Origin of the sequence: Pseudomonas sp. NFACC32-1 (assembly GCF_900101215.1) — a bacterium.
GTDB lineage: Bacteria > Pseudomonadota > Gammaproteobacteria > Pseudomonadales > Pseudomonadaceae > Aquipseudomonas.
Window position 1 is genome coordinate 134,315 of sequence record NZ_FMUL01000011.1, and the last position, 83,278, is coordinate 217,592.

Sequence of the window (83,278 nt, forward strand, 5' to 3'; positions counted from 1 at the left end):
ATTGGCATCGATGCGCATCAGCGGCTGCCCGCGCTTGACGCTCTGGCCGGTATCCACCAGCCGCTCCAGCACTTTGCCGGAGACCCGGAAACCGAGGTCACTCTGCACCCGTGCCGCGACGATACCGGTGAATACCCGTTTCGCGGGATCGGCCGGCTGCACCACTTCGACCCGTACGAGAGGCGTTTGCAGGCGCGGATCGGGCGGCGCGGTCTCACTGCAGGCCACCAGGGCACATGACAACAAACCAAGCAGCATGAATGACAGGGAATGGCGCGGGATCATAACGACCTCTCGATAGCGGATGCGTTATGCTCATTCAAGTGACCAATTCTGTCAATGGTCACAAAACATCGACAAGGAAGAGCTTCCTGCCCGTCAGCAAAGGCGAAGGTTCATGAATGGGACTGGAACGGGCGATGGATGCCAGCGCACCCACCGCCGCGCCTTATGGCATCAGGCTGCGCAGGATCAGGTTGGAGATCAGGGTGGGGGCTTGCTCGACGTAGTCGAGGTTGTACTGCAATAACAGCGGGTTGGTGAACGGACGCAGCGACAGATGGATCGCCTCGACGGTTTCGTCCAGGGGGGTCTTGCGCTCGAACTCACCCGATTCCCGCCCTTCGCGCACGATATCCAGCACGAAGCGCCTGATCCGGGCGCTATAGACCTGCGAGCTGGGCCAGCGCTCCATCGCGGAAAACGCCGCGATGTCGTAGAGCTTGCGCTCATTGAAAAACAGGCTCACGCCCGTCTCGACCAGGGCCTTGACCAGGCGCCGCAGACGTTCGGTGCTGGACAGGCCTTCAACCTCGATGGCCTGTTCCACCGCGTCGACGATCTTCCCCAGGCAGTTGGAGCAGATGGCTTCGCCGATCGCCTGCTTGGAGTCGAAGAATTTGTAGATATAGGCCTTGGAAAAGCCGATGGCCTTGGCCAGGTCGGACACCGTGGTCTTGCCGTAGCCATACTGGCTGAAGTGCTCGTTGGCCGCCGCGACGATCTGGTCTCGAATGTCGTGATCGGCAGGTCCGCGAACGCTGGGCGATGGGGGGGATGGCTGGTTCATGGGGGCCAGCTTACTCATCCCGGGCCAGCTTGACAACTTGTGACCAAATCGTAATATCGTCACAAACCCCTCCCCTTTGCGAAGGTATTGCATGCCCCCTACTCCCCGTTTTGCCGTCATGCTGTGCTTCGGTATGGTCGCGGGCTGCGCGGCAGGTCCCGACTACTCCGAGCCCGACCTGCAATTGCCGGCGCATTTTTCCACCCAGGCGCCCGCACCGGGGCCGGATAGCGTTGCAAGAACCGACCTCGCCCGTTGGTGGGGCGCGTTCAACGACCCGCTCCTGAACCAGCTGGTTCGCCAGGCACTCGAGCAGAACCTGGACCTGGCCCAGGCCAGCGCAAGGATCGAACAGGCTCGCGCCGGACTGGGCGCCGCCAACGCAGCGCTGCTGCCGTCGGCCACCGTCGATGCCCAGGCCGTCCGGTCTCGCCAATCTTTGGAGACGCCGCTGGGCCAGGTGTTGAATTCAACCCCCTCCTACAACCGTTATGGCAACGCCTATGAGGCAAACTTGAACGCGGGCTGGGAACTCGACATCTCCGGTGGGCTGCGCCGCGGCAAAGAGGCCGCCCTGGCCGAGTACCAGGCCTCCCAGGCCGCAGCAGTGGCGACCCGCCTGGCGGTCGTGGCGCAAACGGCGGACCTCTATGTCAGCATCCGCGGCCTGCAGACACGCCTGGACATCGCCCGGCAGCAAGTCAAGACCCGGGAACAGCTTCTTTCCACCATCGAGCACTTGTATGCAAAGGGCCTGGCGCCCGAATTGCAGTTGCACCAGACCCAAGGATCGCTGACCCAGGCCCAGGCCAGCGTACCGGTCCTGCAAGCGGGCCTCGATGCAGCCATGAACGCACTGGACGTCCTGCTGGGCAAGCCACCGGGCACCTACCGCGGACAGTTCACCGAACCTGGCGCCATTCCGGGCGTGCCGAACCTGGCGGACATGGGCGCCGTGGCCGATCTCTTGCGGCGACGCCCGGACCTGATCGTCGCCGAGCGTCGCCTTGCGGCAGCCAACGCACGCATCGGGCAAGCCACTTCCGAGTACTACCCGAAACTCTCCCTGGGTGCGTTGCTGGGCACTGCCACGGCGGTGTCCAGTGGCAACCTGTTCAGCAATGACGCCAGCCAGGCTTCGGCGGTGCTGGGATTGCGCTGGAGACTGTTCGACTTCGCCCGCATCGATGCCCAGATCGACTTGGCGAAAGGCCAGGAAGCCGAAGCCCTGGCGGCCTATCGGCAGTCCGTCCTGCGGGCTTGCGAAGATGTCGAAACCTCCCTCTCGGCCTTGATCAATCGACAGCAACAGTCGATTCACCTGGTCCAGGGCGAATCCGCCTATGCCAAGGCTCGCTCGACCTCATTCGCAGCCTATGAGAAAGGCGTGGTCAGCCTGATCGAAGTGCTGGACGCCGACGAGCACCTCCTGGCGGCGGCGGATGGCAGGGCCCAGGCGCAAACCGAATCGGCTCGCGCCGCGATCGCCACCTTCAAGGCACTGGGTGGAGGCTGGCAACACGACGGCGTCGATGCCCGTTTCATTTCGAAAGCCCCCTGAGGGAACGCGGCACGACAACGCCCAGCGGTGCGGGCTGTGGCCTCAAGACCGATCATCAAGCCTTGACCATCAGTTCTCGCCGCGCCTGCGCGATCCCGTGCAGCAGCTCGATCACCCAGTCGATGAATACCCGTACCCGGGGCGAGAGCTGGCGGTGCGGCGGGTACACCACCGAAATCGGCCAGGCCGGTACGGCAAAGGCCTGCAGCACCTCCACCAGACGCCCCTCGGCCAGTTGCCGTTGCACGTGGTACCGCGGGGCCTGGATCAGGCCAAAGCCGGCTTCACACGCCGTCACGTAGGCATCGGCATTGTTGACCGTCAGCTCACCCGGCACTTGCCACTCACGCACCTGCCCTGCCATCTCGAATTCGAACGGGAAATACCGTCCATTGCCCGCCCCGAAGCTGACAGCGCGATGTTCCGCCAGATCCTCCAGCCGGCGCGGCGTGCCGGAACGGGCGAGATAGTCCGGGCTGGCGCACGTCAACTGGCTCAAGCGTACGACCGGCCGCGCCACCAGCGCCTGGTCCGTGATATTGCCGGCCCGGATAGCACAATCCACCCCTTCGCGCTGCAGGTGCACCTGGTGGTCATGAAAGCCCAGGTCCAATCGCAACAGCGGGTATCGCTGATAGAAGTCTTGCAGGTGCGGCAGGATCCAGGTGCAGCCAAAGGCAATCGGCATGTCCACTTTCAACGTGCCGCGAGGCTGACTGCGTTGCGCCGACATCGAGCCTTCCAGATCGTCCAGATCGTCCAACAGCTGGCCGCAACGCTGATAGTAGGCCTCGCCGTCGAGTGTCGCCCGCACCTGCCGGGTGGTGCGCTGGAGCAATTGCACCCCCAGGTGCGCTTCCAGTTGCTGGATCAACAGGCTGACCGTGGCCCGTGGCAATCCCAGATCGTCCGCAGCCTTGCCAAAACCGCCCAGCTCGACGATACGTCGGAACACTTGCATTGCCTGTAACCGGTCCATCTTCGCGCCTCATTATTCGTGATTCACGAATAGTTAAACCAAATATCGCCACTTTATCCACTTCACTGTTCGCCGGAAACTGAACGGGTCATCCATGAACCAGGAGTCAATCTTATGAAGACCCGCCAATTAGGCCAGCAAGGCCCCTTCGTTTCCGCCATCGGCCTGGGCTGCATGGGCATGTCGGATTTCTACACCACGGGCGTGGACGAACCAGAGGCCATCGCCACCCTGCATCGTGCGCTGGAACTGGGAGTGACGCTGTTCGACACGGCTGACATGTATGGGCCGTACACCAATGAGGAGTTGCTCGGTCGTGCCCTGCGCGGCAAGCGCGAGGGCATCTGCCTGGCGAGCAAGTTCGGCCTGGTGCGCAGCGACGATCCCCATGCCCGGGGCGTCAATGGTCGCCCCGAATACGTCAGGCAATCGGTCGAAGGCAGCCTCAGGCGCCTCGGCACCGATTATCTCGACCTGTACTACCAGCACCGCATTGACCCGCAGGTCCCGGTCGAGGAGACGGTCGGCGCCATGGCCGAACTGGTCAGGGCCGGCAAGGTGCGCCACATCGGCATTTGCGAAGCCAGCGCCGAAACCATCCGCAGGGCCCATGGGGTGCATCCCCTGGCGGCGGTCCAGAGCGAATACTCGTTATGGTCCCGCGACCCGCAACACAACGACGTGCTGGAGACATGCCGACGCCTGGGCATCGCGTTCGTTGCCTACAGCCCTTTGGGCCGTGGTTTCCTGACAGGGGAATTGAAGAGCCCAGACGACTTCGCCGCCGATGACTATCGCCGCTTCAGCCCACGGTTCCAGGCAGACAATTTCAATCGCAACCTGGCGCTGGTGGATCGGGTCAAGTCCATGGCCGCGAGCAAGGGCATCAGCGCTTCGCAACTGGCCCTGGCCTGGGTACTGGCCCAGGGCGAACATGTGATCCCTATCCCGGGCACCAAGCAACGCAAATACCTGGAAAGCAACGTGGCGGCGGCAGCGGTCGCATTGAGTGCTGCCGAACTGGGCCAGCTCGATGAGATTTTCGGCGCCGAAGGCGTGGTCGCGGGTGAGCGGTACGGTGCCCAGACGATGAGCTTGCTCAATGGTTGAACCGCCTTCGCGGGCAAGCCCGTTCTGTCTGGGGGTGGGCTGTCATTTGGCCGGGATGCTTTGTGAGAGCGGGCAAGCCCGCTCCCTACAGGCGACCGTCGTGCCAGGCTCTGTACGAACGTATTGAGACGAAGGTCAGGCAGTTTTCAACGCTGCCTGAACGAGCATCAAGGCTTTTCGTACAGAGCCTAGCGGCGCTGGGCCTGCTTATGGGCATACATGGCCGCGTCCGCATCGGCCAGCAGGGTGTCGATGGACCCATGGCGCTGCGGCTGATACTCGATCTGGCCCACGCTGAAGCGGATGTCATAGCCGCGCTGCAGCATCGCATTGCGCTCATCCAGGATTTCCTGGAGCCGCGCCATGATCGACGTGATTTCCACATGAGAAGCCCCGGTGAGCAACGCCACGAACTCATCCCCGCCCAAACGGCCGATCACGTCGCTTTCGCGAAAGGCGATGCGCAGCACGTCGGCGAAGGTCTTCAGGGCATGGTCGCCCTCGGCATGGCCGAAACGGTCGTTGACGGCCTTGAACTCGTTGAGATCGAAGAACAGCAATGTCGCCGGGCGCCCCAAGCGATCACACACACTCAAGGCATGCTGGGCCAGGGTCTTGAACCCGCGTCGGTTGGACAGCAAGGTCAGTTCGTCCATGCTCGCCATCTGCACGGCGATCAATTCCTGCTCGGCCATGCGAGCCAGGTCGCGCAGTAATTGGCGCTCCTCGCCATCGAGCTTGCGCGGCCGGGTGTCGATCAGGCACAACGTGCCCAGCTTGCTTCCATCTTCCAGCCCCAACGGTTGCCCGGCATAAAAGCGAATGCCCGGCTCACTTACGACCAGCGGATTGTCGCTGAACCGCTCATCCTGCTCCGCATCGCAGATCTCCAGGATCTGGTCCTGCAGAATCGCGTGCCCGCAGAAAGAAATCTCCCGCGGTGATTGGCTCGCATCCAGCCCGGCGTTGGACTTGAACCACTGGCGATTGGCGTCCACCAGGGACACCAGCGCAATGGGCACGTCGAACAGGCGTCGGGCCAGTCGGGTCAACCGGTCGAACCGCTCCTCGGGCGCGGTGTCGAGCAGCTTGAGCGCTTGCAGATTCTTGAGGCGGGTAGCTTCGTTGTCAGGTTTACCTGGCGCGAGCATTGGAAACTCCATTGGCGGGACTTTTCGCAGTCTGGTCCAGGAGCAGTCTAGTCCAGCCCGTCGCCCCTTCCACCGCCGACCCAGCCGAACGGTAAATCCCGCGGATATCTACGGGCCAAGCCCTGGCCCTGTACGAATAATCTTGATACCAGTGCAGGTTGCATCGAAAACCGCCTCGCAATGCGCATGTACTCCAGTACACTGCGACGCAGGTCCAACACGAGGATGCCAGCCGATGAAGCCCGCCCCCCAAGATGACGCCCCGCACTTCTGGCGTGACGCGGCGCTGCCTTTCATCGAAGCCCGGGCCATCGCCGACGGACGCAAGGTCTGTTATTCGCGTCATTCCCACGATCATTTCTCCATCGGGGCGATTACCGCCGGGTGCAGCACCTATCTTCACGAACAGTCGGCCTTGCGGGTGGAAAGCGGCACGGTGGTGCTGATGAACCCCGGCGACGTCCATGCCTGCAACCCGATCGACGATCAACCCTGGTCCTATGTGATGCTCTACGTCGATACCCAGTGGCTGAGGGACTTGCAACAGCGTATCGGCTTTGACCAAACCACGGATTTCCAGGGTTTCGCCACCACCCATAGCCGCGATGCCGAGCTGTTCGCCGCTTTGCAGGCGCTGTATGGGCTGCTGGTGGATGAACGGATCGACATCCGGCACAAACAGGCCGCCGCCGAGGCGTTCTTCACCGACCTGCAACAGCGCCTCAACCCGGCGGGTCGTCCGGACCGGGGCAGCCATCCGGGCCTGATGCGGGCGGCGCAATTCATCCACGATCACTGCACCGAAGCCCTGAGACTGGAAGACATCTGCAGCGCCGCGCAGCTTTCGCCGTCCTACCTGAGCCGGGCCTTCAAGCGCCATTACGGGATGACGCCCCATGCATTCCTGGTCAATCGCCGGATCCAGTTCGCCCGCCGCCAACTGCGCGAAGGCCGGCTGATCGCCGATGTGGCGCTGGACAGCGGGTTCGCCGACCAGGCGCATTTCCAGCGAGCCTTCAAGCAGCACCTGGCGGCGACACCCGGCCAGTATCGCGGCTGACGGCCAGGCCGGTTCAAGGCAGCAGCAGGTACACCGCGCTGGCCACCAGCAGCGCCGCCATCGACCGATTGAACAGACGCATGGCGGCCGGGTTGCCCAGCCAGGCCCGCAGGAAACTGCCGGCATAGGCCCAGCAACCCACCGAAACGTAGCAGATCACCAGGTAGATGGCTGCGAACTGCCACACCAGCCGCGCTTCGCCATCGGCCACGAAGGCACCCATGCCCGCCACGCAGGCCAGCCAGGCCTTGGGATTGAGCCATTGCATCAACGCGCCATGGAACATCGAGGGCGCACGCCCCTCCTGCGCTGCGCCGAGCTCTCCATCATCCATCGCCAGCTTCCAGGCCATGAACAATAGAAATCCCACGCCCCCCAGCTGCACCACCCGCGTAAGGCCGGGCCAGCGCTGCAACACTTCGTGCAATCCCAGGCCCATCAGCACCAGCAGCAACACGAACCCCAGGGTGGCACCGGCCACATGGCGCAAGGTGGCCCGGAACCCATAACGGGCCCCGGAACTGAGGGCCACGATATTGACCGGCCCCGGCGTAATGGAAGCCACCAGGGCAAAAGCCGCCATGGAAATAATCAGATTCATCGCATACCTTCTTCACGTCTGTGGGGTGGCGACCAGGGTAAATGCCGTGCTGGGCGGGGTATTGAACAAAACTGCCCAAGTGCGACGCGGCCAGCCGCCAGCCTTGGAACAGGCCCATCACTGTTGATTTTTTACGCAAACTTTACGCCGAACCTCTACGGAGAAATCGATACTCGGCGGCTCACTCAACCGGGCGCGCGCCATGTCTTTTGCGGTACTGCGGTTCATTGGTTTCATCCTCGGCATTTTCCTGATCACCCTGGCCGCCAGCATGGCGATCCCGCTCCTGACGCTGATGTGGTATGAGCGAAACGATGACCTGTCGGCCTTCCTGTGGTCGAGCCTGATCACCTTTGTCTGCGGCATTGCCCTGGTGGCCCGTGGCCGCCCGGCCCATACGCAGATACGCCCCAGGGACATGTACCTGCTCACCACCGCCAGTTGGGTCGTTGTCTGCGCGTTCGCCGCCCTGCCCATGGTGCTCATCCAGCACATCAGCTACACCGACGCCTTTTTCGAGACGATGTCGGGCATCACGACCACTGGCTCGACCATCCTGACCGGCCTCGACAATGCGTCCCCGGGCCTGCTGGTCTGGCGTTCGATGCTGCACTGGCTCGGCGGAATCGGCTTTATCGGCATGGCCGTGGCGATCCTGCCGCTGCTGCGGGTCGGCGGCATGCGTCTGTTCCAGACCGAGTCGTCGGACTGGTCGGAAAAAGTCACGCCGCGCTCCCACGTCGCGGCGAACTACATCCTGTGGATCTACACCGGATTGACTGCCCTGGCGGCCCTGGCCTTGTGGGGAGCCGGCATGACGCCCTTCGAAGCGATCAATCATGCGATGTCGCTGATTTCCACGGGCGGGTTTTCCACCTCGGATTCGTCCCTGGCTCATTGGCCTCAACCGGCCGTCCATTGGGTCTCGGTCGTCGTGATGATGGCCGGCTCCTTGCCCTTTACCCTCTACGTGGCCACGTTGCGCGGCCACAGGCGAGCATTGCTCAAGGACCAGCAAGTCAGGGGATTCGTCGGTTTTCTGGTCATTACCTGGCTGCTGGTCGGCACCTGGCTGAGCCTGAACAGCGATCATTCGTGGTGGAATGCGGTGCGTATCGTGGCGGTCAATGTGACTTCGGTGGTCACCACCACAGGCGTTGCGCTGGGCGACTACACCCTCTGGGGCAGTTTTGCCCTGTTGCTGTTCTTCTACCTGACCTTCGTCGGCGGTTGTTCGGGCTCAACGGCCGGCGGGTTGAAGATCTTTCGCTTCCAGGTGGCCGGGGCCTTGCTGATGGGCAGCCTGAAACAGCTGATCCACCCACGGGCGGTGATCCAGAAAAAGTACAACGACCATCCCATCGACGAAGAGATCGTCCGCTCGCTGCTGACCTTCTCGTTTTTCTTCACCATCACCATCGGTGGCATCGCCCTGGGCCTGGCGCTGATCGGCCTGGACTGGACAACGGCCTTGACCGGCGCAGCCACTGCCGTGTGCAACGTGGGACCGGGACTGGGGCCGATCATCGGGCCGGTGGGCAATTTCTCGACGTTGCCGGACGCGGCCAAATGGCTCTTGACCCTGGGCATGCTGCTGGGCCGACTGGAGATCCTGACCGTCCTGGTACTGTTCACGCCCGTGTTCTGGAAGTACTGAACGCTTCGTTTGCTGCTGGGTAACCGACCAATAAAAAGCCGCGACACCTCGATAGAAGCGCCGCGGCTTTTCATTGGCGATCAGCGATCGTTCTTGATCGAAGAGCTGGTCGCGTTGGTCAGGCCTTTGGTGTTGTGGGTGCCAGGGGTGGTGGCGGAGATTGCCGAGGCCTTGGTCAGGCCACGGGTGTCACGATCCTGCGCGACGCTCGAGGTCACCGAAGCGTGTGTCTTGCCGGCACGGTCGGTGCGGGTGGTACCGGTGTGATTGCCGCTCAGGCCATGGTCACGGGTACGGGTGGCCTTGCCGGCATGGTCGCTGCTCAAGCCGAAACCATGGCCGCTGGAGTCGCCGGACTTGCCATTGCCCTTGCCGCCGGCATGGCCGCCGCCATTGCCGGCCCCATTGCCTCCTCCGTTGCCGCCGCCATTACCTCCTCCGTTACCGCCGCCACCGCCACCACCATTGCCGCCACCTGCGGCATAACTGGCGCCAATGGGCGACAGATCCGCTGGCAGCAAGGCCGAAGCACCCAGCATCAGGGTGCAGACCGCAACGGCGATAAGGGATTTGTTATGTTTGGACATGATGTCTCCGAAAGACAAAATCAACGGTTGAGCCTTTAAGACTCAAAGGTTCATTTTTTGTTCGCGCAAATCCGACCGGCGACCGGAAATTCACTGTCGATTTTTCGGTGGAGCCGACCCGGGCGCGGATCTATGCTCAGCCCCATGAACCGACAAGACTCGCTGCTCCCACCCCACGCCGAGATGGTCCGCGCCATGCTCGAACGAGACACCGCCTACGAGGGGGTGTTCTTCACGGCCGTCAAGACCACCGGCATTTTCTGTCGCCCCGCTTGCACGGCGCGCAAGCCGAAGCCGGAGAACGTGGAATTCTTCGCCCATGCCGACGAAGCCATGTCCGCCGGCTACCGCGCCTGCCTGCGCTGCAAGCCGCTGGACGCCGCCGCCATCGCACCGGACTGGATCCAGGGCCTGCTCAAGGCCGTGGACGCCGAACCCGACCTGCGCTGGACCGACGCCCTGCTGTTGGAGCGTGGCATCGAGCCGCTGAAGCTCCGGCGCTGGTTCAAGCAGCATTTCGGCATGACCTTCCACGGCTACCTGCGCACCCGACGCCTGGGCATGGCGCTGGGAGGCATAAAGGAGGGAGCCTCCATCGACAATGCCGCGTTCGATTCAGGCTACGAGTCCCTGAGCGGATTTCGCGATGCCTTCGTCAAGTCTTTCCACATCACACCAGGTCGCGCCGCCCTCAGCGAACCGCTGCTGTTCACCCGCCTGACCACGCCATTGGGTCCCATGCTGGCCATGGCCGAACGACGCGGCCTGGTGCTGCTGGAATTTCTCGACCGCCCGGCCCTGACCCGGGAAATCGAAGAGCTGCAACAGCGCTACGGCTATACCGTCGCGCCGGGGCACAACCCGCACCTGCGGCAGATCGAAACCGAACTGGCCGACTATTTCGCCGGCAAGCTCACCACCTTCACTGTCACACTGCACATGCCCGGCAGTGCTTTCGCTGTACGGGTCTGGGCCGCGTTGCAAGACATCCCCTATGGCGAAACCCGCAGCTATGGCACCATCGCCGCCCGGCTCGGCAGCCCTGGCGCCAGCCGCGCCGTAGGCCTGGCGAACGGACAGAATCGCCTGGCCATCGTCATTCCCTGCCATCGGGTGATCGGTGCGGACGGCTCGCTGACCGGCTATGGTGGCGGGCAGCCACGCAAGGCCTTTCTGCTGCGGCTGGAACAAGCCGCGGTACAGGTCTCGTTGCCCCTGGCCTTCTGATCAGCCCGAACAGTGAACAGCCGATGCCCGTGCCCTACCACGAAGCCAGCGCCTTTCTGGCAAACCTCGACGAAGACTGGCGACAGCACGTCGAAACGGTGGGCCCCTGCCTGCTGCAACCCAAGCCGGCTCGCGATCCTTACGAGGCGCTGATGCGAGCCATCGCCTACCAGCAGCTGCACGCCAAGGCCGGCGATGCCATTCTCGGCCGGTTGCTGGCCCTGTTTCCGACGCAGGCCTTCCCTCGTCCCGAACAGATCCTGGCCACCGACTTCGAACGGCTGCGGGCCTGCGGTTTTTCCGCCGGCAAGATCGCCACCCTCCAGGGCATCGCCCAAGCGGCGCTGGACGGCGTGGTACCGGATTACCCGACGGCATTGGCCATGGACGATGAAAACCTGATCGAGCGCCTGGTCACGCTGCGCGGCGTCGGCCGCTGGACCGTGGAGATGCTGCTGATCTACAGCCTGGAGCGGCCGGACATCCTGCCAGCCGACGACTTTGGCGTTCGCGAGGGGTATCGGCGGATGAAAGGACTGGAGCGACAACCCGGTCGTCGGCAGATGATCGACATCGGCCTGGCCTGGAGCCCGTATCGGACCGTGGCGGCATGGTACTTGTGGCGAGTGCCCGGCCGCGGGAGCGCCTGATGCTTTTTTCCCACCCCGTCCGCTCACGCCCGGGACTGCCGGCCACTGCAAAGGGAGGCCTGCTGGCGAAAGCGTTCGAACGTCCAGCCTCGATCGGCTGTCAAAAACCCCGACGTCTCAAGCCAGCCGACGGAGGTCCCCATGCAGCTCGAAGGTTCCTGCCACTGCGGCGCGGTGTCATTCAGCCTGACCTGCGCCCACCCCTACCCTTACCAGCGCTGCTATTGCTCGATCTGCCGCAAGACCCAGGGCGGCGGTGGCTTTGCCATCAACCTGGGCGGCGACGCGCAAAGTCTCAAGGTGCGTGGCCGCCAGCACATCACGATCTACCATGCACGACTCAAGGAAGAAGGCGACAAGCGCGCCCACCGCAGCAGTGCCGAACGGCATTTCTGCTCCCTGTGCGGCTCGGGGCTGTGGTTGTTCAGCCCCGAATGGCCGGAACTGATCCATCCCTTCGCCTCGGCCATCGACACCCCGCTGCCGGTCCCGCCGGAGCACACTCATCTGATGCTGGGGTCCAGGGCGCCTTGGGTGGAAGTCGAAGCGCATCCGGGCGACCAGCGGTTCGATGTCTACCCCGAGGAATCGATTGCCCAGTGGCATGAACGCCTGGGCCTGACCGATGGCTGATGGTGTGCAGGGGCTGCGTCTATAGCGTCGGCACACCACTGTGGAAGCGCAATTCCACGTCCGGCGATTCGATCAGTTCCCGCTCCGCCTCACGCACCCTGTCGATCACCCGGGCAACGTCATCGGCATCACCGTACTGGTAGGCCAGCTTCAGGTAGCCCTGGAAATGCCGGGCCTCGCTTTTCAGCAGGCCGAAATAGAACTTGCCCAGTTCCTCGTCCAGATGCGGAACCAGGGCCTCGAAACGCTCGCAGCTGCGGGCTTCGATGAAGGCACCGACCACCAGGGTGTCCACCAGCTTGACCGGCTCGTGGCTGCGCACCACCTTGCGCAGCCCCGAGGCATAGCGCCCGGCGGAGAGCTGGCGCAGGCCGACCTTGCGCTTCTTCATCAGGCGCATGACCTGCTCGTGGTGCACCAACTCTTCCCGGGCCAGGCGCGACATCATGTTGATCAGGTCGACATGGGAATGGTACTTGGCGATCAGGCTCAGGGCGGTACTGGCGGCCTTGAACTCACAATTCTTGTGATCGATCAGCAAGGTTTCCTGATCCGCCAGCGCGGCCTGGACCCAGGCATCGGGCGTGCGGCAGCCGAGGAATTCATGAATGTCGGGAAGGGTCATGGGGCTCACGGAAAAAAGGTAGACGAGCAAAGGGCGCCGATTATACCGGCCTGCTCCCAGACCACCAGCCATTGCCGTTGATATGCATCAAGTCCACGACTGACCGGCAACAACTATAGTTGAGCAACACCCTGCCTTTTCATTGCTGGAGACGCCGATCATGCAAGCCATTCGCAGCATTCTGGTGGTCATCGACCCCGAACACTCGGAAAGCCTGGCGCTCAAGCGCGCCAAGCTGATCGCCGGAGTGACCCAGGCCCACCTGCATTTGTTGGTCTGCGATAAAAAGCATGACCACGGCGGCATGCTCAGCGTGCTCAAGGCCGGCCTGGCAGCCGATGGCTACAGCGTCACCACGGAACAGGCCTGGAACGAGAGCCTTCACGAGACCATCATCGATGTGCAACAGGCCGAAGGTTGCGGCCTGGTCATCAAGCAGCACTTTGCCGACAGCCCGCTGAAAAAAGCCCTGCTCACCCCGGCGGACTGGAAACTGCTGCGCCACTGCCCGACCCCGGTACTGCTGGTGAAAACCGCAGGTTCCTGGAAGGACAGAGTGATCCTGGCCGCCGTCGACGTGGGCAATGCCGACGAGGAACATCGGCACCTGCACAACACCATCATCGATCATGGCTATGACATTGCACTCCTGGCCAAGGCGCACCTTCACGTGATCAGCGCCCATCCCACCCCGATGCTGTCGTCCGCCGACCCGACGTTCCAGCTCAAGGAAACCATCGAAGCCCGTTATCGCGAACAATGCCGGGCATTCCAGGCCGAATTCGATATCGACGATCAGCACCTGCACATCGAAGAGGGCCCGGCGGACGTCCTGATCCCTTACATGGCACGCCGGCTCGAAGCGGCCGTGACGGTGATCGGCACCGTGGCGCGCTCGGGATTGTCAGGGGTCCTGATCGGCAACACCGCCGAAGCGGTGCTCGACACGCTGGAAAGCGATGTGCTGGTGCTCAAGCCCCAGGAGGTGGAGGATCACCTGGTGGAGCTGGCGGTCAAGGAATGAATAGCTGTGGTGAGGGGATTTATCCCCTCGCCACAGCTCCCTGGCCAAATGCTTTTTTTCACAAATGGGGTATCAACCGCCCATTGCATCCTTGAGAAAACCCGGCGCGATGTAGCGCTGGTAGTGGGCTTCGGACAGCAGGAAGAATTCCCGATCGATGGCATCGCGCAAGTCGGGCAGTTCCCAGTCGCGAAACTCCGGCAACAGCACCATGCCGTAGGCTTCCAGGTTGTTGATCACCCGCGCGCCCCGGGCGATCAGTTGATAAGCCCAGCAGTACTCCGACTGCTGCGGCACGAAGCGGATCTGCCGTGTCACCAGTTGCTGGCGCAGCAGCTCCGGGTCGAAGACCTCCAGCTTGGCCACCATCACTTGCACCAGCAGCTTTTCCAACCGCAGCCACACCGCCCGTTTCTCATCCTCGTTATAGCCGTTCCAGTGGATCACTTCATGGTGGAACCGCTTGCAGCCACGGCACACCAGGTCACCATAGACAGTGGAGCAGAGGCCGACGCAGGGGGTCTTGATGAGCTGGTTGGGCATAGGACACGCACACGCAAAAGCAGGACAGGCCGGCATGTTAGCCCTTTGTCTAAGATTGATCACCCCTTCAAACTTGCTGGCCCAACTTACCTTTAATCTTTTTTTCCCGTAGAATCAGCCAGCCTTTTAAGGCGCCAAATGTCCGTTAGAAGCTGTTTTCAAAGCGTCACGAGCACAGTCGTTCCTTCAGAACGGTGTTGGCGGAGGGTCTTTCCAGCGGGGAAAGCCCGACGCCAACCCTCATCAGCTCCCCGTTCTGCAGGCGTAAAACTTTGAAAGCAGCTTCTGTGAGGAACCCCGGTAACGCTGGCGTGGTGGCTCAAAAAGCCTCCTAGGCTTTGTACGAAAAGTCGCCGAGCGGCGATCAGGCAAGGCGAAAACAGGCGAGGAAACGCAGTTGACTGGTTGTCAATGAGCATTCCGGGCCTGTTTTCAAAGCAGCATGATCGTCGCGCAGGCACTTTTCGTACAAAGCCTGAAGCGCATGGATACCGCGGGTTTCTGGATGAGCGTCCCGGACACCCATTTGGGACCACTGATGAGGGTAATACTGTGCTTGAAGCCTACCGCAAACATATCGAAGAGCGCGCAGCACTGGGTATCGTTCCCCAGCCGCTTAACGCCGAACAAACCGCAGGCCTGGTCGAGCTGCTGAAGAATCCCCCGGCTGGCGAAGAAGCTTTCCTCGTTGACCTGATCACCAATCGCGTTCCACCAGGAGTCGACGAAGCCGCCTACGTCAAGGCCGGCTTCCTGTCCGCCCTGGCCAAGGGCCAGGCCCAATCCCCCCTGCTGGACAAGAAGCGTGCCGTCGAACTGCTCGGCACCATGCAGGGTGGCTACAACATCGTGACCCTGGTAGAGCTGCTGGACGACGCCGAACTGGCCCCGGTAGCCGCCGAAGAGCTCAAGCACACCCTGCTGATGTTCGACGCCTTCCACGACGTGGCTGAAAAAGCCCGCAATGGCAACGTCCACGCCAAGGCCGTCCTGCAATCCTGGGCCGACGGCGAGTGGTTCAAGAAGCGTCCCGTACTGGCCGACAAGATCAGCCTGCGGGTCTTCAAGGTCACCGGCGAGACCAACACCGACGACCTGTCCCCTGCCCCTGATGCCTGGTCCCGCCCGGACATCCCGCTGCACGCCCTGGCCATGCTGAAAATGGCCCGCGACGGCATCGTGCCCGACGAGCAAGGCAAGACCGGCCCGATGAAGCAGATCGAGGAAATGCGCAACGGCGGCTTCCCGATCGCCTACGTTGGCGACGTGGTCGGTACCGGTTCGTCGCGTAAGTCGGCGACCAACTCGGTCCTGTGGTTCTTCGGCGACGATATCCCGTACGTGCCGAACAAGCGTGCCGGCGGTTTCTGCTTCGGCAGCAAGATCGCCCCGATCTTCTACAACACCATGGAAGACGCCGGCGCCCTGCCGATCGAATTCGACGTGTCCAACATGAACATGGGCGACGTGATCGACCTGTACCCTCATGCTGGCAAGGTCTGCAAGCACGGCACCGATGAAGTCCTGACCACCTTCGAAATGAAGACTCCGGTCCTGCTGGACGAAGTCCGCGCCGGTGGCCGCATCCCGCTGATCATCGGCCGCGGCCTGACCGAGAAGGCCCGCGCCGAACTCGGCCTGCCACCTTCGGACCTGTTCAAGAAGCCTGAAGCACCGGCCGAAAGCACCAAGGGCTACACCCTGGCGCAGAAAATGGTCGGCAAGGCCTGCGGCGTGAAGGGCGTTCGCCCTGGCACCTACTGCGAGCCGAAGATGACCACCGTCGGTTCCCAGGACACCACTGGCCCGATGACCCGTGACGAGCTCAAAGACCTGGCTTGCCTGGGCTTCTCCGCCGACCTGGTCATGCAGTCGTTCTGCCACACCGCGGCCTATCCAAAGCCGATCGACGTCACCACCCACCACACCCTGCCTGACTTCATCATGACCCGTGGCGGCGTGTCCCTGCGTCCAGGCGACGGCATCATCCACAGCTGGCTGAACCGCATGCTGCTGCCGGACACCGTCGGCACCGGTGGCGACTCCCACACCCGCTTCCCGATCGGCATCTCCTTCCCGGCCGGTTCCGGCCTGGTAGCCTTCGCTGCCGCCACCGGCGTCATGCCGCTGGACATGCCGGAGTCGATCCTGGTTCGCTTCAAGGGCAAGCTGCAGCCAGGCGTCACCCTGCGTGACCTGGTTCATGCCATCCCTTACTACGCGATCCAGAAAGGCCTGCTGACCGTCGAGAAGAAAGGCAAGAAGAACGCCTTCTCCGGCCGTATCCTGGAGATCGAAGGCCTGGAAACCCTGACCGTCGAGCAAGCCTTCGAACTGTCCGACGCTTCGGCAGAACGTTCGGCAGCCGGTTGCACCATCAAGCTGTCCAAGGAATCCATCGCCGAATACCTGAAGTCGAACATCACCCTGCTGCGCTGGATGATCGGCGAAGGCTACGGCGATGCCCGCACCCTGGAGCGTCGTGCCCAGGCGATGGAAGCCTGGCTGGCCAACCCGGAACTGCTGGAAGCCGACAAGGACGCCGAGTACGCCGAAGTCATCGAGATCGACCTGGCCGAGATCAAGGAGCCTGTGCTCTGCGCGCCGAACGACCCGGACGACGCCCGCCTGCTCTCCAGCGTCGCTGGCGAGAAGATCGACGAAGTCTTCATCGGTTCGTGCATGACCAACATCGGCCACTTCCGCGCGGCCGGCAAGCTGCTGGATCAGGTCAAGGGCCAGCTGCCGACCCGTCTGTGGCTGTCGCCGCCGACCAAGATGGACGCTCACCAGCTCACCGAGGAAGGCTACTACGGCATCTACGGCAAGGCCGGTGCACGCATGGAAATGCCAGGCTGCTCGCTGTGCATGGGTAACCAGGCACGCGTCGAGCCGAACTCCACCGTGGTGTCCACCTCGACCCGTAACTTCCCGAACCGTCTGGGTGACGGCGCGAATGTCTACCTGGCTTCGGCCGAGCTGGCATCCGTGGCATCCATCCTGGGTCGCCTGCCGACCGTCGAGGAGTACATGGAATACGCCGGCAAGATCGACAGCATGGCGGCGGACGTATACCGCTACCTGAGCTTCGACCAGATCGCCGAGTTCCGTGAAGCGGCTGCAAACGCCAACATCCCGGTCGTTCAAGCCTAAGGCTTCAACGCTCGACTAAAACGCCGCCCTTCTTGCGAGGGGCGGCGTTTTTTTATGCCTGTAATTTCGATGCAACCTGAACTGACGCCATCGCGAGCAGGCTCGCTCCCACAGGGAATCCAGTCAGGATGTCAGGGAATAGACCAGCGCGGTAATTGCCACGCCCCCTACCAGCGTCACGAACACATTGGACGCCTGACCGCGGTAACGGGCCATGGCCGGGACCTTTTGGATGGCGTACATCGGCATCAGGAACAGGATCGCCGCAATTACCGGGCCGCCCAGGGTTTCGATCATGCCCAGGATGCTCGGGTTGAGCGTGGCGACGATCCAGCACACCACCAGCATGAACATCGCCGTCAGGCGATCCAGGGTCTTGGGCGCCGGACGGCGGCCGCTCTTGACGATCAGGCCCTTGAGCCCCTCGCTGGCACCGATGTAATGCCCCAGGAACGATTTGGAAATCGCCACGAACGCGATCAACGGCGCGGCGAAGGCAATGGTCCGATTGCTGAAGTGATTGGCCAGGTACGACAGGATCGACAGATTCTGCGCCTTGGCTTCGGCCAGTTGCGCCGGCGACAAGGTCAGCACGCAACTGAATACAAAGAACAGCACCATCACCACCATCAGCACATGGGCGCGAGACAGGATCTGCGAGCTGCGCGCCTGGGCGTTCACACCGTAGCGACGCTTCTGGTCCACCGCAAACGCCGAGATGATCGGCGAGTGGTTGAACGAGAACACCATCACCGGGATCGCCAGCCAAAGCGTGTGCAGCAAAGCCGACGGCTCGGGCAATGTGGACGCCGTGGTCAGGATGCCACCGTTCCAGTGGGGAATCAGGAACACTGCCAAAAACAGCAACGCAACGATGAAGGGATAGACCATCAGGCTCATGGCCTTGACGATGGCCTGCTCGCCACACCGCACCACCGCCAGCAGGCCCAGGATCAACACCAGGGACAACACCGCCCGCGGCGGCGGCTGGATGTGCAGTTGGTGCTCCAGGAAACTGCCCACCGTATTGGTCAGCGCCACACTGTAGATCAGCAGGATCGGGAAGATCGCAAAGAAGTACAGCAAGGTGATCAGCGCGCCCGCCTTGATCCCGAAGTGCTCTTCCACCACCTCGGTGATATCCGCGCCGTCTCGACCGGACAACACGAAACGGGTCAGGCCCCGGTGCGCATAGAACGTCATGGGGAACGCCAGCAATGCCAGGATCAGCAGTGGCCAGAAACCGCCCAGTCCGGCATTGATGGGGAGGAACAGAGTGCCTGCTCCGATGGCGGTGCCAAACAGGCCCAGCATCCAGGTGGTGTCGTGGCGACTCCATTGACTGAGGGTGGCTGGGGCTGTCGCTTCAAAGCGCTCTTCGACGCTATTGGCCTGATCATTCATCCGGTCGGATCTCCGCTGTCCGGTCACGTGCACCCGGCCAGGACGAGTCGGAAAAGCCCGACAGGCAGCGCCCTGGCCGAAACAGGGGCGCGATTGTCCGGGATTAGCGAGCAGAAGCAAAGACTTAGCTGAGGAGCGGTGGTGCGGATCAGCACATGGGTTGTGGGTAATGCCCGTGAGCAGGCTGGCGGCCCTATCGCCGCATTGCGCCAGCTCCTACACTCAGGACAGATTGAAACGATTCCAGAGCACCATGAGCCATACTGCACAAAACCCCGTCGCCGCAGGCTCGCCCACACTTTTTTCTCAGTCCGATTGCCCACAGGAGCACAGCATGCCCGCAACCGTCCTGGTACTGGTTGAAACCGTCAATGAATACCTGCCGATTCTCGAGCGCCAGGGCTATCACCTGGAACTGGCGCCGACGCCTGCCGAACGCAGGGCGGCGATCTTCGAGCATGGCGAGCGGTTCAACGCGGTGCTGACGCGCGGTCCCCTGGGCCTGACGGCGCAGGAGATTGCCGCACTGCCCAACCTGCAGATCATTTGCGTGATCGGCGCCGGCTACGAGCAGGTGGACCTGCAGGCCGCCCGGGAGCGCGGCATCATGGTAACCAATGGTGCCGGGGTCAACGCCTCGTCGGTGGCCGACCATGCCATGGCGCTGCTGCTGGCGCTGGTGCGCGATATTCCTCGCGCCGACGCCTGCGTGCGCCGGGGCGAATGGGCGAAGGTCATGCGCCCCTCCCTGGCCGGCAAACGGCTGGGGGTGCTGGGCCTCGGCGCGGTAGGGATGGCGATCGCCAAGCGGGGCGCCCTCGGTTTCGACATGAGCGTCAGCTACCACAGCCGCCGGGTGCGCAACGACGTGCCCTACGCCTACTGCGCCACGCCTACGGAACTGGCCAGGGTTTCGGATTTCCTGGTGGTCGCCACACCCGGTGGCCTCGACACCCGGCAGTTGATCAACAAACAGGCCCTCGATGCCCTGGGGCCCAACGGTTTCCTGGTGAACATCGCCCGGGCCAGCGTGGTCTCGACCGCCGACCTGATCAGCGCCCTGGAACATCGACGCATCGCCGGAGCGGCCCTGGACGTGTTCGACCACGAGCCTGAAGTGCCTGACGCCTTGAAGCACCTGCCCAACGTCGTCCTGACGCCCCATGTCGCCGGCCTTTCACCGGAGGCGACCCGGGGCACGGTGGAACTGGTGGGCCAGAACCTGAACGCATTCTTCGCCGGCAAGCCGGTACTGACGCCGGTGCCGTTGCCCGAGCCGCTACTTTAGAGCACTCCCAGCAGGGTCCACACCCGCCGGGACTCGGCATCGGCGCTGATCAATTCCCCCAACAGCTCGCTCAGCGGCTTGTTGCCCCATTCCACGCCGCGCCGGATCAGGTATGGCACCGGGCTGTGGGGCTCGGTACGCGCCAGGTAGGCGGCGATGACCAGCAATTGTCGATAGGCTTCCTCGCGGCTGGCCGGTTCCTGGAAAGCCTGGAGCACAGGGCTTTGCGCATCGGACGTCGACGGCGCAAGCGTCGGCGGCGCCTGCACCGGTACCGTGGAGGGTTGTTGTGGATGCATCGCAATGAACTCCTCTACCAGTGCCAGCAGGGCCTGGATCACGTCCTGCAAGGATTTGTAGCCCGGCGCCAGTGAGCCCAGGTAAGTATCGCTCCAGGCTTCGAGCCGCTGCAGGTGTTGCAGGCTCAACATCAGGGTGCCCTGGCGATGCAACCAGAACGACAACGGCGTGCTGCGAATCAACTCACTGAGTTTCTTCTGGTCGCCGCGGGCGGCTTCCGCCGATGCCTTGGCGTTCTTGCTGTCGTTGACCTGCACTTGCTGGCGCTGCAGGCGTTGCCAGTCATCCAGGCAGAAGCGGTCGAAGGACGGGTCCCGGCCATCGAACAAGGCCACCCGGGTCAACAGCACCTCGCCATAACGACGAGCCAACCACTCCAGCGGAATCACCCGCCATGACTGGTCGCCCTCATCGGCCATGGGGTGCAGTTGCTCGGGATACCGCTCGCACAGGCCCGCCACCAGGGCCAGGCTGCCCGGCAGGCCGTCCAGCCCGCTCAGGTGCAGCCAGGCCTCCCCCAGCCAGGCGCTGATCATCAAGTCCTTGCTGCGCTCGAGCAGCAGCGCCGTGGCGAGTCTTTCCAGCTCCGGCCAGTGGGCGCGCTTGACCGAGGCTTGCCAGACGCCAGTGGGCAGGCTGGTGTCGTCCTCACGGCGCAACTCCCGCAGTTGGTCGTATTCCGCTTCGTAGCGCAGGTCCTGGCCGCAAGGCGATTCGGCGCCAATGGGCTCGAGCAAGCGAGCGATCAGATCAGGCAGAGGGGATATCGGTACGCTCACAGGCCCTCCTCACGGGTGGCGACGGCGGGGCTCGACGAGGTCGCCATGAAAGGTGAACGGGGTGCCCGGGTCGGCGGTGGCACAATCGACAGGGGCAGCTTCGACCCCTGGCTCATCAACGACAGGCGCAGGAACATCAGGGTCTGCTGTGTGGTGCGGGCCTGGGTCTGGAGCTGGGCGGTCACCGGCAACTGCAGGGTCAGCGGGAAATCGGTGTAATCGACGTTCGGCTGGCGCTGGGCCGACACCTGCGCACGCATCAGGCGCAGCAACGACCACGGCCCCTGGTATTCCCAACCGGCTTCCAGGTCGCGTACCACCAGGTTGGGCTGCAACGGGTCATTGGCCGGCCGCTGGTAACCGTTGCGGGCCCAGCGCAGGGTCAGCCGCACGGGTTGCCCGACCATCCAGCGCAGGTTCTGCTGGGGTTCGCCGGGGTAGCCGATCTGCTGGTTGCCAGTGTTCAGCCCCCAGGCGATCACCTGGTCGGCACCGCGCTCTTCGTCGCGATCGGTGCGCCAGCGTACATCCATCTCCACACCGAGGATCCCGCTCTTGTCCCGCACGAACAGCGGTCCCAACCAGGTCCCGGCCTGTTTCAGCCGGTTGAGGAAATCCTCCGCGGCCAGCCGCTCCGGCGTCTGGCTCAGCGCCAACCCGGCCTGGGCCAGGGGCAGGCGCGTGTCGATCAGCTCCAGCAAACGCTGCACCCTCGCCGGATCGGCGTCACTGGCCCGCGCGTCCTGGGAAAACGGAAAACGCTCGGCCAGGTACTGGTTGAAGTAATCGGCCACATCGTTCCAGGCGGCCGCCGCCTGGCTTTGCTGCAGATACAGGCAGCGCTGCAGGGCGCTCTGCTGCAACGCCACGGCACGCCGGGCCAGGTCGCCACGCCCGCCGGACAGTTGGGTGGTCTGCAGGATCTGCCCGCAGGACGCCGTATCCATTTCGATGAAATCCCGGCTCACCAATTGAGTCAGTTGCGCCGCCGAACTGGCCGGATTCTGGTTCTTGTATTTGAGCAACTCGTCGTTCATCGCCATGAAGCGCGACACCTGGTCATGCTCCGAGGCCGACAGGTTGTCCTGCTGGACAATCAGCCATTCCAGGGCCGGCATGCGTTGCTCGGCAATCTGCAGCATGGCGTCGAACTGCTGGTTCAGGCTCAGCTTCAGCCCTTGCGGATCGCTGGCACCATACAGTTGCAGGCCGAAGTTCTTCGAGCCGTCCCAGCGCTGGATATCGGCCCGCTGGCTGAACAGCGGCTGGGCATCGATTTCCTGCAGGCCGCTGTTGATCTGGGCCAATGCACGGCGATTGAGCAGGCGCTGGAAACGCACCGCCAGGTCGCCACGATTGACGTCCATGAAGGCTTTCTGCAGTGCGACGGCCTGGGAAGCCTGCACGTTGAAGCCCATGCCCGGCCATTGCTCGTCGCTCTCATCCAGGCTCAGCCACATGGCCCGCGCCGCCGCGCCTTCGGCGGCCTGGATCAGCGCGTCGCGGTACGCCGGCGGAATGCGTGGCAGCTCGTCATTGGCGTAGCTCTTGTAGCTGGCGAAGTAGTTCAGGGCCACGCTGAAGTCGTCGCTGCCGCTGCCCATACCATCGGCGGTGCCGACGGACGGGGCCTTCTGCAAGGCCAGGGCGACGAAGTCACGCTTGAACAGGGCCTGCACCGCGTCGTCCAGGGCCGTGACATGTTCTTGCAGCACCAGCAGGCCGCTGCCCTGCTGGACCAGCAGGTTGTCCCGGGACCCGCTCTGCACGATCCACTGGTCGCGAAAGCTCTGCTGCAACTTCGCCGCCTGGCTTTGCAGATCCTGTTCCAACTGCGGCCCAAGCAGCGCGCTGTGGCTGACCTTGTCCATCAACTGGCTGTAGCCCGGCACCAGGTCCTGGCCCTTGCCCCGGCTCCAGGCCGCATTGGTCAGGCTGACCAGGGTCTGCAGGTCATCGATCAGCGCCATCAGGTCTTCCAGCTCGCTCAACGAGTTGCCACCGCCCGCCTCCAGCCGTTGCAGGTGCAGCTTGAGGTAACCGGCCTGGCGCACGAAGTTGTCGGCGAGAAAATAATGATCGAGCCAGCGTTGCATCAGGCCGGTGAAATTGTCGGAGACCACCGGGCGCGCGGCGTTCAGGTCCAGGCCCTTGAGGTCGGAGTTCTGTGCATCGAACAGCACCCGGTTGTAGAACCGCGCCCGGCCCAGGGTGCCAGGGTTGAGGTTCAACGACAGGGCGTTGTTGCTCAGTTGCACCAACTCGTCCAGCGGCGCCTTGGGGTTACTGATGACCTGGTTGAACAACTGGTTGTGCTGTTCGAGGCGGACCGCGCGCTCCACCAGGTCCCTGGCCTTCACATAGCTCTGCCACTGGGCCGGGTCATCGCTCTGCACGTTGCCGCGACGCTCGGTGTTGCGGATGGACTTGAGTTTCTCCAGGTCCGATACCAGCAGGTCACGCAACGGCAGGATCCAGTGGTGCCGCGCGGTCTGGCGCAGACCCTGTTCCAGTTGCGTGTCCACGGAGGAAAACCACGAGGTGGGAAAGACCACCGAGACGAAGCGCCAGCGCGGGGCTGTTTCCAGCACGTTCCAGTAGTTCAGTACATTGAACCGGGTCGGCTCCAGTTGCGGTTCGTCAGGATCGACCACCATGTGGTTCTTGTGGGCGCGCAACACCAACTGCGACAAGCCCTCGGCTTGCTCCACCGAATCGTGCCAGACCCAGAGCATGCCCCCCAACCAGACCAGCCCGACCACCAGCGCGACCGCGCCGGCCAGCCGATGCCAGCGCTGGCGCAAGCGCAGCAGCCGCGGCACCGGCTGGGCCAGGCCGCGCTCAGCCACCAGCCGGCGGGTCCACAGCTGCCGGGCGAACACCGTTTGCCGCAAGACCTTGTCGTCGGCAGGAAAGCCGTCCCCGATGGCAGCCGGTGCCTGGCTGGCGGTGAAATACACGCCGCGAAAGCGTGGGGCTTCACCCTGGACATTGCCCTGGAACACCGTCTCCAACAGCACCTGCAAGGCCCGGCGCAAGCCTTCGAAGCGCTCCGGCAGAGCATACAGGTCGCCACTCAACTGCCCCGACAGGGCGCCGATTTCAATGATCGACTGCGACAACGCGGCATGGACCTGATCCAGGGCCTGGTCGCTCCAGTGCGACTGCCACGCCGCCTCCGGCGAGTACGGCGAGGACCAGCCCACTATCGATTCACGGGCGTCGCCCGGCAGCGCGCTGACCAATTCCTGGAAGCCGGGCATTTCTTCCATGCCGGTGATCACCACATACACCGGAAGGCTCAGGCCGAAGCGCTGCAACAGGTCGATGAAACCTCGCCGGACCTTGAGGCTCAGCTCGGTGGTGTGCTCGATATCGTCGAGCTTGTCGAACGGCACCGTCCAGATCACCGCGTCCAGCGGGCGCCGACTGCGCAAGCGCAGGATCAGTCCCAGCAAACGCCACCAGTTGCCCCGTTGCCGGTTCATGCCTTCGTCGGGCAGGAACAGCGCCTGGGGCACCACCAGCACCGCGCCTTCGGCATCCGACCACCAACGCCCGAACCACGCCACCCTGTCCGTCGGTTGCAAGCGCCACTGGCTGCACAACCGGGCTGCATCGGTTTCGTTGCCCAGCATCATCAGCCAGGGCATCTGGTAGCGGTCGCGGGTGCCTTGCTCCTGCTCCATGTGGCGCACCGAGCCATAGAAGCTGCGGATGGCGGCTCCGCCCTGGGTCCGCAGCCACCAGACCAGCGCCGCGACCAGCACCACCAGGACAATGGCCAGCAACACCAGCGCGACGATGCTCAGGGGGCTCATGAATCCTGCTCCTGGACCACCGACTCGTTCAGTTGCAGCACCGGTTCGAGCTCCGAACGGATGTCACGCCAGAACACCTGCCCCAGCCCGGTCAGCAGCAGGACCATCGCCAGGATCGCCAGCCCCAGGCGAAAGCCGTCCGGCAACGATGTCTGCGCCGGCATGCGCATCGGTGGCGCCGCCGCGGACATCGCCAGGCGTTCGCTGACCTCCTCGTAGTCCGCATCGTACTGCCAGGCAAACGCGAAGAGTGCCAGGCGCCATTTTTCATGCTGGACCTGACCGGGTTCGCCACGCAGGCGCCCCTGGAAACCGAGGATCAGGCATTGCAGGTAGACATTCGCCAGGTCCCGGGTACCGGGCATCTGCTCGTCCAGCAGCTTCTTGATGGCCGAAGGCAAACGCTCGCCGGCCTGGCGGCTGGAATACATGCGCGATTCCAACGGATGCTGTTGCCAGGCGAGCTGCCCCGGCCAGGGGCTGAACAGCAGGGTTTCGTCCACCAGTGCGACGAAGGCATAGACCAGCGCCTTGACCTGCTCGGTGGCGGAGTCACCGACGCTGGCGAAGGCCGTCCGCCACAGGCGCTGGGCACTGCGTCCGGAAAACTCCACCACACGACTGACCAGGGCCGCGGAGTCGCTGTCCTTGGGCAGGTCCTGCCATTGCTGGGACCATTTCAGCCAGGCCTGCCGGAAAGCGCTGCTCAGCGGCGCCTCATGCAGACTCCGAACCGCCCCGCCACTTCCGTCAGGCATACCACTCCCCTTCTGCGATCAGGCACTTTCACCGACTTGCGCCACGAACAGCACCACTTGCCACGGGCTGCTGACCTGGGCCGATGCCGGGGCGACGATGTGCAACGGCAACTGCCCGTCGAACCATTGGCCGCCGGCGTTCACCACAAACAACCGGGTATCGTCGCCCACGCTGTAGGCCACCTGTTCGTTGCGACTCATGGCCTGGTGAGGCAGACCGCTCATGCGCTGGCGGCTCAGCAATGGAATATGCGGTGCGGATGCGATGATCGCCCCGCGCAACCAGTCGGCCGCGGCCTGCTCGCTGGCACCGTTGGGCATGCGCAGGCCGATGACCAGGCGCTGGCTCGGCTGGTCGTCGGGCAACTGAATGGAAAAGACCTGGTCGTTGCGTTCGAAAGCCAGGCTGCGATAGCCGGCACGGACCCGTTCCAGGGTGTCTTCCAGCCAGTCGAGCAAGGGTTCGTAGCCGCGTTGCAGTTCGACGAAATCCAGCGGGGCGAAAGCCGGGACACCGGCCAGCGGATCGAGGGCCGACCAGGCACCGGCCAATCCCAGCAACAAGCCGTGCATCGCCTGGGGCGTCGTCACGCGGGTGTTCAACGCGCCTTCCACTTCCGGCAAGCGCGCCCACAACGCCGTCATCTGCCGGCGGATTTCCGCCGCGTCGTCCTGGTTACCGGCAGCCTGGGCCTGACGCAACCGGCCGGCGAGAAACATGCATTTCTCCCGCGCCCGAGCGCACAGCCCGGCGACCCGCCGCCCCAGCATCGACTCGGGCAACAGCACGGGCGTGGGTGGGGTGTAGGGCACGCGCAGGAACCCGCCGCCTTCCTTGCGGATACGCAACAACGGCAGGCAGATCGAATCGGCCTTGCTCAGCTGCGTGCACAACCGCGGGTTCGGCCGCCAGACGGTGATGGACTCCGGGAACTCGCCACTGGTGAGGTCCGGCAGCGCATCGCCGACCACCGATTGCAGGCGTCCCTTGAGGGGCAGCAATTGCCCGGCGCGCCAGAGCGGACTGATGGCCAGGTACACGGTCACCGTGGCGTCGTCGGTCTTGTTGACCGCCTCGGTGATATCCAGCTCCAGGGTCGGGCCGACACCGGCCTGCAGGTTGACGGGCAACCCGTCCGGCAAGGTGCCTTGCAACTGCAGCAGCCGCACCTGGCCGGCGGCGAGGGCCGAAGGGTCGACTTCCAGTTGGCTGACACCCCAGAACCAGGGGTTGCAGGCAGTGGCGACATGCGCGGCCAGGGCCTCGGCGCGCAACCCTTGCAATTGGAAATGCTGGGGCAGCAACTGCATGCCCTCGTGCCAGCACACCGCGTCAGGTAACAGACTCATACGACTCCCTTCGACATCCCAGTGTCGCCGCGCCAGGCGGCCCGCGGTCATTCAAGGCTGACTGGCATCGACCTTCCCATCGTTCACGAGGGTCATCTCCCGGCTGTCGAACCTGAGCCAGGCCTCGCGCTGATCGTCCAGCCGGAGCCGGTGGGCTCCGGGAGTGTTATAGCTGGCGAAGACCAAAAGTCCAGCGGCCCGCCGGCCCTCCAGCGGGAACGGCTGGCGGTCGATGAACTGGCCGGGGACCAGCTCCAGCCCCCACACCGACATCAGCTGACGATAGTCGCGCTGGAACTGCTCGCGCTCGGCGAACCACTGCCTGGCGGTGATCCCCGATAGCTGCTTGAGCAGGTCCGGGTCGTTCACGGCAATGAAATCCACGGCGATCGGCGTGTCGTCATTGGCCCGGGGCGCGACGTCCAGGGTGAGGCTGTCCAGGTCGACGCTGGGGGCAAAGAGCGAGCAACCGGTGAGGGCCAGGCTCAAGAAAAATCCGAAAAAAAACTCACGCAAAATGAATCTTCCTTCTCACAGCGGTCAAAAATTGTTTTTGCTTGCATTTTTATAGACCTGTTCTAGCGTCTTGGATAGTTCGGCCAGCACGGTCGAATGCGCCAGGTTCGTCAAGGGAATGACAGGTCTACTGCCCTCCATTTGCAACCTGTGGATCAGCAAGGGAATGCGATGAGCGGGCCTCCCGATGCATTGCTTCCACTCATGCATCGGAGTCGGCCGCCATGGCAGAAAGTACCCAGCACAAGCTCGACAGAGTCCGCCCTCCCCGCGTCCAGATCACCTATGACGTGGAAATCGGCAATGCCATCGAAAAGAAAGAGTTGCCACTGGTCGTCGGCATCCTGGCCGACCTTTCGGGCAAGCCGCTGGAGCCGCTGCCCAAGCTCAACGAACGGCGCTTCACCGAAATCGATCGCGACAACTTCAACGAGGTGCTCGCCTCCATCGGCCCCCGCGCCACGCTCCAGGTGAACAACACCCTGAGCGGCGACGACAGCAAGCTGAACATCGAACTCAAGTTCCGCCACATCGACGATTTCGACCCGGTCAAGGTCGTGGAGCAGATCACGCCTCTGCGCCGGCTGTTCGAAGCCCGCCAGCGCCTGCGCGACCTGCTGACCAAGCTCGATGGCAACGATGACCTGGACAAGCTGCTGCGCGACGTCATCGCCAACACCGAGGGCCTGCAAGAGATCAAGTCGGCCCGGCCCCAGGACGCAGCACCGCAGGAGCTGCCCACCGTGGCCGCCAACGATGACCCGGCCCCGGCCGACGAACCCAAGGCCTGATCGTGCCCATCACTCAAGGGAGATAACGCCATGCCCGCTTCATCCAGCGCTCAAACCAGCGAGAGCACGACCCAGACCCTGTCGCTGCTGGACAAGATCATCGCCGAAGGCCGCATGGCCCACGATGACAGCCAGCAGGACTACGCCCGCGACATGCTGGCCGAATTCGCCACCCAGGTCCTCGACGAAGGCATGGCCATCGACAAGGACACCGTGGCCATGATCAACGACCGCATCAGCCAGATCGACCAGCTGATCAGTGCCCAGCTCAACGAAGTGCTGCACCACCCGGAACTTCAGAAACTCGAGGCATCCTGGCGTGGCCTGCACATGCTGGTGCAGAACACCGAGACCAGCACCCGCCTCAAGTTGCGCCTGCTCAACGTGACCCAGAAAGAGCTGCAGAACGACCTGGAAAAAGCCGTCGAATTCGACCAGAGCGCCCTGTTCAAGAAAATCTACGAGGAAGAATACGGTACCTTCGGCGGGCACCCGTTCAGCCTGCTGGTGGGCGACTACACCTTTGGCCGGCACCCGCAGGACATCGGCCTGCTGGAAAAACTGTCGAACGTCGCCGCCGCGGCGCACGCACCGTTCATTGCCGCGGCCAGCCCGCGCCTGTTCGACATGAGCAGCTTCACCGAACTGGCGGTACCCAGGGACCTGTCGAAGATCTTCGAGAGCCAGGAACTGATCAAATGGCGCGCCTTCCGTGAAAGCGAAGACTCGCGCTACGTGTCCCTGGTGCTGCCGCACTTCCTGCTGCGCCTGCCCTACGGCCCGGACACCCTGCCGGTGGAAGGCATCAACTACGTCGAGGACGTCAACGGCACCGACCACAGCAAATACCTGTGGGGCAATGCCGCCTGGGCGCTGTCGCAACGCATCACCGAAGCCTTCGCCAAGTACGGCTGGTGCGCGGCGATTCGCGGCGCCGAGGGCGGTGGCGCGGTCGAAGGCCTGCCGGCCCATACCTTCCGCACCAGTTCCGGGGACCTTTCCCTCAAGTGCCCGACCGAAGTGGCGATTACCGACCGCCGCGAGAAAGAGCTCAACGACCTCGGCTTCATTGCCCTGTGCCACAAGAAAAACAGCGACATCGCGGTGTTCTTCGGTGGCCAGACCACCAACAAGGCCAAGGTCTACAACACCAACGAAGCCAACGCCAACGCGCGGATCTCGGCGATGTTGCCGTACGTCCTCGCGGCCTCGCGTTTTGCCCATTACCTGAAGGTCATCATGCGCGACAAGGTCGGCAGCTTCATGACCCGCGACAACGTGCAGACCTACCTCAACAACTGGATCGCCGACTATGTGCTGATCAACGACAACGCGCCGCAAGAGATCAAGGCGCAGTACCCCCTGCGCGAAGCACGGGTGGACGTGACCGAGGTGGCCGGCAAGCCCGGGGCCTACAAGGCCACGGTGTTCCTGCGGCCGCACTTCCAGCTCGAGGAGCTGACCGCCTCGATCCGCCTGGTCGCGACCCTGCCGCCGCCGGTCGCTGCCTGACCCGGGAATCCTGTGGCGAGCGAGCTTTTGTGGCGAGGGGATTTATCCCCTCGCCACAGCTTCGGCGGTCGTTCTAACGGTATCGGGCACCACCACCCCTTTGTCTTTTTCAGGAGTTCAACACAATGGATGCAATCATTCTCGACCTCGGCGGCGACATCAAGGGCGACAGCCTGCTGGAGGGTTTCACGGACAAGATCGAAGTCATGTCCTACAGCCACAACGTGGCGATGCAAGTCACCAACGACGTCAGCAACTCGGAGCGGACCTCCGGCAGACCCCATGTCGGGGAATTCACCCTGACCAAGTTCATCGACAGCTCCACCCCCTCGCTCAACGAGTATTGCTGCGCCGGCAAACCGATCCCGCAAGCCGTCATCACCATTGGCCGCAACGCCGCCGAAGGCAGCGGCCAGATCATGCCCTTCATCGTCTACACCCTGTCCAACGTCGTACTGTCCAACGTCAGTGTCAGCGGCGGCACGGGCGGCAAGCCAGTGGAGACCCTGTCGCTGAACTTCACCAAGATCAAATGGGAGCTCACCGCCCAGAAAGACGACGGCACCAAGGAAGGCACGGCGGGCACCACCTGGGACCTGGCCGCCAACAAGATGAGCAAGTGACGGAGCCGCGCCATGGCTGGCCAGGGATTTCGCCCGCCGTTGTTCGAACGCCTGGCCGACCTGCCGGAGGAACATGGCCGGGTGTTCGACCGCCAGGCATTGCAAGACTCGGTCCACGCCGAACTGCACCGTCTGTTCAACACCCGCCGCGGCCCCCGGGCCCTGACCGAACCGCCGAGCATCCTGGACTACGGCATCGCCGACTGGACCGCGTTGCAGCAGCAGCGCAGCGATGACCGTCGCCTGTTGACCCGGGAAATCCGCCAGGCCATCACCTGCTTCGAGCCTCGCCTGCAACTGGGCGAGGTCCAGGTCATCCCCGTACCCGGCCATCCGCAGCAATTGAGCATCCGGCTGCTGGGGGAACTGCGCGGCGACTCGCGCTCCTGGCCCGTAGCCTTTGTCATCGAGCACGCCGGCGACGGCCTTGAGGTACGACATGAGCGACTCGATTGACCCGCAACTGCTGGACTATTACCAGCGTGAACTGACCTGGCTGCGACATGCCGGCAGCCTGTTCGCCGAACGCTACCCCAAGGTTGCCCGGCGCCTGGAGCTGTCTCCCGGTGAATGCCCGGACCCCCACGTCGAACGGCTGCTGGAAGGTTTCGCATTGCTCGCTGCACGGTTGCAACGCAGGCTGGATGACGACTATGCCGAGTTCAGCGATGCCTTGCTCGAACAGTTGTACCCCCTGGCCATGCGCCCGCTGCCGTCCTGCGCGATCGTGCAGTTCGAGCCCGACCCGAGCAAAGGCAACCTCGACGAGGGCTATCCCCTGCCCCGGGATACGCCCCTGTTCGTGACCACGGACAAAGGCCAGAGCATTCACTTGCGTACCACCGCCGCAGTGCACCTGTGGCCGCTGCAAATCTGCGAAGCCGTGCTGCTGGGCAGCGATGAGGCCCAGGCGCTGACCGGTGTGGTACAGGCACGCTCGGCCTTGCGCCTGGAGCTGCGGTGCCTGGGGGAACGCTCATGGGCGACGCTGGGGATCGATGAACTGCGGGTGCACCTGGCGGCTTCACCGATGATCAACGCCTGGCTGTACGACCTGCTCGGCGCCCATGCGGTCAAGGTCCTGGCCGGCGCTCCGGGCAGCGTGCCGGAACCGCTGGCGGGCTTGCCCCGGATCGTCGGTTTCGCCAGCGACGAAGCCCTGCTGCCGGACGAGGACGGTGTGCACCCGGGCATGCGATTGCTGGCCGAATATTTCGCCTTCCCCGACAAGTTCGGCTTCTTCGACCTGCCATTGGCGGGCGCCACCAGCGACCAACCGTCCCTGTATCTCTATATCGTTTTCGACCGCGCCCCCGTCAGTCGCCTGCCGCTCCAGGCCAGCGACATCGCCCTGGGCTGCGCGCCGGTGATCAACCTGTTTCCCAGGACCAGCGAACCATTGCGCCCGGACGGCACCCGCAGCGAATACCGGCTGGTGGCCGACAGTCATCGCGAAAACAGCGTCGAGATCCACAGCATCCGCGCCATGCGGGCCAGTTCCAGCCAGGGCGTGCGCAGGGTGCCGGCCTATTACGGCAGCCAGCACGGCAACGACCAGGCCTGTTACTGGCATGCGCGTCGGGTCAGTGGCATGAGCCCGAACCGGCTGGGCACCGACCTGATGGTCAGCCTGGTGGACACCCAGCTCGATCCCCTGAGCGATCCCCGGGACTACAGCCTGACCGCCGAGTTGCTGTGCACCAACCGGCACCTGGCCCAGAGCCTGCCGGCCGGCACGCCGCTGGGTTTCGAGCGTCCCGGCCCGGTGGCCTGGGCCCGCCTGCGCAACCCGCCCAGCCCCCAGAGCCTGCCGCGCCTGGACGGTGAGTCGCGCTGGCGGCTGGTGTCCCAACTGACCCTCAATCATCTTTCACTGGTGGAAGGTCCCCAGGCGCTGGATGCGCTGCGCGAGATCCTCGAACTGCACAACCTGCGGGACGAAGCCAGCGCCCGGCGCCAGATCGAAGGCGTGCTGGGGCTGGCCTGCGAGCGGGTGATCGCCCATGTGGGCGAAGATGCCTGGCGTGGCTGGCGCAACGGCCTGGAGGTACGCCTGCAACTGGATCCGCAGCATTTCGTCGGCAGCAGCGCCGTACTGTTTTCCGGCGTACTGGCGCAGTTCTTCTCACTGTATGCCACCGCCAACCGCTTCGTGCGCACGGTCCTGGTCCAGTCCGACAGGGAGGTGAAGACATGGCAACCCCAGGCCGGCAAACCCCTGAGTCTCTGAACCTCAGCCAGCGACTGCGGCGCGATCCGCAGCGCTTCGAATGGCTCCAGGCATTGCTGTTGCTCGAGCGCGAGCACCCCCAGGCCGAATCCCTGGGCAGCGGCACCGCGCCCCACGCCGAAGCCCTGCGCCTGCGCGGCCCATTGACGCCACTGTTCGCCGCCAGTGAGGTCGAAAGCCTGAGCCAGGAATCCGGCCAGGCGCCAGTGCTGAGCACGCCGATCTTCGGTCTCGGCGGTCCCGACGGTCCATTGCCCTATGCCTATCAGGAATGGCTGCAACAACGGGCGCGTGCCCGGGATCACGCACCAGCGCAATTTCTCGACCTGTTCCAGCATCGCTTGCTCAGCCTGCTCTACAAGGTCATGCGCAAGCACCGCATCGCCCTGGGCTTCACCGCCCCGGGGGCGTCCGCCGTCCAGGCACAACTGCGGGCACTGACCGGCCTGCTGCCCAAGGCCCTGCAGGAACGCCAGGCTGCGCCCGACTCTGCCGTGCTGGCCTGCACAGCCCTGTACGCCGATGGCCGACGCTCCCTGGCCGGCTTCGCGGCGATCGTCCGCGAGCAGTTGGGGTTGCCGGTGGAACTGAGCGCGTACGAAGGTGGCTGGCGGCAAATCCCGGCCGCCAGTCGCAGCCGCCTGCAAGCAGGTGGCCGCAACCTGTGCCTGGGACGCAGCGCAGTGGCCGGTACGCGGGTCTGGGATGAACATGCCGGCGTGCGCCTGACCCTCGGACCGCTGAGCACGACCCAGGCCAACGGCTTGCTGCCCGACGGCGAAACCCATCCGCTGCTCGCCAGCCTCTATGCCCTGTATTTCGGTCCCGACCTGGACTGCACGCTGGTGTTGCTGGTCCGTGGCGCCAGCCCACTGCAACTGGGCCATCAGGTACCGCCACGCCTGAGCTGGAATGGCGGCCTGCAACGCAGGCCCAGCCTGACCGTACAACGGATCGAAACCCGCCTTCGCCAGCCGGAGATCGCCTGAAATGGAACTGGCCAGCCTGATCGGACGCCTCAACCCGGACAACCGTCGCGCCCTGGAACGGGCCGCGCAGCGCTGTCTGCAGCGCAGCCATCATTACGTGGAAATCGAACACCTGCTTCTGGAACTGCTCGACATCGAAGGGGGCGATTTCGCTTGCCTGTTGCCGCGCTTCGGCCTGGAGCGCGATGCGGTGGCGGCGGAAATCAACAAGGCCCTGGACCTGTTCAAATCCGGCAGCACCCGCACTCCTGCCCTGTCGGCGCAAACCATCGGGCTGCTGGAGGACGCCGTGGTCCAGGCCAGCGTGTTGGGCCTGGACGGCATCCGCTCCGGGCTGTTGCTGCTGGCCCTGCTGGACCGCGACGAGCGCCGCAGCCTGCTGCTCAACAGCGCCTCGTCGTTGCTGCGCATTCCCAAGGAAGCCTTGCGTACGCACTGGCTGGAATGGACCGAGAACTCCCGGGAGCATACCGGCGGCGCACGCCCGGCCAACCCCGGTGAGGCGTCCCGCAAACAGGACCCTGTACTGGACCAGTACACCCAGGACCTGACTGCCGACGCCCGCGATGGACGCATCGACCCCATCGTCGGGCGCGACGGCGAGATTCGCCAGTGCATCGACATTCTGCTGCGACGTCGGCAGAACAACCCGATCCTGGTGGGCGCGCCGGGCGTGGGCAAGACCGCCGTGGTGGAGGGCCTGGCCTTGCGCATCGCTGCGGGGGATGTGCCGCCATCCTTGCAGGAGGTCACGCTGCGGGTCCTCGACCTCGGTCTGCTGCAGGCCGGCGCCGGCGTCAAGGGTGAGTTCGAGCAGCGCCTCAAGGGGGTGATCGACGCGGTCCGCAGCGCGGAAAAACCCATCATCCTGTTCATCGACGAAGCCCACACCCTGATCGGCGCTGGCGGCGCAGAGGGCGGCAGCGACGCCGCCAACCTGCTCAAACCAGCCCTGGCCCGGGGCGAACTGCGCACCCTGGCCGCCACCACCTGGCTGGAATACAAGAAATATTTCGAGAAAGACCCGGCCCTGGCCCGTCGCTTCCAACTGGTGCAAGTCGAGGAGCCGGACGAAGTGACCGCCGTGGAAATGCTCCGTGGCGTGGCCGCCAAACTGGAACAGCACCATGGCGTGCAAGTGCTCGATGCCGCCATTCATGAAGCGGTGAAGCTGTCGCACCGCTACATCTCCGGCCGTCAACTACCGGACAAGGCCATCAGCGTGCTCGACACCGCCTGCGCCCGGGTCGCCCTCGGCCAACACGACGTGCCGCCGCCCCTGGAAAGCCTGCGCCACCGCCAAAACAGCCTCAAGGACGAGCTCGAACGCCTGCGCCGGGAACAGGCCACCGGCCTGGATCACCGCGAACGCATCACCCTGCTGGAAGATGAATCCGCCAGCAACGTGCAGGCCATCCGCGAGCTGGAGACCCGTTGGGGCGAAGAGCGCGAAGCGGTGCGCGAACTGCTCGACACCCGCCGCGAACTGCTGGCCTTGAGCGAACGCGCCGACAGCGAAAAGCCCGACATCGAAGTCGACAATCGCATCGACCACCTGGCCGCCGAACTGCTGCGCCTGGAGGCCGGTCTCGATGCCATCCGCCAGGACGATCCCCTGGTGCCGGAGCAAGTGGACAGCAAGACCGTCGCCGCCGTGATCGCCGGCTGGACCGGCATCCCGGTGGGCAAGATGCTCGCCGACGAAGCCCATGCCGTGCGCACCCTCGGCCAGCGCATGGGGCTGCGGGTGATGGGCCAGGGCACCGCGCTCGATACCATCGCCCAACGCCTGCAAGCCTACCGCGCCGGCCTCACCGACCCGCAAAAACCAGTCGGCGTGTTCCTGCTTGTCGGCCCCACCGGCGTGGGCAAGACCGAAACCGCCTACGCCCTGGCCGATGCCTTGTATGGCGGCGAACGCAACCTGATCAGCATCAACCTCTCGGAATACCAGGAAGCCCACACCGTCAGCCAGCTCAAGGGCGCCCCGCCCGGCTATGTCGGATACGGCAGCGGCGGCGTGCTCACCGAAGCGGTGCGACGCAAACCCTATTCCGTGGTGTTGCTGGATGAAATCGAAAAAGCCCACCCCGATGTGCTCGAAGCCTTCTACAACGTCTTCGACAAAGGCCTGATGGAAGACGGCACCGGGCTGGTGGTGGATTTCAAGAACACCGTGATGCTCGCCACCAGCAACGTCGGCGCCGAACTGCTGCTGGATACGCCCGCCGCGCAACTGGGCACCGATGCCTTCAACGAAGCCCTGCACAAAGTCCTGCTGCAAGCGTTTCGCCCTGCGTTTTTGGCGCGCATGACGGTGGTGGCATACCGGCCCCTGGATGAGGCGACGCTGGAGGGGATTGTGCTGGCGAAGCTGGAGAAATTGCGCGGGCGCTACAAGGCCGCGACCGGCAAGCAGTTCGAGTTCGACGCGGGGATCGTCAAGGCCGTACTCGCCAAGTGCAGCGCGGCCGGGGCACGGGATGTCGAGAATGTGTTGATGACACAGGTGACGGGGAAGTTGGCGGAGTGGGTGTTGGAGTGATGCTGTACACCAAAAAATATTAAACAGAAGCGATTGGAGCAGATCGTGGGTAAATTCCTTTCTGGTGGTTCATCGGGTCAGGCAAAAAAGCTGGAGCCGCGCTGGACAGACAATACCGTTCATAACGAAGTAAAAAAACTGGTGACCAGCGGGAAGTCAGTCACGACGGAAAAACTCATCACTTTGGCTTCCGACGATGGCTGGAGGACAACAGTGATGATTGATCTGGTTTCGCGCCTCAATCCGATATCTGGTGGAAAGTACTATCCGGGCCATGCGGGCTTGATACTTTGGCATACCTCTGGGCCTAAAACGCAATTTTACTCAGTCGGAATTGTGATGGAGGGCGAACTGGACCCTGAAGGTGTATTGACGACAGATTTAAGCGAATCAAAAACGCTGGATTTGTGGTTCTTCACAAAAAAAGTCAGCAAAAGCAATATCGAAAAAATGACCAATAGGATCACGGCTCTTTCGTCAAAGACACTGACGTATAAAGAATTTGATGGAAATCGTTATAACGACGCCTACAACTGCCACACCATCGTCGACGACATCTTGAATGCGGGAGGTCTGTCAGGCTGGAGCGGACGACCCTGGAGCTGGCTTACGCCGTGGGCGTACAGCCTATCCTTCGGCGTCACCGGTTGGCATTCAAGTGTCATGTACAACACGAAGAATCTTTGAGTCATGCGTCGTTGGCATGGGGCGCGCTTGGCCTCGCATCTCTGAATGGGCTGTTCGAAAAGGAGATTTACATGACGGAAGTGCATAAAGTGGGTCGCTACTCTGGCGGCAATATTGCGATGACTGGGGCAAACCCTTTATATGCCTCATGGCTGGCAGCCAATCAGGCTACTAATGGCGGCACCATTCCCGACTTGGCCAGTATCTGTCACGAATCCTCCTCCAATCGCCGGGCCTTGGCTGGTTCGGGAGCATCTCATGGAACCTGCTTCGCGCTAATCGAACATTTCGATGCCGCTCGAGGCCTATTGATGTACAAGTTCGGCGACAGCGCGTTAAAACTGGATTTGCTTGGAAACTACACTACGACAACCAAAAAAGTTGTCACGACATTACGAGGACACGCGGAGATCAGCGCGTTGGTCCAAGCAATAAATAGCGTCACGCTTCCCGACGGTGATTACAGTAATTTCGTTACCCGCATTTATATCGAACTCAGTCCCTGCCCACTCTGTGGTCCGCAATTGTCGCCCTATGTTGAAAACTCGGTATTGATGTACAGCTACACCTATGGAAACGATAACGAGATGGGAGGATGGGTCAGTGACAATCAGGCAGCGATCCATTCAAAAGGTGGAACATTCAAATGGTAAGTGTGACCTCGACTTTTACCTGAGGATGTCCAATGGCCCGCTCCACCGACAGCAACACGACCCTATCCCTCACCGCCGCCTCGCTCTCGGCGCTGTACCCTGAATCACTGTCCGGCGAAGAAAGCCTCAATGCCCTGGGCTTGCATATCCTCAATGGCGTCGTCGATGGCGCCCCGCTGACACTCGCCAGCGCGGTCGCCAGCCACGTCACCACCACCCTGCACAAGGACGCGCTGTTGCGCCCGATGGATTGGCTGGTCGCCGAGATCCGTCAGCTCCCCGCCGACGCCACCGCAGAGCGTTATCAACTCCTGCTGCGCCCATGGCTCTGGTGGCTGGGCCTGGCCAGCAACAACCGCGTGTTCCAGAACCTGGCTACCTCGGACATCGTCACCACGATTTTCAAGGCCCATGGTTTCACCGACTTCCAGCTCAAGCTCACCGGCAGCTACACCCCGCGTGAGTACTGCGTGCAATACGGCGAAACCGATCTGGCCTTCGTTTCACGCTTGATGGAGGAAGACGGGATCTTCTGGTTCTTCAGCCACGAGGACAGCAAGCACACCCTGGTACTGGCCGACAGCAACGACGCCTTCGCGCCGATTCCCAATGGACCAACGGTGAACTATCTCGGGCAGAAAATGGGCGCTCGGGAACTGCATGGCATTCGCTCGGGGCAAGTGTGCCTGCAGGCAGTGGCCGGGGTTTACCAGGCGACCGATTACGAGTTCACCACGCCGACAATGTCGCTCTTCAGCCAGGCCGAAGCCGTGGCTGGGCCGAACTCGATGTATGAACATCCGGGCGGCTATACCGCCAAGGCCCAGGGCGATGCCCTGACCAAGCAGCGGGTGGACGGCCTGCGCAGCCAGGAGAAGCGTTTTGTCGGTGAAAGCGATTGCCGTTGGCTGGTGCCGGGGTATTGGTTCACCCTCGCCGGCCATGATGACTCGACATTGAACATCGACTGGGTCGTGACCTCGGTCAGCCACGAAGGCAGCCACGACAGCTATCGCAACCGCTTCGAAGCGATTCCCAAGGCCACGGCGTATCGGCCGGCCCGCATCACGCCAAAACCGCGCATGCATACCCAGACGGCGCTGGTGGTGGGCAAGGCCGGCGAAGAAATCTGGACCGACGAATACGGGCGGATCAAGTTGCAATTCCCCTGGGACCGCACCGGCAAGAACGACGAAACCTCGTCCTGCTGGGTGCGCGTCGTGCTGCCCTGGAGCGGCAAGGGGTTCGGCATGCAGTTCGTGCCGCGCATCGGCCAGGAAGTGATCGTGACCTTCATCGACGGCGACCCGGACCGTCCGCTGGTGACCGGCTGCGTCTACAACGGCGACAACGCCCTGCCCTACGCATTGCCGGCGAACCAGACCCAGTCCGGAATCAAGACCAATTCCTCCAAGGGCGGCGGCGGTTTCAACGAGCTGCGTTTCGAAGACAAGAAGGACGCCGAAGAGGTATTTCTCCAGGCCCAGAAAGACTTCAACATCAACGTGCTCAACGACACCACCGCCACCGTCGGCCATGACGAAACCCTCACGGTACAGAACGCCCGTACCCGCACCGTCAAGGATGGCGACGAGACCGTCACCCTGGAGAAAGGCAAGCGCAGCGTGACCATCCAGACCGGCAGCGACAGCCTGGATGTGAAGGACACCCGCACCGTGACCGTGGGCTCGGACCAGAACCACAGCACCGGGGGCAACTACGCGCACAAGGTCAGCGGCAACTACGACCTGACGGTGGACGGTAACCTGACCATCAAGGTCAGCGGCACCCTGACCCTGCAAAGCGGCGGCAGTTTCGCCATCAAGAGCGGCGCCGACCTGGCCGCCCAGGCCAGCACCTCCATCAGCCAGAAGGCCGGCACGGCCTTGAGCAATCAGGCCGGTACGTCGCTGGAAAACAAGGCCGGCACCACCCTGACCAACGATGCCGGCATCAGCCTGGTGAACAAGGCGGCGGCCGAACAGACCGTGGATGGCGGTGGCATGCTGACGATCAAGGGTGGCCTGGTGAAGGTCAACTGACAGGAGTGTCGATGGCTTCGAAAAAACTGGACCTGGAGCGAGACGACAGCCAACTGCAGGGGCAACTGGTCGATGGCCGCCTCGACGGCATGCTCAAGATCGAAGAAGCCCAACGTCCGCAGGCCAGGCTCAACTACAGCCAGGGTGAACTGCAAGGCAGCAGCACGCTGTATCACCCCAATGGCAAGGTGTCGGCGGTGCTGCCCTTCGTGAATGGCAGGTTGCAAGGCGTGGCGAGCTTCTACGCCGCCGAAGGCGGGTTGCAGCGCCAGGCCAGCTACCGTCGCGGGTTGCTGCACGGCGAAGCGAACAATTACTTTCCCGATGGGCAACTGGCCGAAGCCGAGTTCTATCGCGACGGGGTGCGTGACGGTCGTTATCGGCGAATGCACCCCAATGGCAATCCGGCAGTCGAGGCCCGCTACCTCAATGGCCAACTGCTGGAGCCGGCGCAAGCCTATGCCGAGGATGGCCGGCCGCTGGATGCCGACGGCAAGCCGATCTCCCGGCTGCGCTGGTGGTTCAGGCGCTGGAACGATCCGGCCCAGGCGTGACGATTGTCTTACCCCCAGTGAGCGCGAGCTTGCTCGCGATGACGGCCTCACAATCAACCTCATCACCCACTGACCCACCGCTATCGCGAGCAAGCTCGCTTCCACAGGGGCGGTGCAATGCCTGCTGGATTGCCCATCAGGGAATCAACATCTGCACCTGCCCTGGTACAACGATCTTGATCACCCCGGCCCAGGTGCACATCAAGGTGCTATTGGCATCGATGGCCGGCATGTTGCCCAGCAACAGGGTCGGGGCGCCGCCAGGGATCCACGGGGTGGCAGTGGCGGGAATGCACGGCATGGGGGTCAGTACGCCGAGTGCCGCCGCGGTGGCGGCGGCCACGGTCGGGTTCGCCAGGCTCATGCACATGCCAAACGTGGTGATATTCACCAGCGGGATGTGGTCCATGATATTGGCCGCCGGCATCCCGCCGGTCAGCAGGCGATTGACCGGCAGCACATTGAGCACCGCCGGGGCTGCGCCGAAGCTGCATTGCAGGGTTGCGGTCGCACAGACTTGCGGACATCCCATCGCGGTGGCTCCTTTGACAGCGACTGTCCCGAAACCATAGCTCGCCAGCTTCCGAGGCGCACGCCGCCATGCATCAAGCCCGCTGATTATCCGGCAACACGCTAACCTATAAGACCCTGGCGTGCTTGTGACGCCTCCCACGCGCCATTAGATTAGCCAATGATCGATGGCCTCCAAAATAAGCAGAAGGGATAAGCATGGCGTTTACAGATCAGTCCACCCGCGTGCGCGACGGTGAAGAACTCGATGCCAATCTGATCGACCCGTACCTCAAGGCCCACATTCCCGGCCTCACCGGCCTGCCACGGATCAGCCAGTTTCCCGGTGGCGCATCGAACCTGACCTACCTGCTGGAATACCCCGAACAGGAATTCGTCCTGCGTCGCCCGCCGTTCGGCCACAAGGCCAAATCCGCCCATGACATGGGCCGTGAGTTCCGTATCCTCAATCAATTGCGCGACGGCTTCCCGTATTGCCCGAAAGCCTACGTGCATTGCACCGACGAATCGGTAATAGGCGCCGAGTTCTATGTGATGGAACGGGTCAAGGGCATCATCCTGCGTTCCGACCTGCCGCCGGAACTGGGTTTCGACGCCGCCCGGACCGAGGCGCTGTGCAAAAGCTTCATCGATCGGCTGGTGGAACTGCATCGGGTCGACTATCAGGCCTGCGGCCTGGCGGACCTGGGCAAGCCCGAAGGCTACGTGGCGCGGCAGATCCGGGGCTGGAGCGATCGTTATGAAAAAGCCCTGACGCCCGACGCGCCGAAATGGGAGGCGGTCAAGGCCTGGCTCAACGACAAGATGCCTGCCGACCATCCGACGTCGAGCATCGTCCACAACGATTACCGCTTCGACAACGTCATCCTCGATCCGGACAACCCGATGCAGATCATCGGTGTACTGGATTGGGAGCTGACTACCATCGGCGACCCGTTGATGGACCTGGGCAACAGCCTGGCCTACTGGATCGAAGCCGGCGACCCGGCGCCCGTGCAACTGATGCGCCGCCAGCCCAGCCACGCCCCAGGCATGCTGACCCGCCGGGCATTCGTCGATTACTACGCCGAGCGCGCCGGGATGCGCATCGACAACTTCGACTTCTACTACACCTACGGCCTGTTCCGCCTAGCCGGCATCGTCCAGCAGATCTACTACCGCTATTTCCACGGCCAGACCCAGGACAAACGCTTCGCGCAGTTCGTTCAGATGAACGCGCTGCTGGAGCAGATGAGCCTGCAAGTCATCAAAAAATCCACGCTCTGAGCGCACCTATAACAAGGAAACAGCATGTCCAAGACCCAGTTGTTCGACCTCGACGGTAAAATCGCCTTCGTTTCCGGCGCCAGCCGTGGCATCGGCGAAGCCATCGCCAAACTGCTGGCCCAGCAAGGCGCCCATGTGATCGTTTCCAGCCGCAAGCTCGACGGTTGCCAGCACGTCGCCGATGCGATCATCGCCGCTGGCGGCAAGGCCACCGCCATCGCCTGCCACATCGGTGAAATGGAACAGATCAGCCAGGTGTTCGCCGGCATCCGCGAACAGTTCGGGCGCCTGGACATCCTGGTGAACAACGCGGCCACCAACCCGCAGTTCTGCAACGTGCTGGACACCGACCTGGGTGCGTTCCAGAAAACCGTCGATGTGAATATCCGCGGCTATTTCTTCATGTCGGTGGAAGCCGGCAAGCTGATGCGCGAGAACGGTGGCGGCAGCATCATCAACGTCGCGTCGATCAATGGCATTTCCCCGGGCATCTTCCAGGGCATCTATTCGGTGACCAAGGCGGCGGTGATCAACATGACCAAGGTCTTCGCCAAGGAATGCGCGCAATTCGGCATCCGTTGCAACGCCCTGCTGCCGGGCCTGACCGACACCAAGTTCGCCTCGGCACTGGTCAAGAACGACGCCATCCTGAAAACCGCCCTGGCGCAGATCCCCCTCAAGCGCGTGGCCGACCCGAGCGAAATGGCCGGCGCGGTGCTGTACCTGGCCAGCGATGCGTCGAGCTACACCACAGGTGTGGCGTTGAATGTGGATGGTGGGTTCCTGTCCTGATAGCGAGCGCCATGCAAGACCTGTGAGAAACCCTGTGGGAGCGAGCATGCTCGCGATGGCGTCGCATCAGTCACACCAGTACTGCTGACCCACCGCTATCGCGAGCAAGCTCGCTCCCACAAGGAGTCCTCTGCAATCGCACAAATGAATATTTATTCCAGAATTTGCAATTTGAGAATATTTATTCCATAAAGAACCCTTCTGAAAATAACAATTCAAAGGGCTCTTTCTCATGCGCGAACTCGGCATCGGTCTGATTGGCACCGGCTTCATGGGCCGTGCCCATGCCTTGGCGTTCCACAATGCCAAGGCAGTGTTCGACCTCCCCCTGAACCTGACACTCGCGGCCCTGGCCGACGCCGATCCACAGCGTGCCCGGCAGTGCGCCCAGAGTTGGGGGTTCGAGACGGCCCACAGCCACTGGCAGCGGCTGATCGACGACCCGAAGGTTCACCTGATCGCCATTACCACACCCAACCACCTGCACTTCCCGATGGCCATGGCGGCGTTGGCGGCGGGCAAGCCGGTCTATTGTGAAAAGCCCCTGGCGGTGTCCCTGGAACAGGCCGAGCAGATGCGCCAGGCGGCCAAGGCCGCAGGGGTGGTGACGCGGGTCGGCTACAACTACCAGCACAATCCGATCATCGGGCTGGCCCGGGACATGATCCAGCGCGGCGAGCTGGGACAGATCATCAGCTTCCAGGGTGAGTTCAGCGAAGACTTCATGGCCGACCCGACCTCGCCGTGGTCATGGCGTTGCGAAGCGGCCCACGCCGGTGGCGCACTGGCAGACCTGGGCAGCCACTTGCTGGCCATGGCCCGGCACTTGTTGGGCGATGTCGAGGCCGTGTGCGCCGACAGCCAGACCGTGCACCACCAGCGCCCTGCCAGCGCCGGCAATGCCGAACAACGGGCCATCGCGGTGGACGACCACGTCCACGCACTGCTGCGCTTCGCCAATGGCGCCCGAGGCACGGTGAGCAGCAGTTGGCTCAAACATGGCTACAAGAACCACCTGAGCTTCGAGATCAGCGGCACCCTCGGCACGCTGGCATTCGATCAGGAGCGACTCAATGAACTGCGCCTGTGTCGCGTCGGCCAGCCAGGCTTCCAGCGCCTGCTGGCCGGCCCGGACTTGCCCGGCTATGCCGCATTCAGCCCGGCCGCCGGACACCAGTTGGGCTACAACGAATTGAAGACGCTGGAAGTGCAGGAACTGATCATGACGCTGGCCGGCGAAGGCGGCAGCGGCACTGACTTCGACGAGGCCTGGGAAGTGGAGCGGCTGGCGGCGGCGATTCGGGTGGCGGCGCGGGAGCAGCGTTGGGTGAAGGTCAGCGAGCTATAACCCCTGACTTCAGTCCCCCCTGTTTGGTCCGGAGACATGGTTAACCGTGTGGCGAGGGGATTTATCCCCGTTGGGGTGCAAAGCGCTCCTAAAAATGCGTCCTTGGTGTGTCAGGCTAAATTTGGGGCCGCTGCGCGACCCAACGGGAATAAATCCCCTCGCCACAAGGGACCGTGTTCAACTCAAACCTGGGTTTGCAACTCAACCAACCGCGCCGCCAGCGCCTTGGCCTGGCTCGCCACGTCGGTCACGGCAGTGCTTTCCCACCACATCCCCCGCAACGGCGGCCCCATGGCGAACAGCCGCCGGGCGGGCGCTCCTTGGGCGTCCAGCACCGCACCGTCAGGCCGGGCGGCAATGCCCAGGGCCAACGGCCCCGGCTGGATCAGTCCGCGAGCCAGCAGCTGCTGCGGCAACGGTCGCGCCACGCGGCGCCAGTCATATTCAATACCGCTGGAGTTGATCAATGCCGCGCCCTGCACCACTGTCAGGCCGGCTTGTCCCCGGTGGCGGATGTGAATACCCACTGTGCCCTCGGGAGACGACGCCAGCCCCTTGAACGACGCCGCCTGGATCCGCAATCGCCCTTCCCCATGCAAACGCGCCACCAGCTCCGCGCTCAACGGCGGCGAACGATGGTGATGACTCTCCCACCATGGCCGGACATGCCGCACGAACTGCCGGCGCTGCACGTCACTGGCCTGGTTCCACAAACGCCCGATATGCGCACGCACCGTGTCCAGCGGCGCTTGCCAATCGATCCCCAGGGCCTGGGCCTGACGGCATTGCTCGCGCAGGGCCCGCATCAGTTGGCGGGGCGAACGCAGGCTGTGATCTTCAGCGAGGAAATCCACCCAGGCCGGTGGCTGGCGGCGCACGTGGGGCAGCAGGCCATGCCGGGAAAACACTTCGATCGGCCCCCGGTGCCCGGCCTGCTCCAGGGAGACCACGGCGTCGACCATGGTCAGTCCCGAGCCGATGATCAACACCGTGGACTGCGGGTCGAGCTGGCGCATCGCGGCCACATCCCAGGGATCCAGGGCTGCGGCATTCAAGCCGCTGGATTCGGTCTGCGGAGTGCGCGCCGCCGGAAACATGCCGGTGGCGAGCACGGCGAAACGGCCACGCAAGAGTTGGCCGTCGTCCAGCGTCACCATCACGGTATCGTCGGCAAGCCGCAGGTCCACGGCCTCCCCGCGCACGTGCTCGGCAGTCGAACCGTTTTGTGCGCCCAACTGGCGAGCCTCGGCCAGGCGCTGCTGCACATAGAGGCCGAATATCCCCCGGGGTGGGAACAATTCGCTGATCGGCACATGCTGTAGGCCCGACTCGGGCCAGCCGCCGGCTTCGATGAACGCGGTGAGCCATTGGGTCAGGTCATCGGCGTTGTCCGGGTCGACACTCATGCGCGCCGCGTTGCCGTTCAAGGTATGGCCCGGTTCCACGGCACTGTAGGCTTCGCCCCGGCCCAGTTCACTGCGCGGCTCGACGATCAGCACCTCGCGCCGGCCCGGCAGGCGCAGTAACTGCGCGGCCAGCATGGCACCGCTCAGGCCGCCGCCAATGATCAGGATCTCGGCATCGCGGATGAGGTCGCGCCCCTGTCGCTCCAACGTTGTGTGCATACCGATCTCCAGGGTCAAATCACCACGTTGCGTACGAATCTCGCCGCCACCGGGCCATCGTTTCGATAGGCATGGGGCTGGTTGCTGGCGAACATGAAAAACTCACCGGCACCGATCCGGCGTTCATCACTGCCCAACAGCAGCGTCAGGCATCCCTCGAATACGTAGAGTTGCTCGCTCCAGCCATCGTTGTCGGGCTCGGACTGATAAGACTCGCCGGGCTCCAGGCGCCACTCCCACAGTTCCACCTCACGGGTGGCCGTGGCCTTGGCCAGGAGCACGGCCTTGCTGCCGGGGATCGCGCCGGCCCAGGCCAACTCATCGATCCGGCTGGGATCCCGGGCATCGGGGGCCTGGATCAGATCGCTGAAGGCGACGTCCAGGGCTTCGGCGACCCGGTCCAGAGTGGTCAGGCTGACGTTCTTTTCCCCGGCCTCGATGGCGACCAGCATCCGCCGGCTCACCCCGGACAGTTGCGCCAGCGCGGTCTGGCTGAGTTGCGCGGCATGGCGCAAGCGCCTGACATTCTGGCTGACGTGTTGCAGGACGGATGCCCGCTGGCCGTGATCTTTATGCACTGGGATTGCTCGTTCCATGGGGTTGCGCACTATACTGCTCAACTTTCGGACGCATTGTGCGTCCGCCTCCACTGGCGCGCAAGGTCATGACATCGGTGAATTCCCCACAGGCTCCCTCCCGTTTCCTGCAGCTCAGCAAGGCTGAATGCGTGCTGGTGCTGATCACCATGATCTGGGGTGGGACCTTCCTGCTGGTCCAGCACGCCATGACGGTCAGCGGCCCGATGTTCTTCGTCGGCCTGCGATTCGCCGCCGCGGCGGCATTCGTCGCCTTGTTCTCCTGGCGTCACCTGCGCGACCTGACTCTGTTCGAACTCAAGGCCGGCGCTTTCATCGGCGTGGCGATCATGCTCGGCTACGGCTTGCAGACCGTGGGCCTGCAAAGCATTCCCAGCAGTCAGTCGGCGTTCATCACCGCGCTCTATGTTCCCTTCGTGCCGCTGTTGCAGTGGCTGGTGCTGGGCCGCAGGCCAGGCTTGATGCCCAGCATCGGCATCATGCTGGCGTTCACGGGGCTTTTGCTGGTATCGGGCCCCGCCGGTGCCTCGCTGAACTTCAGCCCCGGAGAGATCGCCACGCTCATCAGCGCCATCGCGATTGCCGCCGAAATCATCCTGATCAGCACTTACGCCGGCCAGGTCGATGTGCGTCGCGTTACCGTGGTGCAACTGGCGAGCACGGCGGTGCTGGCATTTTCGATGGTAGTACCGACCCAGGAAACGATCCCGGACTTTTCCTGGTTCCTGCTGTTCAGTGCAGTAGGGTTGGGCGCGGCCAGCGCGGCGATCCAGGTGGCGATGAACTGGGCGCAGAGAAGCGTCTCGCCTACCCGTGCCACATTGATCTACGCCGGTGAACCGGTGTGGGCCGGCATCGCCGGGCGCCTGGCGGGCGAGCGGTTGCCGGCGATTGCGCTGGTGGGTGCCGGGCTGATCGTGGCGGCGGTGATCGTCAGCGAACTGAAGACCCGGAACAAGGATGCCGTCGTGGTGGATGAGGTGCCCGAGGGCGAGAGTTGAGGCATCGCCCGAACGTCGGAAAGACCTGTCCAAGGCGCAAGCGTCTTCTACGCCAGGCTCGGACCATCCCCGGCGATCATTGAACGGGGATGAGGCACTCCGGGGCCGGAGTGCGGATTCTTTTCAAGGCGCCTACCCTGGCAACGCTCACCGCTTCCAGGCTGAAACACCACAAAACAGGAAAACTCCGTCTACCTTGTAGGATTCTGCGACACCCTCGCGGTTGGTGATCCGGGATGCGCCACGTATGATCCCAACCTGAACCCGCCGAATAGAAGCCTATGTCTCTGATAGTTCTATTACTTTTGCCCTTCATCGGCAGCTGTGTCGCGGCGCTGCTGCCGCACAACGCCCGTAACGCCGAATCGGTGCTGGCTGGCCTGGTGGCCCTGGTCGGTACTGTCCAGGTGGCGCTGCTGTATCCGCAGATCGTCGACGGTGGCGTGATCCGTGAGCATTATTCATGGCTGCCCAGCCTGGGCCTGGACTTCGTGCTGCGCCTGGACGGTTTCGCCTGGCTGTTTTCCCTGCTGGTACTGGGTATCGGCACGCTGGTTTCGCTGTATGCCCGCTATTACATGTCGCCGGATGATCCGGTGCCGCGCTTCTTCGCATTCCTGTTGGCGTTCATGGGCGCCATGCTCGGACTGGTGATCTCCGGCAACCTGATCCAGATCGTGTTTTTCTGGGAGTTGACCAGCCTGTTCTCGTTCCTGCTGATCGGCTACTGGCACCACCGCGCCGATGCCCGGCGCGGCGCCTACATGGCCTTGATGGTGACAGGGGCCGGCGGGCTGTGCCTGCTGGCGGGAGTGATGCTGCTCGGCCATGTGGTCGGCAGCTACGACCTGGACAAGGTCCTGGCCGCCGGCAATATCATCCGTGACCACGCTCTCTACCCCATTCTCTTGCCGCTGATCCTGATCGGCGCCCTGAGCAAAAGCGCTCAGTTTCCCTTCCATTTCTGGCTGCCCCACGCCATGGCCGCGCCCACGCCGGTATCGGCCTACCTGCACTCGGCGACCATGGTCAAGGCCGGGGTTTTCCTGCTGGCACGGTTGTGGCCGTCGTTGTCGGGCAGCGAAGAGTGGTTCTACATCGTCGGCGGCGCGGGGGCCTGCACCTTGCTGCTGGGCGCCTATTGCGCGATGTTCCAGAACGACCTCAAGGGACTGCTGGCCTATTCCACCATCAGCCACCTGGGGCTGATCACCCTGCTGCTGGGCCTGAACAGTCCGCTGGCCGCCGTGGCGGCGGTCTTCCATATCCTCAACCACGCCACCTTCAAGGCCTCGTTGTTCATGGCCGCCGGGATCATCGACCACGAAAGCGGCACCCGGGATATCCGTAAGCTCAGCGGCCTGGTCCGGCTGATTCCGTTCACCGCCACCCTGGCCATGGTGGCCAGCGCGGCAATGGCCGGGGTGCCATTGCTCAACGGCTTCCTGTCCAAGGAGATGTTCTTCGCCGAGACGGTGTTCATTTCCGCCACGGCCTGGATCGAACTGTCGCTGCCAATCATCGCCACCATTGCCGGTACCTTCAGCGTCGCCTATTCCTTGCGCTTTACCGTGGACGTGTTCTTCGGGCCCACCGCCACCGACCTGCCCCATACCCCCCACGAACCGCCGCGCTGGATGCGGGCGCCAGTGGAGCTGTTGGTATTCACCTGCCTGCTGGTGGGAATCTTCCCGGCCCAGGTGGTCGGTTCGCTGCTTGCCGCGGCCGCGTTGCCGGTGCTCGGTGGCCCGCTGCCCTCGTACAGCCTGGCGATCTGGCATGGCCTGAACGCGCCGATGATCATGAGCCTGGTGGCAATGTCCGGCGGCATCGTGCTGTACCTGCTGCTGCGCCAGCAACTCAAGCGCGGGCAGATCAAGCGACCGCCCCTCATCGGCCGGCTCAGCGGCAAGCGCTTGTTCGAACGCAGCCTGGTGCTGATGATGCGCCAGAGCCGTCGGCTGGAACGGAAAATCAGTACCCGGAGGCTGCAGGCGCAACTGTTCCTGCTGGTGCTGGTCGCGGTGTTGGCCGGACTGATTCCGATGTCGCACGGCACGCTGGTCTGGGGCGACCGGCCGAAGATTCCCGGCTCCATCGTCTTCGTCACCCTGTGGTTGCTGGCAATCGCCTGCGCCCTGGGCGCGGCCTGGCAAGCCAAGTACCACCGGCTCGCGGCCCTGACCATGGTCAGCGTCTGCGGCCTGATGACCTGCGTTACCTTTGTCTGGTTCTCGGCGCCCGACCTGGCCTTGACTCAACTGGTGGTCGAGGTGGTGACCACGGTGCTGATCCTGCTCGGCCTGCGTTGGCTGCCCCGGCGGATCGAGGACGCATCGCCCCTGCCCAACAGCGAACGACGCGCGCGGGTGCGCCGTTTGCGCGACCTGTTGCTGTCCATCGCGGTAGGCGGCGGCATGGCCTTGCTGTCCTATGCGATGCTGACGCGCCAGACCCCCAACGACATTTCCTCGTTCTACCTCAGCCGGGCCTTGCCTGAAGGTGGCGGCAGCAATGTGGTGAACGTGATGCTGGTGGATTTCCGCGGCTTCGATACCCTGGGCGAAATCACCGTACTGGTGGCGGTCGCCCTGGCCGTATTCGCGCTGCTACGGCGGTTCCGACCACCGAAGGAAAGCATGCAGTTGCCGGCGCAACAGCGCCTGCTGGCGCCGGACGTGGTCACCGACCTGGTCAACCCACGGCATGCCAGCGACACCGCGCTGGGCTTCATGATGGTGCCGTCGGTGCTGGTGCGCCTGCTGCTGCCGATTGCCCTGGTGGTGTCGTTCTACCTGTTCATGCGCGGCCACAACCAGCCGGGAGGTGGCTTCGTCGCCGGGTTGGTGATGTCGGTGGCGTTCATCCTGCAGTACATGGTGGCCGGCACCCAGTGGGTCGAGGCCCAGATGAGCCTGCGGCCATTGCGCTGGATGGGCACCGGGCTGCTGTTCGCCACGACCACCGGCCTTGGGGCGATGCTGGTCGGCTACCCCTTCCTGACCACCCACACCTGGCACTTCGAACTGCCGCTGCTGGGGGATATCCACCTGGCCAGTGCCCTGTTCTTCGACATCGGCGTGTATGCCGTGGTGGTCGGTTCGACCCTGTTGATTCTCACTGCCCTGGCCCACCAGTCGGTGCGGGCCCATAAACCGGGCCTGCAGCCCAAGCCCGTGGCACACACCGGAACAGGAGCCGCCTGATGGAAGAAGTCATCGCAATCGCAATCGGCGTATTGGCCGCCTCCGGAGTCTGGCTGGTATTGCGGCCCCGGACCTTCCAGGTGGTCATGGGGCTGTGCCTGCTCTCCTATGGCGTCAACCTGTTCATCTTCAGCATGGGCAGCCTGTTCATCGGCAAGGAGCCGATCATCAAGGACGGCGTGCCCCAGAACCTGTTGCACTACACCGACCCGTTGCCCCAGGCCCTGGTGCTGACCGCCATCGTGATCAGTTTCGCCATGACTGCGCTGTTCCTGGTGGTGTTGCTGGCTTCCCGGGGCCTGACCGGCACCGACCATGTGGACGGCCGGGAGCCCAGGGAATGATGTTGACGCCTCACCTGATCGCCGCCCCCATCCTGCTGCCGCTGCTGACCGCCGCATTGATGCTGATGCTGGGCGAGAAGCATCGCCCGCTCAAGGCCCGGATCAACCTGTTCTCCAGCCTCCTGGGCCTGGGTATCGCCGTGCTGTTGCTGGGCTGGACCCAGGACCAGGCCCTGCCCGCCTCCATCGGCGTGTACCTGCCGGGCAACTGGCAGGCGCCCTTCGGTATCGTGTTGGTGGTCGATCGGCTGTCGGCCCTGATGCTGGTGCTGACCGGCATCATCGGCGTATGCACCCTGCTGTTCGCCACGGCCCGCTGGCACGGCGCTGGCGCAAGCTTCCACGCGCTGTTCCAGATCCAGCTGATGGGCCTCTACGGCGCCTTCCTGACGGCGGACCTGTTCAACCTGTTCGTGTTCTTCGAAGTGCTGCTGGCCGCGTCCTACGGTTTGCTCCTGCACGGCTCGGGACGGGCACGGGTGTCGTCGGGGCTGCATTACATTTCCATCAACCTGCTGGCCTCCTCGCTGTTCCTGATCGGTGCGGCGCTGATCTATGGCGTCACCGGCACCCTGAACATGGCCGACCTGGCCCTGAAAGTACCGCTGGTACCGGAAGCCGATCGAGACCTGCTGCATGCCGGCGCGGCGATCCTGGCCGTGGCGTTCCTGGCCAAGGCCGGCATGTGGCCGCTTAACTTCTGGCTGGTGCCGGCCTACAGTGCCGCCAGCGCTCCGGTGGCGGCACTGTTCGCGATCATGACCAAGGTGGGCATCTACACCCTGCTTCGCCTGTGGACACTGCTGTTCTCCGGCCAGGCCGGTGCCTCGGCCTATTTCGGCGGCGACTGGCTGATCTACGCAGGCATGGCCACCATCGTTTGCGCGGCCATCGCCATCCTCGCGGCCCAGCGGCTGGAGCGCATGGCCAGCCTGAGCATCCTGGTATCGGCCGGCATCCTGCTGTCGGCCATCGGGTTCGCCCAGCCCAACCTGGTGGGCGCGGCGCTGTTCTACCTGGTGAGCTCGACCCTGGCGCTTTGTGCGCTGTTCCTGCTGGCCGAACTGATCGAACGCTCGCGTTCGGCCAACGAACTGCCCCTGGAAGACGAGTTCGATACGTTGCCTCGGCCGCTGGAATCCCTGCAACCGCCCAAGGGCACCAACCTCGATGACGAACAGAAGGCCGTGGTCGGGCAAGTGATACCCTGGACCCTGGCGTTCCTCGGTTTGAGTTTCATCGCGTGTACCTTGCTGGTGGTGGGCATGCCGCCGCTGTCGGGCTTCATCGGCAAGCTGGGCCTGTTGAACGCACTGCTCAATCCCCAGGGTCTTGGAACCAGTGGCGGCCCCATCTCGTATCAGGCATGGGGGCTGCTGGCCTTGCTGATCCTGTCCGGCCTGGCCTCGCTGGTCGCCTTCTCGCGCCTGGGGATCCAGCGCTTCTGGACGCCCAAGGAGCGGCCATCGCCGTTGCTGAGGCCGTTCGAATGCCTGCCGATCATCGTTCTGCTGGGCCTGGGAATCGGACTGACCTTCAAGGCCGAGGCTCTGTTGCGCTACACCCAGGAGGCTGCCCAGGCACTGAACAATCCGGAACATTATGTGATGTCGGTGCTTTCCACCCGCGCCATTCCCAGCCCCGACGCCAGCACGGCGTCACGGGAGGTGCAGCCATGAAACGCCTGTTTCCCGCACCCTGGCTGTCCCTGGCACTCTGGGGACTGTGGCTGGCGTTGAACCTGACGGTCAGCCCCGGCCATCTGCTGCTGGGGGCGGCGCTGGGCTTTCTCGCGCCGCTGATGATGCGTCCGCTGCGCCCGCGGCCCATTCGTATCCGACGCCCCGGCACGGTGCTTCGGCTGTTCCTGCTGGTGGGCCGCGACGTGCTGCTGTCCAACCTGGCAGTGGCCTGGAGCGTGCTGAACGCCGGACGGCGCCCACCTCGCTCGTGCTTCGTCAAGGTGCCGCTGGATCTGCATGACGCCAATGGCCTGGCCGCGCTGTCGATGATCACCACGGTCATCCCCGGGACAGTCTGGTCGGAACTGGCACTGGACCGCAGCATCCTGCTGATGCACGTGTTCGATCTGCAAGACGAAGCGTCGTTCATCGCCCACTTCAAGGCCACCTATGAGCGCCCCTTGATGGAGATTTTCCAATGAGCCCGTTCCTGTCCAACTCGATCCTGTTGAGTCTTTTCCTGTTCTCCCTGGCGATGGTGCTGACCCTGGTGCGACTGTTCAAGGGCCCATCGGCACAGGATCGGGTACTGGCCCTGGATTATCTCTACATCATTGCGATGCTGATGATGCTGGTGCTGGGCATTCGTTATGCCAGCGACACCTACTTCGAAGCGGCGTTGCTGATCGCCCTGTTCGGCTTTGTCGGTTCGTTCGCCCTGGCCAAGTTCCTGCTGCGTGGGGAGGTGATCGAATGAATGGCCAATTGTCGATGTGGGTCGAAGCCGCAGTGGCGATCCTGCTGGTGCTCAGCAGCCTGTTCGCCCTGGTCGGAGCCGTTGGCCTGGTGCGGCTCAAGGATTATTTCCAGCGCATGCATCCTCCGGCGCTGGCTTCGACCCTGGGCGCCTGGTGCGTGGCACTGGCCTCGATCCTGTATTTCTCGGCGCTCAAGTCCGGGCCGGTGCTGCATGCCTGGCTGATCCCGATCCTGCTGTCGATCACCGTACCGGTGACCACCCTGCTGCTGGCCCGGGCGGCGTTGTTCCGCAAGCGCATGGCCGGGGATGATGTGCCGGCGGAAGTGAGCAGCAGGCGGACAGGATCCGACAGTTAGCCGGTGACCCGACTCAGGCCCAGGCCACCGTCAACAACCCGGCCCCGAGCACGACGCACAAGGGCGAGTAGATCCAGGTGTCGAGCCTGGCGAACGTCGAATCCTTGACCTCCTTGAAGAAGCCCACCAGGTTCGACTCGCCAATGGCCCGGGCGAACATCAGCAAGGCGATCGCGCTGATCAGCCACTGGAGCGCCCGATGAGTGACCGGCGGCGCCAGCAGACCGACCCGCAGGCTTACCAGCAGCGCGATCAACAGCAGCCCCAGGGCGACCAGCAGCGTCAACCAGCCCGATGGATCGAACGCCGGGCGCAGCGCCTGTCCGTGCTGCACCGGCACCTGGGGCACCACCGCCAGGGCGGCCCAGCGTCCGCCCAGGGCCCAATACATATGGATCAAGCTGATGGCCGCGAAAACCGCGACCAGCGACCGAGCCAATAACAGCGTCATTCGCCAGTCTCCTGGAAAAGGTTGAACATTCATCCTAGCTCGAATTTGATATTTCGCTGGACCGGCGCAGATTGCCAGCTTCGCGCGAAACCCTCATTGCTCAGGATCAAGAGTTCAACCCGCCGCCAGGCGAATGCCTACAGCCCCGCCGCCACCTTGTCCGCCACGTCCTTGGGCAGCCAGGCCTGCCAGACCTGTGGATGGGCCTTGAGGAAAGCCTCGGCGGCTTCGCGCGGGGGCATGCGTTTTTCGCTCATGTCCGCCAGGGCCTTGTTCAACGGATCGATGGGCAGGTCGACCTTGCTGAAGAACTCGGCGATATCCGGATACTGTTTCTGGAACGGGGTCGATACGCCGATGGACAGTTTCGAGGCCAGGGAGCGGGTCGGCCTGGGATTGGGGTTGTCGGCATCGGTCAGGGTTTTCCAGGCCTCGGCATCGAATGGCGGCTCCTCCAGCTGCACCAGCTTGAACTTTCCAAGCAGGGGCGTGGGCGACCAGTAATAGAACAGGATCGGCTTGCCTCGGCGAATCGAGGACGTGATCTCCGCATCCAGCGCCGCACCGGAACCGCTGCGGAAGTTGACGAAACTGTCGGACAGGCCATAGGCCTTGAGCTTCTGTTTGTTGACCACCTCGGAAGTCCAGCCGATGGGGCTGTTGAGGAAACGCCCCTTGTCCGGACTCTCCGGATCCTTGAACACATGTTTGTATCGCGCCAGGTCGCTGACGCTGCGCAGGTCCGGCGCCAGGGGCTTGATACCCTTGGCCGGGTCGCCCTTGATGACGTACTCGGGTACCCACCAGCCTTCGGTCGCGCCTTTGACCGTATCGCCCAAGGCGACCACCTTGCCTTCGGCCTCGGCCTTGACCCACACCGGACTGCGTCCGGCCCATTCTTCCCCGATCACCTGGATGTCGTTGTTGGCCAGGGCGGTTTCCAGGGTAATGGTGGTGCCCGGCAATGTATCGGTTTTCAGGCCGTAGCCCTTCTCCACGATGATCCGCAGGATATCGGTGATCAGGCTGCCACTTTCCCAGTTCAAGTCGGCGAAGTGGATCGGCGCGGATGCGGCCGATGCCGGGAGTGGTGAAACCAACACTGCGAAGGTGGCCCAGGCAGCCAGCCACTGTCGAACTCGTTTCATGCATTGCACCTCATGCCAGACACAGCGATAGCTGAACGATCCTGCGTAACCGAACGCAAGCGTGTGAATAGTTCAGTCAACTGACTGTAGCCGAGGTTCCAGCGAGATCTTGTGAAAACTGTTACCGGCGTGGAAGTTGGGAACTTGCGCAGCCCCGCTTCCTACATTTTTTCACCGGCCTTGCATCTGTCATTCACTGGCCTTGAATGTCACGAGTTCACCCTTGCGCCACTTCGCGGCTTTGGCGGTGACGGCCTTCAGGGTCTTGGTCAAGCCTTCCTGCAATTGTTCGTGCGCCGCGAACACGGTGACCACGCTATGGCCTTCCTTGAACAGGATCGCCTCGCCCCCCGGCGTCGTTACAAACGCATAGTCGCCAAGTCCATAGACCGTGAGCTTGATCTCGCGAAACCTGATTTCAAACTTGCCGCCTTCACGGCTTGGCAACACCGCCGCGCGAAAATGATCACCGACCTTGAGCTCGAGCCTTTGCTTGTCATCGACCACCAGGGCCGATTCGGTATCGATTTCGGCGACATAGATACCTTCGGCGGTCTGCTCGGTGATGTAGACGAAACGCGACTGAAAGAGTTTGACCAGTTTTGCCCGAAGGTCACCCAGTACAAATAACGCATGCATGTCGAGATTACTTACTGCCAAGGAAACATCCCCATCTTTGAAAATGGTCCGTTCCACACAACGGACGGACCACAAGAACCCGTGCCGACTGTATCGTCGCAATGGACCTGTCACTGAAATTCGAAGTGAACGGCGTACCCTGTCCCAGGGCGAGAGAAGACTAAAGGATTGCCACTCTCGCCGCCTTTCCCAAGGAGCGTCAGGGGCTGAAGGAAATCTCCACTCTGCACATCGGAAAAGGTCGGACTACTAACTTTAGGGAAATTTCAGACTTAAAAAAGCATTTTTCTGACATCGAGCCTGAAAAAAATTGCTTTAGATAGGCACCACCGTCCATACGGTGCTGCCGATTCTAGAGCAGCCGTGGGCACGGAGACTACTTGAAATACCCGGCAATTCGTCGGTAAGCCATAGAAAAGGAATTCACATGGACGCCTTCACAACCCCGATCCAACCCGCCACGCCTCGCAACCTCGCCCCCCATGAGCCCCTCGGCGGGGCCGATGACCTCAAGGTTGGCCTGTTTCAACCGCGTTATCGGGTCGTCCTGGCCGGCAAGTGTTTTTTCCATATTGAAGAAACATCAACCGGACGTGTAAGAGGTTTCCGCGCTGATCATAACGAAGCCTGCTACCTGGCCAGGCACCTCGAACAGAGCGCTTGAACATCGGGACACAAGCGATAGAACTCCTGGCGCCCGCTTGCCTCAGATAAAGGAGTGCAACCCAGCGCCATCCCGGCGCACGCCCAAAGGAGAATCCCATGGAACAGCCCTCTCACGAACTTTCGACCCTGTTCGATCAACTGGGCCTGCCCTCGGACGGCAAAGCCATCGACGATTTCATCATGGCGCATCCGCTGGCGCCGGAGACCAAGCTGGTGGAAGCCGACTTCTGGTCGGATCAACAGAAAGACCTGCTCAGGGAGTGGTTGCTGGCCGATGGCGAAGAGGCCGTGCTGGTGGACCAACTGAACGTGCGCCTGCATGACGGCAAATAATCACGACGCCAACTGAATGAAGCGCCCCGTGGGAGCGAACGTGCTCCCACTTCTTTACTCCGCCCGGGCTCTGTACCAGAGTCCTGAAACGAAGGCCAGGCGCGGCTGCTTTCAACGCAGCATGAACGAGTATCAAGGCTTTCGTACAGCGCCTAGCGCGGCTTCTCGGGTTTATACCCCAGTCGCAGTCCACCCCAGTGACGCCCCTTGATCATGATCGGCACGGACAAGTCGTGCATCAGTTCGCCGGTATCACGGGTGTAGGTCTGCAACAGTACCGGCTGCTGGTGGCTGCCGCAGCGGATCCCGGTACGATCGGAAAACTTGCGTTTGGTGCGGTTGTTCAGCGTGTCCACCTGGGGATCCCCGGTCAGCGGCTGGCTGAAGACCTTGTTATGGGTCGGCACATAACCCTGTTGGGTGCAGGCGATTGCGAAGACCAGGCCCTCGTGCCGGGCCAGCAAGGGTTCCTGGATGGCCGGCAGGACCTGGTCGGTGTAACGGTCGAAACGGGTCTGGTACTTGGCCGGTTGGGTATTGGGGATGGGCTGGTAGCTACGGTCGAACAGGTCGTCCAGGCTGATCCGCCCCTGGTCGACATCCTCCTCGAACTGCGCGGCGATCTGGCGCGCCCCTTCCCGGGCCAGGTCATAGATGCGCTGGTGATAATCGTCCAGGCCAACCTCGGCCAGACGCTCGCTGATGGTCTCGGCCTGGCCTTCCATCTGCACGGCCGCCTCGGCCAGACGCTGGGTCTGCTGGTCGCTGACGGACAGGTCGCTGCGCATCTGCTCGATGGCATGGAACAGGCTGTCGAGCTGCTCGCGGTTGGTGTCGGTGCCTTGGGCGATGGCACTGACCTGATTCTCGACACCGGCGGCCAGCCGGGCGATGTTCTCCAAGTGCTGTCCGGTGTGCTCGACCTGCTGGACGCCGCTGTCCAGGTCACCGGCCAACTGGCGGATCTGCTCGACCACCTGGGCCGTGCGTTGCTGGATATCCGCCACCATGACCCCGACCTCGCCGGTCGCGGCGGCAGTGCGGCCAGCCAGGCCACGGACTTCGTCGGCGACCACCGCGAAGCCACGGCCATGCTCACCGGCCCGTGCCGCCTCGATGGCCGCATTCAGTGCCAGCAGGTTGGTCTGGCTGGCGATGGACTGGATCACCAGGGTAACCCGTTGGATTTCATCGCTGCGTACGCTCAAGGCCTCGATCAGCTCGCGACTGTCGTTCGCGCGCTGGCTGAGCTGGTGCATGCGGCTGATGGATTCCACCAGTTCGCTGCGCCCGGCCACGCTGCTGCGATGGGCCTCGCTGGCGGCTCCCAGGGCCTGCTGGCTGAGTTGCGAGGTGGCTTGTTCGGTGGCGATCATCGCTTCGGCATTGCTGACGATCTGTGCCGCGGCATCGAGTTGCGACTGGACTCTACCGGCCAGTTGCTTGACCGAATAGGCTACGCCCGCCGCCGACAAGGCGTTATGGCTGGTGGTATAGGACAGGTCGCGGGTCAGCCCGGCCAGGGCGTCGGCATCGGTGTCGGCCGCAGGCGTGGTGGCCAGCCGCGAACGCAGGCGCGGTAACCAGACAATCACCATTGCCAGGGGCAGGACCAGGTACAAGGACCACCCGCCCAGCGCCATGCCACACAGCAGTGCACTCAGGGCGAGGCTCTGCAGGGTCGGCATCAGCCAGCGCGCCGGGCCCTTGGTATCCGATACCGAGGCAGGCACAGCACCCGCCAGAGATCCGTCTGTCGCCATGTTCGTCACCCACACTTCTCATTGTTATGCCTGCATTAAACGCCACTACAGAGCCATTATCCATGGTCCATTAGTAGGGTTCTTGCAGCAGGTCAACGGAAAGGAGGATGAGAAAAAGCAAAAGATCGCCGCCGGGGGCCTCTACGGCCGTGGACGGCGATCTCTCGGAAGAAAAATCAGGCCTGACGCTGGTGCTTGTCGATCTGCTCGTGACGTTCCTGGGCTTCGATGCAGTATTTGGTGGTCGGGCTGATCAGCAGGCGCTTGAGGCCGATCGGCTCGCCGCTGTCATCACACCAGCCGAAGCTGTCGTCGTTGATACGGTCCAGGGCTTGCTCCAGCTGGGGCAGCATGCGCTGGTCACGGTCGATGGCGTTGACCAGCCAGGTACGCTCTTCTTCTACGGAAGCAGCGTCTGCGGGGTCAGCCGGGGAATCCAGACTTTCAATGGCGATTCGGTTCTGTTCGATGCGCTCGTGGGTTTCGACTTTCATGTTCTGCAACAGCTTGGTGAAGAAAGCCAGCTGCTCGGCATTCATGTAGTCATCCGCCGGCATGGCCAGCAACTTTTCCTTTGTCATTGATTTCTCTATAAAAAAACGTGCATTAAGGCGAATTATGGAGCGTCCCGCACTAAGCTGCCACGCTCATCGGGAAGGCGCCGTTTATTCCAAGCGCCACCCGGCACTCAATTTACGAGGGGCGGCAGTCTAAGGCCGAGTCGAAGCCTCAGCAACTGAAAACATAGGGAAAATATCCGACACCCCCTTTAAAAGCCGTCTGACAGGCGCCAGGCGGTTATCGGAATGCGTTTATAACAAGAAATTCGGTGCCGTGGCTGTATTGAGAAGACAAATGGCAACGCCACGCGGTCAGGCGTGGCGCTTTGTCGCAGGGACCGGGACGGAGGCGGGCCCGTTCCCTGGCCTCAGCGCTTGAGCTTGCGCTTGTTGCGGTACTGGTCGATGACCACCGCCACCACGATGATCACGCCCTTGATGATGTCCTGGATGTAGGCATCGACCCCCACGAAGGTGAAGCCGCTGGCCATGACACCGAGGATCAGCGCTCCGATCACCGTCCCGGTGATGCGCCCCACCCCACCCGCCAGGCTCGTGCCGCCAATGACCGCTGCGGCAATCGCATCCAGCTCGTAGGACATGCCCATGCCCGCCTGGCCGGTTGCGGCCCGTGCCGAGGCGACCACGCCGGCCAGCCCCGCCAGCAACCCGGCGATGCTGTAGACGATCACCAGGTGACGCTTGACGTTGATCCCCGAGGTCCGTGCCGCCTGCATGTTGCCACCGATGGCGTAGGTGTATTTGCCGTACTTGGTGTAGCGCAGGGCAATATGAAAGATCACCGCCACCACCAGGAAAATGATCACCGGCATGGCCCCGTGGCCGATGGCGGTGTAGGAATCCGACAGCATGCTCACCGGCTGGCCTTCCGTGTAGTAACGCGCCAGCCCACGGGCCGACACCATCATGCCGAGGGTGGCGATAAAAGGCGGGATGCCGGTGATGGCGATGATGCTGCCGTTGATCGCACCGGCCAGCAGGCCTACCCCCAACCCCGCCACTACGGGGATCCAGGCCGGCAGGTCAGTCAGGGAAGGAAACACCGCCCGGGCGAAATCCGAGGTCTGGGCCAGGCTCGCGGCGATCATCGCCGACAGCGCCAGCACTGAGCCGGACGATAGGTCGATACCGGTGGTGATGATGACCTGGGTCACCCCGATGGCCAAGAGGCCAATGATCGACACTTGCAGGATCATCAACACCAGGCGCTGGGAGTTCATCAGGAAACTCTGGTCGCGCATGATCCAGCCAAACAGTTCGAACACCAGGCCGATGCCGATCAGCACCAGGAAGATACTCAGCTCCGTTGGCAACCGCCGACGCGTCCTGGCCGGCGCCGCCGCGGGTTTGTTTTCCAGTATCGCGTTCATAGCCATTCACCTTTTTCATGACATGTCGACGGCATGGGGATCGCTGTCGAACCGTTTGATCGCAAGGGTTTGTACGAAAAGTCGCCGAGTGGCGATCAGGCAAGGCGAAAACAGGCGAGGAACGCGCTCGACTTGGCGAGCTGTCTATGATCATTTCGAGCGGACTCGCACGAGCCTGTTTTCAATGCAGCCTGATCGTTGCGCAGGCACTTTTTGTACAAAACCTAGTGGACCGCGGACAAACCCGAGGCCAGTTGCATGACCCGTTCCTGGGTCGCTTCGCTGCGGTCGAGGATGCCCATCTGGTCGCCCTCGTGCATGACCAGCACCCGGTCGCTCATGCCCAGCACCTCAGGCAGCTCCGAAGAAATCATGATCACCGCCATGCCCTCGCTGGCGAGGAAGGCAATCAGCCGGTAGATCTCGGCCTTGGCGCCGACGTCGATGCCCCGGGTCGGCTCATCGAGGATCAGGATGCGTGGGTTGGTCATCAGCCAGCGGGCCAGCAGCGCTTTCTGCTGGTTGCCGCCGGACAGGGTGTCGATGCACTGCTCCAGGGAAGGGGTCTTGACCCTGAGTTTCTTGCACATGTCTTCGCACAGGGCTCGCAGGGCCTTCTGCTGGATGAAGCCGTTGCCGACGTAATGGGGCAACACCGCCATTTCCATGTTTTCCAGTACCGACAGGCACGGGAACAGCCCACTGAGCTTGCGGTCCTCGGTCAACAGCGCAAAACCTTTCTCGATGGCCATGTGCGGGTCACTGATGCGCACCGGTTGGCCGTCGAGCAGAATCTGGCCGCCGGTCGCCGGGGTCACGCCAAAGATCGCCTCGGCCACATTGGTCCGCCCCGACCCCATCAACCCGGCGATCCCCAGGATCTCCCCGGCATGCAGGTCGAAGGACACCCCCTTGAAGACACCGTCCAGGCTCAGGTCGCGTGCCGCCAGGACCTGTTCGCCGATGGGCGTTTCCCGCTCCGGGAAAAGCTGGCTCAACTCACGCCCGACCATCATCGAAATCAGGCTGTCGCCATCCATGCTGTCGGCCCGTTGCAGGCCGATGTAGGCACCATCGCGGAACACCGCCACCTCGTCGGCGATGGCAAACACTTCGTTCATCTTGTGGGTGATGTAGATGATGCCTTTACCCTGGGACTTGAGGTCGGCAATGATGGAAAACAGATGGGCGACTTCCGTTTCGGTGATGGCCGAGGTCGGTTCATCCATGATGAGAATGTCGGAGTCGTAGGACACGGCCTTGGCGATTTCCACCATCTGCCGCTCGGCAATGCTGAGGTTGCCTACCTGTTCCTCGGGATCGAGGTTGATGCGCAGGCGCTCCAGCAACCTGGCGGTGCAGCGGTGCATTTCCCCGTGATCGATCATGTGCAGGCCGTTGAGCTGTTCGCGGCCGATCCAGATGTTTTCGGCGATGCTCATGTGGGGCATCAGGTTCAACTCCTGGTGGATCATCGCGATGCCGGCCTGCAACGCGGCCAGGGGCGTGTCGAACGCCACCGGCTTGCCTCGCAGGCGCAATTCACCGGCATCCGGCTGGTAGATGCCGGCGATGATCTTCATCAGGGTGGACTTGCCCGCGCCGTTTTCCCCCATCAGGGCCAGCACGGAACCGGGACGTACCCGCAATTGCACGTCGGACAGGGCCACCACGCCAGGGAACCCCTTGCTGACATTGACGACCTCCAACAGGTAGGGCTCGTCAGGTAGTGTGCCCGGCTGGACAGTCATTGCCGGGGCGCTCGAAGCAGTCGCTGAGGCGAACATGATCAGGTACTCCCTCGGCAAGATCGGCGTGGCGACCTTGCCTGCTGATTAGTGTGGTCGGACCGAGGCTGCGCTGGACGTCACTTGAACTGGGCGACGTTTTCCGGGGTGATCAGGCGATACGGCACCCACACCGCCGGCTCCACCGCTTGTTTCTTGACCATTTTCACGGCTGTATCGATGGAGCCATCCGCCTGGCCCTTGGCGTCCTGGAACACCGAGACCGCCATGTCGCCCTTCTTGATGGCGTTCAAGCCGTCCGGCGTGCCATCGACCCCGGCGATCAAAACGCTGCCTTTTTTCTGGCCGGCCTGTTTCAGGGCCATCGAGGCGCCAATGGCCATCTCATCGTTGTTGGCCACCACCGCCTGGAACTCGCGCCCCTGGGTCAGCCAGTCGTTGACCAGGGTCATGCCCTTGTCGCGCAACCAGGTCCCGGTCTGTTCCTGCTCGATCTTGATATCGGGGTATTTGGCCAGTACTTCCTTGACGCCCTTGGTGCGGTTGGTGGTGGAGTTGTTGGCCAGGTCTCCCAGCAGGATCACGATATTGCCCTTGCCGCCCATCTTTTGCGCCAGGTACTGCATCTGCATCCGCCCGGCTTCCAGGTCGTCGGAGGCGACGGTCACCACGCCCGCCGGCAATTTCAGGTCATCGGGCCGACGATTGACGTAGACCAGGGGAATGCCCGCGGCCACGGCGGCCTTGGTGATGCGCTGGGTCGCGGCGGTGTCCACCGGGTTGACGATGATGGCGTCGACCTTCTGGCTGATGAAGCTTTCCACCTGGCTCAGTTGCTTGACCACATCGCTGCGGGCGTCCTCGAATTGCAACGTGACGCCGTCCGGCATGGACTTGGCTTTCTTGTCCATGGATTCGCGCAGGTAGGTCAGCCAGGTGTCATCGAACTGCGACATGCTGACGCCGATCTTCAGGTCCGCCAGGGCAGCACCGCTGGCGAACATCAACGACAGGGCCAGCGAGGCGATACGGGTCTTGATCTTCATGAACGGTCTTTCTCCACATTCTTGTTGATTTTATGGATAAGGCGAGACGGCTTTCAGGAACGGGGCAGGCGCACGATGGGCGCCCCCGGCACGCAACACACCACGGCGCCTTGGCGCTGGATGCACAGGGATTCGAACAGAGGAAGAATTGCGGACAGGCGCAACGGACGGGGCAGGTGAAACGCAGAACGGTTGAAGGTTTTCATCGACGGTACCTGGCTGTGTTTCTTGTTTTTGTTGAGTTCGTCATCCGTTCAGGACAGTCAACGGATGGGAACAGGGTGTCGGTAACCTGGAAACGACTTTATTGGAAAATATTTTCCACATCAACTTATTTTAGAATTTTATTCGTCTTTTATTCCATGGCCGACAGGCGTGGGCAATACCTGCACTTCGCCCCCCTCGGCGCTCTGCCGGGCGGCGTCCAGGATAGAGGTCGTCGCCCAGGCGTCACGGGCCTGGACCGGCAGCGGGCCAGCGCCCTGCAAGGCGAGCTGCAGGCGTTGGTAGAACTCGATCCAGCAACCCCGCTCCGATGCCACGCGCTCGCGCTCGCCACCCTGTTCGAACCACCCCCAGCGTCGATGTTCCTCGGTACCCCAGCGTTCCCCCTCCGTCGCCGGGCTCAACCCGGCAAGCGCCAGGGCTTCCTGGCCGTCGAGGCCTTCGACGGTATAACTGCCCTCGCTGCCGCTGACCCGAAAGCGCGGCCGCGGTGCGTTTTGCAGGCAGTTGCCGCTCAGGTGGGAAACCACGCCGTTGGCATGGGTCAGGGACACAAAGAAGCCGTTGTCGAATACCTGGCCTGGCTGGCGGTAGTCCAGCTCGGCGTAGACCCTGGTCACCGGCCCGAACAATTGCAGCGCCTGGTCCACCAGATGGCTGCCCAGATCGCGCAGGAAACCACCACCGCTGCCTTTGCCAACCGATGTCGGTGAATAGCGCTCGACACTGGACTCGAAACGAATGACCTGCCCCAAGGCTCCGGACGCCAGCAGTTTGCGCAGGGTCAGGAAATCCGAATCCCAGCGACGGTTCTGGTACACACAGAGCGGCACATTGCACCGCTCGGCCGCCACCACCATTGCCTCGGCCTGCGCGGCGTCCCGGGCAAAAGGTTTGTCGCTGACCACCGCCACACCGAGTTCAATCGCCTCCATCACCACCGCCGGGCGGCCGTCCAAAGGCGTGGACACCACCACCGCGTCGATGCCCGCCGCCACCAGCTCGGCGAAGGTGTCAAAAGCCTGGACGTGTGGGTAATCACTCGCCAACTGCTGGCGTCGCTCGACGGACCGGGTCACCACGCCGACGAACGTAGCCCCCGGCAGGCTGCTGATCAGCGGCGCGTGAAAAAACCGCCCACCCTTGCCGTAGCCGACTAGTCCGATTCGCATGAAAGCTCCTTGTCTGGATATGACACTGTCCTCTGTGGGAGCGAGCTTGCTCGCCATGGCGTCGGATCAGCCAGTATTAATGTTGCCTGACCCACCGCTATCGCGAGCAAGCCCGTTCCCACAGGGGATTGGGGTTAACCGTAGAAGGGCGGACGCTCGGGCAAGCTGACCTTGACGATCTGCCCACTCTGCTGCGCCTCAATACAGGCATCCGCCGCCACCGCCGCCGCAAACCCATCCCAGGCCGACGGTCCACCCACCTGGCCGGCGCGCACGCCATCGATGAATGCCTGCAGCTCGACGTCATAGGCGGCGATGAAACGGTCCTTCCAGTCCATCAGGATGGCATTGGACAGTTTGGCCTCACTGCGCAGCTGGACCTGGGACGGTTCCGCAAGCCGGGCGATGCCGGTCTCCCCCACTACTTCGCACTGGATGTCGTAGCCGTACTGGCAATTGACGAACACCTCTACGTCGATGCGAGTGCCCCTGGCGGTCTCCAGCAGCACCACCTGCGGGTCACGCAAGTGAGCCAGGGCCTTGCTGGTCTTGCGTGGAAACACCACCTGCACCGAGACGTAGTCGTCGGCCAGCAACCAGCGCAGCACATCCAGCTCATGGATCAGGGTGTCGGTGATGGCCATGTCGGTCTTGTAATTCTCTCCCACCCTCGGGTTGCGGTGAGCGCAGTGCAGCATCAGCGGCTCGCCGATCTGTCCGCTGTCGATCACCGCCTTGAGCGCCCGGTACCCCTGGTCGTAAGGTCGCATGAAACCCACCTGCACCAGGCGCTTGCCATGGGCCACCTCGGCGTCGACGATCCTGCGGCAGCCTTCGGCCGTCACCGCCAGGGGTTTTTCGCAGAACACCGGCTTGCCGGCCGCGATGGCCGCCAGCACGAATTCCTCGTGGCTCGGTCCCCAGGAGGTGACCAGGATCGCCTCCACTTCCGGGGCCTTGATCAATGCATGTCCATCGGGGTACACCTCGGCGGTGAGGTTCAGGTCGGCCACGACCTTTGCCGCTTGGGAGAGGTTGATGTCAGTCACCGCCACCACCTGGCTGTTGAGCAAGGTCTGGCTGCAACGACGGATATGATCCTGGCCGATGGCCCCGGTGCCGATGACGCCCAGCTTCAAAGACATTTGCAACTCCTTGTGTTGTTTGGGTGGGGCAATCAGTACTGACGGGCCTGGGCCAGTCGTTCATTGAGGGTGCGGGCGACCTCATCGGTACGGGCGCTGGTGGAGACCTGCGCCACGCCGACACGCCACCATGACAAGTACTTGTGGATCATGGTCTTGGGCAGGACCTTGATGTCGATCAGGGTCGAGACGGTCTGCCGTCGCGCATCGGCCAGGGCCGTGTGCAGTTCCTCGAGGGTCTTGACCCTGTAGGTCTTGCAGCCATAGGCCGCCGCGCTCATGGCGAAATCCACCGGTACGAAGCCGCCGTCGAGCTTGCCGGTGTCCGGGTTGCGGAAGCGGAATTCAGTGCCGAAGCTGTCCATGCCATGTTCCATCTGCAGGTTGTTGATGCAGCCGAAGGTCATGTTGTCCAGCAGCACCACATTGATCTTGCGCCGCTCCTGGATCGAGGTCGCCAGCTCCGAATGCAACATCATGTAGGAGCCATCGCCCACCAGGGCATATACCTCTTTTCCAGGCTCGGCGAGCTTCACGCCCAACGCCGCATTCACCTCATACCCCATGCAGGAATACGCGTACTCGACGTGGTAGGTGTTCACGCCCTTGCTGCGCCAGCTGCGCTGCAAGTCGCCAGGCAGGCTGCCAGCGGCGGCCACGATGATGGCGTCGTCGTCCAGGGTTTCGTTGAGGGTACCCAGTACACGACTCTGGGTCAGGCAGGAGCCGGTGAGTTCGATGAATTCGCGCAACACCGCCGGGTCCGTGCGGTCGTTGATTTCCGGGACGAAATCCTCGGTTCGATAGTCGGCCTGGTAGACCCGGTCCACCTCGGCATCCAGTCGAGCCCTGGCTTCGGCGATGCGCCCGCCCCATTCGGCGCGATAGTCGCCCAGGGTGCACGACAAGGCCTCGAGTCCCGAACGGGCATCGGCCACCAGTTGCACGCCATCGAGCTTCAACGCGTCGCATGGGCTGATGTTGAGATTGAGGAACTGCACCTCCGGGTGCTGGAACAGCCATTTCGAGGCGGTGGTGAAATCGCTGTAGCGAGTACCGATACCGATGATCAGGTCCGCTTCCTTGGCCAGCAGGTTCGCCGCCAGGCAGCCGGTTTCGCCGATACCGCCCACGTTCAGACGATGGCTGGACACCACCGCGCTCTTGCCGGCCTGGGTCTCGGCGAAGGGGATCTCGAAGCGTTCGGCGAACCCCTGGAGGGCGGCGTTGGCGCCGGCATACTTCACGCCCCCGCCCGCGATGATCAGCGGCTTGCGCTTGCCCTTGAGCAATGCCAGGGCATCCCCCAGCATCGCCTCGGTGGCCGGCCGGCGGTCGATCCGATGCACGCGCTTTTGCAGGAAATAGTCAGGGTAGTCGTAGGCCTCGGCTTGTACGTCCTGGGGCAGCGCCAGGGTCACCGCGCCGGTCTCGGCAGGGTCGGTGAGCACGCGCATGGCGTGGATCGCGGCGGTCATCAATTGTTCGGGGCGATTGATCCGGTCCCAGTATTTGCTCACGGCCTTGAACGCATCGTTGGTGCTGATGCTCAGGTCGTGGAACTGCTCGATCTGTTGCAGGACCGGGTCCGGCTGGCGGCTGGCATAGACATCGCCGGGCAACAGCAGCAACGGGATACGGTTGGCGGTGGCCGTGGCGGCAGCGGTCAGCATGTTCGCCGCGCCGGGGCCGACCGATGAGGTGCAGGCATAGATTTTCCGACGCAGGTGCTGCTTGGCGAAGCCGATGGCGGCGTGGGCCATGCCCTGCTCGTTACGCCCCTGGTGCACCACCAGGTCGCCGCTGTCCTGCTCCAGCGCCTGGCCCAGGCCCAGCACGTTGCCGTGACCGAATATGGTAAAGACGCCGGCGATGAACTTGCTCTGGACGCCGTCGACCTCGACATACTGGTTATCGAGGAATTTCACCAGGGCCTGGGCCATGGTCAGTCGTGTTGTGGACATGCTTGCACCTTTTTCAAACGCAACTCGATCGAGCGTGGAAGCCGGCCTGCCCCGGGCAGGCGCCGTGCCAGCGACATCGATGCGATGCCGACGCCTGGACGGGCGAGCCCGCTCCCACATGAAAAGTTTCCCGACACGGCAGTCAGGCCTGGGAGTTCTGCAGGTGATTCATGCTCGCTCCCAGCGCCTGGCGCAGGTCGGCCAACTGATGGACGCTTTCGGCGAACGGTTCGAAGGACAGGTAGCCGTCATACCCGCCGGCCCGCAACGCTTCGATCTGCGCGGCATTGCCGAGGATATCGCCCTCGCCCACCAGCACCCGGTGACCGTCCCGGATCGTCGCCAGGGGCGCCAGGGCATCTTCGACGCCGGAGATGTGCACCAGGCCGGTCAACTCGGCAAAGCACTCCCGCTCCCCCGCCAGATGATGGTGAAAGGTGTCATGCACCAGGCGAAACACATCCTGGGTATCGGTGTCCGCGATCGCTTCCACCGCCGTGCGCTTGAGGCGCAGCGAGCACTCCTCGAACCCCAGGGGCTCGATATAGCCGTAGACACCGAAGGCCCGCAGGATCGGCGCCAGCTCACCGAGGGCGGTACGCAGCCCCGCCGAACGTTCGGCCTCGCTGCGCGGGTCGGCGCGATCGTTCAATGGACACATCACCAGCCCCTGGGCACCACATTCGCGGGCGTAGTCGGCCAGCCTCACGGCCTGGACACGGCGCTCTTCGTTCCACACATCGAAAGGGTAAAGGGCATTGATCGACAGCACCTTGATGCCCCGCGCCTCGCATAACTGGCGCACGCTGGCCGGTGCCATGCCGTTCTCGATCTCGACGCCCTGCAGATCGTTGCGGATTTCAATGGCATCGGTTTTCAAGGCCAGGGCCAGGTCGATGAACTCAGGCAGTGACAGGCGTGGCGCAACCATTCGGTTCAAGGCAAAACGCAGGGGCTTGTTCATTGTTATTCCTCCGGCATTCGTGCAAAACGGGCGATGGGACGTTCAGAGGTCCAGCAGCCAACTGTGCTGCGGGTCGTTATGGAACTGCCAGACCCGCTTCGGGCCGGCCATGACATTCAGGTAGTACGACTCGTACCCGTAGGGCACGCTGACCGGGTGGTACCCCTTGGGCACCACGACCAGGTCGCTGTTTTCCACGGCCATGGCCTGGTCGATGCTGCGATCGTCGGTATAGACCCGTTGGAACACGAAGCCCTGGGGCGGACTGATCTGGTGGTAATAGGTTTCTTCCAGGAAGCTCTGGTGCGGCAGGTCGTCGGTGTCGTGCTTGTGGGGCGGGTAGCTGGACGAATGGCCCGAAGGCGTGCGCACCTCCACCACCAGCAGCGAATGGGCTGGCTCGCTGTCCGGCAGGATGTCGCAGACATACCGGGTGTTGGCACCCTTGCCGCGAACGCTGCGCTTCATGCTGTCGGGCAGGATCAGGCGCGGGCCGTACTCGTTTCCGGCCGAACCCGGGGCGGCACATACCGCCAGTTGCACGTCGCTCAAGGCGGTCACCAGCGCCTGGCTGCCGGGGGGCAGGTAGGCGGCATAGGGCGACTTGTCCTCGAACACCGACTGGCGATCACCCAGGTTGTCCCAATCGAAAACGCCCTGCCCCGGCGCCTCGCCCTTCAGACCGATACGCCCGCTGAGCAGCACCAGGCACAGCTCCTTGTCGGCCGCGGCCACCGGCAGGGTTTCGCCGAGGCTCAGGCGACAGGCCGTGAAGCCGACGTATTCCAGCTCGCCCGGGGGCAACGCCACCACGGTCCGGCCGCTGGCTTGACTCTTGATCAACAGGCTCATGCCGGGATCCTCTCTTGCAGCAAGGCGCGCAGGGTGTCGTAGCCCTTCTTGGCATACACATAGCTCGGCGCCACGGCGGGATCCTGCTCGGCCTCCACCACCAGCCATCCCTGGTAGTCGGCGGCCAACAGGACGTCGAGCAACGCGGCGAAGTCGATGTCGCCATCCCCCGGCACGGTGAAGGTGCCGTTGATGATGCAGTCGGGAAAGCTCCACAGGTTGTTGCGCGCCAGCTGCACCACCGGCTTGCGCACATCCTTGAAATGCACGTGGCAGATCCGCTCGATGTGCTTGCGCAAGACTTGCAGCGGTTCGCCGCCGCCCATGTAGCAGTGTCCCGAGTCGAACAGCAGGCCGACTTCGCTACCGGTCAGAGCCATCAACTTGTCGATGTCCGAAGGCGACTCGACATAAGCGCCCATGTGATGGTGATAGGCCAGACGCACCCCCTGGGACAACGTGAAGCGGGCCAGTTCGGTCAGCTTGTCGGCATAGGCCTGCCAGGCCTCGTCGGTGTGAAAGCGCGGCCGCTCGATCAGGGGAATCCGCTGGCCTTGGATGGAGTCGGCGACTTCCCCGTAGACCAGCACCGTGGCGCCATTCTGCGCCAGCAACTCGACATGGCTGGCAATGGCGTCGATTTCCTCGGCTGCCGAGCGTCGGGCCAGACGACTGGAATACCAACCCGAGACCAGTGCCAGGTCATAGGGGCGCAGCACATCGCCCACACCCTTGGCGTCCTTGGGAAACTTGCCGTTGAGCTCGAAACCTTCATAGCCGATGGCCTTGCCCTCGCTCAGCGCGGTGCTCAACGGTGTCTCGCCGCCCAACGAGGGCAAGTCGTCGTTGCTCCAGGAAATCGGGTTGATGCCAATTCGAATCGCGGGCATGGCTGCACCTTTTATTGTTTTCAAACTGAATGCATGGGTGAACGCAACACTACTGTGGCAAGGGGGGTTATCCCCTCGCCACGGATGCTTGTTCCATCGGTCACGCCCGGGCCGCTCGCCACGCGTCGATCAGTTCCACGAACGTGCCCTGTACCTGCCTGATCAGCGTTTCGTCATCGATCTCCCCCGCCAGCCAGGCTCGGCTCGGTTCCTGGAAGATCGTGCGCCCCACGGCAAAACCCCGGCAGGTAGCGCTCTGGCTGGCCTGGCGAAAACCTTCGGCCAGGGCCGAGGCCGGAGCATTGAGGCCCAGCAGCACCACACCACGGCAGTACGGATCGCGCTGCTGGATCAACTCATCGAGTTGCTTCCACTGCTCTGCGGTCTGGGCTTCGATCTTCCACCAGGCCGGAAAGATCCCCAGGTTGTAGAGGCGCTTCAAGGCGCGATAGAGCACGTCCGGATGCGGCGATGGATGATCCTTGGGCGGGATGACTTCCAGCAGCAGTTCATGGCCACTGACCTGGGATGCCTTGTACAACCCCATCAACTGCGCCTCCTGCTCCAGGCGCAGCAGCGGCTCGTCATCGGGATGAAATTGCACCAGACACTTGATGATCTGCTCGCCTGGCCAGGCGATCAGGTTGCTGCCGATGGAGCGGCCATGCTCGAAAGCCAGCGGCCGCGAGCCTTGCACCTCCACCGGGCGCGCCACCCACCAGCCGCGTCCGGTGGCGGCATTGAGGGAATCCTGGCCGAAACGTTGATCGGCCAGCAACCCGACGTCCGCCTCGATGCCCTGGCGACGCAGATCGACTTCGACTCGCTCCACCGCCTGGATGAACAGTTGCTTGAGCGCGCCGATGCTGCTCAGGTCCCGGTCGCCTTTTTGAGCCAGTTCCACCAGTTGCCAACGGTGATCGAAGGCAAAGATGAACAGTTGTTTCCAGGCCCTGCGAGGCACACTGACCTGATGAAGCCGTTGCAATGCGACATCCTGGTCCGGCCGGGTGATGGGCACCGGGCTGTCGAACAGGTAATCGAGTTCGGCCCGGGTCGGCATCGCCGGGGCACAGGCATGGCGCGACACCACCAGGCCGCCACAGGCATTGGCCAACTGGCAGCAGCGCGCATCGTCGGCTTCCTCCAGCCAGCCGGCGAGAAAGCCCGACATGAAGGCATCGCCGGCCCCCAGGACATTCAGGACCTCCACCTTGACGCCCGGATAGATCGCACCGTCTTCAAGCCGGTCGGGGATGGCGCCGTGGATCACCGTGCAACCCTGCGGGCCGAGCTTGACCACCAGGGTCGCCGCCGTCAGCGAACGCACGGTGCGCAGCGCGGCCAGCAGATCCGTGCTGCCACCGGCGATCAGGAATTCCTCCTCGGTGCCGACGATCAGGTCAAAACGCGGAAGGATGCCTTGCACATGCCGGCTGACGGTCTGATCGGCCACGAAACGGGTCTCGCCATCGGCCTTGCCGGCCAAGCCCCAGAGCACCGGGCGATAATCGATGTCCAGGATCCGCCTGACGTTGTGCTTCTGGGCATGGTCCAGCGCCTGGATACTGGCCTTGTAGACGCTGTCGGTGGAGAAATGAGTGCCGGTGATCAACAGGGCCTTGCTGGAGGCGATAAAGGCCTCGTCTATGTCTTCGGCGCGCAACGCCATGTCGGCGCAGTTTTCCCGGTAGAACACCAGGGGGAAGGTTTCCCGGTCCTTGATACCCAGCAGCACCAGGGCGGTCAGGCGTTGCGGATCGACCTTGATGCCGCTGACATCGCAGCCCTCACGGGCCAGGGACTCCACCAGGAAGCGTCCCATGTGGTCGTCCCCTACCCGGCTCAGCATGGCGGACCTGAGCCCGAGCCGAGCGGTGCCGAAAGCGATGTTGGCCGATGAGCCACCCAGGTATTTGGCGAAGCTTGTGACATCTTCCAGCCGCGCCCCGACTTGTTGCGCATACAGGTCGACACCCAGGCGTCCCAGGCAGATCACATCCAATTGACGCCCACTGGCAAAACGAGTCTGGCCCATGCTGGCTCCTGTTATTTTTATCAGCCTGCGTTCGCCGCCGGAGCGGTGCCAACGCGTTGGTGGATGCAGACTAAAACGAGCCACGGGCAAATATCAATAATTATTCTATAAATTTTTTACGTGGAATATTTTTTCCAATACCCTGTGCTCGGAACCGCGACAGGCGCAGTGCATCGTTTCAGCAGGTCACGTCGCCTGCCGCGCTCATTATTTTCCTTGCGCCTACGCTGTAGACTGCGATCAGCCAACCTGTTGTCGAGGGCCGGGACGTTATCGGACCGCCCTATAAGAACAAGCCAGAAGGATTTTCTATGACCCGCCCCGATCTGCCGGAGCCGTCCGAGCGCGCGTCCGCCCTCGCAACCCCACCGATCAATGCCGAACGCCTGTTGCAACTGATCACCGAGGAATATGAAAGCCTGCCGCGCCAGCTCAAACGCATCGCCAGCTACATGAGCCAGCAAAGCGACCGCATCATGGTCGACCGTATCAGTGATATCGCTCGCGAATGCGAAGTGCATCCGTCGGCCATCGTGCGTTTTTCCCAACGCTTCGGTTTCAGCGGGTTCAGTGAAATGCAGGCGCTGTTCCGGGAGGCCTACACCCACAAGACCACGCCGGTACAGAACTACCAGCAGCGCATTCGCAGCATGATCGCCAACAAATCCCAGAAGGCCTGCGGCGGCGACCTGGCGCGCGAATGCATCAACGCCACACTCTCGGGCATCGAGCGATTGGGGCTGGAACTGGACGACCAGGCGTTCGACAAGGCCGTGGACCTGGTGGTCAATGCCGACAATATCTATGTGGTGGGCGTCCGGCGTTCCTTCGCGGTAGCCGATTACCTGGTGTACAACCTGCAACACACCAACAAGCGCATTCACCTGGTGTCCGGGCTCGGTGGCAGCTATCGCGAGCAGATGCGCAGCGTCCGGGCCAACGACCTGGTGATCGCCATCAGCTTCACCCCGTACGGCAAGGAAACCCAGCATTGCCTGCGCATCGCCCAGCATCACCAGGCCAAGACCTTGATCATCACCGACAGCAACCTGTCGCCCCTGGCCAAACGGGCCAATACGGTGTTGCTGGTAAACGAAGGCAGCTCGTTCGCGTTTCGCTCCCTGAGCGCTACCCTTTGCCTGTGCCAGGCATTGTTCATTGCCGTGGCCTACCGGCTGGAGCTCAAGGTCGATGAAATCCACGAACAGGCAGGATTCGAGGACTAGAAACCCGGACCGTCCAACCACAGAAGGAAGCACCATGAAACTGATCGGCATGCTGGACTCGCCATTCGTACGACGCGTCGCCATTTCCGCCAAATGCCTGGACATTGCGCTGGAACATGAATCGATTTCGGTGTTCAGGCAGTTCGAACAGTTCCAGCGCATCAACCCGGTGGTCAAGGCGCCGACCCTGGTGCTCGACGATGGCGCGGTGCTGATGGACTCCACGTTGATCATCGACCACCTCGAGGTCTTGGCCACACCGGGCAAAAGCCTGATGCCGGTCGACAGCGGGCAACGGCTGCGCACCCTGCGCCTTATCGGCCTGGCCCTGGCGGCGTGCGAGAAGTCGGTGCAGATCTACTACGAACGCAACCTGCGGCCGACAGAAATCCAACACGCCCCCTGGGTCGAACGGGTTGAAGGTCAACTGGCGGCGGCCTATGGCATGCTCGAACAGGAACTGGTGAAACAGCCCCTGGTCACCGACGGCTCACTCGATCAGGCAGGCATCACCCTGGCAGTGGCCTGGAGCTTCACCAACCTGGTGGTACCGGATCAGGTGCAGGGCAAGTCCTTTCCTTCGATCAGCGCGTTCACCGCCTATGCCGAAGGGTTGGAGGCGTTTGTCAGCACGCCGATGGAATAACCGGCGATGGCGGTCGAGCGCAGGATTCTGATTCACCCCGGATCCCTGTGGGAACGAGCTTGCTCGCGATGGCGGGGTACCAGCCAACATGGATGCTGACTGACCTTACGCTATCGCGAGCAAGCTCGCTCCCACAGTTTGTTTTCGGGTGACGGCGGGATAGGTATTCGCCACAGATCCCAAACAGGATTTGCTCAGGCCGGTTCCACTTCCTTCGGCTCCACGAACGCTGGTGCCACCTCGAACCGATCCGCCAGGAACGGCGTGATGTCCAGTGGCAACGGCTCGTCGTTCACCAATTTGTCCAGCAATACCCCGGTGATGGCCGAGGTCAGGATGCCGGTGCGGAAATGCCCGCAGGCATTGAGGTAGCCTTCCACGCCCCGCATCGGCCCCAGGATCGGCAACTCGTCGGGAGATCCAGGGCGCAGGCCGGCCCAGGTCCGCTTCAGGTTGATGTCGGCCAATTGCGGGATGCACCGCACTGCACCCTGGACCAACCCCTCGATTTCCGGGTACGTGGTGGTCACGTCAAAGCCTTTGTCTTCGGTGGTGCTGCCAATCAGGATTTCGCCGTTGTCCTTCTGGGCCACATAACAATCGCTGGTGGTCAGGCAGCCCTTGAGGATCTTCGGCATGCGTTCGGTCAACAGGATCTGGCCCTTGACCGGCTTGACCGGAATCCGCACGCCGGTGGCCTGCTCACTCAGGTCCGCCGCCCAGGCACCGGCGGCGTTGATCAGGGTCCGGCAATTGAAGGTGCCCGCCTCGGCGGTCTTCACCCCGGTGACCCGCGTGCCCTTGCGCAGGACCTCGGTGACGTTGGTGTTGAAGAACAGGTCGACGCCGTTCTGTCGAGCGCCTTCGGTATAGGCGTCCGCCAGGCGGAACGGACTGACCTGATGATCGCACAGGAACTCCAGCGCTCCCCGGGCCTCGTGGCTGACATTCGGCTCGGCCTCGCGCAGGGCGGCCTGGTCGAGCCAGCGGACCTGGTCCGCCAGGTGCGGGATGCAGGCGACGATATGCTCGGCGTACAAGCGGTCCTCATCGTCATAGATCACGAATTTGAGCCCGGTCTCCTCGAACTTGAAATCCATGCCGTGGTTGTCCATCAACTCCCGGTGCAATTGCGGATACAAGGCGTTGGACTGCAAGGCGAAGTCGAAGAACGATTGCGGCAGGATGTGCGGCGTACTGGCGTCCACCGCCACGGCGGCGCCCTGGGCCTGGCGCTTGCGGTTGGCCGACATCATGCGAAAGAAAATCACCCCGCACCCCAGCCCCACGGACTCGCCGATGGCCCACAGGCCTCCCGCGGAAGCCCGGGTGGCATTGCCCGGGCGCTTGGCATCGATCAGCGCGATCTTCAAGTGCTTGCGCTTGGACAACTGATAGGCACACGAAGCCCCGATCACACCGCCACCGGCGATGACCACGTCGTAATCCTTCAGGCTCTGATACTCAGTCATGCCGTACGCCCTCCTGGCCTACGTTCTGGAACGCTGAAAAGGGCACCGGGTCGATGGGGAAGCGCGGTCGCAACCAGCCCACATCCCCACGTCCGGTGGCTTCGCGCAGCCGGTCGCTGCAATAGCCGACGCACATCCGCCCCTGGCAGTCGCCCATGCTCACCCGGGTGCGCATTTTCAGGCTGGCCATGTCCTGCACGCCCTGCTCCAGGGCCCGGTCGATATCAGCGCGGGTGGCATGCTCGCAGCGGCAGATCACCGTATCGGCGGCGGGCAGCGCGATTTGCCCGGCACCGCGGCGAGTGTATCGGTCCACGGCGGCGCGGAAGCTCACGATGCGGTCCAGTTGCGCCTGGTAGCGCTCGCGGCGCTCAAGGGCGGTACGAGGGTCGAGCACATTGCCTTGCATCAGGATCGATAGCGCGGCGATGCGCCCGCTCAGCATGGCCGCTTCACCGCCACGGATCCCGCCCATGTCGCCAGCCAGGTGGATATGGGCCTCGCTGCTTTGCTGCCAGGCATCGGACACCGCCCTGAGGTAGCCGTCGTCGCTGGAGCCATGCTCCAGGCCCATCTGCTGGCTCAACTGGGTGCGTGGAATGAAGCCGTAGCCGACCGCCAGGGTCTGGGCCGGCACTTGTTCGGCACGGGCCAGGTCCGGCTCCCAGTCGCTGGAATAAGGCGCGACGGTGACACAGCTCAGCTCACCATCGCCATCGGCCCGCACCACGCCCCAGCCATAACGCACCGCAATGCCGTGCAGCTTGAGATAGCCCAGCATGCTCAGGCCGTCGAGAAACAGCTGTGGCTTGTTCAGCAAGGCCAGGCTTTCCTTGGCGATCCTGCCCAATGCGCACGCCTCGTACACGCCGGCCACGGCCACGCCTGAAGCATGCAGCTGGCAGGCCACCAGGGGCAGCAGCGGGCCGGTGCCCGCGATCACCACCGGACTGGGCGGCTTGACCACCCCGCTCTTGATCTGTAGCTGCAACCCACCCAGCATCATCACCCCGGCAAGCGTCCATCCGGGAAACGGCACGCTGCGCTCATGGCAACCGGCCGCCAATACCAGATGGGAATAGGCGACTTCCCGCAAACGCTCGTCGGCATCCAGCAGCATCAGCGCCCGGAACCCTTCGGCTCCGACGACGCGGCTGTCGAGCCGAACGTCGATCAGCCCGGCGTACTGGCGAAACTCACCGTGAAGCCTGTTCAGGGCCTGGCTATAGCGGGAACCCAGGTAGTCCAGGCTCACACCGTCGCGCAACGGCCCACGATAGACCACGCCACCCAGGCGCGGCGCCTCTTCGAGCAAAGTGCTGCGCACCCCATGGGCCGCCAGCTCGATGGCTGCGGCCATGCCCGCCGGCCCACCGCCGACAATCACCGGATCGAGGCTCATGGCGCCTCCGTTTCGGCGATGCGGTTGGCCCGGGTCTCGATCTGCATGCCGGGACGCACCCGGGTCTGGCAGGCGCGGCGCTTGTGACGCCCATCGATCTTGACGAGGCAGCAATGGCACACGCCCATGCCGCAATACGCGCCGCTGATCTGCTGGTGATCGTTGCGGGCCACCTGGCGCTGGCCCAGGGACTGGATGACGGTAAGAACGGTTTCGCCGTGGGCGGCGTCGACGATCCGCCCGTCCAGGCACACCGTCATGTCGGCCCTGGCCAGGGGCTGGATGTCGAATTTTCGGCGTAGAAGGTCTTGAGACTGCATGATGCTGCTCTTCCTTGATGCTTTTATTGAAGGACCAGTGAGGTCTCGGCTCCTTGCAGCACACCATCACCGGTTGCGTCGGTGCCTGCGTCAGCGCGAGCGCGCCAAGGCGGGGCAATCGATGCCACATGATAGTGCGGGCGAAACGCATGTTAGGGATAATTTGTGACCAAGTGTTGATCCAGGCCAGGGAAATCGCTGGCGGCTTCGATGAACTTTTTTTCAGAAAGCCGACAGGTAATCTTTGGCAGAATGCCGCGCAATGGCATCAATTTCTCAACCCGGTACCGCCCATGAACCGCATCCTGACCATCGAAGACGACGCCGTGACCGCCCGTGAGATCGTCGCCGAGCTGACCCGCAACGGCCTGAGCGTCGACTGGGTCGACAATGGCCGCGAAGGTCTGGAACGCGCGGTGAGCGGCGATTACGACTTGATTACCCTCGACCGCATGCTGCCCGAGCTCGACGGCCTGGTGATCGTCACCACACTGCGCAACATGGGCGTGGCGACGCCGATCCTGATGATCAGCGCCCTGTCCGATGTGGATGAACGGGTACGCGGTCTCCGGGCCGGCGGCGACGACTACCTGACCAAGCCCTTCGCTACCGACGAGATGGCGGCTCGTGTCGAAGTGTTGCTGCGCCGCAACAACGGCGCCCAGGAAACGCAAACCGCCCTTCGGGTCGCCGACCTGGAACTGAACCTGATCAGCCGCGAGGCCAGCCGCAACGGGCAACTGCTCAGCCTGTTGCCCACCGAGTACAAGTTGCTGGAATTCCTGATGCGCAACAGCGGACAGATCCTTTCGCGCATGATGATTTTCGAGGAAGTCTGGGGCTATCACTTCGACCCCGGCACCAACCTGATCGACGTGCACATTGGTCGTCTGCGCAAGAAAATCGACCCGCCGGGCCTGGAACCCCTGATTCGCACCGTGCGAGGTTCCGGCTATGTCATTGCTGAACCCCGCTAAGGGCTGGCGCTCCTCCAGCAGCCGCCTGCTGGCGCTGTACAGCGCGCTGTTCGTGATCTGGAGCGCTCTGTTGATGGGGGTGATGTATTACGAAGTGTTCGGCTACCTCGACAGCCTGGCCAAACACTCCCTGATGCAGCGCCAGCACCTGTTTGCCCGCATCCATGCCGACCAGCTGGAGGACGCGCTCATGGCCAGCCTGACCCTGGACGAGCGCGGGGTCGATGCCTACGGCCTGTTCGATCCGCAACTGCGGCACCTGAGCGGGCCGATCCAGCGGATTCCGGCCGACCTGCCGCTGGACGGCAAGATCCACATGCTGGGCGGCTGCGTCGACTCCGACGCCCCCGGCGTGCCCTCGGACAGTTGCGATGCGGTGGCGACCCGGACCCAGGACGGACGCTGGCTGGTGTTGGCACGGGACAACGGTTCGCTCTTCGCCGTCACGCACATCATCCTGCGGGCATTGTTCTGGGGCGTGTCGCTGACCATCCTGCCGGGCCTCGCCGGCTGGCATCTGCTGCGCCGCCGACCACTGCAGCGCATCCGCAAACTGCAGGCCAGCGCCGAGGCCATCGTGGCCGGCGACCTCACCCATCGCCTGCCACTGTCGAGCCGCCGCGACGAACTGGACATGCTGGCGGCGATCGTCAACGCCATGCTCGATCGCATCGAGCGCCTGATGAACGAGGTCAAGGGCGTGTGCGACAACATCGCCCACGACCTGCGCACGCCCCTCACCCGCTTGCGCGCCCAGCTTTACCGGATCCAGCAGGAAGCGGCAGAGGGCTCGCCCGAAGCCTTGCAGATGGATCAGGTGATTGCCGAGACGGATACCCTGATGGCTCGGTTTCGCGGGCTGCTGCGGATCTCCGAACTGGAAGACCAGCAGCGCCGTTCGGGTTTCGTGCGCCTGGACCCGTTGCAACTCTTGCAGGAACTGCACGACTTCTACTTGCCCCTGGCCGAAGAACGCGAACTGACCTTCCGCCTCGACGTGCCCGAGACCTTGCCCCTGCTCAATGGCGACCGGGCGCTGCTGTTCGAAGCCGTGTCGAACCTGCTGAGCAATTCCATCAAGTTCACACCGCCGGGAGGCGAGGTCGTCCTGCGGGGCGTGGACCAGGGCGACAGCACGCGCATCGAAGTACTCGACTCCGGCCCCGGCATCCCGGAGGCGGAACGCAAGGCCGTGTTCCGGCGTTTCTATCGCGCAGAGGGCAGCAGCCAGCACGGTGGATTCGGCCTGGGCCTGTCCATCGTGGCGGCGATTGTCAATCTGCACGGATTTACACTTGAGGTGGACAGCAGCGAACAGGGCGGAGCCCGCCTGGCGCTCGATTGCCGAGCGACGCTGCTGTAGCGATCAACCAGGACGTGGCTTTGCAATGAAGGGGGTGGTGAAGGGAGTTTCAGGCGGGATCACCGCGATACAGCGGAGTGTTGCCCAGCTCATAACGCAGTTCTTCGATCAGCTTTGCAATGCTTTCTTCCGACCGGACGCTGTCGATGCTCATGCCGCTTACTACCAGATCGACTTCACCGCTTTCACGGTGATAGAGGCGCACGGTCAGGGTGCCGTCGCCATTGAGGCTGCATTCGCAGGCCAGGGGCGTAAAATTCTCTTCGAGACGAGCACGCAAGGGAGCCAGGTGAGTCATGCGCTGCACCTCAGGTCCACGGGTTCGAATGAATGGCGGACAGCTGCGGCTTCCGGACCCGCGTAGACGTCCTGTCAATCCCGCATTCGATTGGCTTGCTGCACATGTGGCGTATTCCTTGACTGTTTCGTGGGGGACGCGACATCACCGACGACGTCGCACCCCGACAGCGTAAGGAAGCCTGGCTACAGGCAAAACCCGAATTTGCACCAACGGGCCCGGTACATTTGCACTGGCTATCATGGTGCCTTCATGCGCCACTCATTGGCGAACAGACCCCGTTCCCGCGCCCACACTATCGCCTCGCTACGGCTATGGACGTCCAGCTTCGAATACAGCGTCGCCACATGATTGCGCACGGTATTGGGGGCCAGTTTCAAGCGTGCGGCGATTTCCTTGTCGGCCAGTCCCTGGCAGATCAGCCCCAGCACATCACGTTCCCGGGCGGTCAGCTCGGTGAACGACACGCTGGGGACCGGTGCGTTGATGCTTTTCACATTGGCCAGTTTTTCAATCAGGGTCCGGCTGAACCAGGAAGCATCCTTCATCACCTCTTCGATGGCAGCCACCAGCTCCAGCTCCGAGCGCTTGCGTTCGGTGATGTTCATCAGCACCAACAGGTAGCAAGGCTTGTCCTGTATCAGCACCGTATCGGCGGCCACTTCACAATCGATGAGCTCACCACCTTTTTTCTGCACCTTGACGTCGATCCTTGAAACCGTGGCGGCCTTCTCCAGCTTGGCGAACAGGGCGGCGCTGGCTTCGCTGTCGATAAAGCCGATTTCTTCAACGGTCTTGCCCAGCAGCTCTTCGCTGGCATAACCGGTGGTTTCCAGGAACGCTTCGTTGATTTCCAGCAACTGTTGCTCGGCGCTGCATACCAGGGTAGGCACGGGAGACAGTCGGAACGACTTGGCGAAGCGCTCTTCGCTCTGGCGCAACGCAGTCTCGGCCTTGCGGCGCGGCTCCATGTCCATGAAGGAAAACAGCATGCAGTCTTCGTCCTGCAGGTCCAGTGGCTGGCCGGCGACGATCACCTGTTTGCTGCCGCCATCGGGCAGTCTCAGCTCGGCCTGCATCTGCGGAATGGTCGCGCCCTGCCCCAGGCGCTCGACGGCCAGGTCACGTTTTTCCGCGGCTTCCAGCACGTCCAGTTCATAGACTGAACGACCGATCACCTGGTCGCGACTGTAGCCGGTCATCTCCAGGAAACCCGGATTGACCTTGATATAGCGCAGGTCACTGAGACGGCAGATCACCGCCGGCGCCGGGTTCGCGGCAAAGGTTTTTTCGAAACGCTGCTCGGCGCTGGCCCATTCGGTGGCATCACTGAGGATCAACACCAGGTATTCCGGTTCACCGCCACGGTCGGTCAGCACCATGCTGCGGATCCGATGGACCCAGGTGCGATCGGGATCGGCCTTGGGGGTGACTTCCACCAGCACGTCGCTGAACTCATCGCCACGGGCCACCCGGGCGATGGGGTAGTTGTCCTCGGGCAACGCGTGATTGTTGCGATAGCGCAGGTTGAAACGCTGGGCGTACCCCTTGGCGTTGCCACCCAGGTCATTCAGATCGCTGACGCCGTGCATGGTCAATGCGGCCTCATTGGCCCACGCGATCGTCTGGTCGACTTCGATCAGCATCACCCCGTCCGACAGCCCGGCGATGATCTGCAGCAACTGGCGACGGTTGGTATCGGCATTGGGGACGTCTTGGTTCATTGGGTCTCCATGTGATCGACAAGGCATGGTGGTACGACCCTTCCCGAGGGTGACGCGTTCCCTGGAGAAAGGTGCCCGACAGGGACGATGCCGATGATGTTCGTTCGGGTGCCAGGCAAATCATCAAGATGCCGGCCTTCGACTAATGTCTTAGACCAGTCATCGCACAACCGTAAACGCAACCATCGCCCCTTTCGCCACGCACGATGTCCTTATCGTCACGGCTGTCACTCGCTCTGCCCTTGACGAGAGCCCCATTCACAAGGTGCATCCACTGGTAGAAATCAAATAATGGCCAGTTGACAAGGAGTCGGCGGCCACAAATAATCCCACTATGTTGTACGACGACGTATGACAAAAATAAAAACAACAAAAAAGTAGGGAGCGTTACTGTGAGCACACGTGTCCGTTTTTCCCCCAGCCGTCCTTCTCGCCATACCCTTTCCAGCACCAGCCATGCCCTGACCCTGCTCGGCTGCAGCAGTCTGGCAGCCTTGCTGCCCACCGTCGCCCAGGCCGAAGGCTTCGTCGAGGATGCCAAGGCCACGCTGAACCTGCGCAACGCTTACTTCAACCGCAACTTCACCAACCCGAACAATGCCCAGGGCAAGGCCGAGGAATGGACCCAGAGTTTCATCCTCGACGCCAAGTCCGGTTTCACCCAGGGCACGGTGGGGTTCGGCGTGGACGTGCTGGGCCTGTACTCGGTCAAGCTCGATGGTGGCCGTGGCACGGCAGGAACGCAGTTGCTGCCGGTGCACGACGACGGTCGCCCCGCCGATGACTTCGGCCGCCTGGGCGTCGCGCTCAAGGCCAAGGTCTCCAAGACCGAGCTGAAGGTCGGCGAATGGATGCCGGTGCTGCCGATCCTGCGTT

Annotated in this window: 74 protein-coding genes and 2 pseudogenes (1 of these 76 only partly in view); 38 read left to right on the forward strand and 38 right to left on the reverse strand. The window is 63.0% G+C overall.

Annotated elements, in window-relative coordinates; translation table 11 throughout:
* Positions 1 to 285: the beginning of an efflux RND transporter periplasmic adaptor subunit gene (locus tag BLP99_RS17605; RefSeq protein ID WP_072396436.1), read on the reverse strand. The gene continues 837 nt to the left of window position 1, outside the view; the window shows 285 of its 1,122 coding nt (coding positions 1-285); the start codon lies at positions 283 to 285; its stop codon lies off the left edge, out of view.
* A gap of 163 nt (positions 286 to 448) precedes the next feature.
* Entirely contained in the window at positions 449 to 1,069 is a 621-nt protein-coding gene (locus BLP99_RS17610) for a TetR/AcrR family transcriptional regulator (protein WP_072396434.1), read from the reverse strand.
* 91 nt (positions 1,070 to 1,160) lie between these two features.
* Between BLP99_RS17610 and BLP99_RS17615 the strand changes: the two genes are divergently transcribed.
* Positions 1,161 to 2,630, forward strand: coding sequence for an efflux transporter outer membrane subunit (locus tag BLP99_RS17615; protein ID WP_072396423.1), 1,470 nt, complete (start codon positions 1,161 to 1,163; stop codon positions 2,628 to 2,630).
* Between the two features lie 55 nt (positions 2,631 to 2,685).
* Here the strand turns inward: BLP99_RS17615 and BLP99_RS17620 are convergent, their stop codons facing one another.
* Positions 2,686 to 3,609 carry a LysR family transcriptional regulator gene (locus BLP99_RS17620; RefSeq protein ID WP_072396421.1) on the reverse strand — a complete coding sequence of 308 codons (924 nt, stop codon included), beginning with the start codon at positions 3,607 to 3,609 and terminating at the stop codon, positions 2,686 to 2,688.
* 114 nt (positions 3,610 to 3,723) lie between these two features.
* On the opposite strand from BLP99_RS17620, the gene BLP99_RS17625 reads away from it, so the two are divergent.
* Complete coding sequence (locus tag BLP99_RS17625) at positions 3,724 to 4,719, forward strand: aldo/keto reductase (protein ID WP_072396419.1); 996 nt, start codon at positions 3,724 to 3,726, stop codon at positions 4,717 to 4,719.
* 188 nt (positions 4,720 to 4,907) lie between these two features.
* Here the strand turns inward: BLP99_RS17625 and BLP99_RS17630 are convergent, their stop codons facing one another.
* Positions 4,908 to 5,870, reverse strand: a complete 963-nt coding sequence (locus BLP99_RS17630) for a sensor domain-containing diguanylate cyclase (RefSeq protein WP_072396408.1) — start codon at positions 5,868 to 5,870, stop codon at positions 4,908 to 4,910.
* A 235-nt stretch (positions 5,871 to 6,105) separates the two neighbouring features.
* On the opposite strand from BLP99_RS17630, the gene BLP99_RS17635 reads away from it, so the two are divergent.
* Entirely contained in the window at positions 6,106 to 6,930 is an 825-nt protein-coding gene (locus BLP99_RS17635) for a helix-turn-helix transcriptional regulator (protein WP_072458998.1), read from the forward strand.
* Between the two features lie 13 nt (positions 6,931 to 6,943).
* Here the strand turns inward: BLP99_RS17635 and BLP99_RS17640 are convergent, their stop codons facing one another.
* The gene (locus BLP99_RS17640; protein ID WP_072396404.1) at positions 6,944 to 7,531 is read right to left on the reverse strand and encodes a LysE family translocator; all 588 of its coding nucleotides are present in this window, start codon (positions 7,529 to 7,531) and stop codon (positions 6,944 to 6,946) included.
* Positions 7,532 to 7,733: 202 nt separating this feature from the next.
* Between BLP99_RS17640 and BLP99_RS17645 the strand changes: the two genes are divergently transcribed.
* Positions 7,734 to 9,188 carry a TrkH family potassium uptake protein gene (locus tag BLP99_RS17645; RefSeq protein ID WP_092181233.1) on the forward strand — a complete coding sequence of 485 codons (1,455 nt, stop codon included), beginning with the start codon at positions 7,734 to 7,736 and terminating at the stop codon, positions 9,186 to 9,188.
* Positions 9,189 to 9,268: 80 nt separating this feature from the next.
* On the opposite strand, the gene BLP99_RS26430 is transcribed toward BLP99_RS17645, so the two are convergent.
* Positions 9,269 to 9,775, reverse strand: coding sequence for a hypothetical protein (locus tag BLP99_RS26430; protein ID WP_072431480.1), 507 nt, complete (start codon positions 9,773 to 9,775; stop codon positions 9,269 to 9,271).
* A gap of 144 nt (positions 9,776 to 9,919) precedes the next feature.
* On the opposite strand from BLP99_RS26430, the gene BLP99_RS17655 reads away from it, so the two are divergent.
* The 3 genes from BLP99_RS17655 (at position 9,920) to BLP99_RS17665 (ending at position 12,285) form a co-directional block, all read left to right on the forward strand.
* Positions 9,920 to 11,002, forward strand: coding sequence for a bifunctional transcriptional activator/DNA repair enzyme AdaA (locus BLP99_RS17655; RefSeq protein ID WP_072396397.1), 1,083 nt, complete (start codon positions 9,920 to 9,922; stop codon positions 11,000 to 11,002).
* 23 nt (positions 11,003 to 11,025) lie between these two features.
* Positions 11,026 to 11,652: a DNA-3-methyladenine glycosylase family protein gene (locus BLP99_RS17660; protein WP_072396395.1), complete on the forward strand. Its 627-nt coding sequence runs from the start codon at positions 11,026 to 11,028 to the stop codon at positions 11,650 to 11,652.
* A 141-nt stretch (positions 11,653 to 11,793) separates the two neighbouring features.
* The gene (locus tag BLP99_RS17665; RefSeq protein ID WP_072396393.1) at positions 11,794 to 12,285 is read left to right on the forward strand and encodes a GFA family protein; all 492 of its coding nucleotides are present in this window, start codon (positions 11,794 to 11,796) and stop codon (positions 12,283 to 12,285) included.
* A gap of 19 nt (positions 12,286 to 12,304) precedes the next feature.
* Here the strand turns inward: BLP99_RS17665 and BLP99_RS17670 are convergent, their stop codons facing one another.
* Positions 12,305 to 12,910, reverse strand: a complete 606-nt coding sequence (locus BLP99_RS17670; protein WP_072396382.1) for a MiaE family protein — start codon at positions 12,908 to 12,910, stop codon at positions 12,305 to 12,307.
* Between the two features lie 160 nt (positions 12,911 to 13,070).
* Between BLP99_RS17670 and BLP99_RS17675 the strand changes: the two genes are divergently transcribed.
* On the forward strand, positions 13,071 to 13,934 hold the full coding sequence (locus BLP99_RS17675) for a universal stress protein (protein WP_072396371.1): 864 nt from the start codon (positions 13,071 to 13,073) through the stop codon (positions 13,932 to 13,934).
* 72 nt (positions 13,935 to 14,006) lie between these two features.
* On the opposite strand, the gene BLP99_RS17680 is transcribed toward BLP99_RS17675, so the two are convergent.
* Positions 14,007 to 14,477, reverse strand: coding sequence for a DUF1289 domain-containing protein (locus tag BLP99_RS17680; RefSeq protein ID WP_072396369.1), 471 nt, complete (start codon positions 14,475 to 14,477; stop codon positions 14,007 to 14,009).
* Positions 14,478 to 15,029: 552 nt separating this feature from the next.
* On the opposite strand from BLP99_RS17680, the gene acnB reads away from it, so the two are divergent.
* Positions 15,030 to 17,630, forward strand: a complete 2,601-nt coding sequence (gene acnB, locus BLP99_RS17685; protein WP_072396367.1) for a bifunctional aconitate hydratase 2/2-methylisocitrate dehydratase — start codon at positions 15,030 to 15,032, stop codon at positions 17,628 to 17,630.
* Between the two features lie 123 nt (positions 17,631 to 17,753).
* Here acnB and BLP99_RS17690 read toward each other — a convergent pair whose 3' ends face one another.
* On the reverse strand, positions 17,754 to 19,034 hold the full coding sequence (locus tag BLP99_RS17690) for a serine/threonine transporter (protein ID WP_092181236.1): 1,281 nt from the start codon (positions 19,032 to 19,034) through the stop codon (positions 17,754 to 17,756).
* 334 nt (positions 19,035 to 19,368) lie between these two features.
* Between BLP99_RS17690 and BLP99_RS17695 the strand changes: the two genes are divergently transcribed.
* Positions 19,369 to 20,322 (forward strand): 2-hydroxyacid dehydrogenase, encoded by a 954-nt coding sequence (locus BLP99_RS17695; RefSeq protein WP_092181238.1) that lies wholly within the window; start codon positions 19,369 to 19,371, stop codon positions 20,320 to 20,322.
* Here BLP99_RS17695 and tssA read toward each other — a convergent pair.
* From tssA to BLP99_RS17720, 5 genes are read right to left on the reverse strand one after another with little or no spacing between them, the layout of a single operon-like run.
* Positions 20,319 to 21,401, reverse strand: a complete 1,083-nt coding sequence (gene tssA / locus BLP99_RS17700; protein ID WP_092181241.1) for a type VI secretion system protein TssA — start codon at positions 21,399 to 21,401, stop codon at positions 20,319 to 20,321. The genes BLP99_RS17695 and tssA overlap by 4 nt on opposite strands.
* Positions 21,398 to 25,222: a type VI secretion system protein gene (locus BLP99_RS17705; protein ID WP_092181244.1), complete on the reverse strand. Its 3,825-nt coding sequence runs from the start codon at positions 25,220 to 25,222 to the stop codon at positions 21,398 to 21,400. Before BLP99_RS17705 ends, tssA begins: the two co-directional genes overlap by 4 nt.
* Positions 25,219 to 25,980: a DotU family type IV/VI secretion system protein gene (locus tag BLP99_RS17710; protein WP_072396357.1), complete on the reverse strand. Its 762-nt coding sequence runs from the start codon at positions 25,978 to 25,980 to the stop codon at positions 25,219 to 25,221. The genes BLP99_RS17705 and BLP99_RS17710 overlap by 4 nt, the downstream gene beginning before the upstream one ends.
* An 18-nt stretch (positions 25,981 to 25,998) precedes the next feature.
* Positions 25,999 to 27,330 carry a type VI secretion system baseplate subunit TssK gene (gene tssK, locus BLP99_RS17715; protein ID WP_072396355.1) on the reverse strand — a complete coding sequence of 444 codons (1,332 nt, stop codon included), beginning with the start codon at positions 27,328 to 27,330 and terminating at the stop codon, positions 25,999 to 26,001.
* Positions 27,331 to 27,381: 51 nt separating this feature from the next.
* Positions 27,382 to 27,846 carry a type VI secretion protein gene (locus BLP99_RS17720; RefSeq protein WP_072396334.1) on the reverse strand — a complete coding sequence of 155 codons (465 nt, stop codon included), beginning with the start codon at positions 27,844 to 27,846 and terminating at the stop codon, positions 27,382 to 27,384.
* A gap of 224 nt (positions 27,847 to 28,070) precedes the next feature.
* On the opposite strand from BLP99_RS17720, the gene tssB reads away from it, so the two are divergent.
* The 11 genes from tssB to BLP99_RS17780 all read left to right on the forward strand — a co-directional run bounded on the left by tssB (position 28,071) and on the right by BLP99_RS17780 (position 40,472).
* Positions 28,071 to 28,637: a type VI secretion system contractile sheath small subunit gene (gene tssB, locus BLP99_RS17730; protein WP_072396330.1), complete on the forward strand. Its 567-nt coding sequence runs from the start codon at positions 28,071 to 28,073 to the stop codon at positions 28,635 to 28,637.
* A gap of 30 nt (positions 28,638 to 28,667) precedes the next feature.
* Complete coding sequence (gene tssC, locus BLP99_RS17735) at positions 28,668 to 30,149, forward strand: type VI secretion system contractile sheath large subunit (protein WP_072396328.1); 1,482 nt, start codon at positions 28,668 to 28,670, stop codon at positions 30,147 to 30,149.
* 125 nt (positions 30,150 to 30,274) lie between these two features.
* On the forward strand, positions 30,275 to 30,772 hold the full coding sequence (locus BLP99_RS17740) for an Hcp family type VI secretion system effector (protein ID WP_072396307.1): 498 nt from the start codon (positions 30,275 to 30,277) through the stop codon (positions 30,770 to 30,772).
* 12 nt (positions 30,773 to 30,784) lie between these two features.
* A complete protein-coding gene (gene tssE / locus BLP99_RS17745) occupies positions 30,785 to 31,228 on the forward strand; it encodes a type VI secretion system baseplate subunit TssE (protein ID WP_072459004.1) in 444 nt (147 codons plus the stop codon).
* Positions 31,212 to 33,002 (forward strand): type VI secretion system baseplate subunit TssF, encoded by a 1,791-nt coding sequence (tssF, locus tag BLP99_RS17750; RefSeq protein ID WP_072431472.1) that lies wholly within the window; start codon positions 31,212 to 31,214, stop codon positions 33,000 to 33,002. The genes tssE and tssF overlap by 17 nt, the downstream gene beginning before the upstream one ends.
* The gene (gene tssG, locus BLP99_RS17755) at positions 32,966 to 33,991 is read left to right on the forward strand and encodes a type VI secretion system baseplate subunit TssG (protein ID WP_072396292.1); all 1,026 of its coding nucleotides are present in this window, start codon (positions 32,966 to 32,968) and stop codon (positions 33,989 to 33,991) included. Before tssF ends, tssG begins: the two co-directional genes overlap by 37 nt.
* A gap of 1 nt (position 33,992) precedes the next feature.
* On the forward strand, positions 33,993 to 36,536 hold the full coding sequence (tssH, locus tag BLP99_RS17760; RefSeq protein WP_092181247.1) for a type VI secretion system ATPase TssH: 2,544 nt from the start codon (positions 33,993 to 33,995) through the stop codon (positions 36,534 to 36,536).
* Positions 36,537 to 36,581: 45 nt separating this feature from the next.
* A complete protein-coding gene (locus BLP99_RS17765; protein WP_143007960.1) occupies positions 36,582 to 37,223 on the forward strand; it encodes a hypothetical protein in 642 nt (213 codons plus the stop codon).
* A 71-nt stretch (positions 37,224 to 37,294) separates the two neighbouring features.
* Positions 37,295 to 37,876, forward strand: a complete 582-nt coding sequence (locus BLP99_RS17770) for a hypothetical protein (RefSeq protein WP_072396261.1) — start codon at positions 37,295 to 37,297, stop codon at positions 37,874 to 37,876.
* 32 nt (positions 37,877 to 37,908) lie between these two features.
* On the forward strand, positions 37,909 to 39,918 hold the full coding sequence (tssI, locus tag BLP99_RS17775) for a type VI secretion system Vgr family protein (protein ID WP_072459007.1): 2,010 nt from the start codon (positions 37,909 to 37,911) through the stop codon (positions 39,916 to 39,918).
* An 11-nt stretch (positions 39,919 to 39,929) separates the two neighbouring features.
* The gene (locus BLP99_RS17780; protein ID WP_072396257.1) at positions 39,930 to 40,472 is read left to right on the forward strand and encodes a toxin-antitoxin system YwqK family antitoxin; all 543 of its coding nucleotides are present in this window, start codon (positions 39,930 to 39,932) and stop codon (positions 40,470 to 40,472) included.
* A gap of 136 nt (positions 40,473 to 40,608) precedes the next feature.
* Here BLP99_RS17780 and BLP99_RS17785 read toward each other — a convergent pair whose 3' ends face one another.
* Positions 40,609 to 41,004, reverse strand: coding sequence for a DUF4280 domain-containing protein (locus BLP99_RS17785; RefSeq protein ID WP_072396255.1), 396 nt, complete (start codon positions 41,002 to 41,004; stop codon positions 40,609 to 40,611).
* 197 nt (positions 41,005 to 41,201) lie between these two features.
* Here BLP99_RS17785 and BLP99_RS17790 point away from each other — a divergent pair, with 197 nt between their 5' ends.
* The 3 genes from BLP99_RS17790 (at position 41,202) to BLP99_RS17800 (ending at position 44,409) form a co-directional block, all read left to right on the forward strand.
* On the forward strand, positions 41,202 to 42,269 hold the full coding sequence (locus tag BLP99_RS17790) for a phosphotransferase family protein (RefSeq protein WP_072459009.1): 1,068 nt from the start codon (positions 41,202 to 41,204) through the stop codon (positions 42,267 to 42,269).
* Between the two features lie 24 nt (positions 42,270 to 42,293).
* Positions 42,294 to 43,061, forward strand: a complete 768-nt coding sequence (locus tag BLP99_RS17795; RefSeq protein ID WP_003180553.1) for an SDR family oxidoreductase — start codon at positions 42,294 to 42,296, stop codon at positions 43,059 to 43,061.
* A 232-nt stretch (positions 43,062 to 43,293) separates the two neighbouring features.
* Positions 43,294 to 44,409, forward strand: a complete 1,116-nt coding sequence (locus BLP99_RS17800; protein WP_076406871.1) for a Gfo/Idh/MocA family protein — start codon at positions 43,294 to 43,296, stop codon at positions 44,407 to 44,409.
* A 182-nt stretch (positions 44,410 to 44,591) separates the two neighbouring features.
* Here the strand turns inward: BLP99_RS17800 and BLP99_RS17805 are convergent, their stop codons facing one another.
* Positions 44,592 to 46,034 carry an FAD/NAD(P)-binding protein gene (locus BLP99_RS17805; protein ID WP_092181249.1) on the reverse strand — a complete coding sequence of 481 codons (1,443 nt, stop codon included), beginning with the start codon at positions 46,032 to 46,034 and terminating at the stop codon, positions 44,592 to 44,594.
* Between the two features lie 14 nt (positions 46,035 to 46,048).
* Entirely contained in the window at positions 46,049 to 46,612 is a 564-nt protein-coding gene (locus tag BLP99_RS17810) for a helix-turn-helix domain-containing protein (RefSeq protein ID WP_072396247.1), read from the reverse strand.
* A 16-nt stretch (positions 46,613 to 46,628) separates the two neighbouring features.
* Between BLP99_RS17810 and BLP99_RS17815 the strand changes: the two are divergent.
* The 7 genes and pseudogenes from BLP99_RS17815 to BLP99_RS17845 all read left to right on the forward strand — a co-directional run bounded on the left by BLP99_RS17815 (position 46,629) and on the right by BLP99_RS17845 (position 53,979).
* Positions 46,629 to 47,631, forward strand: a pseudogene (locus BLP99_RS17815) (DMT family transporter).
* Positions 47,632 to 47,912: 281 nt separating this feature from the next.
* A complete protein-coding gene (locus tag BLP99_RS17820) occupies positions 47,913 to 50,837 on the forward strand; it encodes a monovalent cation/H+ antiporter subunit A (protein WP_072396203.1) in 2,925 nt (974 codons plus the stop codon).
* A complete protein-coding gene (locus BLP99_RS17825; protein WP_030141296.1) occupies positions 50,837 to 51,181 on the forward strand; it encodes a Na+/H+ antiporter subunit C in 345 nt (114 codons plus the stop codon). Before BLP99_RS17820 ends, BLP99_RS17825 begins: the two co-directional genes overlap by 1 nt.
* On the forward strand, positions 51,178 to 52,860 hold the full coding sequence (locus BLP99_RS17830) for a monovalent cation/H+ antiporter subunit D (protein WP_092181252.1): 1,683 nt from the start codon (positions 51,178 to 51,180) through the stop codon (positions 52,858 to 52,860). Before BLP99_RS17825 ends, BLP99_RS17830 begins: the two co-directional genes overlap by 4 nt.
* Positions 52,857 to 53,345, forward strand: coding sequence for a Na+/H+ antiporter subunit E (locus BLP99_RS17835; RefSeq protein WP_072431461.1), 489 nt, complete (start codon positions 52,857 to 52,859; stop codon positions 53,343 to 53,345). Before BLP99_RS17830 ends, BLP99_RS17835 begins: the two co-directional genes overlap by 4 nt.
* Positions 53,342 to 53,620, forward strand: coding sequence for a K+/H+ antiporter subunit F (locus tag BLP99_RS17840; protein ID WP_072396188.1), 279 nt, complete (start codon positions 53,342 to 53,344; stop codon positions 53,618 to 53,620). The genes BLP99_RS17835 and BLP99_RS17840 overlap by 4 nt, the downstream gene beginning before the upstream one ends.
* Positions 53,617 to 53,979, forward strand: a complete 363-nt coding sequence (locus BLP99_RS17845) for a Na+/H+ antiporter subunit G (protein ID WP_072396186.1) — start codon at positions 53,617 to 53,619, stop codon at positions 53,977 to 53,979. Before BLP99_RS17840 ends, BLP99_RS17845 begins: the two co-directional genes overlap by 4 nt.
* A 13-nt stretch (positions 53,980 to 53,992) precedes the next feature.
* Here the strand turns inward: BLP99_RS17845 and BLP99_RS17850 are convergent, their stop codons facing one another.
* The 3 genes from BLP99_RS17850 to BLP99_RS17860 all read right to left on the reverse strand — a co-directional run bounded on the left by BLP99_RS17850 (position 53,993) and on the right by BLP99_RS17860 (position 56,217).
* Positions 53,993 to 54,430 carry a DUF3995 domain-containing protein gene (locus BLP99_RS17850; protein ID WP_072396184.1) on the reverse strand — a complete coding sequence of 146 codons (438 nt, stop codon included), beginning with the start codon at positions 54,428 to 54,430 and terminating at the stop codon, positions 53,993 to 53,995.
* A gap of 137 nt (positions 54,431 to 54,567) precedes the next feature.
* The gene (locus BLP99_RS17855; protein WP_072459013.1) at positions 54,568 to 55,578 is read right to left on the reverse strand and encodes an ABC transporter substrate-binding protein; all 1,011 of its coding nucleotides are present in this window, start codon (positions 55,576 to 55,578) and stop codon (positions 54,568 to 54,570) included.
* Positions 55,579 to 55,767: 189 nt separating this feature from the next.
* Positions 55,768 to 56,217, reverse strand: a complete 450-nt coding sequence (locus BLP99_RS17860; protein ID WP_072396180.1) for a hypothetical protein — start codon at positions 56,215 to 56,217, stop codon at positions 55,768 to 55,770.
* 427 nt (positions 56,218 to 56,644) lie between these two features.
* Between BLP99_RS17860 and BLP99_RS17865 the strand changes: the two genes are divergently transcribed.
* Entirely contained in the window at positions 56,645 to 56,881 is a 237-nt protein-coding gene (locus tag BLP99_RS17865; RefSeq protein ID WP_072396178.1) for a hypothetical protein, read from the forward strand.
* A 98-nt stretch (positions 56,882 to 56,979) separates the two neighbouring features.
* Positions 56,980 to 57,216, forward strand: a complete 237-nt coding sequence (locus BLP99_RS17870) for a DUF2789 family protein (RefSeq protein ID WP_072396176.1) — start codon at positions 56,980 to 56,982, stop codon at positions 57,214 to 57,216.
* A gap of 152 nt (positions 57,217 to 57,368) precedes the next feature.
* Here BLP99_RS17870 and BLP99_RS17875 read toward each other — a convergent pair whose 3' ends face one another.
* The 13 genes from BLP99_RS17875 to BLP99_RS17930 form a co-directional block, all read right to left on the reverse strand.
* Entirely contained in the window at positions 57,369 to 58,979 is a 1,611-nt protein-coding gene (locus BLP99_RS17875) for a methyl-accepting chemotaxis protein (RefSeq protein ID WP_072396174.1), read from the reverse strand.
* A 176-nt stretch (positions 58,980 to 59,155) separates the two neighbouring features.
* Positions 59,156 to 59,560 (reverse strand): TraR/DksA family transcriptional regulator, encoded by a 405-nt coding sequence (locus tag BLP99_RS17880; RefSeq protein ID WP_072396172.1) that lies wholly within the window; start codon positions 59,558 to 59,560, stop codon positions 59,156 to 59,158.
* A gap of 347 nt (positions 59,561 to 59,907) precedes the next feature.
* A complete protein-coding gene (locus BLP99_RS17885; RefSeq protein WP_072396170.1) occupies positions 59,908 to 60,930 on the reverse strand; it encodes an ABC transporter permease in 1,023 nt (340 codons plus the stop codon).
* 224 nt (positions 60,931 to 61,154) lie between these two features.
* A complete protein-coding gene (locus BLP99_RS17890; protein WP_072459014.1) occupies positions 61,155 to 62,717 on the reverse strand; it encodes a sugar ABC transporter ATP-binding protein in 1,563 nt (520 codons plus the stop codon).
* A gap of 80 nt (positions 62,718 to 62,797) precedes the next feature.
* Positions 62,798 to 63,724 (reverse strand): sugar ABC transporter substrate-binding protein, encoded by a 927-nt coding sequence (locus BLP99_RS17895; protein WP_072396167.1) that lies wholly within the window; start codon positions 63,722 to 63,724, stop codon positions 62,798 to 62,800.
* 53 nt (positions 63,725 to 63,777) lie between these two features.
* Complete coding sequence (locus BLP99_RS26435; RefSeq protein WP_165887479.1) at positions 63,778 to 63,930, reverse strand: hypothetical protein; 153 nt, start codon at positions 63,928 to 63,930, stop codon at positions 63,778 to 63,780.
* Positions 63,931 to 64,068: 138 nt separating this feature from the next.
* Positions 64,069 to 65,121, reverse strand: a complete 1,053-nt coding sequence (locus BLP99_RS17900) for a Gfo/Idh/MocA family protein (RefSeq protein WP_092181255.1) — start codon at positions 65,119 to 65,121, stop codon at positions 64,069 to 64,071.
* Between the two features lie 134 nt (positions 65,122 to 65,255).
* Positions 65,256 to 66,266, reverse strand: coding sequence for a bifunctional inositol 2-dehydrogenase/D-chiro-inositol 1-dehydrogenase (locus tag BLP99_RS17905; RefSeq protein WP_092181258.1), 1,011 nt, complete (start codon positions 66,264 to 66,266; stop codon positions 65,256 to 65,258).
* Between the two features lie 32 nt (positions 66,267 to 66,298).
* Positions 66,299 to 68,230 carry a 3D-(3,5/4)-trihydroxycyclohexane-1,2-dione acylhydrolase (decyclizing) gene (gene iolD / locus BLP99_RS17910; RefSeq protein ID WP_092181261.1) on the reverse strand — a complete coding sequence of 644 codons (1,932 nt, stop codon included), beginning with the start codon at positions 68,228 to 68,230 and terminating at the stop codon, positions 66,299 to 66,301.
* A 142-nt stretch (positions 68,231 to 68,372) separates the two neighbouring features.
* Positions 68,373 to 69,194 (reverse strand): TIM barrel protein, encoded by an 822-nt coding sequence (locus tag BLP99_RS17915; RefSeq protein WP_072396150.1) that lies wholly within the window; start codon positions 69,192 to 69,194, stop codon positions 68,373 to 68,375.
* Positions 69,195 to 69,236: 42 nt separating this feature from the next.
* Positions 69,237 to 70,046, reverse strand: a complete 810-nt coding sequence (gene iolB / locus BLP99_RS17920; RefSeq protein ID WP_072396148.1) for a 5-deoxy-glucuronate isomerase — start codon at positions 70,044 to 70,046, stop codon at positions 69,237 to 69,239.
* Positions 70,043 to 70,936 (reverse strand): myo-inosose-2 dehydratase, encoded by an 894-nt coding sequence (gene iolE / locus BLP99_RS17925; protein ID WP_072396146.1) that lies wholly within the window; start codon positions 70,934 to 70,936, stop codon positions 70,043 to 70,045. The genes iolB and iolE overlap by 4 nt, the downstream gene beginning before the upstream one ends.
* A 100-nt stretch (positions 70,937 to 71,036) precedes the next feature.
* Positions 71,037 to 72,974: a bifunctional 5-dehydro-2-deoxygluconokinase/5-dehydro-2-deoxyphosphogluconate aldolase gene (locus BLP99_RS17930; protein WP_072396144.1), complete on the reverse strand. Its 1,938-nt coding sequence runs from the start codon at positions 72,972 to 72,974 to the stop codon at positions 71,037 to 71,039.
* Positions 72,975 to 73,285: 311 nt separating this feature from the next.
* Between BLP99_RS17930 and BLP99_RS17935 the strand changes: the two genes are divergently transcribed.
* Together BLP99_RS17935 and BLP99_RS26900 are read left to right on the forward strand one after the other, a co-directional pair.
* Complete coding sequence (locus tag BLP99_RS17935; RefSeq protein ID WP_072396142.1) at positions 73,286 to 74,200, forward strand: MurR/RpiR family transcriptional regulator; 915 nt, start codon at positions 73,286 to 73,288, stop codon at positions 74,198 to 74,200.
* A 34-nt stretch (positions 74,201 to 74,234) separates the two neighbouring features.
* A pseudogene (locus BLP99_RS26900) lies at positions 74,235 to 74,483 on the forward strand (glutathione S-transferase N-terminal domain-containing protein); the annotation flags it as partial.
* A 557-nt stretch (positions 74,484 to 75,040) separates the two neighbouring features.
* On the opposite strand, the gene hcnC reads toward BLP99_RS26900, so the two are convergent.
* Genes hcnC through hcnA form a run of 3 tightly spaced genes read right to left on the reverse strand, consistent with a single transcriptional unit; the run spans position 75,041 to position 78,040 of the window.
* A complete protein-coding gene (gene hcnC, locus BLP99_RS17945) occupies positions 75,041 to 76,318 on the reverse strand; it encodes a cyanide-forming glycine dehydrogenase subunit HcnC (protein WP_072459019.1) in 1,278 nt (425 codons plus the stop codon).
* Positions 76,311 to 77,720, reverse strand: coding sequence for a cyanide-forming glycine dehydrogenase subunit HcnB (gene hcnB, locus BLP99_RS17950; RefSeq protein ID WP_092181264.1), 1,410 nt, complete (start codon positions 77,718 to 77,720; stop codon positions 76,311 to 76,313). The genes hcnC and hcnB overlap by 8 nt, the downstream gene beginning before the upstream one ends.
* Positions 77,717 to 78,040 (reverse strand): cyanide-forming glycine dehydrogenase subunit HcnA, encoded by a 324-nt coding sequence (gene hcnA, locus BLP99_RS17955; protein WP_072396115.1) that lies wholly within the window; start codon positions 78,038 to 78,040, stop codon positions 77,717 to 77,719. Before hcnA ends, hcnB begins: the two co-directional genes overlap by 4 nt.
* A gap of 293 nt (positions 78,041 to 78,333) precedes the next feature.
* Between hcnA and BLP99_RS17960 the strand changes: the two genes are divergently transcribed.
* Together BLP99_RS17960 and BLP99_RS17965 are read left to right on the forward strand one after the other, a co-directional pair.
* A complete protein-coding gene (locus BLP99_RS17960) occupies positions 78,334 to 79,017 on the forward strand; it encodes a response regulator transcription factor (RefSeq protein ID WP_072396113.1) in 684 nt (227 codons plus the stop codon).
* On the forward strand, positions 78,995 to 80,380 hold the full coding sequence (locus BLP99_RS17965; protein ID WP_072396111.1) for a sensor histidine kinase: 1,386 nt from the start codon (positions 78,995 to 78,997) through the stop codon (positions 80,378 to 80,380). Before BLP99_RS17960 ends, BLP99_RS17965 begins: the two co-directional genes overlap by 23 nt.
* A 49-nt stretch (positions 80,381 to 80,429) precedes the next feature.
* On the opposite strand, the gene BLP99_RS17970 is transcribed toward BLP99_RS17965, so the two are convergent.
* Together BLP99_RS17970 and BLP99_RS17975 are read right to left on the reverse strand one after the other, a co-directional pair.
* The gene (locus BLP99_RS17970) at positions 80,430 to 80,678 is read right to left on the reverse strand and encodes a DUF1652 domain-containing protein (protein ID WP_072396108.1); all 249 of its coding nucleotides are present in this window, start codon (positions 80,676 to 80,678) and stop codon (positions 80,430 to 80,432) included.
* 239 nt (positions 80,679 to 80,917) lie between these two features.
* Positions 80,918 to 82,402, reverse strand: a complete 1,485-nt coding sequence (locus tag BLP99_RS17975) for a helix-turn-helix transcriptional regulator (protein ID WP_072396106.1) — start codon at positions 82,400 to 82,402, stop codon at positions 80,918 to 80,920.
* A gap of 461 nt (positions 82,403 to 82,863) precedes the next feature.
* Here BLP99_RS17975 and BLP99_RS17980 point away from each other — a divergent pair.
* Positions 82,864 to 83,278 (forward strand): OprD family outer membrane porin (locus BLP99_RS17980; protein WP_371128609.1); only part of this gene is annotated, 415 nt, incomplete at its 3' end.

What these genes read in the sequence shown, in the direction of transcription:
- BLP99_RS17610 (WP_072396434.1), bottom strand. Translation starts at nt 1,069, where the DNA reads ATGAACCAGCCATCCCCCCCATCGCCCAGCGTTCGCGGACCTGCCGAT.
- BLP99_RS17615 (WP_072396423.1), top strand. Translation starts at nt 1,161, where the DNA reads ATGCCCCCTACTCCCCGTTTTGCCGTCATGCTGTGCTTCGGTATGGTC.
- BLP99_RS17620 (WP_072396421.1), bottom strand. Translation starts at nt 3,609, where the DNA reads ATGGACCGGTTACAGGCAATGCAAGTGTTCCGACGTATCGTCGAGCTG.
- BLP99_RS17625 (WP_072396419.1), top strand. Translation starts at nt 3,724, where the DNA reads ATGAAGACCCGCCAATTAGGCCAGCAAGGCCCCTTCGTTTCCGCCATC.
- BLP99_RS17630 (WP_072396408.1), bottom strand. Translation starts at nt 5,870, where the DNA reads ATGCTCGCGCCAGGTAAACCTGACAACGAAGCTACCCGCCTCAAGAAT.
- BLP99_RS17635 (WP_072458998.1), top strand. Translation starts at nt 6,106, where the DNA reads ATGAAGCCCGCCCCCCAAGATGACGCCCCGCACTTCTGGCGTGACGCG.
- BLP99_RS17640 (WP_072396404.1), bottom strand. Translation starts at nt 7,531, where the DNA reads ATGAATCTGATTATTTCCATGGCGGCTTTTGCCCTGGTGGCTTCCATT.
- BLP99_RS17645 (WP_092181233.1), top strand. Translation starts at nt 7,734, where the DNA reads ATGTCTTTTGCGGTACTGCGGTTCATTGGTTTCATCCTCGGCATTTTC.
- BLP99_RS26430 (WP_072431480.1), bottom strand. Translation starts at nt 9,775, where the DNA reads ATGTCCAAACATAACAAATCCCTTATCGCCGTTGCGGTCTGCACCCTG.
- BLP99_RS17655 (WP_072396397.1), top strand. Translation starts at nt 9,920, where the DNA reads ATGAACCGACAAGACTCGCTGCTCCCACCCCACGCCGAGATGGTCCGC.
- BLP99_RS17660 (WP_072396395.1), top strand. Translation starts at nt 11,026, where the DNA reads ATGCCCGTGCCCTACCACGAAGCCAGCGCCTTTCTGGCAAACCTCGAC.
- BLP99_RS17665 (WP_072396393.1), top strand. Translation starts at nt 11,794, where the DNA reads ATGCAGCTCGAAGGTTCCTGCCACTGCGGCGCGGTGTCATTCAGCCTG.
- BLP99_RS17670 (WP_072396382.1), bottom strand. Translation starts at nt 12,910, where the DNA reads ATGACCCTTCCCGACATTCATGAATTCCTCGGCTGCCGCACGCCCGAT.
- BLP99_RS17675 (WP_072396371.1), top strand. Translation starts at nt 13,071, where the DNA reads ATGCAAGCCATTCGCAGCATTCTGGTGGTCATCGACCCCGAACACTCG.
- BLP99_RS17680 (WP_072396369.1), bottom strand. Translation starts at nt 14,477, where the DNA reads ATGCCCAACCAGCTCATCAAGACCCCCTGCGTCGGCCTCTGCTCCACT.
- BLP99_RS17690 (WP_092181236.1), bottom strand. Translation starts at nt 19,034, where the DNA reads ATGAATGATCAGGCCAATAGCGTCGAAGAGCGCTTTGAAGCGACAGCC.
- BLP99_RS17695 (WP_092181238.1), top strand. Translation starts at nt 19,369, where the DNA reads ATGCCCGCAACCGTCCTGGTACTGGTTGAAACCGTCAATGAATACCTG.
- BLP99_RS17705 (WP_092181244.1), bottom strand. Translation starts at nt 25,222, where the DNA reads ATGAGCCCCCTGAGCATCGTCGCGCTGGTGTTGCTGGCCATTGTCCTG.
- BLP99_RS17710 (WP_072396357.1), bottom strand. Translation starts at nt 25,980, where the DNA reads ATGCCTGACGGAAGTGGCGGGGCGGTTCGGAGTCTGCATGAGGCGCCG.
- tssK (WP_072396355.1), bottom strand. Translation starts at nt 27,330, where the DNA reads ATGAGTCTGTTACCTGACGCGGTGTGCTGGCACGAGGGCATGCAGTTG.
- tssB (WP_072396330.1), top strand. Translation starts at nt 28,071, where the DNA reads ATGGCAGAAAGTACCCAGCACAAGCTCGACAGAGTCCGCCCTCCCCGC.
- tssC (WP_072396328.1), top strand. Translation starts at nt 28,668, where the DNA reads ATGCCCGCTTCATCCAGCGCTCAAACCAGCGAGAGCACGACCCAGACC.
- BLP99_RS17740 (WP_072396307.1), top strand. Translation starts at nt 30,275, where the DNA reads ATGGATGCAATCATTCTCGACCTCGGCGGCGACATCAAGGGCGACAGC.
- tssE (WP_072459004.1), top strand. Translation starts at nt 30,785, where the DNA reads ATGGCTGGCCAGGGATTTCGCCCGCCGTTGTTCGAACGCCTGGCCGAC.
- tssF (WP_072431472.1), top strand. Translation starts at nt 31,212, where the DNA reads ATGAGCGACTCGATTGACCCGCAACTGCTGGACTATTACCAGCGTGAA.
- tssG (WP_072396292.1), top strand. Translation starts at nt 32,966, where the DNA reads ATGGCAACCCCAGGCCGGCAAACCCCTGAGTCTCTGAACCTCAGCCAG.
- tssH (WP_092181247.1), top strand. Translation starts at nt 33,993, where the DNA reads ATGGAACTGGCCAGCCTGATCGGACGCCTCAACCCGGACAACCGTCGC.
- BLP99_RS17770 (WP_072396261.1), top strand. Translation starts at nt 37,295, where the DNA reads ATGACGGAAGTGCATAAAGTGGGTCGCTACTCTGGCGGCAATATTGCG.
- tssI (WP_072459007.1), top strand. Translation starts at nt 37,909, where the DNA reads ATGGCCCGCTCCACCGACAGCAACACGACCCTATCCCTCACCGCCGCC.
- BLP99_RS17780 (WP_072396257.1), top strand. Translation starts at nt 39,930, where the DNA reads ATGGCTTCGAAAAAACTGGACCTGGAGCGAGACGACAGCCAACTGCAG.
- BLP99_RS17785 (WP_072396255.1), bottom strand. Translation starts at nt 41,004, where the DNA reads ATGGGATGTCCGCAAGTCTGTGCGACCGCAACCCTGCAATGCAGCTTC.
- BLP99_RS17790 (WP_072459009.1), top strand. Translation starts at nt 41,202, where the DNA reads ATGGCGTTTACAGATCAGTCCACCCGCGTGCGCGACGGTGAAGAACTC.
- BLP99_RS17795 (WP_003180553.1), top strand. Translation starts at nt 42,294, where the DNA reads ATGTCCAAGACCCAGTTGTTCGACCTCGACGGTAAAATCGCCTTCGTT.
- BLP99_RS17800 (WP_076406871.1), top strand. Translation starts at nt 43,294, where the DNA reads ATGCGCGAACTCGGCATCGGTCTGATTGGCACCGGCTTCATGGGCCGT.
- BLP99_RS17805 (WP_092181249.1), bottom strand. Translation starts at nt 46,034, where the DNA reads ATGCACACAACGTTGGAGCGACAGGGGCGCGACCTCATCCGCGATGCC.
- BLP99_RS17820 (WP_072396203.1), top strand. Translation starts at nt 47,913, where the DNA reads ATGTCTCTGATAGTTCTATTACTTTTGCCCTTCATCGGCAGCTGTGTC.
- BLP99_RS17825 (WP_030141296.1), top strand. Translation starts at nt 50,837, where the DNA reads ATGGAAGAAGTCATCGCAATCGCAATCGGCGTATTGGCCGCCTCCGGA.
- BLP99_RS17830 (WP_092181252.1), top strand. Translation starts at nt 51,178, where the DNA reads ATGATGTTGACGCCTCACCTGATCGCCGCCCCCATCCTGCTGCCGCTG.
- BLP99_RS17835 (WP_072431461.1), top strand. Translation starts at nt 52,857, where the DNA reads ATGAAACGCCTGTTTCCCGCACCCTGGCTGTCCCTGGCACTCTGGGGA.
- BLP99_RS17840 (WP_072396188.1), top strand. Translation starts at nt 53,342, where the DNA reads ATGAGCCCGTTCCTGTCCAACTCGATCCTGTTGAGTCTTTTCCTGTTC.
- BLP99_RS17845 (WP_072396186.1), top strand. Translation starts at nt 53,617, where the DNA reads ATGAATGGCCAATTGTCGATGTGGGTCGAAGCCGCAGTGGCGATCCTG.
- BLP99_RS17850 (WP_072396184.1), bottom strand. Translation starts at nt 54,430, where the DNA reads ATGACGCTGTTATTGGCTCGGTCGCTGGTCGCGGTTTTCGCGGCCATC.
- BLP99_RS17855 (WP_072459013.1), bottom strand. Translation starts at nt 55,578, where the DNA reads ATGAAACGAGTTCGACAGTGGCTGGCTGCCTGGGCCACCTTCGCAGTG.
- BLP99_RS17860 (WP_072396180.1), bottom strand. Translation starts at nt 56,217, where the DNA reads ATGCATGCGTTATTTGTACTGGGTGACCTTCGGGCAAAACTGGTCAAA.
- BLP99_RS17865 (WP_072396178.1), top strand. Translation starts at nt 56,645, where the DNA reads ATGGACGCCTTCACAACCCCGATCCAACCCGCCACGCCTCGCAACCTC.
- BLP99_RS17870 (WP_072396176.1), top strand. Translation starts at nt 56,980, where the DNA reads ATGGAACAGCCCTCTCACGAACTTTCGACCCTGTTCGATCAACTGGGC.
- BLP99_RS17875 (WP_072396174.1), bottom strand. Translation starts at nt 58,979, where the DNA reads ATGGCGACAGACGGATCTCTGGCGGGTGCTGTGCCTGCCTCGGTATCG.
- BLP99_RS17880 (WP_072396172.1), bottom strand. Translation starts at nt 59,560, where the DNA reads ATGACAAAGGAAAAGTTGCTGGCCATGCCGGCGGATGACTACATGAAT.
- BLP99_RS17885 (WP_072396170.1), bottom strand. Translation starts at nt 60,930, where the DNA reads ATGAACGCGATACTGGAAAACAAACCCGCGGCGGCGCCGGCCAGGACG.
- BLP99_RS17890 (WP_072459014.1), bottom strand. Translation starts at nt 62,717, where the DNA reads ATGTTCGCCTCAGCGACTGCTTCGAGCGCCCCGGCAATGACTGTCCAG.
- BLP99_RS17895 (WP_072396167.1), bottom strand. Translation starts at nt 63,724, where the DNA reads ATGAAGATCAAGACCCGTATCGCCTCGCTGGCCCTGTCGTTGATGTTC.
- BLP99_RS26435 (WP_165887479.1), bottom strand. Translation starts at nt 63,930, where the DNA reads ATGAAAACCTTCAACCGTTCTGCGTTTCACCTGCCCCGTCCGTTGCGC.
- BLP99_RS17900 (WP_092181255.1), bottom strand. Translation starts at nt 65,121, where the DNA reads ATGCGAATCGGACTAGTCGGCTACGGCAAGGGTGGGCGGTTTTTTCAC.
- BLP99_RS17905 (WP_092181258.1), bottom strand. Translation starts at nt 66,266, where the DNA reads ATGTCTTTGAAGCTGGGCGTCATCGGCACCGGGGCCATCGGCCAGGAT.
- iolD (WP_092181261.1), bottom strand. Translation starts at nt 68,230, where the DNA reads ATGTCCACAACACGACTGACCATGGCCCAGGCCCTGGTGAAATTCCTC.
- BLP99_RS17915 (WP_072396150.1), bottom strand. Translation starts at nt 69,194, where the DNA reads ATGAACAAGCCCCTGCGTTTTGCCTTGAACCGAATGGTTGCGCCACGC.
- iolB (WP_072396148.1), bottom strand. Translation starts at nt 70,046, where the DNA reads ATGAGCCTGTTGATCAAGAGTCAAGCCAGCGGCCGGACCGTGGTGGCG.
- iolE (WP_072396146.1), bottom strand. Translation starts at nt 70,936, where the DNA reads ATGCCCGCGATTCGAATTGGCATCAACCCGATTTCCTGGAGCAACGAC.
- BLP99_RS17930 (WP_072396144.1), bottom strand. Translation starts at nt 72,974, where the DNA reads ATGGGCCAGACTCGTTTTGCCAGTGGGCGTCAATTGGATGTGATCTGC.
- BLP99_RS17935 (WP_072396142.1), top strand. Translation starts at nt 73,286, where the DNA reads ATGACCCGCCCCGATCTGCCGGAGCCGTCCGAGCGCGCGTCCGCCCTC.
- hcnC (WP_072459019.1), bottom strand. Translation starts at nt 76,318, where the DNA reads ATGACTGAGTATCAGAGCCTGAAGGATTACGACGTGGTCATCGCCGGT.
- hcnB (WP_092181264.1), bottom strand. Translation starts at nt 77,720, where the DNA reads ATGAGCCTCGATCCGGTGATTGTCGGCGGTGGGCCGGCGGGCATGGCC.
- hcnA (WP_072396115.1), bottom strand. Translation starts at nt 78,040, where the DNA reads ATGCAGTCTCAAGACCTTCTACGCCGAAAATTCGACATCCAGCCCCTG.
- BLP99_RS17960 (WP_072396113.1), top strand. Translation starts at nt 78,334, where the DNA reads ATGAACCGCATCCTGACCATCGAAGACGACGCCGTGACCGCCCGTGAG.
- BLP99_RS17965 (WP_072396111.1), top strand. Translation starts at nt 78,995, where the DNA reads ATGTCATTGCTGAACCCCGCTAAGGGCTGGCGCTCCTCCAGCAGCCGC.
- BLP99_RS17970 (WP_072396108.1), bottom strand. Translation starts at nt 80,678, where the DNA reads ATGACTCACCTGGCTCCCTTGCGTGCTCGTCTCGAAGAGAATTTTACG.
- BLP99_RS17975 (WP_072396106.1), bottom strand. Translation starts at nt 82,402, where the DNA reads ATGAACCAAGACGTCCCCAATGCCGATACCAACCGTCGCCAGTTGCTG.